The 111,135-nt window shown below is 60.8% G+C and carries 105 protein-coding genes, 2 tRNA genes and 2 pseudogenes (1 of these 109 cut by a window edge); 47 read left to right on the plus strand and 62 right to left on the minus strand.

From position 1 onward, the window contains the following. Positions 1-186 precede the first annotated feature (186 nt). From ggt to M1D99_RS05195, 3 genes are all read right to left on the minus strand, one after another. Positions 187-2,028 carry a gamma-glutamyltransferase gene (gene ggt / locus M1D99_RS05185; RefSeq protein WP_458131470.1) on the minus strand — a complete coding sequence of 614 codons (1,842 nt, stop codon included), beginning with the start codon at positions 2,026-2,028 and terminating at the stop codon, positions 187-189. A 191-nt stretch (positions 2,029-2,219) separates the two neighbouring features. Further along, a tRNA-Met gene (locus tag M1D99_RS05190) sits at positions 2,220-2,296 on the minus strand. 103 nt (positions 2,297-2,399) lie between these two features. Next, the gene (locus tag M1D99_RS05195) at positions 2,400-4,457 is read right to left on the minus strand and encodes a methyl-accepting chemotaxis protein (RefSeq protein ID WP_434574343.1); all 2,058 of its coding nucleotides are present in this window, start codon (positions 4,455-4,457) and stop codon (positions 2,400-2,402) included. 329 nt (positions 4,458-4,786) lie between these two features. On the opposite strand from M1D99_RS05195, the gene M1D99_RS05200 reads away from it, so the two are divergent. From M1D99_RS05200 to M1D99_RS05215, 4 genes are all read left to right on the plus strand, one after another. Continuing rightward, positions 4,787-6,004 carry an MFS transporter gene (locus M1D99_RS05200; protein WP_186704999.1) on the plus strand — a complete coding sequence of 406 codons (1,218 nt, stop codon included), beginning with the start codon at positions 4,787-4,789 and terminating at the stop codon, positions 6,002-6,004. Positions 6,005-6,268: 264 nt separating this feature from the next. Next, on the plus strand, positions 6,269-6,712 hold the full coding sequence (locus tag M1D99_RS05205; RefSeq protein WP_434574345.1) for a DUF3592 domain-containing protein: 444 nt from the start codon (positions 6,269-6,271) through the stop codon (positions 6,710-6,712). A 4-nt stretch (positions 6,713-6,716) separates the two neighbouring features. Beyond that, positions 6,717-7,304, plus strand: a complete 588-nt coding sequence (locus tag M1D99_RS05210) for a hypothetical protein (protein WP_434574346.1) — start codon at positions 6,717-6,719, stop codon at positions 7,302-7,304. 5 nt (positions 7,305-7,309) lie between these two features. Next, the gene (locus M1D99_RS05215; protein ID WP_434574347.1) at positions 7,310-7,681 is read left to right on the plus strand and encodes a c-type cytochrome; all 372 of its coding nucleotides are present in this window, start codon (positions 7,310-7,312) and stop codon (positions 7,679-7,681) included. Between the two features lie 569 nt (positions 7,682-8,250). Here the strand turns inward: M1D99_RS05215 and M1D99_RS05220 are convergent. Beyond that, the gene (locus M1D99_RS05220; protein ID WP_207966273.1) at positions 8,251-8,418 is read right to left on the minus strand and encodes a nucleoid-structuring protein H-NS; all 168 of its coding nucleotides are present in this window, start codon (positions 8,416-8,418) and stop codon (positions 8,251-8,253) included. Positions 8,419-8,714: 296 nt separating this feature from the next. Between M1D99_RS05220 and M1D99_RS05225 the strand changes: the two genes are divergently transcribed. Further along, positions 8,715-10,778: a calcium-binding protein gene (locus M1D99_RS05225; protein WP_434574348.1), complete on the plus strand. Its 2,064-nt coding sequence runs from the start codon at positions 8,715-8,717 to the stop codon at positions 10,776-10,778. 94 nt (positions 10,779-10,872) lie between these two features. On the opposite strand, the gene ychF is transcribed toward M1D99_RS05225, so the two are convergent. From ychF to M1D99_RS05265, 8 genes are all read right to left on the minus strand, one after another. Continuing rightward, positions 10,873-11,973 (minus strand): redox-regulated ATPase YchF, encoded by a 1,101-nt coding sequence (ychF, locus tag M1D99_RS05230; protein WP_060740647.1) that lies wholly within the window; start codon positions 11,971-11,973, stop codon positions 10,873-10,875. A gap of 22 nt (positions 11,974-11,995) precedes the next feature. Beyond that, entirely contained in the window at positions 11,996-12,580 is a 585-nt protein-coding gene (pth, locus tag M1D99_RS05235; RefSeq protein WP_003185374.1) for an aminoacyl-tRNA hydrolase, read from the minus strand. Between the two features lie 166 nt (positions 12,581-12,746). After that, the gene (locus M1D99_RS05240; protein ID WP_060740648.1) at positions 12,747-13,349 is read right to left on the minus strand and encodes a 50S ribosomal protein L25/general stress protein Ctc; all 603 of its coding nucleotides are present in this window, start codon (positions 13,347-13,349) and stop codon (positions 12,747-12,749) included. A 140-nt stretch (positions 13,350-13,489) separates the two neighbouring features. Continuing rightward, complete coding sequence (locus M1D99_RS05245) at positions 13,490-14,431, minus strand: ribose-phosphate pyrophosphokinase (RefSeq protein WP_003171603.1); 942 nt, start codon at positions 14,429-14,431, stop codon at positions 13,490-13,492. 47 nt (positions 14,432-14,478) lie between these two features. Next, a tRNA-Gln gene (locus M1D99_RS05250) sits at positions 14,479-14,553 on the minus strand. A gap of 37 nt (positions 14,554-14,590) precedes the next feature. Further along, positions 14,591-15,442 carry a 4-(cytidine 5'-diphospho)-2-C-methyl-D-erythritol kinase gene (gene ispE / locus M1D99_RS05255; RefSeq protein ID WP_434574349.1) on the minus strand — a complete coding sequence of 284 codons (852 nt, stop codon included), beginning with the start codon at positions 15,440-15,442 and terminating at the stop codon, positions 14,591-14,593. Between the two features lies 1 nt (position 15,443). Continuing rightward, positions 15,444-16,061, minus strand: a complete 618-nt coding sequence (lolB, locus tag M1D99_RS05260) for a lipoprotein insertase outer membrane protein LolB (RefSeq protein WP_186705004.1) — start codon at positions 16,059-16,061, stop codon at positions 15,444-15,446. A gap of 4 nt (positions 16,062-16,065) precedes the next feature. Then, positions 16,066-17,790 carry a tetratricopeptide repeat protein gene (locus M1D99_RS05265; RefSeq protein WP_434574350.1) on the minus strand — a complete coding sequence of 575 codons (1,725 nt, stop codon included), beginning with the start codon at positions 17,788-17,790 and terminating at the stop codon, positions 16,066-16,068. 172 nt (positions 17,791-17,962) lie between these two features. Here M1D99_RS05265 and hemA point away from each other — a divergent pair, with 172 nt between their 5' ends. From hemA to M1D99_RS05295, 6 genes are all read left to right on the plus strand, one after another. Further along, the gene (hemA, locus tag M1D99_RS05270) at positions 17,963-19,252 is read left to right on the plus strand and encodes a glutamyl-tRNA reductase (RefSeq protein ID WP_186705006.1); all 1,290 of its coding nucleotides are present in this window, start codon (positions 17,963-17,965) and stop codon (positions 19,250-19,252) included. Further along, a complete protein-coding gene (gene prfA / locus M1D99_RS05275) occupies positions 19,249-20,331 on the plus strand; it encodes a peptide chain release factor 1 (RefSeq protein ID WP_458131471.1) in 1,083 nt (360 codons plus the stop codon). Before hemA ends, prfA begins: the two co-directional genes overlap by 4 nt. A 14-nt stretch (positions 20,332-20,345) precedes the next feature. Then, on the plus strand, positions 20,346-21,176 hold the full coding sequence (gene prmC / locus M1D99_RS05280) for a peptide chain release factor N(5)-glutamine methyltransferase (protein ID WP_458131472.1): 831 nt from the start codon (positions 20,346-20,348) through the stop codon (positions 21,174-21,176). Further along, positions 21,170-21,925 carry a molybdopterin-synthase adenylyltransferase MoeB gene (locus tag M1D99_RS05285; protein WP_434574352.1) on the plus strand — a complete coding sequence of 252 codons (756 nt, stop codon included), beginning with the start codon at positions 21,170-21,172 and terminating at the stop codon, positions 21,923-21,925. The genes prmC and M1D99_RS05285 overlap by 7 nt, the downstream gene beginning before the upstream one ends. Further along, positions 21,918-22,709 (plus strand): glutamate racemase, encoded by a 792-nt coding sequence (murI, locus tag M1D99_RS05290; RefSeq protein WP_458131473.1) that lies wholly within the window; start codon positions 21,918-21,920, stop codon positions 22,707-22,709. The genes M1D99_RS05285 and murI overlap by 8 nt, the downstream gene beginning before the upstream one ends. A gap of 114 nt (positions 22,710-22,823) precedes the next feature. Further along, positions 22,824-23,342 carry an acyloxyacyl hydrolase gene (locus M1D99_RS05295; protein ID WP_186705011.1) on the plus strand — a complete coding sequence of 173 codons (519 nt, stop codon included), beginning with the start codon at positions 22,824-22,826 and terminating at the stop codon, positions 23,340-23,342. 117 nt (positions 23,343-23,459) lie between these two features. Here the strand turns inward: M1D99_RS05295 and M1D99_RS05300 are convergent, their stop codons facing one another. From M1D99_RS05300 to M1D99_RS05325, 6 genes are all read right to left on the minus strand, one after another. Then, a complete protein-coding gene (locus tag M1D99_RS05300) occupies positions 23,460-23,765 on the minus strand; it encodes a YkgJ family cysteine cluster protein (RefSeq protein ID WP_434574353.1) in 306 nt (101 codons plus the stop codon). A gap of 27 nt (positions 23,766-23,792) precedes the next feature. Further along, positions 23,793-24,566, minus strand: a complete 774-nt coding sequence (locus M1D99_RS05305) for an SDR family NAD(P)-dependent oxidoreductase (protein ID WP_458131474.1) — start codon at positions 24,564-24,566, stop codon at positions 23,793-23,795. Between the two features lie 122 nt (positions 24,567-24,688). Further along, entirely contained in the window at positions 24,689-26,140 is a 1,452-nt protein-coding gene (gene phrB, locus M1D99_RS05310; protein ID WP_458131475.1) for a deoxyribodipyrimidine photo-lyase, read from the minus strand. A 12-nt stretch (positions 26,141-26,152) separates the two neighbouring features. Then, positions 26,153-27,097 (minus strand): MerR family transcriptional regulator, encoded by a 945-nt coding sequence (locus M1D99_RS05315; RefSeq protein WP_458131476.1) that lies wholly within the window; start codon positions 27,095-27,097, stop codon positions 26,153-26,155. Next, positions 27,097-28,059: a YbgA family protein gene (locus tag M1D99_RS05320; protein WP_458131477.1), complete on the minus strand. Its 963-nt coding sequence runs from the start codon at positions 28,057-28,059 to the stop codon at positions 27,097-27,099. Before M1D99_RS05320 ends, M1D99_RS05315 begins: the two co-directional genes overlap by 1 nt. Before the next feature lie 176 nt (positions 28,060-28,235). Then, positions 28,236-29,222, minus strand: a complete 987-nt coding sequence (locus M1D99_RS05325) for an NAD(P)/FAD-dependent oxidoreductase (RefSeq protein WP_434574358.1) — start codon at positions 29,220-29,222, stop codon at positions 28,236-28,238. 196 nt (positions 29,223-29,418) lie between these two features. Here M1D99_RS05325 and M1D99_RS05330 point away from each other — a divergent pair, with 196 nt between their 5' ends. Continuing rightward, a complete protein-coding gene (locus tag M1D99_RS05330) occupies positions 29,419-30,318 on the plus strand; it encodes a TIGR01777 family oxidoreductase (protein ID WP_458131478.1) in 900 nt (299 codons plus the stop codon). A 13-nt stretch (positions 30,319-30,331) separates the two neighbouring features. Continuing rightward, a complete protein-coding gene (gene hemH / locus M1D99_RS05335) occupies positions 30,332-31,357 on the plus strand; it encodes a ferrochelatase (protein WP_434574359.1) in 1,026 nt (341 codons plus the stop codon). Positions 31,358-31,489: 132 nt separating this feature from the next. Here the strand turns inward: hemH and M1D99_RS05340 are convergent, their stop codons facing one another. After that, positions 31,490-32,764: a uracil-xanthine permease family protein gene (locus M1D99_RS05340; RefSeq protein WP_411385621.1), complete on the minus strand. Its 1,275-nt coding sequence runs from the start codon at positions 32,762-32,764 to the stop codon at positions 31,490-31,492. Between the two features lie 2 nt (positions 32,765-32,766). After that, positions 32,767-33,405: a uracil phosphoribosyltransferase gene (gene upp / locus M1D99_RS05345; protein WP_186705021.1), complete on the minus strand. Its 639-nt coding sequence runs from the start codon at positions 33,403-33,405 to the stop codon at positions 32,767-32,769. Between the two features lie 163 nt (positions 33,406-33,568). Here upp and M1D99_RS05350 point away from each other — a divergent pair, with 163 nt between their 5' ends. Both M1D99_RS05350 and M1D99_RS05355 read left to right on the plus strand, forming a co-directional pair. After that, positions 33,569-34,126, plus strand: a complete 558-nt coding sequence (locus M1D99_RS05350; protein WP_053125250.1) for a hypoxanthine-guanine phosphoribosyltransferase — start codon at positions 33,569-33,571, stop codon at positions 34,124-34,126. Between the two features lie 3 nt (positions 34,127-34,129). Then, complete coding sequence (locus M1D99_RS05355) at positions 34,130-34,603, plus strand: WbuC family cupin fold metalloprotein (protein WP_458131479.1); 474 nt, start codon at positions 34,130-34,132, stop codon at positions 34,601-34,603. A gap of 151 nt (positions 34,604-34,754) precedes the next feature. Here M1D99_RS05355 and dauA read toward each other — a convergent pair whose 3' ends face one another. After that, positions 34,755-36,494: a C4-dicarboxylic acid transporter DauA gene (gene dauA / locus M1D99_RS05360; protein WP_458131480.1), complete on the minus strand. Its 1,740-nt coding sequence runs from the start codon at positions 36,492-36,494 to the stop codon at positions 34,755-34,757. A gap of 331 nt (positions 36,495-36,825) precedes the next feature. Here dauA and M1D99_RS05365 point away from each other — a divergent pair, with 331 nt between their 5' ends. The 3 genes from M1D99_RS05365 (at position 36,826) to M1D99_RS05375 (ending at position 38,307) form a co-directional block, all read left to right on the plus strand. Beyond that, the gene (locus M1D99_RS05365; protein WP_186705024.1) at positions 36,826-37,311 is read left to right on the plus strand and encodes a hypothetical protein; all 486 of its coding nucleotides are present in this window, start codon (positions 36,826-36,828) and stop codon (positions 37,309-37,311) included. 61 nt (positions 37,312-37,372) lie between these two features. Then, positions 37,373-37,660 (plus strand): PA4642 family protein, encoded by a 288-nt coding sequence (locus M1D99_RS05370; RefSeq protein WP_186705025.1) that lies wholly within the window; start codon positions 37,373-37,375, stop codon positions 37,658-37,660. A gap of 188 nt (positions 37,661-37,848) precedes the next feature. Beyond that, a complete protein-coding gene (locus M1D99_RS05375) occupies positions 37,849-38,307 on the plus strand; it encodes a hypothetical protein (RefSeq protein WP_458131481.1) in 459 nt (152 codons plus the stop codon). A 63-nt stretch (positions 38,308-38,370) separates the two neighbouring features. Here the strand turns inward: M1D99_RS05375 and mqo are convergent, their stop codons facing one another. Both mqo and M1D99_RS05385 read right to left on the minus strand, forming a co-directional pair. After that, positions 38,371-39,876, minus strand: a complete 1,506-nt coding sequence (mqo, locus tag M1D99_RS05380; RefSeq protein WP_434574366.1) for a malate dehydrogenase (quinone) — start codon at positions 39,874-39,876, stop codon at positions 38,371-38,373. A gap of 738 nt (positions 39,877-40,614) precedes the next feature. Next, positions 40,615-40,848 (minus strand): hypothetical protein, encoded by a 234-nt coding sequence (locus M1D99_RS05385; protein WP_014340171.1) that lies wholly within the window; start codon positions 40,846-40,848, stop codon positions 40,615-40,617. A 205-nt stretch (positions 40,849-41,053) separates the two neighbouring features. Here M1D99_RS05385 and M1D99_RS05390 point away from each other — a divergent pair, with 205 nt between their 5' ends. Next, positions 41,054-41,638, plus strand: coding sequence for a YajG family lipoprotein (locus M1D99_RS05390; protein WP_003205489.1), 585 nt, complete (start codon positions 41,054-41,056; stop codon positions 41,636-41,638). Positions 41,639-41,799: 161 nt separating this feature from the next. On the opposite strand, the gene M1D99_RS05395 is transcribed toward M1D99_RS05390, so the two are convergent. Then, positions 41,800-42,006: a hypothetical protein gene (locus tag M1D99_RS05395; protein ID WP_058544127.1), complete on the minus strand. Its 207-nt coding sequence runs from the start codon at positions 42,004-42,006 to the stop codon at positions 41,800-41,802. A gap of 419 nt (positions 42,007-42,425) precedes the next feature. On the opposite strand from M1D99_RS05395, the gene M1D99_RS05400 reads away from it, so the two are divergent. Further along, positions 42,426-42,707, plus strand: a complete 282-nt coding sequence (locus M1D99_RS05400; protein WP_458131482.1) for a hypothetical protein — start codon at positions 42,426-42,428, stop codon at positions 42,705-42,707. A gap of 289 nt (positions 42,708-42,996) precedes the next feature. Here the strand turns inward: M1D99_RS05400 and M1D99_RS05405 are convergent, their stop codons facing one another. After that, positions 42,997-44,163, minus strand: coding sequence for a 1-acyl-sn-glycerol-3-phosphate acyltransferase (locus M1D99_RS05405; RefSeq protein ID WP_434574368.1), 1,167 nt, complete (start codon positions 44,161-44,163; stop codon positions 42,997-42,999). 139 nt (positions 44,164-44,302) lie between these two features. Between M1D99_RS05405 and M1D99_RS05410 the strand changes: the two genes are divergently transcribed. From M1D99_RS05410 to M1D99_RS05420, 3 genes are read left to right on the plus strand one after another with little or no spacing between them, the layout of a single operon-like run. Further along, on the plus strand, positions 44,303-44,485 hold the full coding sequence (locus M1D99_RS05410; RefSeq protein WP_186705030.1) for a CPXCG motif-containing cysteine-rich protein: 183 nt from the start codon (positions 44,303-44,305) through the stop codon (positions 44,483-44,485). An 11-nt stretch (positions 44,486-44,496) separates the two neighbouring features. Next, on the plus strand, positions 44,497-44,757 hold the full coding sequence (locus M1D99_RS05415) for a putative signal transducing protein (protein WP_186705031.1): 261 nt from the start codon (positions 44,497-44,499) through the stop codon (positions 44,755-44,757). A 39-nt stretch (positions 44,758-44,796) separates the two neighbouring features. After that, positions 44,797-45,420 carry an SOS response-associated peptidase gene (locus tag M1D99_RS05420; protein WP_186705032.1) on the plus strand — a complete coding sequence of 208 codons (624 nt, stop codon included), beginning with the start codon at positions 44,797-44,799 and terminating at the stop codon, positions 45,418-45,420. A gap of 343 nt (positions 45,421-45,763) precedes the next feature. Here the strand turns inward: M1D99_RS05420 and M1D99_RS05425 are convergent, their stop codons facing one another. From M1D99_RS05425 to algW, 3 genes are all read right to left on the minus strand, one after another. Continuing rightward, positions 45,764-46,483, minus strand: coding sequence for a DUF4198 domain-containing protein (locus M1D99_RS05425; RefSeq protein WP_458131483.1), 720 nt, complete (start codon positions 46,481-46,483; stop codon positions 45,764-45,766). Positions 46,484-46,493: 10 nt separating this feature from the next. Continuing rightward, a complete protein-coding gene (locus tag M1D99_RS05430; RefSeq protein WP_458131484.1) occupies positions 46,494-48,599 on the minus strand; it encodes a TonB-dependent siderophore receptor in 2,106 nt (701 codons plus the stop codon). 280 nt (positions 48,600-48,879) lie between these two features. After that, the gene (algW, locus tag M1D99_RS05435) at positions 48,880-50,040 is read right to left on the minus strand and encodes a Do family serine endopeptidase AlgW (RefSeq protein WP_186705035.1); all 1,161 of its coding nucleotides are present in this window, start codon (positions 50,038-50,040) and stop codon (positions 48,880-48,882) included. A 104-nt stretch (positions 50,041-50,144) separates the two neighbouring features. Here algW and M1D99_RS05440 point away from each other — a divergent pair, with 104 nt between their 5' ends. The 3 genes from M1D99_RS05440 (at position 50,145) to cysN (ending at position 53,999) form a co-directional block, all read left to right on the plus strand. Continuing rightward, positions 50,145-50,903 (plus strand): Nif3-like dinuclear metal center hexameric protein, encoded by a 759-nt coding sequence (locus tag M1D99_RS05440; protein ID WP_458131485.1) that lies wholly within the window; start codon positions 50,145-50,147, stop codon positions 50,901-50,903. A 270-nt stretch (positions 50,904-51,173) separates the two neighbouring features. Next, on the plus strand, positions 51,174-52,091 hold the full coding sequence (gene cysD, locus M1D99_RS05445) for a sulfate adenylyltransferase subunit CysD (RefSeq protein ID WP_003178041.1): 918 nt from the start codon (positions 51,174-51,176) through the stop codon (positions 52,089-52,091). A 9-nt stretch (positions 52,092-52,100) separates the two neighbouring features. Beyond that, entirely contained in the window at positions 52,101-53,999 is a 1,899-nt protein-coding gene (gene cysN, locus M1D99_RS05450; protein ID WP_186729784.1) for a sulfate adenylyltransferase subunit CysN, read from the plus strand. Positions 54,000-54,224: 225 nt separating this feature from the next. On the opposite strand, the gene M1D99_RS05455 is transcribed toward cysN, so the two are convergent. From M1D99_RS05455 to M1D99_RS05465, 3 genes are read right to left on the minus strand one after another with little or no spacing between them, the layout of a single operon-like run. Continuing rightward, positions 54,225-55,133, minus strand: coding sequence for an acyltransferase (locus tag M1D99_RS05455; RefSeq protein ID WP_434574371.1), 909 nt, complete (start codon positions 55,131-55,133; stop codon positions 54,225-54,227). After that, on the minus strand, positions 55,134-57,233 hold the full coding sequence (pta, locus tag M1D99_RS05460; protein ID WP_053125134.1) for a phosphate acetyltransferase: 2,100 nt from the start codon (positions 57,231-57,233) through the stop codon (positions 55,134-55,136). Between the two features lie 53 nt (positions 57,234-57,286). Continuing rightward, positions 57,287-57,625, minus strand: coding sequence for a DUF3565 domain-containing protein (locus M1D99_RS05465; protein ID WP_186705040.1), 339 nt, complete (start codon positions 57,623-57,625; stop codon positions 57,287-57,289). Here M1D99_RS05465 and M1D99_RS05470 point away from each other — a divergent pair. The 3 genes from M1D99_RS05470 (at position 57,594) to M1D99_RS05480 (ending at position 60,039) form a co-directional block, all read left to right on the plus strand. Next, entirely contained in the window at positions 57,594-58,079 is a 486-nt protein-coding gene (locus M1D99_RS05470) for an FKBP-type peptidyl-prolyl cis-trans isomerase (RefSeq protein WP_018612607.1), read from the plus strand. The genes M1D99_RS05465 and M1D99_RS05470 overlap by 32 nt on opposite strands. A 113-nt stretch (positions 58,080-58,192) precedes the next feature. Beyond that, positions 58,193-58,675 (plus strand): glutathione peroxidase, encoded by a 483-nt coding sequence (locus M1D99_RS05475; RefSeq protein WP_434574372.1) that lies wholly within the window; start codon positions 58,193-58,195, stop codon positions 58,673-58,675. A gap of 260 nt (positions 58,676-58,935) precedes the next feature. Then, the gene (locus M1D99_RS05480; protein ID WP_434574373.1) at positions 58,936-60,039 is read left to right on the plus strand and encodes an NADH:flavin oxidoreductase; all 1,104 of its coding nucleotides are present in this window, start codon (positions 58,936-58,938) and stop codon (positions 60,037-60,039) included. A gap of 118 nt (positions 60,040-60,157) precedes the next feature. Here the strand turns inward: M1D99_RS05480 and M1D99_RS05485 are convergent, their stop codons facing one another. Both M1D99_RS05485 and cysZ read right to left on the minus strand, forming a co-directional pair. Then, entirely contained in the window at positions 60,158-61,357 is a 1,200-nt protein-coding gene (locus M1D99_RS05485) for a glycosyltransferase family 4 protein (protein WP_434574374.1), read from the minus strand. Positions 61,358-61,397: 40 nt separating this feature from the next. Next, the gene (gene cysZ, locus M1D99_RS05490) at positions 61,398-62,153 is read right to left on the minus strand and encodes a sulfate transporter CysZ (protein ID WP_186729782.1); all 756 of its coding nucleotides are present in this window, start codon (positions 62,151-62,153) and stop codon (positions 61,398-61,400) included. Positions 62,154-62,464: 311 nt separating this feature from the next. On the opposite strand from cysZ, the gene trxB reads away from it, so the two are divergent. Beyond that, positions 62,465-63,427: a thioredoxin-disulfide reductase gene (gene trxB / locus M1D99_RS05495; protein ID WP_186705044.1), complete on the plus strand. Its 963-nt coding sequence runs from the start codon at positions 62,465-62,467 to the stop codon at positions 63,425-63,427. A 185-nt stretch (positions 63,428-63,612) separates the two neighbouring features. Here the strand turns inward: trxB and M1D99_RS05500 are convergent, their stop codons facing one another. The 7 genes from M1D99_RS05500 to M1D99_RS05530 form a co-directional block, all read right to left on the minus strand. Beyond that, positions 63,613-64,863 carry a 2-aminoadipate transaminase gene (locus M1D99_RS05500; protein WP_458131486.1) on the minus strand — a complete coding sequence of 417 codons (1,251 nt, stop codon included), beginning with the start codon at positions 64,861-64,863 and terminating at the stop codon, positions 63,613-63,615. 301 nt (positions 64,864-65,164) lie between these two features. Next, complete coding sequence (locus M1D99_RS05505; RefSeq protein ID WP_434574376.1) at positions 65,165-65,503, minus strand: HopJ type III effector protein; 339 nt, start codon at positions 65,501-65,503, stop codon at positions 65,165-65,167. Next, complete coding sequence (locus M1D99_RS05510; RefSeq protein WP_434574377.1) at positions 65,496-65,792, minus strand: DUF1244 domain-containing protein; 297 nt, start codon at positions 65,790-65,792, stop codon at positions 65,496-65,498. Before M1D99_RS05510 ends, M1D99_RS05505 begins: the two co-directional genes overlap by 8 nt. A gap of 94 nt (positions 65,793-65,886) precedes the next feature. After that, on the minus strand, positions 65,887-66,258 hold the full coding sequence (folX, locus tag M1D99_RS05515; RefSeq protein ID WP_003178065.1) for a dihydroneopterin triphosphate 2'-epimerase: 372 nt from the start codon (positions 66,256-66,258) through the stop codon (positions 65,887-65,889). Then, on the minus strand, positions 66,259-66,819 hold the full coding sequence (gene folE, locus M1D99_RS05520) for a GTP cyclohydrolase I FolE (protein ID WP_186705049.1): 561 nt from the start codon (positions 66,817-66,819) through the stop codon (positions 66,259-66,261). It lies immediately after the preceding gene. Between the two features lie 20 nt (positions 66,820-66,839). Then, a complete protein-coding gene (gene folM, locus M1D99_RS05525; protein WP_434574378.1) occupies positions 66,840-67,550 on the minus strand; it encodes a dihydromonapterin reductase in 711 nt (236 codons plus the stop codon). Positions 67,551-67,761: 211 nt separating this feature from the next. After that, entirely contained in the window at positions 67,762-68,331 is a 570-nt protein-coding gene (locus tag M1D99_RS05530; RefSeq protein WP_434574379.1) for an antibiotic biosynthesis monooxygenase, read from the minus strand. Positions 68,332-68,551: 220 nt separating this feature from the next. Between M1D99_RS05530 and M1D99_RS05535 the strand changes: the two genes are divergently transcribed. Next, a complete protein-coding gene (locus M1D99_RS05535) occupies positions 68,552-69,511 on the plus strand; it encodes a MerR family transcriptional regulator (RefSeq protein ID WP_458131487.1) in 960 nt (319 codons plus the stop codon). 4 nt (positions 69,512-69,515) lie between these two features. On the opposite strand, the gene M1D99_RS05540 is transcribed toward M1D99_RS05535, so the two are convergent. Next, positions 69,516-70,121: a hypothetical protein gene (locus M1D99_RS05540; RefSeq protein WP_458131488.1), complete on the minus strand. Its 606-nt coding sequence runs from the start codon at positions 70,119-70,121 to the stop codon at positions 69,516-69,518. Positions 70,122-70,175: 54 nt separating this feature from the next. Then, entirely contained in the window at positions 70,176-70,649 is a 474-nt protein-coding gene (locus M1D99_RS05545; protein ID WP_458132116.1) for a PAS domain-containing protein, read from the minus strand. A gap of 152 nt (positions 70,650-70,801) precedes the next feature. On the opposite strand from M1D99_RS05545, the gene M1D99_RS05550 reads away from it, so the two are divergent. The 4 genes from M1D99_RS05550 to M1D99_RS05565 all read left to right on the plus strand — a co-directional run bounded on the left by M1D99_RS05550 (position 70,802) and on the right by M1D99_RS05565 (position 74,508). After that, the gene (locus tag M1D99_RS05550) at positions 70,802-71,257 is read left to right on the plus strand and encodes a flavodoxin (RefSeq protein WP_186705054.1); all 456 of its coding nucleotides are present in this window, start codon (positions 70,802-70,804) and stop codon (positions 71,255-71,257) included. Positions 71,258-71,397: 140 nt separating this feature from the next. Continuing rightward, positions 71,398-72,180 carry a class II aldolase/adducin family protein gene (locus tag M1D99_RS05555; protein WP_434574381.1) on the plus strand — a complete coding sequence of 261 codons (783 nt, stop codon included), beginning with the start codon at positions 71,398-71,400 and terminating at the stop codon, positions 72,178-72,180. Continuing rightward, complete coding sequence (locus M1D99_RS05560) at positions 72,180-73,082, plus strand: alpha/beta fold hydrolase (RefSeq protein WP_186705056.1); 903 nt, start codon at positions 72,180-72,182, stop codon at positions 73,080-73,082. The genes M1D99_RS05555 and M1D99_RS05560 overlap by 1 nt, the downstream gene beginning before the upstream one ends. Before the next feature lie 514 nt (positions 73,083-73,596). Beyond that, positions 73,597-74,508, plus strand: a complete 912-nt coding sequence (locus M1D99_RS05565) for an SDR family oxidoreductase (protein ID WP_186705057.1) — start codon at positions 73,597-73,599, stop codon at positions 74,506-74,508. 42 nt (positions 74,509-74,550) lie between these two features. Here the strand turns inward: M1D99_RS05565 and M1D99_RS05570 are convergent, their stop codons facing one another. The 3 genes from M1D99_RS05570 to M1D99_RS05580 all read right to left on the minus strand — a co-directional run bounded on the left by M1D99_RS05570 (position 74,551) and on the right by M1D99_RS05580 (position 78,509). Then, the gene (locus tag M1D99_RS05570; protein WP_434574382.1) at positions 74,551-75,315 is read right to left on the minus strand and encodes an N-acetylmuramoyl-L-alanine amidase; all 765 of its coding nucleotides are present in this window, start codon (positions 75,313-75,315) and stop codon (positions 74,551-74,553) included. 201 nt (positions 75,316-75,516) lie between these two features. Next, on the minus strand, positions 75,517-75,768 hold the full coding sequence (locus M1D99_RS05575; RefSeq protein ID WP_434574383.1) for a bacteriocin immunity protein: 252 nt from the start codon (positions 75,766-75,768) through the stop codon (positions 75,517-75,519). Next, the gene (locus M1D99_RS05580; protein ID WP_458131489.1) at positions 75,765-78,509 is read right to left on the minus strand and encodes an S-type pyocin domain-containing protein; all 2,745 of its coding nucleotides are present in this window, start codon (positions 78,507-78,509) and stop codon (positions 75,765-75,767) included. The genes M1D99_RS05575 and M1D99_RS05580 overlap by 4 nt, the downstream gene beginning before the upstream one ends. 631 nt (positions 78,510-79,140) lie before the next feature. Between M1D99_RS05580 and M1D99_RS05585 the strand changes: the two genes are divergently transcribed. The 4 genes from M1D99_RS05585 to M1D99_RS05600 all read left to right on the plus strand — a co-directional run bounded on the left by M1D99_RS05585 (position 79,141) and on the right by M1D99_RS05600 (position 86,086). Then, positions 79,141-80,934: a DUF1302 domain-containing protein gene (locus M1D99_RS05585; protein ID WP_186729772.1), complete on the plus strand. Its 1,794-nt coding sequence runs from the start codon at positions 79,141-79,143 to the stop codon at positions 80,932-80,934. A gap of 22 nt (positions 80,935-80,956) precedes the next feature. Continuing rightward, positions 80,957-82,324, plus strand: coding sequence for a DUF1329 domain-containing protein (locus M1D99_RS05590; RefSeq protein WP_186705062.1), 1,368 nt, complete (start codon positions 80,957-80,959; stop codon positions 82,322-82,324). A gap of 306 nt (positions 82,325-82,630) precedes the next feature. After that, positions 82,631-85,180 (plus strand): helix-turn-helix transcriptional regulator, encoded by a 2,550-nt coding sequence (locus M1D99_RS05595; protein ID WP_434574385.1) that lies wholly within the window; start codon positions 82,631-82,633, stop codon positions 85,178-85,180. Positions 85,181-85,384: 204 nt separating this feature from the next. Next, positions 85,385-86,086, plus strand: coding sequence for a hypothetical protein (locus M1D99_RS05600; protein ID WP_458131490.1), 702 nt, complete (start codon positions 85,385-85,387; stop codon positions 86,084-86,086). Here M1D99_RS05600 and M1D99_RS05605 read toward each other — a convergent pair. Continuing rightward, positions 86,051-86,872, minus strand: a complete 822-nt coding sequence (locus tag M1D99_RS05605) for an IclR family transcriptional regulator (RefSeq protein ID WP_434574387.1) — start codon at positions 86,870-86,872, stop codon at positions 86,051-86,053. The genes M1D99_RS05600 and M1D99_RS05605 overlap by 36 nt on opposite strands. A gap of 357 nt (positions 86,873-87,229) precedes the next feature. On the opposite strand from M1D99_RS05605, the gene hmgA reads away from it, so the two are divergent. From hmgA to maiA, 3 genes are read left to right on the plus strand one after another with little or no spacing between them, the layout of a single operon-like run. Then, a complete protein-coding gene (gene hmgA, locus M1D99_RS05610; protein ID WP_458131491.1) occupies positions 87,230-88,534 on the plus strand; it encodes a homogentisate 1,2-dioxygenase in 1,305 nt (434 codons plus the stop codon). 2 nt (positions 88,535-88,536) lie between these two features. Beyond that, positions 88,537-89,835 carry a fumarylacetoacetase gene (fahA, locus tag M1D99_RS05615; protein WP_434574389.1) on the plus strand — a complete coding sequence of 433 codons (1,299 nt, stop codon included), beginning with the start codon at positions 88,537-88,539 and terminating at the stop codon, positions 89,833-89,835. Between the two features lie 8 nt (positions 89,836-89,843). Then, positions 89,844-90,482 (plus strand): maleylacetoacetate isomerase, encoded by a 639-nt coding sequence (gene maiA, locus M1D99_RS05620; protein ID WP_186705068.1) that lies wholly within the window; start codon positions 89,844-89,846, stop codon positions 90,480-90,482. Positions 90,483-90,616: 134 nt separating this feature from the next. On the opposite strand, the gene M1D99_RS05625 is transcribed toward maiA, so the two are convergent. Next, positions 90,617-91,420, minus strand: a complete 804-nt coding sequence (locus M1D99_RS05625; RefSeq protein ID WP_186705069.1) for a SirB1 family protein — start codon at positions 91,418-91,420, stop codon at positions 90,617-90,619. Between the two features lie 187 nt (positions 91,421-91,607). Here M1D99_RS05625 and M1D99_RS05630 point away from each other — a divergent pair, with 187 nt between their 5' ends. Next, positions 91,608-92,627 (plus strand): Glu/Leu/Phe/Val dehydrogenase family protein, encoded by a 1,020-nt coding sequence (locus tag M1D99_RS05630; protein ID WP_186705070.1) that lies wholly within the window; start codon positions 91,608-91,610, stop codon positions 92,625-92,627. A 306-nt stretch (positions 92,628-92,933) separates the two neighbouring features. Here M1D99_RS05630 and glyA read toward each other — a convergent pair whose 3' ends face one another. The 4 genes and pseudogenes from glyA to M1D99_RS05650 all read right to left on the minus strand — a co-directional run bounded on the left by glyA (position 92,934) and on the right by M1D99_RS05650 (position 96,970). Beyond that, the gene (gene glyA, locus M1D99_RS05635; RefSeq protein WP_458131492.1) at positions 92,934-94,172 is read right to left on the minus strand and encodes a serine hydroxymethyltransferase; all 1,239 of its coding nucleotides are present in this window, start codon (positions 94,170-94,172) and stop codon (positions 92,934-92,936) included. An 11-nt stretch (positions 94,173-94,183) separates the two neighbouring features. Continuing rightward, positions 94,184-94,633 (minus strand): annotated as a pseudogene (locus tag M1D99_RS05640) (threonine synthase); the annotation flags it as partial. Then, positions 94,629-95,768 (minus strand): annotated as a pseudogene (locus tag M1D99_RS05645) (NAD(P)/FAD-dependent oxidoreductase); the annotation flags it as partial. The pseudogenes M1D99_RS05645 and M1D99_RS05640, both read right to left, overlap by 5 nt. After that, the gene (locus M1D99_RS05650) at positions 95,765-96,970 is read right to left on the minus strand and encodes a benzoate/H(+) symporter BenE family transporter (protein WP_186729553.1); all 1,206 of its coding nucleotides are present in this window, start codon (positions 96,968-96,970) and stop codon (positions 95,765-95,767) included. The gene M1D99_RS05650 and the pseudogene M1D99_RS05645, both read right to left, overlap by 4 nt. Positions 96,971-97,311: 341 nt before the next feature. Here M1D99_RS05650 and M1D99_RS05655 point away from each other — a divergent pair, with 341 nt between their 5' ends. Further along, a complete protein-coding gene (locus M1D99_RS05655) occupies positions 97,312-98,703 on the plus strand; it encodes an aminotransferase-like domain-containing protein (RefSeq protein ID WP_434574391.1) in 1,392 nt (463 codons plus the stop codon). A 74-nt stretch (positions 98,704-98,777) separates the two neighbouring features. Here the strand turns inward: M1D99_RS05655 and M1D99_RS05660 are convergent, their stop codons facing one another. Further along, complete coding sequence (locus M1D99_RS05660; RefSeq protein WP_458131493.1) at positions 98,778-99,029, minus strand: YebG family protein; 252 nt, start codon at positions 99,027-99,029, stop codon at positions 98,778-98,780. Between the two features lie 336 nt (positions 99,030-99,365). Here M1D99_RS05660 and M1D99_RS05665 point away from each other — a divergent pair, with 336 nt between their 5' ends. After that, positions 99,366-99,866, plus strand: a complete 501-nt coding sequence (locus tag M1D99_RS05665) for a phosphate-starvation-inducible protein PsiE (protein ID WP_053125067.1) — start codon at positions 99,366-99,368, stop codon at positions 99,864-99,866. Here the strand turns inward: M1D99_RS05665 and M1D99_RS05670 are convergent. Then, the gene (locus M1D99_RS05670; RefSeq protein WP_186705076.1) at positions 99,863-100,180 is read right to left on the minus strand and encodes a DUF3509 domain-containing protein; all 318 of its coding nucleotides are present in this window, start codon (positions 100,178-100,180) and stop codon (positions 99,863-99,865) included. The two genes, M1D99_RS05665 and M1D99_RS05670, sit on opposite strands and share 4 nt — an antisense overlap. Before the next feature lie 496 nt (positions 100,181-100,676). Between M1D99_RS05670 and M1D99_RS05675 the strand changes: the two genes are divergently transcribed. Next, entirely contained in the window at positions 100,677-101,087 is a 411-nt protein-coding gene (locus tag M1D99_RS05675; protein WP_053125063.1) for an HPF/RaiA family ribosome-associated protein, read from the plus strand. An 85-nt stretch (positions 101,088-101,172) separates the two neighbouring features. On the opposite strand, the gene fecA is transcribed toward M1D99_RS05675, so the two are convergent. From fecA to M1D99_RS05695, 4 genes are all read right to left on the minus strand, one after another. Then, positions 101,173-103,512: a TonB-dependent Fe(3+) dicitrate receptor FecA gene (fecA, locus tag M1D99_RS05680; protein WP_434574392.1), complete on the minus strand. Its 2,340-nt coding sequence runs from the start codon at positions 103,510-103,512 to the stop codon at positions 101,173-101,175. A gap of 112 nt (positions 103,513-103,624) precedes the next feature. Further along, positions 103,625-104,584: a FecR domain-containing protein gene (locus M1D99_RS05685; protein ID WP_458131494.1), complete on the minus strand. Its 960-nt coding sequence runs from the start codon at positions 104,582-104,584 to the stop codon at positions 103,625-103,627. Continuing rightward, positions 104,581-105,069, minus strand: a complete 489-nt coding sequence (locus tag M1D99_RS05690; RefSeq protein WP_458131495.1) for a sigma-70 family RNA polymerase sigma factor — start codon at positions 105,067-105,069, stop codon at positions 104,581-104,583. Before M1D99_RS05690 ends, M1D99_RS05685 begins: the two co-directional genes overlap by 4 nt. A gap of 129 nt (positions 105,070-105,198) precedes the next feature. Further along, positions 105,199-106,074 (minus strand): helix-turn-helix domain-containing protein, encoded by an 876-nt coding sequence (locus tag M1D99_RS05695; RefSeq protein WP_458131496.1) that lies wholly within the window; start codon positions 106,072-106,074, stop codon positions 105,199-105,201. A 136-nt stretch (positions 106,075-106,210) separates the two neighbouring features. Between M1D99_RS05695 and M1D99_RS05700 the strand changes: the two genes are divergently transcribed. Next, complete coding sequence (locus tag M1D99_RS05700; protein WP_186705081.1) at positions 106,211-107,113, plus strand: DMT family transporter; 903 nt, start codon at positions 106,211-106,213, stop codon at positions 107,111-107,113. Positions 107,114-107,269: 156 nt separating this feature from the next. Here M1D99_RS05700 and M1D99_RS05705 read toward each other — a convergent pair whose 3' ends face one another. The 5 genes from M1D99_RS05705 to norR all read right to left on the minus strand — a co-directional run. Then, entirely contained in the window at positions 107,270-108,241 is a 972-nt protein-coding gene (locus M1D99_RS05705) for a 2-hydroxyacid dehydrogenase (protein WP_186705082.1), read from the minus strand. 229 nt (positions 108,242-108,470) lie between these two features. Further along, complete coding sequence (locus tag M1D99_RS05710; protein WP_186705083.1) at positions 108,471-109,220, minus strand: YkgJ family cysteine cluster protein; 750 nt, start codon at positions 109,218-109,220, stop codon at positions 108,471-108,473. 79 nt (positions 109,221-109,299) lie between these two features. Further along, entirely contained in the window at positions 109,300-109,629 is a 330-nt protein-coding gene (locus M1D99_RS05715) for a hypothetical protein (protein ID WP_186729559.1), read from the minus strand. Between the two features lie 116 nt (positions 109,630-109,745). Next, on the minus strand, positions 109,746-110,648 hold the full coding sequence (locus tag M1D99_RS05720; RefSeq protein WP_030139917.1) for a chemotaxis protein CheV: 903 nt from the start codon (positions 110,646-110,648) through the stop codon (positions 109,746-109,748). A gap of 281 nt (positions 110,649-110,929) precedes the next feature. Beyond that, a protein-coding gene (gene norR / locus M1D99_RS05725) for a nitric oxide reductase transcriptional regulator NorR (RefSeq protein WP_458131497.1) crosses the window boundary here: on the minus strand, positions 110,930-111,135 show its final stretch. The gene runs 1,351 nt beyond the window's last position; 206 of the gene's 1,557 nt are visible here — the last part of the coding sequence; the start codon falls outside the window, past its right edge — the gene reads right to left on this strand; the stop codon is at positions 110,930-110,932.

Below are 111,135 nucleotides of genomic sequence, written 5' to 3' on the forward strand. Positions count from 1 at the left end.
AAACACTCTCCCTGTGGCGAGGGAGCTTGCTCCCGCTCGGCGGCGCAGCCGTCGTAAAACGGCTGACGCGGTCTGCCTGAACGATCTTGGTGATCCAATGGGGGCCGCTTCGCAGCCCAGCGGGAGCAAGCTCCCTCGCCACAGTATGCAACTCCCTAAGGCTGCCTCAACTTGATCGACGAGTACTCAATCCCCCAGCGCTGCGCCTTCCCGTCGCGGGTCCGCACCGCCGGCCAGTGAGGTTTTCCCCTGAGAATCACGCACCCGGACAATAGCCTGGGTGCCGCTGTTCATGTCGATTTCGCTCACCGTGTGGCCCTTGTCTTTCAGCGCCTGGACCAGCGTCGGGCTGAACTGTCCTTTCTCCAGTTCGGTGGGGCCATTGCGGCTGCCGAAGTTGGGGAGGTTGATGGCGGTTTGCGGATCCAGGTTCCAATCCAGCAGGCCGATCACTGACTTGGCGACGTATTCGATGATCTGCGAGCCGCCGGGGGAGCCGACAGCGGCCAGCAGTCTACCCTGATGGTCGAAGATCAGTGTCGGCGCCATGGATGAGCGCGGGCGTTTGCCGGGCTCGACGCGGTTGGCGACTTTTTGCCCGTTTTCTTCAGGGATGAACGAGAAGTCAGTCATCTGGTTGTTGAGCATGAAACCCTGGACCATCAGGTGCGAGCCGAACGCCGATTCCACCGTCGTGGTCATGGACACCGCACCACCCTGGTCATCCACCGCCACCACTTGCGAGGTGGAAATACGCAGCGGTGAACGGTCCGGGGCGTAGGCTACCTGGATGCCCGGTGGTGTGCCGGGCTTGGCGACACCCATGCTACGAGGGCCGATCAGGCTGGCTCGGCTGGCCAGGTAACCTTGATTCACCAGTCCGTTGAGCGGCACGGCTACAAAATTCGGGTCGGCGATGTATTGGGCGCGGTCGGCGTAGGCCAGGCGCTCGGCTTCGGCGATCAGGTGCACCGCTTCGGGAGAGGGTTCAATGCCGGCGGGTTTATCGGTCTTGAGGGGTTTCAAGGGGGAGAGGGCCGCGTTGCTGTCGCGCTGTTCCAGGGCCTGCAACGTCCCGAGGATCTGTGCCACGGCAACCCCGCCTGAAGACGGTGGTGGCATGCCGCAGATTTGCCAGCGCTTGTAGTCGGTGCACAACGCGGGCCGCTCCCGTGCGGTGTAGCCCTGGAGGTCGTTCAGCGAAAGGCTGCCGGGGTTGGCGTGACCCTGCACCTTGGCGACGATCTCCTCGGCAACCGGCCCTTTGTACAACGCATCGGGACCTTCGTTGGCGATGCGCTTGAGCACCCCTGCCAAGGCCGGGTTTTTCAGGATGGTGCCAACTGCCTTCGGACTGCCATCGGCATTGAGAAAGTATGCCGCCATGTCCGGCGAGCCCGGCAAAGACGGGTCGGTCGCGATCAATGAATGCAGCCTGGGCGAAATCGCGAAGCCTTGTTCGGCCAACGCAATGGCCGGTTCGAACAACGTCGCCCATTGCAGGCGCCCGTGTTTACGGTGGGCCAGTTCCAGCCCACGCAACACCCCGGGAGTGCCAACGGAGCGGCCACCAATTTGGGCGGCGGTAAACGGCATGGGTTTGCCGTCGGCTTGCAGGAAAAGTCTTTCGGTGGCGCCGGCCGGTGCCGTTTCGCGACCGTCGTAGGTGCGCACAGCCTTGCCATCCCACAGAACGATGAACGCGCCGCCGCCAATGCCCGAGGATTGCGGCTCCACCAGGGTCAGCACCGCTTGCATCGCAATCGCCGCGTCGATGGCCGAGCCGCCGCGCCGCAACATCTCCCGCCCGGCTTCGGCCGCCAGCGGGTTGGCCGCGGCCGCCATGTGCTTGTCGGCGTAACGCGTCTGTACGTCGGTGCGGTAGCCGGACGTGATTTCCGGTGGGGCGGGCAATGCTGGTGTGGCGGTGGAGGAGGGCGGGGCCTTGCAGGCGCCAAGCGTTAACGCGACAGCCAGCAACGAAATGGCTGACAGGCGATGAAGGTTCGGTTTCAGATCTTTGAGCACGTGTCGCTCCATCCGTGGGCTTGGGATATAGGATCGACTGTAGCGATGCGAGGCGTGTGGCGCAAATCGACACGGGACTGAGCAAAGCCCAGTCTGTCCCTGATGGCAGGGGCATAAACAATTTCTGAGAGAGCGGGTTTTTTCAAGGCATAAAAAAACGGCTTATCTTTCGATAAGCCGTTTCTAGTACTTGGTGGCTACACAGGGACTTGAACCCCGGACCCCAGCATTATGAATGCTATGCTCTAACCAACTGAGCTATGTAGCCAAGTGGCGCGCATTATTCGCCGGTAACGAAGATGTGTCAAGCGTAAATCTGAAATATTTCTCTGCGCTTTCAACCGCTTAACAATCCTCGCTGCAAATCCCTGTCAGCCGAGCTGAAATCTCCCTGTGTTGGCACTCAAGGCCTGGCTTCCCTGGCTCAAGGTATCGGCCGCCACGTTCACGGCCCGTGCGCCTTCGAGCAAGCGCATGGCCGCCTGGTCGACCTGTTGGATATTGCCGCTGACTTCGTCGGCGGTGCTGGCTTGTTCATCCACGGCGGTGGCGATTTGCGCCAGGGTGTCGGTGACGCTTTGCACGGCGCTGGCAATTTCGCCCAGTCGCTCGCCGAGGCCAGTGACGGCTTGGGCGTCGGTCTGGGCTTGGCCGCAGGCGGCTTCCATCAGGCTGACGGCTTCGTTGACCGTGGCGCGCAGGCTGTCGACGGTGCCGGCAATTTGTTGCGTGGAGGACTGGGTGCGTTGCGACAGGCTGCGCACTTCATCGGCGACCACCGCGAAACCGCGGCCTTGTTCGCCGGCGCGAGCCGCTTCGATAGCGGCATTGAGGGCCAGGAGATTGGTCTGCTCGGCGACGCCACGAATGGTATCGACCACCAGTTGGATCTGTTGCCCCTGTTCGCTGACCCGCCCCAGTGCGGCGGCGGTTTCGTTGAGCCGTTGGTTGAGCTGCTGGATACTCGCCGTGGTGCGCTGGCTGTCGCGGCTGCTGTCGGCGGCGATGCGCCGGGTTTGCTGGGCGCTGTCGGAAGCTTGTTCACAGCTCTTTGCCACGCCTTGGGAGGTGGCGGCCAGTTGCGTCGCGGCGGCGGCGATCTGGCTGATCTGTATTTGCTGGGCCTCGACTTCTCCCAGGGCGCCGCTGGAGTGTGTATTGAGGGTGCGCACGGCGTTGCTCAACTGCAACGTCTCGTGATCCACCCCCAGCAGACTGTTGCGCAACTGCACCACGGCGACGTTGAGGGCGGTGCTGATGGCCGCCAGTTCATCGCGCCCTTGCACCGGTACTTGCAAGCTGAGATTGCCGTCGCGCAGGGCCTCGGCCAGTAAGGTGATACCGCTGGCGCTGCGCCGGATCGACGCTTGCAGGCAGACAAAAAGATACAGCGCGGCCAGCAGCAGGCAGCCGAGGACCGTCGCGACCAGGATGAACTGGCGAATCGCCGAGCCGTAGTAGTGGTCCAGTCGCGTATCCAGCGCCACCAGCGATTGTTGCCGCAGGGTCGCCAGGTCGGCGAGGAGGGCATCCATGTGTTTTTCGAAGTCTTCCGGCTTCAGATTGATGGCGCCGCCGAACACGCCGTCATCCAGGACTTTGAGGCCGGCGTCCAAGTGCTTGAGGCTGCCTTGGAATTGTCCAGCCCACGTCTGCAGGTCGCTGGGCAGGCGGGTTTCCAGCAATGTTCCGGTCTTGACCAGTTGATCCCGGGCGTCGCCGATACGGCTGCGCAGGTCCCGCAGTTGCAGGCGGCTCTGCAAGGTGAATTGGCCCGACACCACGGAGGCCTGGCCGACGCTGGCCAGACGGCCGACCCGTTCGATCAGGTCCGGCGTCTGCTGGGTGGAAATCTGGGTCAACAGATAAGTCTCCAGCCAGGAGGCGAGGGTCAGGCGGTTATCCATGACCATTTGTTCGCGCAACGCTTGCAGGGCGCTGAGCGCTGCGGTGAAGCGGTCATAGCCATCCGGCCACCAACCCACGCTGCCCAGGCTTTTCGAGTCCAGGCTGTTGAGGCTGGTTTGCAGGGTTTGATAACGGGCGAGGGTGTCGGCTTCGGCCCCTGCGGTTTGCAGGGTAGAGGCCAGGTCACTGGCGGCCTGGTTGAGGGCCGGTTGCACTGCATCGTACGCCGCCATGGCGGCCAGCGTCGCGGGTGTCGGCTGCCGATTGGTCTCGGTGGCACGCCAGCGGGCGGCGCGGTTGCGCTGGGCGGTGAGCAGGTTGTCGAGGTTATCCAGGGCCAGCAATTGGCGCACCCCGGCGCGTTCCCCGGAAATCAGGCTGAGTTTGTCGCGATAATCCTGGCCGATGAGCCACAGGCTGCCCATGAGCGGCAGGATAAATAGCAGGAACAGCAATTGGAATTTGCGGGCGAAGCCGAAACGCCCCAACAACCTGATTCCCGGTGATAGAAAAGCCTGCATGCCCATACTCCCCTGAACACCCCTGTACTGTTTTTGTGCGTTTTTACACAGTGCTAAAACGGGTGCCCTTTTAAAAGGCTTCGAAAGTTTGTCCAAATCGGCTCGGTAGGCCTGCTCTGTAGCGAAACTTCCCATTCTCGGTCCCCTTTGTAAGAAGCCGCGTTATAGCTCATTAACAAGGCAAGATTCAGACCATGGCGTTGGGCTATCACCTTGGAATTCGACAATTTTTCAAGGTCGATAGCAAGCTAAGGGGATAGCCTTGTCGCACCGAAAAATGGCACATTGACGCACCTGCCCGTGTGCACCCTCTGTCGTATGGAAACCCCATGGCTATCAGCAATACCCAAGCCGACACCTCGGCCGTTGCCGCCCCGGCGCAAAGCAGCCCATTGGTCATGCGCATCATCGGCGCCGTGGCGCTGGCGCACTTGATCAATGACTTGATCCAGGCGGTGCTGCCGTCGATCTATCCAATGCTCAAGGACAGCTATGGCCTGACCTTCACCCAAGTTGGCCTGATCACCCTGACGTTCCAATTGACCGCATCTTTGTTGCAGCCGTGGGTCGGCTATCACACCGACCGGCACCCCAAGCCGTGGCTGTTGCCGGCCGGGACGGTGTGCACGCTGATCGGCATTGTGATGATGTCCATGGTCGGCAGTTTTGCCTTGATCCTGTTGGCGGCTGCGTTGATCGGCATTGGTTCGTCGACCTTCCACCCGGAAGCGTCGCGGGTGGCGCGACTGGCCTCGGGTGGCCGCTACGGGCTGGCGCAATCGACGTTCCAGGTGGGCGGTAATGCCGGCTCCGCCTTCGGCCCGCTGCTGGCGGCGGCGATCATCATTCCCTACGGGCAGGGCAATGTGGCCTGGTTCGGGCTGTTCGCCCTGTTTGCGTTGTACGTGCTGTACCGCATCAGCCGCTGGTACGCCAACCACCTGAACCTGTTCAAGCTCAAGCAAGGCCAGGCGGCCACTCATGGGTTGTCCAAGGGCCGAGTCTTGAGTGCCCTGGTGGTGCTGGGGCTGCTGGTGTTTTCCAAGTACTTCTATATGGCCAGTTTTACCAGCTACTTCACGTTCTACCTGATCGAGAAGTTTGACCTGTCGGTGGCCTCTTCGCAGTTGCACCTGTTCCTGTTTCTCGGCGCGGTGGCGGCTGGGACCTTTTTTGGCGGGCCGATTGGCGACAGGATCGGGCGCAAGGCGGTGATCTGGTTCTCGATCCTCGGCGTGGCACCGTTCACGCTGATCCTGCCTCACGTAGACCTGCTGTGGACCAGCATTCTCAGCATGGTCATCGGTTTCGTCCTGGCCTCGGCGTTCTCGGCCATCGTCGTGTACGCCCAGGAACTGGTGCCGGGCAACGTCGGGATGATCGCCGGCGTGTTCTTCGGGCTGATGTTTGGTTTCGGTGGGATTGGCGCCGCGTTGCTGGGGCACCTGGCGGACATCCGTGGCATCGAGTATGTGTACTGGCTGTGCTCGTTCCTGCCGTTGCTCGGGGTGTTGGCGATTTTCTTGCCGAGGACCCGGAAGGCTTGAGAGGGACGAGAGGTTTGAACATCTATGTGAGCTGAGCCGCCGCTATCGCGAGCAAGCTCGCTCCCACAGGTTCAGTGGTGTTCAGGCGCTTGCGAACATCGAGAATCCATTTGTGGGAGCTTGCTCGCGAAGGCGTCGGTATCTCCAGCATCATTTCAAACTGACCCAACACCGTAGCCCTGCATTCAAATCCAGTGATACGCCATAGCCTGGCTTTTTGTTATTCTCGCCGCCTTCTTTCATGGACGAATACCGGGACAAGCCATGGCTAACGACACCCCGTCACGCATCGGGACCCTACTGCTGGGCCTGCTTTTTTCTCTGATTGGCGTTGGCTTGTTGGGCATTGCCGTCAACCTCACCCTTGATCGACGCGACTTTCTCGCCCAGGCACAGACCGCCGATGGCATCGTCAGCCATTTGAATGCTGGTGGTTCGCATCCTGAAATCGCCTTCACCACCGTCAGCGGCGAAAAAATATCCTATCCCCAGGGCGGTTTTATCTTCGGTTACCAGAAAGACCAACCGGTGCGCGTGCACTACTTGCCCGAGCAGCCGGCTGGCAGCGCCATCGTCGATGCCCCGTCAGCACTGTGGGGGACCTCCGGGGTGCTGGGGTTCATCGGTTTGGTGTTCACCCTTGTCGGCCTGCTAAAAGCTTTCCGTCAACGCGGCCGCGGTGCGGTTCATTCACATAAAGGACTTTGAACGTATGAGCTACAACATCCCTCTCCCGGTCAATGAAAGTCGCTGGCAGTACCAGACCGCCAGCGGTGGCGGTCTGACCGTGGTCATGGTGGCGGGCAGTGGCGGCTCGATTATCCTGCGTTCGCCCCAGGGCGAGGACGTCAGCTATCGCTATGGCGGTGTTGGCGTGGGTGTCGGGTTTGGCGCAAGGCTGCCACGCTTCGGCAAGATCAATATCCAGATCAAGGGCAAGGGTGTGGCTGCGGCCGGTGCGGCGGAGGCGTTTCCCAGCACCGGCAAGGTGTTTGTCAGCGACGCCTTGGTCAATCGCGACCTGACCAGCGACGACATCACGGGTCCTTGCATGTATACCGAGGTGGGCGTGGGCCTGGTGGTCGGCGGTTCGGCCACGGCCCTGCTGTTCGGGCTCGACCCCAAGTTGCTGGCGTTATCGGTGGCCTTGAGCGCCAACCCGGCGACTTCGCTCATTGCGTCGACCACGGTCAACCGGCAACTGGCGCGCTCGGCCAAGGGGGCGGTGGTCATGGCGGGTGTGAACGCTGGGTTGCAGGCCGGTGGTGGTGCGGCGATCTATATGGGTTACCTGTTCTAGTGAGAATGTCAGTCATTGCTTCGCTAGGGATTTTGTCGCTGATTCAAACATCGCTGTCCTTTGCGGATAATGCCAATGGGAAAAATATCTATTTGCAGCGATGTGTGATGTGCCATGGGGTGGACCTCAAGGGAACAGGGCCTTTGGCTCATAAGAGCAATCCTCCTACGCCTGATCTTACGACTGCGGCTTTCAAGGAGCGTCTGAGGGTTTATCCGGGGGTTATTGTGTCGTCGGTAATACTTCGTCCTAATGGAGACTTGATTCCCAGGACGTTGAAAGAGAATGGTGTGAAGTTAGTGCCGTTTGATTGGGGCGTTAAGGACTTTCGCGATTTGAATCAGTATATGAGTGGTGTGATTTTCAAAGGCCGGTGACTTTCGGGGCTTTTTTGCGTGTTGTTGATGATCTTGTGTGTATATCCGTTATCTAGGTAACGGCTACTTATGGTTCCGCTCTTACAGCGGGTCACTTTTGAGAAGCGCAAAAGTAACCAAAACGCTCTTGCCCCACCACTCGGCACCTCGCCTAGGCTCGGTGTGCCCTCACTCCGGCATTGCTCCGTGGGCCGCCGCGAAGGGCCATCCATGGCCCAGCGCGGCTACCTCGGCATCCATGCCGAGGTGCCCACTGCGCAATACCTGCGTTCGGCCAGCGTGGTTTAACGGGGCCTTCAGATCAAGATCAAGATCAGAAGCAAGAGCAAGAGCAAGAGCAAGAGATACATGCCAGCATCTATTTGTCTGAGCCTCCGCTATCGCGAGCAAGCTCGCTCCCACACATAATCTTCTGCAGACACAAAACTCATGTACACCACAAAACCTGTGGGAGCGAACTTGCTCGCGAAGAGGCCTGTACATTCAACAACTTCATTGGCTGTGATACCGCTTTCGCGAGCAAGCTCGCTCCCACAGGAGAAACGCGGTCCCATCCAGAGCCAGGTCGGCTATAAGGCCGCCTCGCGGTGGACGTTGATCTCGGGCGCCCCGTTAACCACGCTGGCCGAACGCAGGCGTTGTGGAGTGGGCATCCCGGCATGGATGCCGGGATAGCCGCGCTGGGCCATGGATGGCCCTTCGCGGCGGCCCACGGAGCAATGCCGGAGTGAGGGCATGCCGAGCCCTAGCGAGGCACCGAGTGGTGGGGCAGAAGCGCTTTGGTTACTTTCGCGCTTTTCGAAAGTGACCCGCTGTAAGAGCGGAACCATAAGTAGCCGTTACCTAAATAACGGATATACACCTCATCCCCCGCAACACCACGTGCAAGTTAGACGTTAAAGCGGAAGTGTCCCTTCTCGTCGGCTTCAACAAACCACTGGTCGAACTCCGCTCATGCCAACGCTGGGGCGGCGTGCAAATCTTTACTGCTCTACTAGAGTGACGAATCCAACACCCGTTAAAGGATTAACCCATGGCAACCAGCGATAGCACGATGGCAAATACCCATACCGTGATAACTGGCCCGGGCACTGTCCAGGTCGACCTCACCGGCCAGCTCGATAATAACCAGAGCATCATTATCCAACCGGACGGCAAGATATTGGTTGGAGGCTATACCGAGTACCTGGCATGGGGATACCCCGGAGCGCCAGGCGAAGAAAGCTACGGTTACGAACAGAAGCATTCCGTTGTCCGGCTAAACGCCGATGGTAGCCTGGACACCAGCTTCCATGAAGGTGGCATCGACATCGTACCTGCTGCGATAGCCCCGGCGTCGCGCTACGAGCTGACGGCGGTGCAGACCGATGGCAAGGTGCTTGTCGCCGTTGCGTTGGACACCGGCGTACAGGTGGAGCGCTTCAACAGCGACGGGACGCGCGATGCCAGCTTTGGCCAAAATGGCGCTATTACGGTCGACATCAGCCACGACTTCAAGGACATCGACCTGACGGCGAATACGGATGGCACATTCCAGGTCAGCGCCCGTGGATTTGATCAGGCCACAGTGACAAGGATCGGCAATGACGGCACTTTCGTCGATGGCTTTGGCGAAAATGGCGTGCTGACTGTCAAGATTCCCGAAGACGCTTACTACAACGGAGGGATATCTACTGCGGTGCAGGCAGATGGAAGTGTTGTGGTCGGGGCTGCATACAATGCCGCCGGCGTGGGCGATCCGACGTACACCCTACAGCGCTTCAACCCCGACGGTCAGCTGGATACCCGTTTCGGTGATGATGGTGTCCTCTCCTTGAACGCTGCCATGGGTTTTGGCGAAGACTCCGTGGTCACCGTACAGGCTGACGGCAAGATTATCGTGATGGGTCATGGCGAAGGCGATACTTTGGCTACTCTCGCGCGGCTTAACGCTGATGGCTCCTTCGATGCCAGCTTTGGCTCCAAGGGTAGGGTGACCTTCGAGGCCGACACGCCTGTGGCGTTGACAGTGCAAGAGGATGGCAAGATCCTCGCCGCTGGCACGAGCAACGGAGATTTCAGCGTCATCCGTTTGAACGCGGATGGCAGTGTGGATACCGGCTTCGGCAGCCAGGATGGCAAGCTCCATGTGGACGGATACGCCGGCGAAGAAATCCTGCAGGGGAGCGATACCGCTGAAATCATCCACGGCTTGGCGGGTGATGATGTGCTCCAAGGCAACGGCGGACGCGACGTTCTGCAGGGCGGCGCTGGCGCTGACATTTTCCGCTTCGCCGAACTGAGCGACAGTTTCCGCACGACCACGCAAAACAACAGCGACCGGGTCATGGACTTCGACGCCTCTCAGGACCGCATCGACCTGATTGGCCTGGGCTTCACCGGCATTGGCGACGGCCATGGCGGCACCTTGGCTGTCATGGCGAGCTCAGACGGCACTCGCACCTACCTCAAGAACTACGACGCTGATGCCTCTGGACAACGGTTTGAACTGATCTTGGATGGCAACCTGTCGGGGCAATTGGACAGCTCTAACGTGGTGTTCACCGCACCCACTGTCGAAGGGACGTCTGGTAAAGATACGATTACCGGTTCTGCCTTGTCGGAAATCATCTATGGCCTGGACGGCAATGACCGTATCAATGGCGGTGCTGGCGCTGATGTCATCATCGGTGACGCGGGTGCAGACCGTCTCAACGGCGGAGATAGAACCGACATTTCGTTGTGGACAGATAACCGTGAAAACGCCGACGTGTTCCGCTATCTCTCTACCGAGGACAGCTATCGTACGGACAGCCATAGCTTTGCCGATCTTATCGAAGGCTTTACCGTTGACGACAAGATCGATGTATCGGCCCTGGGCTATACCGGCTTCGGAGAGGGTACGGGCACTACGCTGGAGATGGTTTATAACAACGAACTGGACCGCACTTACCTGAGGGATGTGGAGGCGGATGCACAAGGCCACCGATTCCAGGTCGCGCTTGCTGGGGACTGGCGAGAAAGCCTTGATGAGGATGACATGATCTTTGCTCCCGACGCCGAGATAGGGCTGATCGGGGTAGCGCCCGAGGCCGATCCAGGGCATTTATTGACCTGACGTCGGCTCCAGACGGTCGCGTGGCAGCGAGTAGCTGCCACGCGATGGGGTCTGAGGACGTTGATCGCCCCCAATGACCTGATATGAAAAAGCGTCAGACGTTGAAGCGGAAATGCATAACGTCACCATCCTTGACGATGTATTCCTTGCCTTCCAAACGCCATTTACCCGCTTCCTTGGCGCCCGCTTCGCCCTTGTACTGGATGAAGTCCGAGTAGGCGATGACTTCGGCGCGAATGAAGCCTTTCTCGAAGTCGGTGTGGATCACACCAGCGGCTTGCGGTGCAGTGGCACCGACGCGCACAGTCCAGGCGCGGACTTCTTCGACACCGGCGGTGAAGTAGGTCTGCAGGTGGAGCATCTCGTAGCCCGCGCGGATCACGCGGTTCAGGCCGGGCTCTTCCAGGCCCAGGGCCTCGAGGAACATGTCCTTTTCTTCACCGTCGTCCAGCTCGGCGATTTCCGCTTCGATCTTGTTGCAGACCGGCACGACCATGGCGCCTTCTTCTTCGGCAATGGCCTTGACCACGTCCAGGTGCGGGTTGTTCTCGAAACCGTCTTCAGCGACGTTGGCGATGTACATGACCGGCTTGGTGGTCAGCAGGTGGAAGCCCTTGATCACCAGCTTCTCGTCAGTGCTCATGTTCTTCATCAGGCTACGCGCAGGCTTGCCTTCGGTGAAGTGGGCGATCAACTGTTCCAGCAGGCCTTTCTGGACAACCGCGTCCTTGTCGCCGCCCTTGGCGTTACGGGCGACTTTCTGCAGTTGTTTTTCACAGCTGTCGAGGTCGGCGAAAATCAGTTCCAGGTCGATGATTTCGATGTCGCGTTTCGGGTCGACGCTGTTGGAGACGTGAATCACGTTCTCGTCTTCGAAGCAGCGCACGACGTGGGCGATGGCATCGGTTTCACGGATGTTGGCCAAAAACTTGTTACCCAGGCCTTCACCTTTCGACGCACCGGCCACGAGGCCGGCGATGTCGACGAATTCCATGGTGGTCGGCAGTATGCGCTTGGGGTTGACGATCGCCGCCAAGGCTTCCAGGCGCGGATCGGGCATCGGTACGATGCCGCTGTTCGGCTCGATGGTGCAGAAGGGGAAGTTCTCGGCCGCAATACCGGATTTGGTCAGGGCGTTGAACAGGGTGGACTTGCCGACGTTAGGCAGGCCGACGATGCCGCAATTGAATCCCATGGTGTTTCCCCTCGGATAAGTGTCAGGCCTTCTGGCTGTGCAGGTTTTTCATCGCACGGTTCCATTCACCGGCGAGGATATCCGGCAGCACGCCGAGGGCAAAGTCGATGCTGGCATCGAGTTTTTCCTGTTCGGCGCGAGGCGCACGACCCAGGACAAAGTTTGAAACCATACTGGCAACGCCCGGGTGGCCGATGCCGAGCCGCAGGCGGTGAAAGGTATTCTGATTACCCAGTTGCGCGATGATGTCGCGCAAGCCGTTGTGACCGCCATGGCCGCCGCCTTGCTTGAGCTTGGCAACGCCCGGAGGCAGGTCGAGTTCGTCGTGGGCCACCAGGATTTCTTCAGGCTTGATGCGGAAGAAACCGGCCAATGCCGCCACGGCCTGGCCGCTGCGGTTCATATAGGTGGTGGGAATCAACAGGCGAACATCCTGACCCTGGTGCGAGAAGCGCCCGGTCAGGCCGAAATACTTGCGATCGGCAGCCAGGCTGACGCCTTGTGCGTGCGCGATGCGCTCAACAAAAAGGGCCCCTGCGTTATGCCGGGTCTGTTCGTATTCAGCGCCTGGATTTCCCAGGCCAACGATCAGTTTAATGGCAGTCACGATAGGGGCCCTTCCTGGAGTGTGGATAACAATGTCGCAATCAGGCGTTGTTGCGACAGTGGACGAAAATGGCGGATCTACCGTTAAGTAAACTTCGCGTTCTCGCCCGCTGTCTCGCTACGTTCCAGTCCGCGATGTTTCCGGTCACTCCGGCGACAGAGTGAAATTACTCTGCAGCGCCTTCTTCAGTGGCTTCTGGAGCAACACGTGGAGCGTGGACGTTGGCAACAGCCTTGTCATCGCCGTGTGCCAGAGCAACAAACTCAACGCCTTTAGGGGCCTTGAGGTCGGACAGGTGAATGATCGTGCCGACTTCGGCGTCAGCCAGGTCGACTTCGATGAATTCAGGCAGGTCTTTCGGCAGGCAGGACACTTCCAGCTCGGAAGTCACGTGCGAGATCTCGCCGCCTTTCTTGACCGGGGCAGCTTCGTTGATGAAGTGCACTGGAACAACAGCAGTCAGCTTCTGACCGGCAACAACGCGGACGAAGTCAGCGTGCATCACGTGGCCTTTGGCCGGGTGACGCTGCAGGGCTTTGATCACGACGTTTTGCTTGGTGCCGCCAACGTTCAGCTCGATGATGTGGCTGTAGGCCGCTTCGTTTTCGAGCAGCTTGGCAACTTCTTTGGCCAGCATGCTGATGGACTCAGGGGCTTTGTCGCCACCGTAGACTACAGCTGGAACCAGGCTTGCGAGACGACGCAGGCGGCGGCTCGCACCTTTCCCCAGGTCGGAACGCACTTCAGCATTCAGAGTAAAATCGTTCATGTTGTATCTCCAAAATAGCCATTTCCGAATGACGTCTGCGACCGACGCCAAAGCGGTATGGGCAAAAAAGCCCCGCCCCAACATGAGTGTTGGGGCGGGGCGCTTTTCGTCAACGAGATCTTCTGGAAAGGGCAGGGCCCTTAACGGAACATCGCACTGATCGATTCTTCATTGCTGATGCGGCGAACCGCTTCGGCAACTACCGGTGCGATATCCAGTTGGCGGATACGCGCACAGGCTTGTGCTGCAGCGGACAGCGGGATGGTGTTGGTCACCACCAGCTCGTCCAGCACGGAATTTTCAATGTTCTCGATCGCTCGACCCGACAGCACAGGGTGTGTGCAGTAGGCAAAGACCTTGGCAGCGCCATGCTCTTTCAGGGCCTTGGCCGCGTGGCACAGGGTGCCGGCGGTATCGACCATGTCATCGACCAGGATACAGGTGCGCCCTTCGACGTCGCCGATGATATGCATCACTTCGGAGTGATTGGCTTTCTCACGACGTTTGTCGATGATACCCAGATCCACTCCCAGGGATTTGGCAACAGCCCGTGCACGCACGACGCCACCAATGTCCGGGGACACGATCATCAGGTTTTCGAAGCGCTGATCTTCAATATCATCCACCAGGACCGGGGAGCCGTAGATGTTATCCACGGGGATATCGAAGAAACCCTGGATCTGGTCAGCATGCAAATCAACCGTGAGGACACGGTCGATGCCGACTACGGTCAGCATATCAGCCACGACTTTCGCGCTGATCGCCACACGTGCGGAACGCGGACGGCGATCCTGACGGGCATAACCAAAGTAAGGAATAACAGCAGTGATACGAGTAGCCGAGGAACGGCGGAAGGCATCAGCCATCACGACGAGTTCCATCAGGTTATCGTTGGTCGGAGCGCAAGTCGGCTGAATAATGAAGACGTCTTTACCGCGAACGTTCTCATTGATCTCGGCAGTGATTTCGCCGTCGGAGAACTTACCGACAGAAATGTCACCGAGAGGGATATGCAGCTGACGTACGACACGCCGAGCCAGATCGGGGTTAGCGTTCCCCGTAAAGACCATCATCTTGGACACGCGCAGTACCTGAAGGCTGAGGGTATACCTGGATGAGTATAGGAAAATGGCAGGGGCGGCTGGATTCGAACCAACGCATGGCAGGATCAAAACCTGCTGCCTTACCGCTTGGCGACGCCCCTGTATCTGTTGCTGCGAGTGCCCAGCACTCGATTCCTTTTAGAGCAGGTCTTGCAGCTTGCGATGCAACATCGAAACGTTGCTTCCTTTTGCTACAAACCCTGTAAGGGTCTCTGTCAGAAGGGCCGAGACTTTATCAGCTTCAGCTTTGCTTGGGAAGCCCCCAAACACACAACTTCCAGTTCCGGTGAGTTTTGCTTCGGTAAATTTACCTAACAAATTCAAAGCGTTACGAACATCTGGATAACGCCTTGCTACCACCGGTAAGCAGTCATTTCGACTGTTTCCCTTGGGAACGGGGCGCACTTTAATGGGAGGAGAGTTACGTGTCAACAGTGGATCTGAAAAAATTTCTGCTGTACTTACAGAGACTTGCGGCACCAGCACCACGTACCAGGGTTCTTCGGGTTCCACCGGGGTGAGTTTTTCCCCAACGCCTTCGGCAAAAGCGGCGTGGCCACGCACGAAAACCGGCACGTCGGCGCCCAGGGAAAGGCCCAGCGCCGCGAGGCGATCGATGTCCCAGTCCAACCGCCACAAGTGATTGAGGCCCAGCAAAGTCGTCGCCGCATTCGAGCTGCCGCCGCCAATGCCGCCGCCCATGGGCAGGATTTTTTCGATCCAGATATCGATGCCTAGCGCGCAACCGGATTGCGCCTGGAGTTTTTGCGCGGCCTTGACGATCAGGTTGCTGTCGTGGGGGACGCCTTCGAATTCGGTGTGCAGGCGAATCACGCCGTCGTCGCGCACGGCAAAGGTGATCTCGTCGCCGTAGTCCAGGAACTGAAAAATTGTCTGCAACTCGTGGTAGCCGTCCGGGCGGCGACCGAGGATGTGCAGCATCAGGTTGAGCTTGGCCGGAGAGGGCAGGGTCAGGCGTGCAGCGGTCATCTCATTGCCCCAGCTTGCGCGGCTGCCATTGCTTGATCACCAGTGTGACGTCGAGGTTGCTGCCGTGCAGCTTGATGCGTTCGGGCAGCCAGTAGCCGTTCTGCTGGGCATAACTGAGGTATTCGATCTGCCAGTCGTCCTGTTCCAGGTTGGACAGGCGGCTGTCGGCGTCGAGTGTCAGGCGACTTTTACTGTCCGGTGCCGGCAATCCACGAACCCACCAGGTCAGGTGGGAAACCGGCAGTTTCCAGCCCAGTTGTTCTTCCAGCAGCGCTTCGGGGCTGGGCGCCTCGTAGCGCCCCTGGTTGGCGACTTCCAGCGAAACCTGGCCCGGTCGGCCGGTCAGGCGGGCCGCACCACGACCCAGCGGGCCCGACAGGCGAATATCGTAGTAGTCCTGGCGTTGCAGCCAGAACAGCGTGCCACTGCCCGAGTCTTTCGGGGCGCGGATGCCGATCTTGCCGTCGATCTGCCAGCCGTCCAGGCCGCTCAGTTGCTGCTTGTGCTCGCGCCACTGGGCCTGGTTGCCCTGGCCTTGGACGGATTCACGGGCGCCGAAGCCCGCGCAACCGGCGAGCAGGGCAATGAAGCTGAACACGATGAGATGGCGCAAAAACATAATCTTAAAGAGTCTCGGATCCGGTCAGGCGTTTGATGGTGCTGCGCAAGATAGGGCTGTCGGGCTGATCCTTGAGGAATCGGCTCCAGATCTGCCGGGCTTCGCGTTGTTTGCCGTTGGCCCACAGGACCTCGCCCAGGTGCGCGGCGACTTCCTGGTCGGGAAAGCGCTCCAGGGCCTGGCGCAACAGGCGTTCGGCTTCGTCGAGATTGCCCAGGCGGTAATTCACCCAGCCAAGGCTGTCGAGTACCGCCGGGTCTTCCGGATTGATCTGGTGGGCCTGTTCGATCAGCAGCTTGGCCTCGTCGTAGCGGGTGGTGCGATCCGACAACGTATAGCCCAGGGCGTTAAGGGCCATGGCGTTGTCCGGATCGCGCTGGATGATCAGGCGCAGGTCTTTTTCCATCTGGGCCAGGTCATTGCGTTTTTCCGCCAGCATGGCGCGGGTATACAACAGGTTCAGATCGTCCGGGTATTGCTTCAAGGCTTGTTGCAGTACGTTCCAGGCCTTGTCGCCCTGGTTGTTGGCCGACAGGGTTTCGGCTTCGATCAGGTACAGCTGGATCCCGTAGTCGGGCTGGGAGTCACGTTGTACGGCGAGGCGACTCTGGGCATCGGCGGTCTTGCCATTGCTGATCAGGATATCGGCCTGGCGCAACTGTGCCGGCAGATAATCGTTGCCCGGGCCGACCTGGGCGTACTCGATCAGTGCGCTCTCGGGGTCATTGCGTTCCTCGGCGATGCGACCCAGGTTCAGGTGGGCCGAGTCGACATGGCTTTCCCGGGCGATCAGATCTTCCAGGTAACCCTTGGCCTCTTCCCAGGCCTTGGCTTCCAGGCAGACCAGCGCCAGGGAATAGCGCAACTCGTCGTCTTCCGGGTATTGCTGGACCAGGCTGGAGAACTCCACCTTGGCGTCGTCCATGCGGTTGTTTTCCACCAGCATGCGGGCGTAGGTGAGGCGCAGGCGCTTGTCGTCCGGATACTTCTTGATGCTTTTTTGCAGCAGCGGCAGCGCTTCGTCGCCACGGTTCAAGCCTTGCAGCAGGCGTGCCCGTAACAGGATCGGCGCCACTTCGCCGGCTTCCGGCGGGTTGTCTTCCAGCAGGGTGAGGGCGCCCTGGGCGTCACCGTCCTGTTGCAACAGCAGGGCCTTGCCGAAAATCAGCTGGCCGTTGTTCGGGTGGCGCTGCAACAGGCGATCGAAGCTTTTCATCAGGCCGTTGCGGGTTTCCTGGTCGGTGTCGGCGGCGGACAGCGCCAGGAAATCGAAATGAGTGTCGCCCTTGCCCAGCAGGACTTTCTCCATATACACCATGGAGTCGTCGTAGCGCCCGGCCCGGGCCAGTTGCACGGCGGCGGCGCGCTGCGCTTCGAGGTCGTCCGGGGCATTCCTGGCCCAGATCAGCGCCGTATCGAGCGCGGGTTGGTCGGCGCCCAGGTATTCGGCAATGCGAAATGCCCGCTCGGAGATGCCCGGGTCCTGGGTATTGATGGCCTGGGTCACGTAGTTGTCCAGCGCAATGTCGAAGCGATTGCGCTGGCCTGCCAGTTCGGCGCTCAACAGGCTGAAGATGGTTTCTTCGCTGAAGGAGCCGTAGACCTTGGGTTTTTCAGGGGCCTGCACACTGTCTTCGACTGGCGGCGTACCGTCCGTCGAAACGGGGGCCATGGACTGGCAGCCGCTGAGCAAGGCAAGGGCGAGGAGCAACGCGGAAGATCTATTCATATAGGAAGAGGACGACTAACCTGCGGTCGGATCATCATGACACAAGCCTTGGGGCAAACATAACCGCCCCGTCGATTTACCCTCCAGGGCCGGGCGATAGAGATGGAGTAGTTGTTCTGGATCTGACGAAGTAGGACAATTGCCGGCTTCACGTCACCATCAGCGACCTTGAATGGCCTTCCTTGCACTCGGTATCAACCACAAGACTGCTTCAGTAGACGTCCGCGAGCGCGTGGCCTTTACGCCTGAGCAGCTGGTCGAGGCCTTGCAGCAGCTCTGCCGACTCACCGACAGCCGCGAAGCTGCGATCCTCTCCACCTGCAATCGCAGCGAGCTCTATATAGAACAGGATCACGTTTCGTCCGATTCAGTGTTGCGCTGGTTGGCCGAATACCATGATTTGAGCCTTGAAGAGCTGCGCGCCAGTGCTTATGTGCACGAAGACGATGCGGCCGTTCGTCACATGATGCGCGTCGCCTCGGGGCTCGATTCGCTGGTGCTGGGCGAGCCACAGATTCTCGGCCAGATGAAGTCGGCGTACGCCGTGGCCCGCGAGGCCGGCACCGTCGGCCCGCTGCTGGGGCGCCTGTTCCAGGCGACGTTCAACGCCGCCAAACAGGTGCGCACCGACACCGCCATCGGCGAGAACCCGGTGTCCGTGGCGTTTGCCGCGGTCAGCCTGGCGAAACAGATTTTCAGTGATTTGCAACGCAGCCAGGCGCTGCTGATCGGCGCCGGCGAGACCATCACCCTGGTCGCCCGCCATCTCCATGACCTGGGTGTGAAACGTATCGTCGTTGCCAACCGCACCCTGGAACGGGCCAGTACCCTGGCCGAACAGTTCGGTGCCCATGCGGTGCTGCTGTCGGACATTCCCGCCGAGTTGGTGCACAGCGACATCGTCATCAGTTCCACCGCCAGCCAGTTGCCGATTCTTGGCAAGGGCGCCGTGGAAAGTGCCCTGAAGCTGCGCAAGCACAAGCCGATTTTCATGGTGGACATCGCCGTTCCCCGGGACATCGAGCCGGAAGTCGGCGAGTTGGACGACGTTTACCTCTACAGCGTCGACGACTTGCACGAGGTAGTTGCCGAAAACCTGAAGAGCCGGCAGGGCGCGGCCCAGGCGGCGGAGGAGATGATCAGTGTCGGCGCCGAGGACTTCATGGTGCGCCTGCGCGAGCTGGCTGCGGTGGATGTGCTCAAGGCGTATCGTCAACAGAGCGAGCGCCTGCGCGACGAGGAGCTGCAAAAGGCCCAGCGCCTGCTGGCCAACGGCGGCAGTGCCGAAGAGGTGCTGGTGCAACTGGCCCGCGGCCTGACCAACAAATTGCTCCATGCCCCCAGTGTCCAGCTCAAGAAACTGACCGCCGAGGGCCGCCTCGATGCGCTGGCCATGGCCCAGGAACTCTTTGCCCTCGGTGAGGGTTCACCGGATAGCTTTTCGGATAAAAAACCGCAATGAAAGCGTCACTGCTCAACAAACTGGACATCCTCCAGGACCGTTTCGAAGAACTGACCGCCTTGCTGGGCGATGGCGAAGTCATTTCCGACCAGAACAAATTCCGCACCTATTCCAAGGAATACGCGGAAGTCGAGCCGATTGTTACCAATTATAAACAGTTGCTTAAAGTGCAGGGCGATCTCGAAGGCGCCCAGGCGCTGCTCAAGGACAGCGACCCGGACATGCGTGAAATGGCCGTGGAGGAAGTCCGCGAAGCCAAGGAGCAATTGCTCGAACTGGAAAGCAGCCTGCAACGCATGCTGCTGCCCAAGGACCCGAATGACGGGCGCAACGTGTTCCTTGAGATCCGTGCCGGCACCGGCGGCGACGAGGCGGCGATTTTTTCTGGCGACCTGTTCCGCATGTATTCGCGTTATGCCGAGCGTCGCGGTTGGCGGGTGGAAATTCTCTCGGAGAACGAGGGCGAACACGGCGGCTATAAAGAAGTCATCGCCCGGGTCGAGGGCGACAATGTCTACGGCAAGCTGAAGTTCGAATCCGGCGCCCACCGTGTGCAACGCGTGCCGGCCACCGAATCCCAGGGACGCATCCACACCTCGGCCTGCACCGTTGCGGTATTGCCTGAGCCGGACGAACAGGAAGCCATCGAGATCAACCCGGCGGACCTGCGGGTCGACACGTACCGTTCCTCCGGCGCGGGCGGCCAGCATGTCAACAAGACCGACTCGGCGATCCGTATCACGCACTTGCCCTCGGGCATCGTGGTCGAGTGCCAGGAAGAACGTTCCCAGCACAAGAACCGTGCGCGGGCCATGGCCTGGTTGTCGGCCAAGCTCAACGACCAACAGACCAGTGCCGCCGCCAACGCCATCGCCAGCGAACGCAAGTTGCTGGTGGGCTCGGGCGATCGTTCCGAGCGGATCCGTACCTACAACTTCGCCCAGGGCCGAGTCACCGACCATCGCGTCAACCTGACCCTGTATTCCCTGGACGAGATCCTTGCCGGTGGTGTCGATGCGGTGATCGAGCCGTTGTTGGCCGAATACCAGGCCGACCAGTTGGCGGCGATTGGCGAGTGAGCACAGGTGAATAAATGACCATCATCGCCAGTCTGTTACGCGCCGCCGAACTGCCGGATTCACCCACGCCACGGCTGGACGCCGAGTTGTTGCTGGCCGCTGCCCTGGGCAAGTCCCGCAGCTTCCTGCACACCTGGCCGGAGCGGATCGTACCCAGCGAGGCGGCGTTGCTGTTCTCCGAATACCTGCGGCGGCGGCGTTCCGGCGAGCCGGTGGCCTACATTCTTGGGCAACAAGGCTTCTGGAAGCTCGACCTGGAAGTCGCGCCCCATACCCTGATCCCGCGTCCCGACACCGAGCTGCTGGTGGAAACCGCGCTGGCCTTGTTGCCGGCGACACCGGCCCGGGTCCTGGACCTGGGCACCGGCAGCGGCGCGATTGCCCTGGCCTTGGCCAGCGAGCGCCCGGCCTGGAAGGTCACGGCGGTCGACCGGGTGTTGGAAGCCGTAGCCTTGGCCGAACGCAATCGCCAGCGCCTGGACCTGCGCAACGTCACGGTGTCGAGCAGCCACTGGTTCAGCGCTTTGGAAGGCGAGCGTTTCCAGTTGATCATCAGCAACCCGCCGTACATTGCGGCCAGCGATCCGCACCTGGCCGAGGGCGACGTGCGTTTCGAGCCGGCCAGTGCCTTGGTGGCCGGGCCCGACGGGCTCGACGATCTGCGCCAGATCGTGGCCGAGGCCCCGGCTCACCTGGAACCGGGTGGCTGGCTGATGCTAGAGCACGGATACGATCAGGCCGAAGCGGTGCGCGATTTGCTGAGCGCCCAAGGTTTCACGCAAGTCCACAGCCGCAAGGACCTCGGCGCTCATGAACGCATCAGCCTGGGGTGCCTGCCGTGCTGAACGATCAGGAGCTGTTGCGCTACAGCCGGCAGATTCTGTTGCAGCACGTCGACATCGACGGCCAGTTGCGTCTCAAGCAAAGCCGGGTGTTGATCATCGGGCTCGGCGGGCTCGGCGCCCCGGTGGCGTTGTACCTGGCTGCCGCTGGCGTGGGCGAGATGCACCTGGCGGATTTCGACAGCGTCGACCTGACCAACCTGCAACGCCAGATCATCCACGACACCGACAGCGTCGGCCTGAGCAAGGTCGATTCGGCGATGCGGCGCCTGGGGGCGATCAACCCCGAGGTTCGGTTGGTGCCTCACCGAGCGGCCATGGACGAAGACAGCCTGGCCGCGGCGGTCGGGGCGGTGGATGTGGTGCTCGACTGCTCGGACAACTTCTCGACCCGCGAAGCGGTGAACGCGGCCTGTGTCGCGGCGGGCAAGCCGTTGGTCAGTGGCGCGGCGATTCGCCTGGAAGGGCAGTTGTCGGTCTTCGACCCGCGCCGCTCTGAAAGCCCTTGTTATCACTGCCTCTACGGCCACGGCAGCGAAGCCGAGCTGACCTGCAGCGAAGCCGGTGTGATCGGGCCGCTGGTGGGCTTGGTGGGCAGCTTGCAAGCCCTTGAAGCCTTGAAGTTGCTCGCCGGCTTCGGTGAGCCGCTGGTGGGGCGTCTGCTGTTGATCGATGCCTTGGGTACACGGTTCCGTGAGCTGCGGGTCAAGCGTGACCCAGGTTGCAGCGTCTGCGGTGATCCACATGAGTGAAGCGCCGGTCGGTGTGCTCGACTCGGGTGTCGGCGGGCTGTCGGTACTGGGGGAGATCCGTCGACTGCTGCCCAATGAGTCGCTGTTGTACGTGGCAGACTGTGGGCATATTCCCTACGGCGAAAAGACCCCGGAATACATCCGGCAACGCTGCGCGATCATTGCTGACTTTCTCCTGGGCCAGGGCGCCAAGGCGTTGGTCGTTGCCTGCAACACCGCAACGGTGGCTGCCGTTGCCGACCTGCGCCGTGATTTTCCCCAGTGGCCCATCGTTGGCATGGAGCCGGCGGTCAAGCCGGCGGCCGCCGCAACCCGCAGCGGTATCGTCGGCGTATTGGCCACCACCGGCACTTTGCAGAGCGCCAAGTTCGCCGCGCTGCTCGACCGATTCGCCAGCGATGTGCGGGTCATCACGCAGCCGTGTCCGGGTTTGGTGGAACTGATCGAAACGGGTGACCTGCAAAGCCCAGCCCTGTATCAACTGCTGCAACAGTACATCGAGCCGTTGCTGGCGGCCGGTTGCGATACGCTGATCCTGGGGTGCACGCACTATCCGTTCCTCAAGCCATTGCTCGAGAGGATGATTCCTGAACATATCAGCCTCATCGACACGGGGGCGGCGGTGGCCCGGCAACTTCAACGCCTGTTGATTGAGCGAGGGTTGTTGTCTGAAGGACCTGCCAGCGAAACGCACTTCTGGACGAGTGCCGATCCGATACATCTAAGAAAAATCCTACCAACGCTATGGCATTCGTCTGGCGTTGTGCGAAGCTTCGAGCTGTAAAAAAAACGTGAAAATTATGTAATTCCTGCTGAACTTCTGTTTTAGCGTGGATTTCTATAGCTTTGAGTGTTTGTAACAAAATCTACTAAGTCTGTTCGGAAAAGGATGTTTCTAATGAAGCGCTTATTCTGCTTTGCCGCGTTTGCGGCTGCGTTGTTGGGGCACACTTACACTGCGCAGGCAGCGGGTGTGGAGTTTGGGGTGGGCCAGACCAGCGACTCGACCATGACCTATCGCCTGGGCATGCAGTTCGACTGGGACAAGAGTTGGTTGCAGAGTGATGTCGGCCGCCTGACCGGCTACTGGAGCGGCGCCTATACCTATTGGGACGGGGACGAAGCATCCAGCAACCACAGCCTGTCGTTCTCGCCCGTGTTCGTGTACGAATTTTCCGGCCAGAACGTGAAGCCTTACATCGAGGCGGGTGTCGGTGTCGCGTTGTTCGCCAATACCCAAGTGGAAGACAACAAGCTCGGCACGGCCTTCCAGTTCGAAGATCGCATCGGGTTCGGCCTGCGCTTCAATGGTGGGCATGAAGTGGGCATTCGCGCCACTCACTACTCCAACGCGGGCATCAAGTCGACCAACGACGGTGTGGAAAGCTACGCGCTGCATTACACGATGCCGTTGTAACACTTTAATACTGTGGGAGCGGGCTTGCTCGCGAAAGCGTAGTGTCAGTCACTTCAGTGCTGGCTGGTCCGACGCTTTCGCGAGCAAGCCCGCTCCCACAAAAAACGGGTCTATTTCCTACCGATACGCCGTCGCAATGCCCTGGCGTTCCTCCAAGCATTCCGGTGCGCCCATCTCGAACTCGCGGCAGATCAGCGGGCGCCTTTCGTAGATGGTGCACATCATGCTGTCGCGATCCAGGGCAGCGCACCATCCGTCGTCAAGCCGCAGCATCACTTCCCCACCCCAGTCGTCCGTGTCGATAAAACGCTCCGGGACCCCGGTGTCGGTGATCAGCATCACTTCCAACTGGCAGCAGCACGCCGCGCACGTCGAGCACGTGACGGCCGGTGCGGGGATTTCATGGAGGGGGATGGTTTTCATGGCGCGCAGTGTAAGGCAATCGGCGGCTCAGGGGCGTCCCTTGATCGGATAGCTGTTTTTTGCCTGGCATGAGTCGATGTCGGCCGGCAGGGTTTCGGTGGATGAAGGCAAGGGCCAGAGCGTGGTCATGGCCGCGATGGGGAGGGCGACTTCCCGGGGGCGTTCGACCAAGTGATTGAGCACATGCCGCGCCGCTTCTTCTGGCGACCAGTGAGTCGGGGCTGGGAAACAATTGTCGGCCCCCAGCGATGGGCCATCGAAGCCAGGATGTACCAAGGTCACGTCGATGCCGGCGCCGGCCAGTTCTGTCCGAGCCGATTCCAACAGATGACGCATCCCGTTGCCCCCCGCTTCGATTTGTGAAGGCGGCAGGTAGGTCGCCGGGCTGGCAATACCCACCAGATGAGGCTCGATCCCGGCGCGCAACAAGGGCATCGCCACTTCGATGCAGAAACTGGCGGCCAGCAGGTTGCTGCGCACGATATGCTCGATCAATGTGTGATCGGCGGGCTGCCCGTCAACGTACTCAGCAGTGCCGGCATTGAGGATCACCTGATCCAGCGCGCCCCATTGTCGAGTGATGTGTTCGCCGATCTCGCGCACGGTCTGGCTGTCGGTCAAATTGCCGGGCGCTATCAGCACCTGTCCGGGATAACGTATCGAAAGGGTTTCGCAGGATCGGGCCGAGTTCGAACTGACGGCCAGGTAGGCACCCGTCTCGAGTATCGCTTCAGCCAACGAAACGCCGATTCCGTTGCCAGCTCCGGTAAGCCAATAGCGCCGTGGCGGTCGTAGACCCATTCCATACTCCTTTCGTTTGCGCAGGGCTCTGATACACCGCTTTCAGCAGAGTCCCTGCGGTTAGTACGAATATATGTCATCGGTTAAAAAATGCATCCCGGCGCTCGGCAATTTCATGTTCGCTAATCGCCCAGCCCCTCAAGGGTTGCATCCTGTCGCGTCGACAGGTTTCTGAACGCTGCCAACGCACGTGCCCGGGATTGGGCCAGATCAACAATCGGTGCCGGGTAGTTTGTATTGCCAAACAATTCGCCTTGCACATTAGGGCGGTGGACACTTCGTTTATCGAGATCGTTCAACTCAGGTAACCAATGTTTGATAAATAATCCTTCGCGATCGAATTTTTCCGACTGGCTCAACGGATTGAAGATGCGAAACCAGGGCGCCGAGTCGGTGCCAGTGGAGGCGCTCCATTGCCAGCCGCCATTGTTGGCGGCCAAGTCGCCGTCGATCAGGTGCTGCATGAAAAAACGCTCGCCTTCGCGCCAATCGATCAACAGGTTCTTGGTCAGGAACATGGCCACGACCATTCGTAAACGGTTGTGCATCCAGCCGGTCTCCATCAATTGGCGCATGGCCGCATCGATGATCGGCAAGCCGGTGCGTGCCTGTTTCCAGGCCTCCAGTTCCGCGGGGGCCTTGCGCCACGCCAGCGCCTCGGTTTCCAGACGGAACGCGCGATGACGCGACACGCGTGGATAGCCCACCAGAATATGTTTATAGAATTCGCGCCAGAGCAATTCATTGATCCAGGTCACAACTCCGGCATTTCCGCTTTCAAATTCTCCTTGGTTGGCTTGCAGCGCTGCATGCAGGCACTGACGCGGCGACACCACCCCAGCCACCAGGTACGCCGAGAGTTGGCTGGTGCCGGGCCGGGCCGGGAAGTCCCGTTCGTGCTGGTAATCGTCGAGGTGCTGGTCGACAAAACTGTTCAGGCGCCGCCGGGCTTCGGTTTCACCGGCGGGCCAGAGGGCACGCAATGCTTCACTGGGCGGGGCGAATCCATCGACTTGCGTCGGCACCGGGTCGCGGGCAATGCCGGTGGGCGCCTGCCGCGGCGGTGTGGCGACCAGGCTCGGCAATGAGTAATGAAGGCGGTTGTAGCAGACCTTGCGGAACTGACTGAACACCTGGAAATAATTACCGGTCTTGGTCAGCACGCTGCCGGGCTTGAACAGCAGTTGATCGAGGTGACTGTGAAACTCGATGCCCTGGTCATTCAAGGCATGGGCGACCTCGGCGTCGCGTCGTGTTTCATTCACGCCGTATTCTTCGTTGGCATGCACGGCGCCGATGTTCAGTTCGCGACATAGCGTGAGCAATACGTGTGGCGCCTGGTGCCAGTGCGCTGCCTCGCGAATCAAGAGCGGGATGTTCAATTCATCCAGGGCCGTGCTCAATGCGCCGAGGTTGCGCAGCCAGAAATCGATCTTGCACGGTGCGTCGTCATGGGCCCGCCATTGCTCGGGGCTGGTCAGGTACACCGCCACGCAGGGCCCTTGGGCTGCGGCGGCCGCCAGGGCGGTGTTGTCGCGCAAGCGCAAGTCGCTGCGCAGCCAGATCAATCGCATGCTGTTCTTCATCTAAAGGAGTTCTCGGCGACTCAGTTCGCGGTGAGCCGATAGCGGGTCTTCGGCCCAGGACACCTCGATCATCGAGACGCCTGTGGATAGCCGGGCGTGGTGGATCGACGCGGCTGGGCCGGCAATGATGATTGGGCAATCAATTGCGCCCAATAGCCTGGGCAGTTGGGACGGGTTGAGGGCGTGACTGGAATACAACAGGACGCCACGGGCCTTGAGACGTTCGACCGCCAGGGCCAGCTCGCCCGCCGGGAGCGGGCTGTCGAGCACTTCCACTGGGCAATCGGCGCTGCTGGCCAGCCAGGCGGTGAGCCACAGGTGCGGCTCCAGGGGCAGGTCCGAATGATTGACCAGCAACAGGGGCGCGCCGCGCAGCTGGCGGTTGTTGTGATAGATCCGGCTGCCGAACTTGCTGCGCAGCCACGAGTACAGGAAAACCCGTTCCAACTGCGCACCGAACTGACCTTGCCAGCGCAGGTGCAGGTCGGCCAGCAATGGCAGGAGCAATTGTTCGCACACGGTCCAGGGCGGATACAACGCCATCGCCTGGTTGACCAGGTCATCGACCTGGCGCTCGGCCAGTTGCGTCACCGCCAGCACCAGGGCGTGGCGCTGACGCTGCCAGTCGTTCTCCGCCGGCTGTGTGGTTTCGGTCGGCGCTGGTGTGTCCAGCAACGGCTTGATCTTGCTCACCGCAACGCCACGATCGATCCACGTGAGGATGTTCCGGATCCGTTGTACATGCTCGGCATTGAACAGTCGGTGACCCTTGGGTGTGCGGTGCGGCACGATCAGGCCGTACCGGCGCTCCCAGGCCCGTAGCGTGATGGCGTTGACCCCGGTCTGCCGGGCGACTTCGCGAATGGGCAGCCAGCCTTGGGCCAAGGCCTGGGCAAAATCGGCCCCCAAGTCTTCGCGGGCGCTGGCGTCGGGGTCGTTCTTCATTAGATAGCGTTTCGCAAGCTAAGGTTTTCCGGGTGCGGTTGCAGGTAGACCTGCTGCGCCAGGTAAGGATCGGGGTGCTGGCGCAGGTGATGCTTGAGCAATGTCAGCGGCACTACCAAGGGCACGATGCCGAGGCGATATTGCCCGATGAGGTGCTGCACCTCCTGTTTGTCCTCGGCGTCGATGTCGCGCTTGAGATACCCGCTCAGGTGTTGCAGCACGTTGGTGTGGGTGCGGCGGGTGGCGCATTTCTTCAGGGCGGCCATCAATGCGCTGAAATAGCGTGGGCCTAGCTCGTTGGCATCGGCCTTGCCCATGGTGCCCAGTAGTTTGCCCAGGGCCTTGTACTGCTCCGGGTTGTGGGCCATGAGCAGGTATTTGTAGCGCGAGTGAAATTCGATCAGGTCGCGACGGGTCAGGCCCTGGCGGCGCAGGGATTGCCAGGCGGCATAGGCAAACACCCGGGTCAGGAAGTTTTCCCGTAGCACCGGGTCGTTGAGGCGACCGTCTTCCTCCACCGGCAGGTCGGGATGGCGTTCGCAAAAGGCCTGGGCATAGATGCCGCGCCCGCCGCCGTCCTGGGTCACGCCGTTGTGGTCGTAGACCTTGACCCGCTCCAGTCCGCAGGAGGGCGATTTCTGCATGAAGATGTAGCCGCAGATGTCATCCAGTTCACCCGCCATTTGCCGCCCGTAGTCGGCCAGTGGCCGGGTCACGTCGAGGTCGCGATTCACCGTGCCTAGCGCCTCGGGGTGTTCGGGGTCGCCCACCAGGCGGATCGGCTGCCGGGGAATGCCCAGGCCGATGGCGACTTCAGGGCACACCGACACGAAATCGAAGTACTCGACGAGGGTGCGGCTGCACAATGGCGATTGCTTGTGCCCGCCATTGAAGCGAACTTCAGCCCCCATCAGGCAGGAGCTGATGGCGATTCTGGGTTTGGCGATGGCTGCTTTGGACATGGGCGACCTCTGATAGCTAAATCTTGTACAGATTTTTTGCTCTGTACAATATTTCCATCATAGGTCCGAATGTGTGCAAGTCAATTGGATTTATCGAAGGGACTGACGCAATGAGTGTCGCAGGCAGGCTGCTGTCTCGTTCGACAGCAGCGGATGACGAGCGCTAACGCGCGATGTTACTGCAGGCTGGCATGCAGGCGGCGTGCTGCCTCCTGGCCGCTGAGCCATGCGCCTTCGACCCGGCCGGACAGGCACCAGTCGCCGCATACATACAGGCCCAGGTCGGCATCGGCCAGGGCGCCCCATTCGTGGCTGCCGGCGGGGCGGGCGTAGAGCCAGCGATGGGCCACGCTGAAGCTCGGGGCGGGCATCGCACTGTGCAGCAGTTCAGCGAACGCGCCGTGCAGGTGTTCGATCACCGCTTCCTTGGACAGGTCGATGTGCTGCCGGCTCCAGTCGCTGGTGGCGTGCAGTACCCAAGTGTCGAGTTTGCTGTCGCGTCCCGGTTTGCTGCGGTTGCGTGCCAGCCAGTCCAGCGGGCTGTCCTGCACGAAGCAGCCTTCCATGGGCGTATCCAACGGTGTTTCGAAAGCCAGCGCCACGGCCCAGGTCGGGTCCATCTTCACGCCGGCGGCCACCGCAGCCAGTTTCGGTACGGCCGCCAGCAACGCGGTGGCCTGGGGCGCGGGTGTGGCAATCACCACTTGGCCAAAGGGGCCATGGGTGAAACCTTCCGCGTCCTGCAGATGCCAATGTTCCTGGCCGCGGTAGACCTCGGTGATCCGGCAGGAAAACTGCACTTGCAGCTTGTCGAGCAAGGCGCGGGTGATGGCGCTCATGCGCGGGGTGCCGACCCAGCGGGTCTGCTCGTCCGGCGATGGGCTCAATTGTCCATTCTGGAAGTTGTAGAGCTGCGGGTTCCATTCCGCGGCCCAGCCGTTGGCTTGCCAGCGCTGGACCTCCGTGACAAAGCGGCGGTCGCGAGCGGTGAAGTATTGCGCGCCCATGTCCAGCGCGCCGGCATCGCTGCGCTTGCTCGACATGCGTCCGCCACTGCCATGGCTTTTATCGAAGAGTTGAACGACATGCCCGGCCTCCGTCAGGGCCTGGGCGGCTGAAAGTCCGGCGATGCCGGTGCCGATGATTGCGATAGGTACAGTCATGAGGGCCTCGTTTACCTTTCTGTACAGACTACGCCGTCGATTAAACCTGTACAATTTTGGTTTTTGGTATAAGTTTTACCGTTCGCGTTTGGACAGGTTGTCCTATTGTTAAACACAGACCCTGTCCGATACGAAAAATCCCTACCTATAAAAATAGACTAATGGGCCGGGTAAAACGCGATGCGAGGAACATCTCATGCACATATTGCTGACCGGCGGTACTGGTTTGATCGGACGTCAGCTCTGCCGCCTCTGGTTGCAGCAGGGGCATCGCTTGACGGCATGGAGTCGTCGACCCGAAGAGGTGGCGAAAATCTGCGGGACATCGGTGCGGGGCGTCGCCAGGCTCGACGAAATTGACGAGCCGGTGGATGCGGTGGTCAACCTCGCAGGAGCACCGATTGCCGACCGTCCCTGGAGCCATAAACGCAAGATGCTGTTGTGGAGCAGTCGCATCACGTTGACCGAAGTTTTGCTGGCGTGGCTGGAGCGTTGCGAGCAGAAACCGCAGGTGTTGATTTCCGGTTCCGCGGTGGGTTGGTACGGCGATGGTGGCGAGCGTGAGTTGACCGAGGAGTCGGGGCCAGTGAGCGAAGATTTCGCCAGCCAGTTGTGCATCGCCTGGGAAGAAACCGCGCAGCGGGCCGAGGCCTTGGGCCTGCGCGTGGTGCTGGTGCGTACCGGCCTGGTCCTGTCTGCCGAGGGCGGCTTTTTGTCGCGGCTGCTGCTGCCGTTCAAACTGGCGCTGGGCGGGCGTATCGGCAATGGTCGGCAGTGGATGCCATGGGTTCACATTGACGATCAAATCGCCCTGATTGATTTTCTTCTGCACCGCACCGATGCCAGCGGTCCTTATAATGCGTGCGCGCCGAACCCGGTGCGCAACCGCGATTTTGCCAAGGCCCTGGGGCGCGTCTTGCATCGGCCGGCCGTGGTGCCGATGCCGGAGCTTGCGCTGAAGGTCACGCTGGGGGAATTGTCCTTGCTGTTGCTCGGCGGCCAGCGCGCCACGCCGGCCCGATTGCAGGCGGCGGGTTTCACATTCCGGTTCACTGATTTGCCCGCGGCCCTGGAAGACTTGTCCAGCCGCCTTTGAAATAGGACGTTGCATGACCGATCACGCGTTGCTTCTGGTGAATCTGGGTTCGCCTGCCTCCACCTCGGTGGCCGATGTGCGCCGCTACCTCAATCAATTCCTGATGGATCCGTATGTCATCGACCTGCCATGGCCGGTTCGGCGCTTGCTGGTATCGCTGATCCTGATCAAGCGTCCCGAGCAGTCGGCCCATGCCTACGCCTCGATCTGGTGGGAGGAGGGTTCGCCGCTGGTGGTGCTCAGTCGCCGGCTGCAACAGGCCATGACCGCGCAGTGGACCCAGGGCCCGGTGGAGCTGGCGATGCGTTATGGCGAGCCGTCCATTGAATCGGCGCTCGTGCGGCTGGCGAGCCAGGGACACAAGAAGATCACCTTGGCGCCGTTGTACCCGCAGTTCGCCGACAGCACCGTGACCACGGTGATCGAGGAGGCCAAGCGGGTCGTGCGGGAAAAGAAACTCGATGTGCAGTTTTCGATCCTCCAGCCGTTCTACGATCAGCCGGAATACCTCGACGCCCTGGTCACCAGCGCCAAGCCGTACCTGATGCAGGAACACGATCATCTGTTGTTGAGTTTTCACGGCCTGCCGGAACGGCACCTGACCAAGCTCGACCCAACGGGGTTCCATTGCTTCAAGGATGCCGACTGCTGCAAGAACGCGCCGCCGGAGGTCATGGCCACCTGTTACCGCGCGCAATGCATCCGTACGGCCGAACTGTTCGCCCAACGCATGGGACTGGCGGACGGCAAATGGTCGGTGTCGTTCCAGTCGCGCTTGGGACGGGCCAAGTGGATCGAACCCTACACCGAGGCGCGCCTCGATGAACTGGCTAAAAGCGGCGTGAAGAAGGTGTTGGTGATGTGCCCGGCGTTCGTCGCCGACTGCATTGAAACCCTGGAGGAAATCGGCGATCGCGGCCGCGAGCAGTTCCGCGAAGCGGGAGGGGATGAATTGGTGTTGGTGCCTTGCCTCAATGATGAGCCGCAGTGGGCGAAGGCGTTGAATACCCTTTGCGAACGGGCGCCCATCGCTCTATAGAATTCAAGGGCCCCATCGCGAGCAGGCTCGCTCCCACATTGGATCTTTGTCGTTCACAAAGTTTGTGTACGCTGAGGATCAAGTGTGGGAGCGGGCTTGCTCGCGAAGAGGGCCTGTCAGACAACAGAACTTTTAAATCAGCGGCTCATCCACCTTCTTCTGCTTCCAACCGTCATTACCCGGCAGCAGCAGGTTCAGCGCGATCGCCACCACCGCGCACAGCGCGATGCCTTTGAGGCCGAAGTCGTCCGGGCCGGTGCCGGTGCCCACCAGCACACCGCCGATGCCGAACACCAGCGTCACCGAAACGATCACCAGGTTGCGCGCCTCGCCCAGGTCGATCTTGTGGCGGATCAGCGTGTTCATGCCCACCGCCGCAATCGAACCGAACAACAGGCACAGTATCCCGCCCATCACCGGCACCGGGATGCTTTGCAGCAGCGCGCCGAACTTGCCGATGAACGCCAGGCTGATGGCAAAGATCGCCGCCCAGGTCATGATCTTCGGGTTGTAGTTCTTGGTCAGCATCACCGCGCCAGTGACTTCGGCGTAGGTAGTGTTGGGCGGTCCGCCGAACAGGCCGGCGGCAGTGGTGGCGATGCCGTCGCCGAGCAGCGTGCGGTGCAGGCCGGGTTTTTTCAGGTAGTCGCGACCGGTCACGCTACCCACGGCAATCACGCCGCCGATGTGCTCGATGGCCGGCGCCAGGGCGACCGGCACGATGAACAGGATCGCCTGCCAGTTGAACTCCGGTGCGGTGAAGGCCGGCAGGGCGAACCATGGCGCGGCGGCGATTTTCGCGGTGTCCACGACCCCGAAGAAAAACGCCATGGCGAAGCCCACCAGCACGCCGGAAATGATCGGCACCAGGCGGAAAATGCCTTTGCCAAACACCGCGACAATCAGGGTGGTGAGCAGGGCCGGCATCGAAATCATCATCGCGGTCTGATAATGAATCAGCTCGGTGCCGTCGCCGGCCTTGCCCATCGCCATGTTGGCGGCAATCGGCGCCATGGCCAGGCCGATGGAGATGATCACCGGGCCAATCACCACCGGCGGCAGCAGCCGATCGATGAACCCGGTGCCCTTGATCTTCACCGCCAGGCCCAGGAAGGTGTAGACGAAACCCGCCGCCATCACGCCGCCCATGGTCGCGGCCAGGCCGAACTGGCCCTTGGCGAGAATGATCGGGGTGATGAAGGCAAAGCTCGAGGCCAGGAACACCGGTACCTGGCGCCCAGTGACGACTTGGAACAGGATCGTTCCCAGGCCGGCGGTGAACAGCGCCACGTTAGGGTCCAGCCCGGTGATCAGCGGCATCAATACCAGCGCGCCGAAGGCGACGAACAGCATCTGGGCACCGGACAGGATCTGGCGCCAGAGCGGATCGTTGAACTCGTCTTGCATGCTCAAGCGTCCTTCTGCTTGGTGCCGAAGATCTTGTCGCCGGCATCGCCCAGGCCCGGGATGATGTAGCCATGTTCGTTGAGTTTCTGGTCGATGGACGCGGTGTAGATGGTCACATCCGGGTGGGCGTCCTGCACGGCCTTGATGCCTTCGGGGGCCGCGACCAGCACCATGGCGCGGATGTCCCGGCAACCGGCTTTTTTCAGCAGGTCGATGGTGGCGACCATGGAGCTGCCAGTGGCGAGCATCGGGTCGATGATCATCGCCAGGCGCTCGTCGATTTCCGGCACCAGTTTTTCCAGGTAGGTATGCGCTTGCAGGGTCTGCTCGTTGCGAGCCACGCCCACGGCGCTGACCTTGGCCCCGGGGATCAGGCTCAGGACGCCCTCGAGCATGCCGATGCCGGCGCGCAGGATCGGCACCACGGTGATTTTCTTGCCGGCGATTTTCTCGACCTGGACCGTACCGGCCCAGCCGTCGATGTCATAGGACTCCAGCGGCAGGTCCTTGGTGGCTTCGTAGGTGAGTAGGGCACCGACTTCCTGGGCCAGTTCACGGAAGTTCTTCGTGCTGATATCGGCACGGCGCATCAGGCCGAGTTTGTGTCTGATCAGCGGGTGGCGGATCTCGAGGATGGGCATGGGGAAGGCTCCGGCGGCGGGCAAAAAAAACCGGCCTAGATTAATCTATCCGAGGGTGTTGTCCTATAGACAATACAGAACGTTAGTCCACAAACGCTTGATCTGGCCGGGCGGGATGCGTACCTTTGCCGGCTTTTCCGAACCCTGCCCCTTGGAGAGCGCCATGTCCGCTGATCTCGAGCATATCCGTCAAATCATGCGAGAGGCTGACTGCCTGTACACCGAAGCCGAAGTCGAAGCGGCCATCGCCCGTGTCGGTGCGCAAATCAACGAGCAACTGGCCGATGCCAATCCGGTGGTGTTCTGCGTGATGAACGGCGGGCTGATTTTCTCCGGCAAGCTGTTGACCTACCTGAACTTCCCCCTGGAAGCGTCCTACCTGCACGCGACGCGTTATCGCAACGAAACCAGCGGCGGCGATCTGTTTTGGAAAGCCAAGCCGGAAGTCTCGTTCATCGACCGCGACGTGCTGATCATCGATGACATCCTCGACGAAGGTCACACCCTGGGCGCAATCATCGACTTCTGCAAACACGCCGGCGCCCGTGCCGTGCACACCGCCGTGCTGATCGACAAGGACCATGACCGCAAGGCGCGGCCGGACTTGAAAGCCGATTTCGTCGGCCTGCCATGCATCGACCGCTACATCTTCGGTTATGGCATGGACTACAAAGGTTACTGGCGCAACGCCAATGGCATCTTCGCCGTCAAGGGCATGTAATCGATGACTCGGCCAAGCTTTCTGGAACAAGCGCTGTTCGATGAGTTGGCCGAGAAAGCCGCGGCCAATCCTCGCGGGCGGCAGCACCATAATTTCCATGGGATGGATGAGCCGTGCCATCGCATGGCGGTGGGTTTGCAGCCTTCCACCTACATCCCGCCGCACCGTCACCTGAGTGCCGACAAGGCGGAAACCTTGCTGGTGCTCAAGGGCCGATTGGGGGTGTTGATTTTTGACGAGGCCGGTGCGGTGGTGGACAAGCGCATCCTGCAGGCCGGCGGCGATTGCCTCGGCGTCGACCTGCCGGCTGGCGTGTATCACGGCTTGGTGGTGCTGGAAGCCGACAGCCTGATGTTCGAATGCAAGGCCGGCCCTTACCGGCCCGTGGGCGAGGGCGAACTTGCTCACTGGGCGCCCCGCGAAGGCGAGCCTGGCGTAGCGCAATACCACGCCTGGATGGGCGCCCAATTCGCCTAGCACCTGTGGCCTGAGAGCTTTTGTGGCGAGGGAGCTTGCTCCCGCTTGGGTGCGGAGCACCCACCTGCAATTGCACAACTCCACCCCAAGGGGCTGCTACGCAGCCCAGCGGGAGCAAGCTCCCTCGCCACAAAGGCTCCCTTGCTACAGATCAGGCCAGCCTTGCTTGAGTCGCGCTACCGGCTAGCCATTTTTCGCTCTTGACCCGCGCCTGCTCCAAGGTCTGCACATACGCCAACTGACGTTGTTCGCGATGAATGCCAGCGCGGCGCAGTTTCAGGCGTACCCGGGGCGCGGTCGCGACCAGGATCAGGCCGATGCCGTGCTTGCGGTAATCCTTCAGGATATTTTCCAGCGCGGCCAGAGCGGTCATGTCCAGCATCGGCACGGCGCTCATATCCACGATCACCACCCGAACGCCCGGGTCGAACCGACGCAGCACATCCAGGGCCTTTTCCGCCGCGCCGAAGAACAGCGGCCCGCGAATCCCGTAGCAACGTACATGCTCGGGCATGTCCAGCAGGGCCTGGTGGAAGTGGCGCGGCAGCTCGGCGCTGTCGGTCAATTCGCTCATGCGCTTGATGAACAGCCCGGCGGCCAGCAGCAGGCCGACGGCGACGGCCAGGACCATGTCGAACAGCACCGTCAGGCCCAGGCAGGTCAGCAGCACCAGCACGTCGCTGCGCGGGGCGATGCGCAGGGTGTGCAGCACATGCCCGGCTTCGCTCATGTTCCAGGCGACCATCACCAGCAGCGCGGCCAATGCGGCCATGGGCAAATAACTGAACAGCGGCGCCAGCAGCACAATCGCCACCAGCACCACGAGGCTGTGGATGATCGCGGCCAGCGGTGAAGAGGCGCCGCTGCGCACATTGGTGGCGCTGCGGGCAATCGCGGCGGTGGCGGTGATGCCACCGAACAGCGGCGCCACCAGATTGCCCAGGCCCTGGCCCATCAACTCGGCGTTGGGGTCGTGCTTGCTGCCGGTCATGCCATCCGCCACCACCGCGCACAACAAGGATTCGATGGCGCCGAGCATGGCGATGGCAAAGGCGGGCGCCAGCAGTTGGCGGATCAGGTCATAGGAGAGGATCAACCGATGCCCCTGGCCGTCCGGCAGGTTCCAGGGCCAGTCGAAGCTCGGTAAGAAAGGTGGGATGCCTGGGTGAACGATGCCATCGACAACGTAGCTGAACCGTTCGCCCAGCGTCGCGATCGGCCATCCGCCGCTTTCCATCGCCAGCCCAAGCAGCGTACCCACCAGCAGGGCCACCAGATGCCCGGGCACCCGGGGCACCCAGCGCGGCCAGGCAATCAGCACCGCCAGGCACGCGGCGCCGATGACTCCATCGCCGAGACGGGCACCGGGCAGCGCCACGAGCAATTCCCCCAATTGTTCGATGTAGTGTTTGGCTTGGCCTGCGGTGGTCAGCCCCAGCAGGTCCTTCAGTTGCAAGGTGGCAATGACCACGCCAATACCTGCGGTGAAACCGAGGATGACCGGGTAGGGAATGTACTGGATCAAACGGCCGGCGCGCATCAGGCCCAGGGCGATCAGGATCAGGCCGGCAAGCATGGTGCACAACAAGAGGCCGCCGAGGCCGTATTGCTGGGTGATGGGCAGCAGGATGACCACGAACGCCGCTGTCGGCCCGCTCACGTTGAAGCGTGAGCCGCCAGTGAGGGCGATCAGCGGCGCTGCCACCAACACCGTGTACAGGCCGTGCTGCGGCGGCACGCCGACGGCAATCGCCAGGGCCATGGCCAGGGGGATGGCGATAATGCCGACGGTCAGCCCGGCCACCAGATCGCCGCGCAGGCGTTCGAGGGTGTAACCGGCCCGCCAGGTTTGGCGCCAGGCGGCGAACAGCGGTGGGGCGGAAAAAGACATGGGCACTCCACACAAAATGAACGGGCGTTACATCTGGATCTGCCGAACAACGATCCCTGTGGCGAGGGAGCTTGCTCCCGCTCGGCGGCGCAGCCGTCGTAAAACGGGTCGACGCGGTTTGCCAGGGGAATCGCAGTCGCCTGTTGTTTGGGGCGGCTGCGCCACCCAGCGGGAGCAAGCTCCCTCGCCACACGGGCATGCGCCAGTGAGATCGAAGCGGATGCCCACTTTGAGTATGCCGCGCCCGCTGCCCGGATGTATTGATCCGGATCGCTTATTTTTACCGCCGGTGCTCATGCTAGAGTGCCCGGCCAAGACCCAGGAGCTTGCCATGCGTGTATCGATCCGCCGTTGCGCCATTTTGTTGTTGATCGCCTGTCTGCCTTTGACGGCCGTGGCCGCGCCGATGCACAGCCAGTTCCTGCCACCGGATGACCTGGTGGTGCGCCAGGAACAACCTGAACAGCAGCAGTTGCTGCAAGTGACCGAATATTCGGTGGTGCTGGGTAACCAGCGCCAGTCTAACCAGCAACCGATCCCGGTCACTTCGCCCCTGCTGGTCCGTCTCAAGGGCAAGCCCTTGAACAAAGGAGCGACCGTCAGCCAGGTGATCCTCAACTTCGACGGCGAAAGCAAAAGCCTGAAGAAGCCAGTCTTCGATGAGGCGAGCAAGACACTGACGCTGTCTTATCCACAGGCCCAGTACCGGGTGGTCATCGATCTGCTGCGCAACAACACGGTTTATGTGCAGTTCCTCACTTACGCCAACGGCCATATCTGGGCCGACCTGCACACCGGCGCCGAACGCCCGCGTTGAGCCCCGGGGCCTGCCGGGGGTAAACTGCCCGCCCCGTGAATTGTGCGAGTTGGAGCCGGCAATGCGTAAAGACAAGAAACAAGTGATTGGCGACGAAATTGGCGATGAGCAGATCAAGCTGTTCCTCAATTTCGAACCGGTCGATGCCACTTCGCCGTCGTTGCACAAACTGATCAAGGCCTACCGTGGCCTGCGGGTCGACGATTTCGAGCGCTTCCTGACGTTCTTCGTCGAGGCCGGCCATGACCTCGATGGCAAGGATGAGCACGGCAACGATTTCGTTGCGCTGATCAAGGACCAGCGTAATGCCGAGGAATACATCGAGTTGATCAACAAGGCGCGCGGCTGAATCAACGCCTATCAACGCTCTTCGGAGCGTTGAATATTCCGGTTGAACGCAACTAGCTTCTTTTTTTTACATCGCACTGAAAGGTTATGTCACCATTCGGGCTGTTCTGTTTTACTTGAAATTCCATTACTTTTGCACTCGAAGCCAAGTGGCTTTTACGTCATTGTCTTAATGGAGTTGTATGTATCATGGAAGATCAAAAAAAGTATATCGCCAGCGTGCTATTGTCCTTGGCGGCGTGTCTGGCAAGTTTCGCGGCCTGTGCGCGGGATGAAGTTGTCAATGTCGAGATTCACAATGCCACGGCAGACGATATTGTTCCTGGGAGCGGCTTTAGTTGGACTAATTATTGGGCCGGTTCGGGCCACAATTTTTGGATAGTCCCGGGTGAGAGCCAGGAGCTGACGTACTATCTGCCCCAATCGCGCGCCGAGCGAGAGGCCCTCAGCTACACGCAAGACAGTCGCATCTGCCATTTCAGCTTTGGGCATGTCGCACGAACACCGGTCAGTGAAGGGGCAATGCCTTATCGTCGTTGGGTCAATGCGGAGCCGACGGATTATTGTGTCGCTCAATTGATTGATGTAGAAGATGATGACGACTATGTTCGCAACGGTGGAACACGCATCAAATTCACCATGAAATAACACCGCGGAAAATAAAAAGCCTCCCGTTTTGCACGGGAGGCTTTTTACATTAACGGCAAGGTATCAGGCGTAACTGTGCGCCTTGCTGTCTTCGACCAACTCCAACGCAATGTTGTTCTGCACATTGATCTTGCGATACAGCGCCGCGTCGGTTTCCAGCACTTTTTCCCGTGCCGGAAAGATCTCCGCGAGCTTGGTAGCCCACTCGCCCTTGGCCTTGTCCGGGAAGCAGCGCTCGATCAGTTCCAGCATGATCGACACGGTCACCGATGCACCCGGCGATGCGCCGAGCAGGGCGGCGAGGGTGCCGTCCTTGGCTGCCACCAGTTCGGTGCCGAATTGCAGGACGCCACCTTTCTTCGGGTCTTTCTTGATGATCTGTACCCGTTGGCCGGCCACTTCCAGGCGCCAGTCTTCGGCTTTCGCCTCGGGATAGAAGCGACGCAGGGATTCCAGGCGCTGTTCCATGGACTGCATCACTTCGCTGATCAGGTACTTGGTCAGGTCCATGTTGTCCCGGGCCACGGCCAGCATCGGGCCGATGTTGCCGGCACGTACCGACAGCGGCAGGTCCATGATCGAGCCGTGCTTGAGGAACTTGGTGGTGAAACCGGCGTAGGGTCCGAACAGCAGGGATTTCTTGCCATCGACCACGCGGGTGTCCAGGTGCGGCACCGACATGGGCGGCGAACCCACGGCGGCCTGGCTGTAGACCTTGGCCTGGTGGTGCTTGACCACTTCCGGGTTGTCGCAACGCAGCCACTGGCCGCTGACCGGGAAGCCGCCGAAGCCCTTGCTTTCCTCTATGCCCGAGGCTTGCAGCAGCGGCAGCGCCGCGCCGCCGGCGCCGAGGAATACAAACTTGGCGTCGACTTCGCGGGTGCTGCCGGAATTGACGTCCTTGATGCTCACGGTCCAGCCGCTGCCGTTGCGCTTGAGCCCGGTAACGCGCTTGCAGTATTTGACTTGGGTGTCCGGGGCGCTGGTCAGGTGCTTGAGCAACTGGTTGGTCAATGCGCCGAAATTGACGTCGGTACCGTTCATGACGCGGGTGGCGGCGATGACTTCATCGTCTGGCCGGCCAGGCATCATCAACGGCATCCACTCGGCCATCTTGGCCTTGTCTTCGGTGTATTCCATGTCGGCGAAAGCGTGATGCTGGTGCATCAACTCGAAACGCTTCTTCAGGAACGCCACGCCTTTCTCGCCTTGCACGAAGCTCAGGTGTGGCACCGGGGCGATGAAAGACTTGGAGGAGCCGAACGTGCCTTTTTTGGTCAGGTACGTCCAGAACTGTTTCGACACCTCGAACTGGGTGTTGATGTGCACGGCCTTCTTGATGTCGACAGTGCCGTCGGCCGCCTGGGGCGTGTAGTTGAGCTCACACAGCCCGGCATGGCCGGTACCGGCGTTGTTCCACGGGTTGGAACTCTCCGCGGCACCGGAATCCATCAGCTCGACGACTTCCAGCGAGATCGCGGGGTCGAGCTCCTTGAGCAGCACGGCCAGGGTGGCACTCATGATGCCGGCCCCTACCAGAACTACATCGACTGCTTCGTTATGCGCCATTTAACGCGTCTCCAAAATCTGCAGCACCAAATTGTCGGCATAGCGGCCAGGAGTGGCGGGGCAGGTCAGTTGCGCCCCAGTGATCCATGGCCAGGATCGCCATGTCCGAATCTTCGCAATTTTTCGCACCTACTGCGGATGCATGCAGCCTGGCCTCAAGAGTCACATGAACTCATTTAAGCGCCGGGCAGGCAATTCGACTTATGGCCGAGACATCCGTTCGTGCAACCAAATCCGTAGCGGACAGGCTTCAGGCGCCGGTTCTTGAGCGATATCCGGTCCTGTGTCGTTGGGCTGTTTCAGACGCCAATGGTGCTTGTTCAGACGCAAAACTCTTCATTTGCTCGCCACACTCTCGTGAAGTTGTGAAAACCCGTTTTTTCACGCTCTTTTGAAGACGTGAACCTCAAAAAAGGGCTGTCCCAGCCTGGCACTGCGCCCGGTTTGGTTGCCCCCATGGAATACATGACAGGCAAAACGGGCAGACAGCTCAGTGACCGAGCGTAATGACAGCTCTGCAGATTCGCGAAAAGTGGTGATTTGCCTGGAGGAACAGCAAGCGCGCCAGCTTCACTCGATCTGTGTGGGCGGCTCTCTGTGGGCGGTGCGGGGTGCCAATACCAGCGCATCAGCGGTGTTGCGCGGCCCGATCAGGAGACGTCCTTATAATCGGGGGGAGATTGTATCGAAGAAACGCAGGGAAATGGTCGTGTTTAATGACTTTTATTAGCCGTCCGGTCAGATGGTCAACAGTTGCCGGTTGCGTGCGCGGGCACGAAGCGGTTGCACGCGGGCGCTGGCGGGCAATGGCTGGTGCAACCAGTTGAGACGGATCTCATCGATTTCCACCCAGCCTTCGCCCATGGGTTGCAGGCTGCACTGCTTGAACGCCTGGCAACGGCCGTTGCGATCGAGCAGGGCGAAGCTGCGGTGATGAGGGCGCGGGGTGAACAGCGAAATGAGGAAGCGCATGAGCGGATACCGGGTCAGGAAGCTTGAAGCAAGCCTGACAGCGGGCCATGACATACCGGTGTAAGGATCGTGACAATGGGGTGACAGGAACCGGCAATCACGGCCCGTGTCAGACATTTCAGTATTCATCGTATGACGCTAGTTCACGGCGATGGCGCACCGCTATACTGCCGGCCTGTTTGTGCCCGATTCTGGAGAGAAGAGCATGTTGCAACGCCTGTTGTTCGGTTTGATCGCTGTGACCAGTCTGACCCTCGTCGGCTGCGCCCACAGCCCGCAACAACTTAACCCGGAGCCCAAGCTCAATGCCCAACTGGCGCCAGTGGGGCGTGGCCAGCCGGTGGTGGTGCGGGTCGTGGACGGTCGTCCGTCGCCGACGCTCGGCACCCGCGGCGGGTTGTACCCGGAGACCAGCGTGATCACGGTGCAGGGCGCGCAGATCCTGCCCAAGCTGCAGGCCCAGGCTGAAGCGGCGGTGCGTTTGCTGGGCTTCACGCCGACGGCCAACGCCTTGAATGCACCGCAACTGACCGTGACCCTGGCCGAGCTCAAGTACCAGTCGCCCAAGGAAGGCATGTACGTGACCGAAGCCACCATCGGCGCGACCTTCCGCTCCGACGTGCAGAACGCCAACCGCCGCTACAGCGGTCGCTACGGTGCGTCCCTGGACCAGCGCTTCGGCATGGCGCCTAACCAGGACACCAACACCAAGCTGGTCAGCGACGTCTTGAGCGATGCCCTGACCCGGCTGTTCAAGGACCCGACCATTGGCCAGGTGCTGGCTGAGTAAGTAACAACCCCCTATCCCCTGTGGGAGCGAGCTTGTGTGGGAGCGGGCTTGCTCGCGAAGGCGGTGGGCCAGATGCATAAATGTTGACTGGCACAACGCTTTCGCGAGCAAGCCCGCTCCCACACCGACTCGCTCCCACAGGGTTTTTTATGGCGAAATTCTCAGGCTGCCTGGGAATAGAACTCCAGCACGCTGATCCCGGTCAGCAGGTCTGTCTCCGGCAGGTCGGCATGTGGATGGCCGCCGAGGGCGCAATACACCAGCCAATGGCGGTCCTGCACATTGAAGGACAAGCTGTCGACGAGGTTCTGTTGTTCGTCGCTCGGGCTGATGAGATAGAGACGATCCTGGTTTTCGGCGTGCAGCATGACGGGTTCCGTGCAGGTTTGAAGGGCGACAGAGTGGCCTAATCAGATGACGAAACCGTGACTGGGAAAATTAATCCAAGGCCTGATCGCCGAGCCTGTAATGACCAGGCCAGCCCAACAAACACACACACACACACGGCCCGAACGCCTGGCGACATTCCTGTGGCGAGGGAGCTTGCTCCCGCTGGGTTGCGCAGCAGCCCCAAACTGACGCTGCGGCGTCTCGGTTGATTGATTACGCTCATGGGGGCGCTTCGCACCCCAGCGGGAGCAAGCTCCCTCGCCACAAAAGCATCCAATCCCGTAGGGGATCGTTACTGGTCGGAAAAAACGGCGCAGGGCGGCAGGCTTTCGGTAGAATCCGCGCCCTGTTCGTAGGCCACGGACGTGTCCTGTCCGTTTTTCCCTTGAGGTTCGTGATGTCGTCGCATCTGCTTTCGTTGTTCGCTGCCCACCCCGCCAAACTGATCAACTTGCTCGCGTTGCTGTTTGCCTGCCCGGGCGGCTGGGTGCTGCATGCGACGCGTCGCCGTGAACAACGGGCGCGGGCCTGCCTGCAAGCACGCAGTGGCAATGGCGAGGAACGCTTCGAAGCATTGCTGGACCTGGCTACCCAGCGCATGAACCGGTTTTTCTACCGGTTTGGCTTCGGCTGCCTGGCGCTGGCGTTGCTGGTGTCGTGGATCAGTACGCAGTTCTGAAGCAGTAGCCTTGCAAGGCAATCGAGGATCGCTTTGTAAGAGTGTTTGCAGGGCAAATGAGGATTGCCTGGCAAAAGTGCTTTTGTGGCGAGGGAGCTTGCTCCCGCTGGGCTGCAAAGCCGCCCCTCTCGAACGCTCAACCCTAGCTCCAAGCCTGTGTTGCGATTGCTGCGCAATCGAGCGGGAGCAAGCTCCCTCGCCACAGAGGCCACAGAGGCCACAGAGGCCACAGAGGCCACAGAGGCCACAGAGGCCACAGAGGCCAAACCAGGCCCTCGCAAGCCCGGCTTTAAAGCGCCAACCCCGCCTTGACCCGATATTGGTTACGCACCGGCGTCGCATATTGCAGCACCAGGAATGGCCGGTGTTCCGGCGGGCATGCGTCCAGTCGGCGCTGCCATTCCTCCTGGGCCTTGGCCAACTCATCAGCACCAAACACCTCGGCCGCCGTCGGCACCTGTAACTGCGGGTCGGCGTCGGCCCATTGGGCGTAGGCCAGGTAATGCACCGGGAACAGCCGGTAGCCGCCGAGAATCTGCCGGTCCATTTCCAGGGCCAATTGCTTGGTGTCCTCGAACAGCTCGGTGATGGGCGCGGCGAAGTTCACATGCACCCGGCCCTTGTAGCCGGTGATGCCCTTGGCAATGCTCACGTCGTCCTCGCCCGGGGCCTTGGTGTAGGTGCCGGTGGTGGCGCGGATGTACAACTCACGGGCCTTGGCCTGGTCGCACGGGTCGTATTCGTAGCTGATCGACACCGGCGTGAGGTTCAGTGACTGGATCACCTCACCGAACGGCTCGTCCTTGCGGCTCATGTGGAACATCTTGAGGATCGCCGATTCGGTCCGATCGTCACCGTCCTTGGCCCGCCCTTCGGCCTGGGCGATCCAGATCGAGGCGCAGTCGTTGCAGATCGAATGGTTGATGTACGCCGACAGCAACTGGTACGCCGCCATTTTTTCCCGTCGCCCGGTGATGGAACGGTGCACGATAAAGCTCTTGTTCAGGCGCATCAGGTCGCTGACAAAGGGCTTTTGCAGCAGGTTGTCGCCAATGGCGATGCGCGGCGTCGGCAGGCCGGCGTGGTACACGGCGTAATTGACGAAGGCCGGGTCCATCACGATATCGCGGTGGTTGGCGATGAACAGATAGGCACTGCCGGACTTGAATTGCTCCACCCCGGTGTAGGTCACGCCATCGGTGGCGCGCTCAATGGTGTGGTCGACGTAGAACTCCACCTTGTCCTGCAACGTAGCGACCGACGTCACACCGGCGAACTCACGGCGCAATCTTTGCGCTATAAGAGGTTTGAGCATCCAGCCGAAGGCGCCGGCCAGGCGTGGGAAGCGGAAGTGGGTGAGGATATCTAGAAACGCCTTGTCGCCGAGCAGCCGTGCCAGCACCGCTGGGACTTCGCTGTCGTCGTAAGGTCGGATGGCATCGAATTCGCCCATCATGCTCTCTTGTTGGAAACGGCTAGGGTAAGTAAAGGTTCGATCGAAAAAACGACGGGGCACGGCCTGGAAGATAAGCCAGACGAAAATAGCCCTGCAAATAGACCGGCGATTATACGCACAAGTCACTTGGGAGACCGCGATGCTGGAACAGGCTAGTTATGATTGTCCCTATTGTGGGGAGGAAGTAGAGACAACCGTGGACTTGTCCGGCGGTGATCAGACCTACATCGAGGACTGTCAGGTGTGCTGTCGGCCGGTCACCTTTGTACTGCAGGTCCATGAAGAAGAGTGGCATCTCGAAGTCTTCAGCGAAAACGAGTGAAGGGGGCGCCCATGCAGCGAATCTACGAGCTGGACAACTTGATGGAAGGCGAGTTGCTGCAAGGCATGCTCGCCAGTGAGGGTGTCACGGCGCATCTGGTGGGGCGCGACCTGGTCGGCGGTGTGGGGGAGTTGCCGATGCATGGATTGCTCGGGCTGGCGGTGGAAGACGACCAGGCGCAATACGCCCGGGAGTTGATCGCCGCGTACAATGCGGCGCTGCCGCTGCCCGGCGATGAACCGGACAGCTACCCCGGCACGCTGGTCTGTTAGGCTGGCGGTCGTTCGTTCGATCAAGAGTCGTGTTGCCCCATGTGTGGACGTTATGCCCTGTTTCGCTGGAACCCCACCTTCGCGGCCCTGCCCGGTTTTCCCGCCGATCAGAAGGCCCAATGGAATATTTCGCCCAACGATTCGGTGCTGATACTGCGGGCCGGCGCCGAGGGGCAGCGCGAGCTGGCCCGGGCTCGCTGGGGCCTGACGCCGCCGTGGCTGACCGACCTGTCCCGCACCCCGGCCCATGCCCGGGCCGAAACCGTGGCCGAGCAACCGATGTTCCGCGAGGCCTTGCGCCTGCGCCGCTGCCTGCTGCCGGCCAACGGCTTCTACGAGTGGCGCGGCGGCACGCGCAAGCGTCCGTACTGGCTGACGCCGGGGGAGGGCTCGTCGTTGTTTTTTGCCGCGATCTGGGAAGCGTATCCGGTGCAGGAACAGGTGTGGTTGAGCACGGCGGTGATCACCCAACCGGCGGCGGGTCAACGCCGGCCGTTGATCCTGGACGAAGCAGGCCAGCGCCTGTGGCTCGACCCCGAGACCCCGCTGCATGCCTTGCAAGGGCTGTTGGCCAGCGAGCCGGCGCCACTGCGCGAGCGGGTGTTGGCCAACATGGTCAATGATCCGAAGCTCAATGGGCCGGAGTGCTTGACGCCGGCTTGAGTTTTGCGGCGCTTGTATTGGCCCCATCGTCGGATCGCCGCCCGGAGCAGGCTCGCTCCCACAGTGGATTACAGGTGTATTCAAATTTCCCGTACACCGACCATCCCCTAATGTGGGAGCGGGCTTGCTCGCGAAAGGGGCATGACATCCAACATTCATGCAAGCTGACCCACCGCTTTCGCGAGCAAGCCCACAATAGCTTGTGGGTGTTCACAAAAAATGTGTGCACCGCCTGTCCCCTGTGGGAGCGAGCCTGCTCGCGATAGCGGCGGATCAGTCGACATTAATGTGGCTGACATACTGTCATCGCGAGCAGGCTCGCTCCCACAATAAGATTTGTGGGTTACTCGTGATGCGGCTCACCCAGGAACGTCAGCGAAGTGAACACGCCACGGGTGTCCACGTCCTTGTTGTCCTTGAGCTTGATTTCCATGTGCGCCGCGATCACATTCAGGCCTTCGTTGCGCACCAGTACCTGGGCCCGGCCCTCTGCGTCGGTTTCCGTCGAGACGGTGTTTGGCGCGCTGCGGTAGTCGCCCACCAGTTTCACCCCGGCCGCCGGTTTGCCGTCCAGCAGCACCCGGACCGGTAATGACTGGCCCGGGCCTACGGTCAGCGGGTCGACTTCCGGCAGGATCACGAACTTGATCGGTGCAAGCGTCGGCAGTTTCGCCCCAGGCTCATAAATCGCCAGGCTGTATTTGAACGTCTGGGTCGCTTCGACCGCCCCGGGCACTTTGCTACGGCCTTCGTTGATCCACTTCTTGTCCGCCGTCTGGGACCACATGCCGTTGTCCAGCGCCACCGCCAGTACGGCTGGCGGCTTGAGCGGTTGCAGGCGGGCGTGGTCCGGCAGGCGTTCTACGGTGACCGGAATCATCTTGCCGCCCAGGTCATAGGCCCAGGCACCGCTGATTTTCTGCGCCTTGAAGGCATTGTCTTCGGCACCGTGGCCGTAGATCACTTCGATGTTGCCGCGACGCTGTTCGGTCCACAGGCCATGGGCCGAGGCCTGCGCGGCCAGGAGCAGGCCAAGCAGGGCGAAGGTCTTGGGGTATTTCATGCTGACTTCCTTATAGATCGAGGGTGAGGCTGACAGTGAAGTTGCGCGGATCGCCGGGAGTGACCCAGTAATTGCTGTAGGAGCGTTCGTAGTATTTTTCGTCGAAGACGTTATTCAGGTTCAGGCCCACGGTGACGTCATCGCTGGCCTTGTAATGGGCCAGCAGGTCCACGGTGTGGTAGGCCGGCAGTTCGAAATCCTTGCCGGCTTCGCCCGAGCGATCACCGACGTACGTAAACGCCGCGCCAACATCCGAGCCGCGCAGGTGCCCATCCTGGAATTCGTAGACCCCCAGTAGGCTGCCGCTGTGTTTGGCGACGCCGAGGATCCGGCTGCCGGTGGGATTTCCCGGGTCACCCTTGGTCACTTCGGCGTCGATGTAGGCATAGGCGCCGATCACCCGCACGGCGTCGGTCACCTGCCCGGTCAGTTGCAAGTCGATACCCTGGCTGCGGGCCTTGCCAATGGCACTGTAAAAATCAGTCCCTGCGGTCTGAGCCAGAACGTTTTCCTTTTCTATACGGAACGCCGCCAGGGTGGTGCTCAGGCGATCGTCGAACAACTCGCTCTTGATCCCCACTTCATAGCCGACCCCCTCCTCGGGATCGAAAGTCTTGCCGCCGGCATCCAGGCCGTTGTTGGGTTTGAACGAGGTGGAGGCGTTGGCGAACAGGCCGACCTCGGGCGTCAATTGATACAGCAGGCCGGCCCGCTGGGTCAGGGCGTCGTGGCGTTGGCGGTTGGTGAGATTGGTGTTGTGGTCTTCGATGCTCTGCTCGAAATGCTCGTAGCGCACGCCAAGCATGCCCCGCAGCTTGTCGGTGAAGACGATCTGGTCCTGCAGGTTCAGCGCGCGGCTTTGCACTCGCTCGAAGAAATCCGTGTCGGTCCGAACACCATTGGGTTTCGGCTGGCCGTAGACCGGCTGATAGATGTCGATGGGGTAGCTGCCACCGAAGATCCTGGTCACGCGCTCGTTCTTGCGATAGTCCTCGTATTCGCTGCCGATCAGCAGTTCATGCTGCCAGGGTCCGAGGTCGAACAGGCCACGCAATTCAAACTGAGTGATGCTGTCGTGCCAGTTGTTGTCGCGTTCGCGGTAGCGGCGGTTCACCGTGCGGCCATCGGCGTTCAACGGCTGCGCTTCGGAAGCGAAACCCCAGAGCTCACCCTGCTTGTAGTGGCTGGCCAGGCGCAGTTGCCAGGCGTCGTTGAGCTGATGCTCGAGGGCGGCCTGGAGCATGTTGTTGTGATTGTCGATGTCGCCGTCGTTGGGCTCGCCCAGGAAAGTCGAGCGGGAAACGCCGCTCCAGCGATTGTTCGGAGCGACGATGCCGCGGTCGAACGTCGAGCTGTGGCGCACGATTTCGCTTTCCACCAGCAACCGCGTATCGGGGCTCAGTTGCCAACTGATGGAAGGCGCAACGAAAACACGTTTGCTGCCGACATGGTCGCGAAAGCTATTGTTGTCCTCGACCGCCAGATTGACCCGTGACAGCACGTTGCCTTCGGCGTCCAGTGGCGTGTTGACGTCCAGCGCGGTTCGGTAGCGATCCCAGCTTCCGGCGCTGGTTTGCAGCGTGGTGAAGGCTTCCGGTTGCGGTTTCTTGGTGACGATGTTCACCGTGCCGCCAGGGTCGCCTCGGCCATACAGGCTGGCCGCCGGGCCCTTGAGCACTTCGATGCGTTCGATGTTCGCGGCGTCCGGGGTGCTCGGATAGCCGCGGCTGGCGCTGAAACCGTCCTTGTAGAACTCCGAGGTGGTGAAACCGCGCACGCTGTATTCGTAAAGCGTCAGGCCACCGAAGTTGTTCTGCTTCGACACGCCGCCGGCATACTCTAATGCCCGTTCAACACTGGTGCTGCCCAGGTCCTTGAGCACGCTGGCGGGAATCACGCTGATCGATTGCGGGATGTCACGCAGGGCCGTGTCGGTCTTGGTTGCACTGGCGGAGCGGGTGGCGCGATAGCCCGTGACAGGCCCGGTGGCGGATTCGTAGTCGGACGTTACGGTGATGGCGTCCAGCTCCAGCGGCTGGATTTCTTCGGCGTAGGCCGGATCGCCGAGCAGGCCCAGGGTGAGGCTGGCGATGGAAATCCGTTTCAGGGATGACATGTTATGTTGTTCCAAACCTTGAGATTGAAACAATATAACACTACTAATGAGAATTTATGCTATTCCTGATTTGCCAATCGAGCGTCGCTTTCTTGTGGCGAGGGAGCTTGCTCCCGCTGGGCTGCGCAGCAGCCCTAAACCTGCCACCTCAAAACACCAGACCGATTGCATTCAATCCTGTTGGGTCTGCTTCGCAGCCCAGCGGGAGCAAGCTCCCTCGCCACAGGGATTTGAGGAGGGCTTGCTCGGTTGCAAGGCCCTTTTATGGTTATGGTGCGGCTTACTGTTCTTCTTTAGGCACCACCGGCGCCGGCGGTGGGCGCAGGCCGATTTCGGCGCTGAGCTTGAGCTCCTTGCCGTTGCGCATGACCTGGATCGTCACCTTGTCGGTGGGCTTGATCCGCGCGACTTGGTTCATCGAGCGGCGGCCATCGCCGGCCGGTTCGCCATCGATGCTCAGGATCACATCGCCCAGTTGCAGGCCGGCCTTCTGCGCCGGACCGTCGCGGAAGATCCCCGCCACCACGATGCCGGGCCGCCCGGACAAGCCGAAGGATTCCGCCAGTTCCTGGGTCAGCGGCTGGACTTCAATCCCCAGCCAACCGCGGATTACCTGGCCGTGTTCGATGATGGATTTCATCACCTCCATCGCCAGTTTCACCGGAATGGCGAAACCGATGCCCTGGCTGCCGCCGGACTTGGAGAAGATCGCCGTGTTGATCCCGGTGAGGTTGCCGTTGGCATCCACCAGCGCGCCACCGGAATTGCCGGGATTGATCGCGGCGTCGGTCTGGATGAAGTCCTCGTAGTTGTTCAGGCCCAACTGATTGCGCCCGGTGGCGCTGATGATGCCCATGGTCACGGTCTGGCCAACGCCGAACGGGTTGCCGATGGCCAGGGTCACGTCGCCGATGCGGATGCTGTCGGAGCGGCCGATGGTGATGGCTGGCAGGTTCTTGAGATCGATCTTCAGTACCGCCAGGTCGGTTTCCGGGTCGCTGCCGATCACCCGGGCCAGGGTTTCACGGCCGTCCTTGAGGGCCACCACGATCTGGTCGGCACCGCTGGTGACGTGGTTGTTGGTCAGGATGTAGCCTTCCGGGCTCATGATCACGCCCGACCCCAGGCTCGACTCCATGCGCTTCTGCTTGGGCGAGTTGTCGCCGAAAAAGCGCCGGAATTGCGGGTCTTCGAACAGCGGATGGCTGGGTTTGTTGATGACCTTGGTGGTGTACAGGTTCACCACGGCCGGCGCGGCGGTGGTCACGGCGTCGGCATAGGACACCGGCCCCTGCAGCACCGCCTTGGTTTGCGGCGCCTGCTGCAGGTTGACGTCGAGGCTCGGCAGGCCAACCCACTCCGGGTAGCGCTGGATAATCAGTAGAGCGACAAGCACACCGGCCAATAGCGGCCAGCCGGAAAAACGCAGCGCCTTGAGCATTAAGCACGTCCTACAAAGGTTGCAGGCGGTATGAGACCGCCCATAATGTCGCGCATTATACGAGGCCGCGCGCGCCTCTGAACGGGATATTTAGGAGTCTTTTCATGGCCGTCGCCCTGAACACCCTGGTAGAAGAAGCGGACCGTTACCTGGCCAGCAGCCGGATTGCCGATTATTGCCCCAACGGCCTGCAGGTCGAAGGCGCGCCCCAGGTGAGGCGCATCGTCAGCGGCGTCACCGCCAGCCAGGCCTTGCTCGATGCGGCTGTCGAGGCGGGGGCCGACCTGGTGCTGGTGCATCACGGTTATTTCTGGAAGGGCGAGAACCCTTGTATCACCGGCATGAAACAGCGTCGTCTCAAGACGTTGCTCAAGCATGACATCAGCCTGCTGGCTTACCACTTGCCCCTGGACCTGCACCCCGAAGTGGGCAATAACGTGCAACTGGCCCGCCAGTTGGACATCACCGTCGAGGGACCGCTGGACCCGGATAATCCCAAGATTGTCGGCCTGGTCGGCTCTCTGTCCGAACCGATGACGGCGCGGGATTTCGCGCGCAAGGTCCAGGAAGCCTTGGGCCGCGAGCCCTTGCTGATCGAAGGCGAGCAGATGATCCGTCGGGTCGGCTGGTGCACCGGTGGCGGCCAGGGGTATATCGATCAGGCGGTGCTGGCAGGTGTCGACCTTTACCTCAGCGGCGAGGCCTCGGAGCAGACGTTCCACAGCGCCCGGGAGAACGGCATCAGCTTCATTGCCGCCGGGCATCATGCCACTGAGCGATACGGCGTCCAGGCGCTGGGTGACTACCTGGCGCGACGCTTTGCCCTGGAACACATCTTCATCGACTGCCCGAATCCGATCTGACTAACGCTGAACCAACATGTGGAGTGGGCCTGTGGGAGCAAAGCTTGCTCGCGATGGCGTCGGCACATGCAACGCCGTTATCGCGAGCAAGCTTTGCTCCCACAGAGTTCACTGGCTCACACAGAATCCGTCACAAAGCCCGAACCGGCAGGCATATCCATATGCTGTTTCGATCTAGTTGGCGCCCTGATTAGAAGAGGTCGCTGTGCTAGGATTCCCCGCTCGAACACGGCCCGCTGGCCGTTCATAAGAAAGTTTTCGTGAGTAGCCATGGTCGACAAACTGACGCATCTGAAACAGCTGGAGGCGGAAAGCATCCACATCATCCGCGAGGTGGCCGCCGAGTTCGATAACCCGGTGATGCTGTACTCCATCGGTAAAGACTCCGCCGTGATGCTGCACCTGGCACGCAAGGCGTTCTTCCCCGGCAAGCTGCCCTTTCCGGTGATGCACGTCGACACCCGCTGGAAATTCCAGGAGATGTACAAGTTCCGCGACCGCATGGTCGAGGAGCTGGGCCTGGACCTGATCACTCATGTGAACCCGGACGGCGTGGCGCAGGGCATCAACCCGTTCACCCACGGCAGTGCCAAGCACACCGACATCATGAAGACCGAAGGCCTCAAGCAGGCCTTGGACAAGTATGGTTTCGATGCTGCGTTCGGCGGTGCCCGTCGCGATGAAGAGAAATCCCGCGCCAAGGAGCGCGTGTACTCGTTCCGTGACAGCAAGCACCGCTGGGACCCGAAGAACCAGCGCCCGGAGCTGTGGAACGTCTACAACGGCAAGGTCAACAAGGGCGAGTCGATCCGCGTCTTCCCGCTGTCGAACTGGACCGAACTGGACATCTGGCAGTACATCTACCTCGAAGGCATCCCGATCGTGCCGCTGTACTTCGCCGCCGAGCGTGAAGTGATCGAGAAGAACGGCACGCTGATCATGATCGACGACGAGCGCATCCTCGAGCACCTGTCCGACGAAGACAAGGCCCGTATCGTCAAGAAGAAAGTGCGTTTCCGTACCCTTGGCTGCTACCCGTTGACGGGCGCGGTGGAGTCCGAGGCCGAGAGCCTGACGGACATCATCCAGGAAATGCTCCTGACGCGAACTTCCGAGCGCCAGGGCCGGGTCATCGATCACGATGGCGCAGGCTCGATGGAAGATAAAAAACGTCAAGGTTATTTCTAAGGGGCTGTCATGTCGCATCAATCTGATTTGATCAGCGAGGACATCCTCGCCTACCTGGGCCAGCACGAGCGTAAAGAGCTGCTGCGCTTCTTGACCTGCGGTAACGTCGACGACGGCAAGAGCACCCTGATCGGGCGCCTGCTGCACGACTCCAAGATGATCTACGAAGATCACCTGGAAGCCATCACCCGCGATTCGAAGAAAGTCGGCACCACCGGTGACGACATCGACCTGGCGTTGCTGGTCGATGGCCTGCAGGCCGAGCGCGAACAAGGCATCACCATCGATGTCGCGTACCGCTATTTCTCCACCGCCAAGCGCAAATTCATCATCGCCGATACCCCCGGCCATGAGCAGTACACCCGCAACATGGCCACCGGTGCTTCCACCTGTGACCTGGCGATCATCCTGGTCGACGCCCGCTACGGCGTGCAGACCCAGACCCGTCGCCACAGCTTCATCGCCTCGTTGCTGGGCATCAAGCACATCGTCGTAGCCATCAACAAGATGGACCTCAAGGACTTCGACCAGGGCGTGTTCGAGTCGATCAAGGCCGACTACCTGAAGTTCGCCGAAGGCTTGAAGATGAAGCCCACCAGCATGCACTTCGTGCCGATGTCCGCCCTCAAGGGCGACAACGTGGTGAACAAGTCCGAGCGTTCGCCGTGGTACACCGGCCAATCGCTGATGGAAATCCTCGAGACCGTGGAAGTGGCGGGCGACCGCAACTTCACCGACTTGCGTTTCCCGGTGCAGTACGTCAACCGTCCGAACCTCAACTTCCGCGGTTTCGCCGGCACCCTCGCCAGCGGCATCGTGCACAAGGGCGACGAAGTGGTGGTGCTGCCGTCGGGCAAGAGCAGCCGCGTGAAATCCATCGTCACCTTCGAAGGCGAGCTGGAACACGCCGGTCCAGGCCAGGCGGTGACGCTGACCATGGAAGACGAGATCGACATCTCCCGTGGCGACCTGCTGGTGCATGCCGACAACGTGCCGCCGGTCACCGACAGCTTCGAAGCGATGCTGGTGTGGATGGCCGAAGAGCCGATGCTGCCGGGCAAGAAATATGACATCAAGCGTGCCACCAGCTACGTGCCGGGCTCGATAGCCAGCATCGTCAACAAGGTCGATGTGAACACCTTGGAAGAAGGTCCGGCCAGCGCGTTGCAGCTCAACGAAATCGGCAAGGTGAGGATCGCCCTGGATGCGCCGATCGCCCTGGACGGTTACGAGAGCAACCGCACCACTGGCGCGTTCATCGTCATCGATCGCCTGACCAACGGCACGGTCGGCGCCGGCATGATCGTCGCCCAGCCGCTGACCCATGGCAGCAGCACGCACCATGGCAAACTGGCCCATGTGTCGGTGGAAGAACGCACCCAGCGCTTCGGCCAGCAGCCGGCGACGGTCTTGTTCAGTGGCCTGTCGGGCGCTGGCAAGAGCACGCTGGCCTATGCGGTCGAGCGCAAGTTGTTCGACTCGGGCCGTGCGGTCTTTGTCCTCGATGGCCAGAACCTGCGTCATGACCTGAACAAGGGCTTGCCGCAGGATCGTGCCGGGCGGACCGAGAACTGGCGCCGTGCGGCGCATGTCGCTCGTCAGTTCAACGAAGCGGGCCTGCTGACCCTGGCCGCGTTCGTTGCGCCGAGTGCCGAAGGGCGCGAGCAGGCCAAGGACCTGATCGGCCGTGAGCGTCTGCTGACCGTCTACGTCCAGGCCTCGCCAGCGGTGTGTGCCCAGCGTGATCCGCAAGGGCTCTATGCCGCGGCCGGCGACAACATCCCGGGCGAGTCCTTCCCGTATGACGTGCCGCTGGATGCCGACCTGGTGATCGACACCCAGGCGCTGACCCTGGAAGAAAGCGTCAAGCAGGTGCTGGATCTGCTGCGCAAGCGTGGGGCGATCTAAGGGAAACAGCTACAAGCCTCTAGATTCAAGCGGCAAGTACAAGCCCGCCGATGAGTGATCATCGGCGGGCTTTTTCATTCCTCTATGGAACAACTCAACCAACTGTGGGAGCAACTGTGTGGGAGCAAGGCTTGCCCGCGATGAAAACGCCGCGGTCTCTTGAGGACCGCAGCGCCTGGATCGCGAGCAAGCTTTGCTCCCACAAAGCCGGCTCCCACAAGGGGATCAGTGCTGGCTGGGATACTCCCGATGCATCTGCGCAAGCAACGCATCCTTGTCCTGCCACAACTGGTTGATCCAGCCCTGGAACTCCAGGCGATAGGCACCGTCCTGGTCGTAGCTTTTACCAATGAACTGCGGCGGGATCGTCAGCTCCTGGCAATGCACCACGACCTCGCCAACGTTGCCGCAGAGCAAATCCCAATACCCAGGACGTCCGCCCGGGTAATGGATGGTCACGTTAATGATCGACTCCAATTGTTCGCCCATGGCATCGAGCACAAACGCGATGCCACCGGCCTTGGGCTTGAGCAGGTAGCGAAACGGTGACTGCTGCTGGGCGTGCTTGCCTTCGGTAAAGCGCGTGCCTTCGACGAAGTTGAAGATGCCCACGGGGTTGTCGCGAAACTTCGCGCAGGTCTTGCGGGTGGTTTCCAGGTCCTTGCCTTTCTTTTCCGGATGCTTTTCCAGGTAAGCCTTGGAGTAGCGCTTCATGAAGGGGAAACCCAGGGCCCACCAGGCCAGGCCGATCACCGGCACCCAGATCAGCTCTTGCTTGAGGAAAAACTTCAACGGCCGGATGCGCCGGTTCAGCACGTACTGCAACACCATGATGTCGACCCAGCTCTGGTGGTTGCTGGTGATCAGGTACGAGTGCTGGTAATCCAGGCCCTCCAAGCCGCTGAAGTGCCAGCGGGTTTGCCGCACCAGGTTCATCCAGGCCTTGTTGTTGCTGATCCAGGCTTCATGGATGTGGCTCATCAGCCAGTCGGTGAAGCGCTGGGCGGCGGGGAAGGGCAGCAACAGCTTGAAGATCGCCACGATGAACAGCGGTGTGCAGCAGGCGATGGTGTTCAGGGCCAACAGCAGCGAAGCAATGACGCCGCGTAAGGGAGCAGGCAGGAAGTCCAGCATTTAAATATCCAAAGGTCGGTTGGCGGCTTGGATCGCAGTCAGGGCGATGGTGTACACGATGTCGTCGACCTGGGCGCCACGGGGCAAGTCATTCACCGGTTTGCGCAAGCCTTGCAGCATCGGCCCGAGGCTGACGCAATCGGCGCTGCGCTGCACGGCCTTGTGGGTGGTGTTGCCGGTGTTGAGGTCCGGGAAGATGAACACCGTCGCCCGGCCGGCCACTTGGCTGTTGGGCGCCAGTTGCCGGGCCACGGTTTCGTTGGCGGCGGCGTCGTATTGCAGCGGGCCGTCGATCAGCAAGCCGTGCTGGGCTTCGTGGGCCAGCAGGGTGGCTTCGCGGACTTTTTCCACTTCTTCGCCACTGGCCGACTCGCCGCTGGAATAGCTGAGCATCGCCACCCGTGGGGTGATGCCGAACGCGGCGGCCGAGTCGGCGCTTTGCAGGGCGATTTCCGCCAGCTCCGCAGCGCTGGGGTGCGGGTTCATCACGCAGTCGCCGTAGACCAGCACTTCTTCGGGAAACAGCATGAAAAACACTGAGGACACCAGCGAGCAGCCTGGCGCGGTCTTGATCAGTTGCAAGGCTGGGCGGATGGTGTTGGCGGTGGAGTGGATGACCCCGGAGACCAGTCCGTCCACTTCATCCAGGGCCAGCATCATGGTGCCGATGACCACGGTGTCTTCCAGTTGCTGCTCGGCCATCGGCGCGTTCAGGCTCTTGCTCTTGCGCAACCGCACCATCGGCTCCACGTAGCGCTCGCGGATCGAGTCCGGATCGAGAATCTCCAGCCCTGGCGGCAGTTCGATGCCTTGGGCGCGGGCCACCGCCTCGACGTCGGCCGGCTTGGCCAGCAACACGCAACGGGCAATGCCCCGGGCCTGGCAAATGGCGGCGGCCTGGACGGTCAGCGGTTCGCTGCCTTCGGGCAGGACGATGCGTTTGTTGGCGGCCTGGGCGCGCTGGATCAACTGATAGCGGAACACCGCCGGCGACAGGCGCATTTCCCGCGGCGTGCCGCAGCGCTGGTGCAACCATTTGGCGTCCAGGTGGCTGGCGACAAAATCGGTGATGATCTCCGCACGTTCGCGGTCATCGATGGGAATTTCCTTGTTCAGGCCGTTGAGCAGGTTGGCGGTGTCGTAGGAGCCGGTGCTCACCGACAACACCGGCAACCCTGCCTGCAAGGCGCCGCGGCACAGGTCCATGATGCGTGGGTCGGGCAGTGTGTCGCTGGTCAGCAACAGGCCGGCCAGTGGCACGCCGTTGATCGCCGCCAGGCTCACGGCAAGGATGATGTCGTCGCGATCGCCAGGCGTCACCACCAGCACGCCGGGCTTGAGCAGTTCCACGGTGTTGCGCATGGTGCGGGCGCAAATGATGATGTTGCTCATGCGCCGGGTTTCGTAGTCGCCGGCATTGAGCACCTGCGCGCCCATCAGGTCGGCCACGTCGCGGGTGCGCGGGGCATTGAGTTCGGGGCGAAACGGCAGGCACCCGAGCAGGCGGAAATCGCCGCTGCGCAACAGGGGCGAGTGCTCCTTGAGCCGTGCGGAAAACGCTTCCATGCTTTCGTCGGTGCGGACCTTGTTCAGGATCACCCCGAGGACTTTCGGGTCCTTCGGCCCGCCGAACAACTGCGCTTGCAACTCCACCCGCCCGGAAAGCTCGGTCAGCACTTCGTTTTCCGGTGCCGACACCAGGATGACCTCGGCGTCGAGGCTCTTGGCCAGGTGCAGGTTGACCCGGGCGGCATAGCTGGCGTTGCGGGTCGGGACCATGCCCTCGACGACCAGCACGTCCTTGCCAATGGCTGCTTGCTGGTAAAGGGTGATGATTTCTTCCAGCAGCTCATCGAGCTGGCCATCGCCGAGCATGCGCTCCACATGAGCCAGGCCCAGGGGTTGCGGAGGCTTGAGACCATGGGTGCGGGCCACCAGCTCGGTGGAGCGCTCCGGCCCGGTGTCGCCGGGATGCGGCTGGGCAATGGGTTTGAAAAAGCCGACTTTCAGCCCGGCCCGTTCAAGGGTACGCACCAGCCCGAGGCTGATGGAGGTCAGACCCACCCCAAAATCGGTGGGCGCGATAAAAAAAGTTTGCATGCGAATTCTCTAAGGGGAATGGCGCGACCTATGACTGGTCGTCTACCCACGATTCAGTCGCCAAGGTTATCGCTAACCGGGCCTTGAGCGCACCAGCCGCAATCAAAGGGCTGGCCTATTTTTCCAATACGTTGCGCAGGGTCCAGCACCCAGGCCCGAGACTGCCACGGCGGTTGGTGACGCAGATGCTGGGTGTGGCCACAGGACAGCTCGGCCACCCAGTGTCCGTCATCGTCCTGATGGAAACCGGTGACCGTCGGTCTGTTCGAGCTAGCCCGTTTGTCCGGGTTCCGTTCGCTTTCGGGCAAATCCTTGTTTAGACTTGTCCGTTCTTCATTCTTATGCAAAAGGTCTCGCCCCATGCTGATCGCCGCCAATAAGGCTGTCTCCATCGACTATACCCTGACCAACGACGCTGGTGAGGTCATCGACAGCTCTGCCGGCGGCGCTCCGCTGGTCTACCTGCAAGGCGCGGGTAATATCATTCCAGGCCTGGAGAAGGCCCTGGAAGGCAAAGCCGTCGGTGACGAACTGAAAGTGGCCGTTGAGCCGGAAGACGCCTATGGCGAATATTCCGCTGAACTGGTCAGCACCTTGAGCCGTAGCATGTTCGAAGGCGTGGATGAACTGGAAGTGGGCATGCAGTTCCATGCTTCGGCGCCCGATGGCCAGATGCAGATCGTCACCATCCGCGATCTGGAAGGCGACGACGTCACCGTTGACGGCAACCACCCGTTGGCCGGTCAGCGCTTGAACTTCCAAGTCAAGATCGTTGACATCCGTGACGCCAGCCAGGAAGAAATCGCCCATGGTCACGTCCATGGTGAAGGCGGCCATCACCATTGATTTCTGCGCTACGCTCAAGTTGACTGGAGAGGCGCCCTATGGCGCCTTTTTAGTCGCTGCTGTTAGCATCACCCATGGCTGTTTCGCAAAGATCCGCAAACCTGGAGTTCGTCATGAGTGCTTTCCACGACCTTAAATTGAAAGCCCTGGATGGTCAGGAGTTTCCTCTGGCGCCTTTCAAGGGGCAAGTCGTGCTGGTGGTCAACGTCGCCTCCAAATGTGGCCTTACGCCTCAGTACGCGGCGCTGGAAAATCTCTATCAGCAATACAAGGACAAGGGCTTCAGCGTGCTGGGCCTGCCCTGCAATCAGTTCGCCGGGCAAGAGCCGGGGACCGAGCAGGAAATCCAGGAGTTCTGCAGCCTCAACTATGGCGTGACGTTCCCGCTGTCCAGCAAGCTGGACGTGAATGGTCATGATCGTCATCAGTTGTACCGCCTGCTGGCGGGCGAGGGGGCCGAGTTTCCCGGGGACATCACCTGGAACTTCGAAAAATTCCTGTTGGGCAAGGACGGCCGGGTGCTGGCGCGTTTCTCACCGCGCACGGAGCCGGATGATCCTGCTGTGATCAAGGCGATCGAAAAAGCGCTGGCTTGATCCCAAAAATGTATGGCGGTCCCTTTGTGGCGAGGGAGCTTGCTCCCGCTGGGCTGCGAAGCGGCCCTGGCTTTTTTGCGGTCGCTGCGCAACCGAGCGGGAGCAAGCTCCCTCGCCACAGGGGATGTGCTTGAGGCTGTGATACTCAGCGCTCCCTTTTGAACCTTGATCATTCAAATCAATAGTGCTACCCAGCACTTCTCATGCTCCATATTATCGTCGTCATATCCGACCTGTGACTTCGTCCCGTGGAGTGCCCCATGCCTGTAAAAGCCCTGTTCAAACCCTTCCACCTCGGCGCGTTTGAGTTGCCGACCCGGGTGGTGATGGCGCCGATGACCCGTTCCTTTTCGCCGGGCGGCGTACCAAACACCAAGGTGATCGAGTACTACCGTCGTCGCGCGGCGGCCGGGGTCGGCCTGATCATCACCGAGGGCACGACGGTCGGGCACAAGGCCTCCAACGGCTACCCGAACGTGCCGCATTTCTACGGCGATGCAGCGTTGGCCGGCTGGAAACAGGTGGTCGATGCGGTGCATGCCGAAGGCGGCAAGATCGTTCCACAGTTGTGGCACGTGGGCAGTGTGCGCCGCATCGGCACCGAGCCGGACGCCAGCGTGCCGGGTTACGGTCCGACCGAAAAGCTCAAGGATGGCCAGGTGGTGGTCCACGGCATGACCCAGGCGGACATCGACGATGTCATCGTGGCCTTCGCCCAAGCGGCAAAGGACGCCCAGGGCATCGGCATGGACGGGGTGGAAATCCACGGTGCCCACGGCTACCTGGTGGACCAGTTCTTCTGGGAAGGCAGCAACCAGCGCACCGACGGCTACGGCGGCAGCCTGGCCAACCGCTCGCGCTTTGCGATCGAATTGATCCGTGCCGTGCGCGCGGCGGTGGGAGAGGGCTTCCCGATCATTTTCCGCTTCTCCCAATGGAAACAGCAGGATTACACCGCGCGCCTGGTGCAGACACCTGAAGCCTTGGGCGAATTCCTCAAGCCCTTGTCCGAAGCGGGCGTGGATATTTTCCACTGTTCGACGCGACGTTTCTGGGAGCCGGAATTCGAAGGCTCCGAGCTGAACCTGGCCGGCTGGACCCGCAAGCTCACCGGCAAGCCCACCATCACCGTCGGCAGCGTCGGCCTGGATGGCGAGTTCCTGCAGTTCATGGTCAATACCGACAAAGTCGCGCAACCGGCCAGCCTGGAAAAGCTGCTGGAGCGCTTGAACAACGATGAGTTCGACCTGGTGGCGGTGGGACGTGCGCTGCTGGTGGATCCGGACTGGGCGCAAAAAGTCCGTGAAGGGCGGGAGCAGGAGATCTTGCCGTTCAGTCGCGAGGCGTTGATGACCTTGGTTTAAGCGGCCCCTTGCAGGGCCTCATCGCGGGCAAGCCTTGCTCCCACAGAGTTGTCAGTCGTTCACGCATGATGTGTTCACGGGAAACTAATGTGGGAGCAAGGCTTGCCCGCGATGCTTTTCAGCGCTGCGACACGGCCTGGGGCAGCGACGATTCAACCTGACAAACCCCTCGCAACTGCGCTTCAAATTGCTCGATCACCGACGCCCATCCCTGGCGACTGGCATGCTGGCGCGCATTGAGTCGCACGCAACGCAAGGTCTCGCGCTCTTCCAGCAGCCAACGGGCGGCATCGCAGAACGCCTCTTCATCCCCCGGCATCGCCAGCACGCCGTTGTAGCCGTGGCGAATATGTTGCGCCGCGGCGGCCTGGTCGTAGGCCACCACCCCCAGCCCGGACGCCAGCGCCTCCAGCACCACATTGCCGAAGGTTTCGGTCAGGCTCGGAAAGACAAACACATCCCCGGACGCATAGTGGCTGGCCAGCGCCTCGCCGCGTTGCGAGCCGCAAAAGATCGCCTCGGGCAATGCCTGCTCCAACGCGGACCGCTGCGGGCCGTCGCCGACCACCACCAGTTTCATCCGGCGCCCCGGGAAAGCGCTGCACAGCGTGTCGAAACTGCGCTTGAGCAGCCCGAGGTTCTTCTCCGGTGCCAAGCGTCCGACATGGATCACGGCGATGTCGTCATCGCCCAGGCCCCACGCTTCGCGCAGGCTCGCCGAGCGCTTGATTGGATGGAACAGTTGGCTGTCGACGCCGCGGGACAACAACGCCACCCGCTCGAAATGGCGTCGCTCCAATTCCAGGCGTTGGCTGAGACTGGGCACCAGGGTCAGGCTGGAGCGGTTGTGAAACCAGCGCAGGTAATGGGTGAGCCCGCGACTCAACAGCCCGAGGCCGTACTGTTGGGTGTATTGCTGGAAATTGGTGTGGAAACCACTGACCACCGAGATGCCCAGGCGACGCGCCGCCCGCAGCGCCGACAAACCCAGCGGCCCTTCCGTGGCGATGTACAGCACGTCCGGACGATGGCGTTTCCAGCGCCGGAGCAGTTTGTGCATCGACGCCTGGCCCCATTGCAAGCCCGGATAACCCGGCAGCGGCCAGCCCCGGCACAGCAGCAGTTGGTCGTCACTGGCCTGGCGCGGGTCGTCGGCCTGGCGAGGTCGTATCAGCTCGACCTGATGCCCGCGGGCGCGCAAGCCGTCGTACAGGCGGCCCAAGGTATTGGCCACGCCGTTGATTTCCGGCGGGAAGGTTTCGGTGATCAGGGTAATGTGCAGGGGTGTGGTCATGACCCCAGTGTCGACCGGAGCCATTTCGCCATTGTGACGCCTGGATGATGGATTTGTGACCGGCTCAGCCTTGCCGGGCCAACGCGGTCTCGGCGCCTTGCTCGCGCACCCAGAACAACGTCGCCCCGGCCACCGCCGCCGGCATCATCAGGATGTTCACCACCGGGATCAGTAGCACCAGGTAGACGCTGCCGCCAAAGCCCAGGCTCTGCCAGCGTTTTTCCCGCAGCCAGGCGAGCATTTCGTTCCAGCCCAACTTATGGTTGTCTGCCGGGTAGTCGATGTACTGGATCGCCATCATCCACACGCCGAACAGCAGCCACAGTGGCGCCGCCACCAGATTGACCACGGGGATGAACGACAGCACGAACAGCCCCAGGGCGCGGGGCAGGAAATAACCCAGCTTGCGGGCTTCCCGGCTGAGGGTCCGGGGGATCATGGCGATCAACTCGGCCCAGCTGAAGGCCGGGAAATCGTCGGTGCCACGGATGACCACCTCGACCTTTTCCGCGAGAAAACCGTTGAACGGCGCCGCGATGATGTTGGCGAGCATGGTGAAGGTGAAGAACACCATCAGCACGACGAGCACCACGAACAATGGCCAGAGAACATAGCTGAGGAAACTCAACCATTCCGGCAGCGACGGCATCAGCGTATCGACCCACAGGCTGAACTGATGGCCGGCCAGGTAGATCAATCCGACGAACAGCACCAGGTTGATCGCCAGGGGCAAGAGGACGAACAGGCGCAGGCCCGGGCTCAAGACCAGCTTGAGGCCTTCTCGCAGATATTGCGGGCCGGACAGGACGGGGGCGGGCATAGGTGGCTCCGAGCGAAGATGAACGCGCCGACCTTACCGGCTTTGCCCCGCCCGGGAAAGCGGCGACATGGCGTGTAACAACGTTTCTTGAGGCGAAGGCGCCTATTAAAAGGACCGCCGGGGATAGAGCTCACCTATGAGCTGGATTGTTAAACCGTATTTCCTTAATCTTCGCTCCCTCGATACGCTGCACCCATTCTTTTCCAGGACTGTCGAACCCAAGCCTTCCCCAAGTGCATCAACGGTCCTTTTTTATTCGCGCCGCTCACCCGGCGTTCCGGCCCGCAAGGTCCGGTCAACAGGAGCAGGTCATGTCTGAAGTGCGTCATTCGCGAGTGATTATCCTTGGTTCCGGCCCTGCCGGTTACAGCGCTGCGGTCTATGCCGCCCGTGCCAACCTCAAGCCGCTGCTGATCACCGGCATGCAGGCTGGCGGTCAATTGACCACCACCACCGAAGTCGACAACTGGCCGGGCGACGTCCACGGCCTGACCGGCCCGGCCCTGATGGAGCGCATGAAGGAACACGCCGAGCGCTTCGAGACCGAGATCGTCTTCGATCACATCAATGCCGTGGATTTCGCCGCCAAGCCGTACACCTTGACCGGCGACAGCGCGACCTACACATGTGATGCCCTGATCATCGCCACCGGCGCCAGCGCTCGTTACCTGGGCCTGCCGTCGGAAGAAACGTTCATGGGCAAAGGTGTTTCGGCCTGCGCCACCTGCGACGGCTTCTTCTACCGCAACAAGCCAGTGGCTGTGGTCGGTGGCGGCAATACCGCCGTCGAGGAAGCCCTGTACCTGGCCAACATCGCCAGCACGGTCACCTTGATCCACCGTCGCGAAACCTTCCGCGCCGAGAAGATCCTGATCGACAAGCTCAACGCCCGCGTTGCCGAAGGCAAGATCATCCTCAAGCTCAACGCGACCCTGGACGAAGTGCTGGGCGACAACATGGGCGTGACCGGTGCCCGCCTGAAGAATAATGACGGCAGCTTTGACGAGATCACAGTGGACGGCGTCTTCATCGCCATCGGCCACACCCCGAACACCTCGTTGTTCGAAGGTCAGCTGGAACTCAAGGACGGCTACCTGGTAGTCAAGGGCGGCCGCGATGGCAACGCCACCGCCACCAGCGTCGAAGGTATCTTCGCGGCCGGCGACGTGGCCGACCACGTCTACCGCCAGGCGATCACCTCGGCCGGTGCCGGTTGCATGGCAGCCCTGGACACCGAGCGTTACCTGGATGGCCTGCAGAACGCTTCGTTCTGATTCATCGGGTACAAAAAAACCGGCTTCGGCCGGTTTTTTTGTGCCTGGATATCTGCCGGTGGACCCTGTGGGAGCGGGCTTGCTCGCGAAGGCGGTGTTCCAGTCGACATCGATGCTAACTGACACACCGCCTTCGCGAGCAAGCCCGCTCCCACAAGTCCTCTGTTTGGTCAGAAGATCGATTGTCAGGCCAGCTTCGCCAGGCACGCCTCCAAAATATCCAAACCCTCTTCCAGCACCGCCGGTTCGGTCGTCAACGGCGCCAGCAGCCGGATGATGTGCCGTGATTTGCCGCTGGGCATCAGCAGCAGGCCCGCTTCCCGTGCCAAGGCCAGCAGTTGCGTCAGTTGTGCCGAGGCCGGAGTGCCATCGGCGTGGCTCAGTTCGATGCCGCGCATCGCGCCGACACCGGTCAGGCGGCCCAGGTAAGGGCTCAGCCCGCGACGGCGCCAGGATTCGTAGCGGCTGACGATCGCCTCTTCCTGTTGTGCACCCCAGGCGTTCAGGTTGGCGTCGGTCATTTCGTCCAGGGTCGCCAGTGCGGCGGCGCAGGCAATGGGGTTGCCCGAGTAGGTGCCGCCCAAGCCGCCCTTGGGCAGGTTGTCCAGCAGCGCCTTGCGTCCCACCACTGCTCCCAGGGGCACGCCACCGGCAATGCTTTTGCCCAGCAGCACCAGGTCTGGCTCGATGCCCAACCGGGGGAAGGCAAAGCGCTGGCCGGTGCGGCCGAAGCCGGACTGGATTTCATCGACGATCAGCACAATGCCCTTGTCGTCGCAGAACTGCCGCAGGGCCTGGGCGAAAGGCACATCCATCGCCAGGAAACCGGCTTCGCCCTGCACCGGCTCGACAATGAAGCAGGCCACGTCATTCACGTCGATCTCGACGCTGAACAGCCGCTCCATGGCCTTCAAAGCCTCATCGCAGGTAATGCCGTTGTCCTGGCTGGGGTACGGCAGGTGATACACCGGCCCGGGCAGTACGCCAACTTTCTGTTTGTAGGGCGCGACCTTGCCGTTGAGGTTGAGGGTCGCCAGGGTGCGGCCGTGAAAGGCGCCGTCAAACGCGATCACGGCGGTGCGGCCCGTGGCGCCGCGCACGATCTTCAAGGCATTCTCCGCCGCTTCGGCGCCGCTGTTGGTGAGCATGCCGCTGACGGGGTAGCCCAGCGGGATGAACGCCGCCAGGCGTTCCATCAACTCAATGTAGGGCGCGTGAGGCGCGGCGTTGAAGGCGTAGTGAGTCAGCCGGGTGGCCTGTTCGCGGATCGCCTCGACGATGCGCGGATGGCAATGGCCCAGGTTCAATACACCGATGCCGCCGACGAAATCGATGTAGCGTCTGCCGTCGGTGTCCCAGACCTCGGCATTCTTGCCGTGGCTGAGGCTGACGGGATGCACGATAGAGATCGATTGGCTGATGGTTTCGCTGCTCATGGAGGACGGCCCGGACGAAGGAGAAATTTCCGTTATCTAAGCCGCGAGCAGAGGGGCCCGGCAAACGAAATAAAGTTGCCGGGTCAATCTTAAAAGTCGGGATGTGGTGAGGCGCCGCTTACTTGAGATGTGCAGCCCGTGGCGAGGGAGCTTGCTCCCGCTGGGGCGCGAAGCGGCCCCGAAACCTGGCAACTCGGAGTGTCAGGCAAATTGAGTTTGATTGTTTGGGGCTGCTGCGCAGCCCAGCGGGAGCAAGCTCCCTCGCCACAAAAGCGGACCTGGCTACAGAGCGGGGCTCGGATCAACGCCGCTGCAGCGGCTGCGCCTCAAACGTCACGCCCGCCAGGCCATGGGCCATCAACGCGCGGATATTACCGTGATCGCTGCCTTCGGGCGTGGACAGCACCGAGCGGTAATGTTCGCCAAACGCCAGCAGCGCTTCTTCATCGCTCAAGCCTTCGAGCAGCGCCAGGCCCAGGGTCTTGCACGAACCTTCGTTCTGCCCGGCGGCGTTTTGCACGCCGCCGTTGTTGAAAGCCTGGGGCTGGTAGTCGTAACCGGCGGCGATGAAGGCCAGGGTGTCGGCGAAGGCATGTTCGCCACTCTTGAGGTGGGCACGCAGGGTCGCAAGATCAAGCATCGGGTTTTCCTTTGGCGAACGCCGCCTGTTGTTCGGCGCTGGCTTCTTTCTGGTAGAGAGCTTTCCACTCGGCGTACGGCATGCCGTAGACCGCTTCGCGGGCGTCGTCGAGGCTGACCTCGACCTGGCGCTCATCGGCGGCGGCCTTGTACCACTTGGACAGGCAGTTGCGGCAGAAGCCGGCGAGGTTCATCAGGTCGATGTTCTGCACATCCTTGCGGCTGTCCAGGTGGGCAACCAGCCGACGGAAAGCGGCGGCTTCGAGTTCGAGGCGTTGTTGAGGGGACATAGGATTCACTGCGAATGGAGGAAAAGGACAGCTTCAAGCTTCAAGCTTCAAGCTGCAAGTCAAAAGCCGGATCGCCTTTACTTGCGGCTTGTGGCTAACGGCTTGCAGCTAACGTGATCGATACGGACTCGGCGAAGCGCAAGGCGTGCGGCTTGTCCACTTCGACTTCGGCGTACAGCACCGACTCATTGGCCATGACCAGGTCGAGCAGTTCCTGGGTCAGGCGTTCGAGCAGGGCGAAGCGGTTGCCTTCCACGTGGGCAATGATCGCCTTGGTGATGGTGCGGTAGTTCAGCGCGTGGTCGATGTCGTTGTCGCGCACCGCTTCTTGGGCAGCGTAGAGGATGGTCAGGTTGATCAACACATCCTGCTTGTTGAGGATTTCATCCTCGTTGATGCCGATGAAGGTGCGCAGGCGCAGGTCCTTGACCTTGATACGTGCCATGGCTGGCTGAAGTTGTGGCATTTACTTGCTCCGTCGAATCAATTGCAGGAACTCCTGGCGCGTGGTGCTGGAATCGCGAAAGGCGCCGAGCATCACCGAGGTGTTCATGGTCGAGTTCTGTTTTTCGACACCGCGCATCATCATGCACATGTGCTGGGCCTCGATCACCACCGCCACGCCGGCGGCCTGGGTGACCTGCTGCACCGCGTCGGCGATTTGCCGGGTCAGGTTCTCCTGGATTTGCAGGCGGCGGGCGAACATGTCCACCAACCGGGCGATCTTTGACAGCCCCAAGACCTTGCCGGTAGGAATATAAGCCACATGGGCCTTGCCGATGAAGGGCAACAGGTGATGTTCGCAGAGTGAATAGAGTTCGATGTCGGCGACGATCACCATTTCATCGCTGTCAGAGGCGAACAGCGCGCCGTTGACGATTTGCTCGACGCTTTGTTCATAGCCATGGCAAAGGTACTGCATGGCCTTGGCGGCACGCACCGGGGTATCGAGCAAACCCTCGCGCTCGGGGTTCTCCCCCAGGCCGATGAGGATCTCGCGGTAGTGCTGGGGCAGGGATAGCGTCATGGTGCATCCTCGAAACAAGGCTATTTGACGTGCCGCCCGCCGTTGACGGTCAGGGTCGTGCCGGTGACATAGGGGTTGTCCAGCAGATAACGCAGGCTCTGGTAGATCACTTCGCTGCCAGGTTCGATACCCAGCGCGGACTTGGCCAGGGCCTTGGCGCGGTAAGCCGCGTCGTCTTCGGGGTTGAACAGTAGCAGGGCCGGGGCGATGCCGTTGACCTTGATCGCGGGGGCGAACTTCGCCGCGAACGACAGGGTCAGGCTTTCCAGGCCGGCCTTGGTGGCGCAATAGGCGATATGCCGGGCGCTGCCCTTGCGGGTCACATCATCGCTGATGTGCACGATATCCGCGGGCGTTGAACGCAGCAGCAGTTCGGCGCCATGCAGGTTGATCAGGTAAGGCGCGAGCATGTGCACGCCGAACATGGCGCTGAAGGCCGTCGCTTCGTTGCCAGGCGCCTCGGTCATCCAGGCCGAGGCGTTGTGCACGATGGCCCGCAGTTGGTCGGTGTGCTGCTTGAGTTGTTCGATAAAGGCAAGAATCCCCGTTTCGCTGGCGAAGTCGGCGAACAGCACGATCGCACCCAAGTCCCGCAACGTCTGCACGCCCGGGCGCTCGGTGCGATAGGTCGCGATCACCGGGTGCCCGTCCTCCAGCAAGCGTCGGGCGCAGTGCAGGCCGACGCGCTGGGCTGCACCAGTGATCAGGATAGGAGCGGTGGCGCTGGACATGGGACGGCTCGGTTCACGGCAAGAGCAAAACTATAACAGCGACGGGCAGTGTGTACCTATTGATGGCTAATCCCGCGGATACATCGCCGTATTCCGCTGTGGGAGCGAGCCTGCTCGCGATGTGCTGGGTCAGCCAACACAAATATCGCCTGACACACCGCTATCGCGAGCAGGCTCGCTCCCACAGAGACCGCTGCCAAGGCTGGCAGCATCATCGATTCTGTGTGAAAGGCTTGGTCGGCAATGCCCGCTGCGGCGCGCCGTTGAGCCAGTTCGCCAGCAAATGGGTCGACATCGGAATAAACAGGTAAACCATCAGCGGTGTCAGGATGAGTGTGCTGATCAGCACGCGGTTCAGCAGTCCCAGTTCGCCCAGCAGCGGCCCCAACAGGAAGTTGAACAACAGCGATACGGGAAAGAACGCGAGCCAGATGGCCACGGCCTGTTTCCAGCGAGGCGGACGCTGGCCGACCGCGCCGAACCAGCCATCGATGCCACGCACACGGTGTTCGGATGGATGGGCGAACAGATCACTGCCCCGTCCCAGCCAGGCCGTGCGTGAGGCGGAGTGTTCCCAGGCATGCAGGGTCTGTTCGTCTGCAAACCGAAAGATGATCTGGAATTCATCGTCCTGGGGCGGTGGCGCGAGCACGCCGGAACCCAGGTAGCCGGGAAAGTCGGTGGCCAGTTGTTCGCCTTCGCGCAACCAGGCAATCAGATCTTCATAGCGCCCGTTGGCGACGCGGCGGGCCACCATCAGGGTGACGGGTGAGGTAGACATTATGTATCTCCGTAAGACAGGCGCAGTACTCCGGGTAGGAGATTCGCGGGAGACGCCCCGGGATGGTGGGTAGCGTCTGGTCGCCATAAAACACGCAAGGATTATTCCAAATTGCGCACAAAACAACAAAATCGCACATAAAATGCGTTTTGTTCTTGTCATCGACCGTCTCGGGAGGAGTAGACTGGGATCCAAATTGCCAGTCGGATTGCCTGCCAACATGAGCGTGATCACCGAAGATAGCTTTGTCTTCCAGGCATCAGGTGCCTTGAGGCGGGAAGAGCTTTTTCCCATTCGCGAAGTTGCGCGTATGACCGGCGTGAATCCCGTTACCCTGCGCGCATGGGAGCGGCGCTACGGTTTAATCCAACCCACTCGCACCGAAAGTGGGCATCGCCTGTACTCTTTGAGTGATATCGAAAAAGTGCGCGGCATCCTGGCGTGGATAGACCGCGGGGTAGCCGTAAGCAAAGTGGGAAAGATTCTGGCGAAGACCGAGTCGGTGCAACCGGTCTCCACGCTTATTTCATCGGATCTGGTCAAGGCCGATTACGCCCAGTGGCAGCAACAGGTGGTGGCCGCGGTCGCCAACTTTGACGATGTGGAACTCGACCACGTTTATGGGCAAATTTTTTCCACCTACAGCGTGCCGGTCATCTTCCAGGACATCCTGATGCCGCTTTGGCGACAAATGCTGTGTCGCCAGCCGGAGTTCGGGCAAATCAGTGAGTGGGTGTTTTTCGATGGTTTCCTGCGTTCGCGCATCGTCCAGCGGCTTTTGCTCAAGCGCGAAAGTGGAGTGCCACGTGTCTTGGTCTGTGCCATCGCTGGCCAATGCCGTGAGCTGGAGTTGCTGGTCACGGCGCTGTTCCTGTCCAAGGCGGATGTGGGCGTCAGGGCGCTGTCGATCGGCCTGCCATTCAACGAGCTGACCTTGGTGTGCCAGAAGATCAAGCCGCTGGCATTGGTGCTGGTTTCCAATCATGCGCCGGTCCCGGAATTGCCCAAGCGCCTGGAAAAATTGGCGATGAGCCTGGATTGTCCGTTGATGTTGGCCGGTGATGCATCCGACCTGGCGCAGGAAAGCCTGGCGGGCTCGTCAGTCGCTTGCCTGGGTAACGAAGGAACGGTGATGCGCCAGCGCCTGCGTCAATTTCTGGCAGGCAACCTCGACACCTGAGTGACTAGAGATGCATGGTGGGATGGGTGAGGCGATGTTGCTGCAGGATGTACTGGCGCAGGCGTTCGGTCTCGTCCTGGTCGTTCTGGTTCAGGTGATAGGCCAACAAACCTCTATCGGTTCCCCGTTCGAAGGAACCTCGTAATGAAATCCTCTCGTAGCCTGACGGGCTGAACCACAAGGCAAATTGCTTGGGTGGCTTGGTGCGGCTGCGGTTTTCCAGCAATACACCCTTGCAGGACACTTCATGGACCCAGAGCGGTCCCGGCTGGCCCTTGATATTCTCCAGCGCCACCGGCTCGTCTAGCACCAGGCGCCACGGGCGAATCTTCGGTCCGTCCTCGTAGATGCTTGGCACACCCAGGCGCAGGTGCATCGCATGGAATTCGTCTTCCACCAGATGCAGCGGAAAGGTCATTTGCTGGTTTTCGAAATTGGCTTGCAGCGTCACCTGCTCATTCGCTGCCAGGCGCGTCAGCAAGTCACGGATCTGCGACCCGCCGTTGACCAGCAAGCTCGACGTGACATCCCGCTCATTCAACTGCGGGTTGTGTTGCATGGTCCGGATGAAATCCAGTTCATCCTGCGTCAGAAGGGCATCGCGCTGCATGGTCGGCTCGAAATGATAATTTACATATTCACTGGTGATTGTAGTGACTGACCATTAATTCGTGGTTTTGTTTGCACCGTTCGTCGCTTCTAGCCGTGCAATCGTTTCCCGGGCTTCGGCCAGCTCCTTTTCCAGCTGGATGACGCGTTGTTGAGCCTTGACTTGAGTCGTGACGTTTTTTTGCACACCGATGAAATAGGTGTGCCCGTCAGCCGAGTTTTTCACCGTGGACAGTGACAATTCATTCCAGAACGGCGTGCCGTCCTTGCGGTAGTTGCGCAACACCTCGCGACAGGTACCTCCCTCTCTCAAGGCCTTGCGAATGGGCTCCAGGGAAGGTTGGTCCCGATCACCCGATTGCAGGAAGCGGCAATCCTGATAGAGGATTTCGTCGCGGTGATAGCCGGTCAATCGTTCGAAGGCTGGGTTCACGTAGATCAGGATGTTGTCTTCGCCTTCTTTTTCAGCGATGACAATCCCGTCGTTCGAAGCATCGATGACCAGTTGCATCAGTTGAGCGTTGATCATTGGAAAGCGCCCTTTGAACATTCCTTGATGCAACATCTTAAAAGAAATCGACAGGCTGTCCACTGGCCATCACTGCCGTTGAGAGCCATTCGCAGCCCGGCAGGTGCAGCTGTTACTATCCCGGCTCTTTTTTCAGGTTCAGGATCAGATCGATGAAAGTCGCCATTCTTTCCGGCTCAGTGTATGGCACCGCCGAAGAAGTCGCCCGGCACGCCGCCAAACTGCTTCGCGACGCGGGCTTCGACGCCTGGCACGACCCTCGCGCGACGTTGACGGATGTGCAGGCGTTCGCGCCAGAGGCCTTGCTGGCGGTGACGTCCACGACCGGCATGGGTGAGTTGCCAGACAGTTTGATGCCGTTGTATTCGATCATCCGCGACCAATTGCCAGGGTCCTTTCGCGGCTTGCCTGGCGCGGTGATCGGCCTGGGTGACGCCAGCTATGGGGACACCTTCTGCGCCGGCGGCGAGCAGATGGGCGAGTTGTTCGCCGAACTGGGCGTGCGCGAGGTGTTGCCGATGCTGCGCCTGGATGCCAGCGAAAGCGTCACCCCGGAAACCGATGCCGAGCCGTGGCTTGCCGAATTGATCGAAAAGTTGCGCCCCTGAAGCGAATCCGGTGACTCGTTTGGCCAGTAAGCTGGCTGCCAATGCAACTACCGCCTCTGAAAGACCTGACTAGACTGATTTTCTTGCGTAAGACGTTTTGATGACGAGACTCCTATAACTAGAAACCAGAGGTCAGAGCCGTGAGCGTAGCGCCCGTCCAAACGACACTCAGTATCAAGGAACAGGTCAGTGCCGCCGAATGGCAAACCCGGGTGGACCTGGCCGCCTGTTATCGGCTTGTCGCGCTGCATGGCTGGGATGACCTGATCTTCACCCATATCTCCGCGAAGGTCCCCGGCACCGAGGATTTCCTGATCAACCCCTTCGGGTTGATGTTCCATGAAGTCACCGCTTCGAGCCTGGTCAAGGTCGATCAGGCTGGCAACAAGTTGATGGACAGCCCCTACGACATCAACCCGGCCGGCTACACCATCCACAGCGCGGTGCATGAGGTGCGCCATGATGTCGCCTGTGTGTTGCACACCCACACCGCCGCCGGCGTTGCGGTATCGGCCCAGAAGCAAGGAGTGTTGCCGATCAGCCAACAAGCGCTGTTCGTGCTGTCGAGCCTGGCCTATCACGCCTACGAAGGGGTGGCCTTGAATCACGAAGAAAAGGCGCGCCTGCAGGCCGACCTGGGCGAATGCAATTTCCTGATGCTGCACAACCATGGCTTGCTGACATGCGGCGGCACCATCGCCGATACCTTCCTGATGATGTTTACCTTTCAACGGGCCTGTGACATCCAGGTCCTGGCCCAGAACGGCGGGGCCGAATTGATCGCCATCGAGCCGCAGATTCTGGCCGGCGCCCGAGCGATGATCGCCGGCGTGACCAAAAGCGCCCAGGGCATGGGCGGTGCGTTGGCCTGGCCGGCATTGCTGCGCAAGCTCGATCAACGCGATACCGGGTATAGCAGCTGATGCCCCTGGCCCAGATCCCCCTGCGTATCTGGCGCCAGCGCAGCCAGATCTTCCTGTTCCGTGGCCATGCCATCCGTTATTGGGTGGCGGGGCAGGGCGAGCCGCTGCTGTTGATCCACGGTTTCCCCACCGCCAGTTGGGATTGGCATTACCTGTGGCAACCCTTGGCGCAACGCTACCGGGTGATCGCATGTGACATGCTCGGTTTCGGCGACTCGGCCAAGCCGACGGATCACGTCTATAGCCTGCTGGAGCAGGCCGATCTGCAACAGGCCTTGCTGGCGCACCTGAGTGTGAAGGGCGCGGTGCATCTGCTGGCCCACGATTACGGCGACAGCGTGGCCCAGGAGCTGCTCGCGCGGCACTACGACGCGCGCATCCACCTCGCCAGTTGTGTCTTTCTCAATGGCGGTCTGTTCCCTGAAACCCACCGTCCGGTATGGGCCCAGAAAGTTCTGCTAAGTCCCCTGGGCTGGCTCTTGGGGCGAATGTTCTGCCGGGAAAGCCTGGCCAGCAGCTTTCGGCAGATTTTCGGGCCCTCGACCGGCCCTACCGAAAGCGAACTGGATGACTTCTGGAGCCTGGTGGAGGCCCATCGCGGTCCGCGGATCATGCACAAACTCATCGCCTATATTCCCGAGCGCCGTGTGCAGCGTGATCGCTGGGTGCAGGCGATGCAACGCGGCGAAGTGCCGTTGCGGGTGATCGATGGCGCGGTTGATCCGATTTCCGGTGAGCACATGGTGGCGCGCTACGAGGCCCTGATCCCCAACCCGGACACGGTGTTGCTGCCCGACATCGGCCACTATCCGCACACCGAGGCCCCGGTGCAGGTGCTCAAGCATTACCTGGCGTTTCGCGAAGCCATCGCCGTGCCGCACAGGCAAATGGCCTGTTCCTGACGACTTGGCATTTGTAGGAGCGAACCTGTGTGGGAGCGGGCTTGCTCGCGAAGGCGTCAGCACATTCAACATCCATTCTGACTGGAAAACCGCTTTCGCGAGCAAGCCCGCTCCCACAGTAGATCGAGGTTGAATACAGAATTTGTGGGCGACAAAAGTCCCGTGTGGGAGCGAGCCTGCTCGCGAAGGCGTCAGCACATTCAACATCCATTCTGACTGGAAAACCGCTTTCGCGAGCAAGCCCGCTCCCACAGTAGATCGAGGTTGAATACAGAATTTGTGAGCACCAAAATCCCCTGTGGGAGCGAGCCTGCTCGCGATGGCGTCAGCACATCCAACATCTGTCCTGACTGAAACACCGCTTTCGCGAGCAGGCTCGCTCCCACAGGGCTTGGGCCCGCATCATCCCCCCGCCTTATCGGCCACCATTCACTGGCAACCGTGTTGATTGTGACCGGTCGACAGGTGCCCGACACTCGTGCCCATTGTCCTATTCGCCTGCTGGAGTTCTGCCATGAGTGAGTCTGTGCGCTTCGAAGATAAAGTCGTGATCGTCACGGGAGCCGGCGGTGGCCTGGGACGCGCCCACGCGCTGCTATTCGCCAGACAAGGCGCGAAAGTGCTGGTCAACGACCTGGGCGGCTCGGCTCAAGGGGAAGGGGCCAATGCCTCGGCAGCGGACCGGGTGGTTGCCGAAATCCGTGACGCGGGCGGCATCGCCGAGGCCAACCATGACTCGGTAACCGACGGCGACAAGCTGGTCCAAAATGCGCTCGACGCGTTCGGTCGTGTCGATGTAGTGGTCAACAATGCCGGGATCCTGCGGGACAAGACGTTTCACAAAATGGACGACGCCGACTGGGACCTGGTCTACCGCGTCCACGTCGAGGGCGCCTACAAGGTGACCCGGGCCGCTTGGCCGCACCTGCGTGAGCAAAATTACGGGCGGGTGATCTTCACCGCATCCACCTCCGGCATCTACGGCAACTTCGGCCAATCCAACTACGGCATGGCCAAGCTTGGCCTCTATGGCTTGACCCGAACCCTGGCCATCGAAGGCCGCAAGAACAACATCCTGGTCAATGCCATCGCCCCCACCGGCGGCACCCGCATGACCGAAGGCCTGATCCCGCCGCAGGTGTTCGAGCAACTCAAGCCTGAACTCGTCAGCCCACTGGTGGTTTACCTGGCCAGCGAGACTTGCCAGGAAACCTCCGGCCTGTTCGAAGTGGGCGGCGGCTGGATGGGCAAGGTGCGCTGGGAACGCAGCCTGGGCGCTGGCTTCGATCCACGCAAAGGCTTTTCCCCTGAAGACGTCGCCGCCCATTGGCAGCAGATCTGCGATTTCCAGGATGCGGTACACCCGAATGACAACCTGGAAGCCTTGAAGGAAATGATGGCGAATCTGCAACGGCACGCCATTTAACAGTTATAGCCCGCGCCGGTTGCTGTCAGCACAGTAACCGGTTCAGGGAAAATACTTCTTCACCAGGGCCGCCAGGTTCGCGGCGGTCTCGACGTCCATCACACCGTCATACTTGGCCGGGCGAAAGTGCAACTGAAATGCTCTTACCAGGCGCTGGAAACCTGCACCGGTCGTGGCCGCCGAAGTGTCATAGCCGTATCGTTTGAATAGCCCGACCAATTGTTCGCGAAGAGGAATTCCATTGGCTCGATACGCCTGCATGAATTCTTCTTGAGTGGCGTCATCGAACCATGCACCCATGCCCTTGAGATACAACGCGTGCCAGGGGAACATCGGACCCGGATCGCTCTTGCGCCCGGCGGCGATATCCGAATGCGCTACCACATTGACCGGGCTGATGTCCTGGTAGCGCTTGAGAATGTCCAGTGCCAGGTATTCGATGGCCTCGATCTGCTGGGCCTTGTAGGGCGGAAAAGTTAATTGGCCTTGGTTATCGGTGGCCAGGTTGACAATTTCCACGCCGATCGAGCTGTCGTTCAGGTTGCTGCGATTTCCCCAACTGCTCACACCTGCATGCCAGGCCCGCTGGTTCTCGTCCACCAGGTTGAAAATCTGCGGTTCCTTGAAACCCTCTTTCAAATAGGTGGGGTCGGTGAAGTCGGGAATCAGGTAATGGGCGCTGACGGAAGGGCCGGTCAATGCATTGACGGACGATGCGAAGTTGCCGGCGGTGTAATGGAAAACCAAAAAACGAACGCGGCTGTTAAAACCTTTTTTTGAACGATAGCTTGTATTGTTTATTTGCATTCTCTGTACTCGCTGGTCAATAAATCGAAGCGATATGCTGCGATTGCTTTCAGCGTAACAGTGGTTTTTTTATGTGCGCGTAGTTGGATTCTGGCTTTGTTGTAGGAACGGGCGCTTAGAGGCTAAGGATTTTTTAATGGCGACAAAAAAGCCCTTTTGCTACGGGCTAGCGGCAGCGAAAGGGCACCGATTTAAACAGAATCAGGATTGCTTGAATCCAGGTTTTCCATTGGAGGAACGCCAGGTTTTCACTTTGTGGACTATTTGTTCAGGAGTGTTATGGCCGTCTTCCGGATAATAGATTAGGTCTGAGCCGGAAGGGTGCTCTGAAATTCTTTCAAATTCTAGAACGGCTGCTGTGTGAGCTTTTTCCGAAGGATAATCCACGTAACAGATCTTTATCACGAATGCCAGGAATTCTGACTCAGTCATTTCCACTATCGCTTTGCTCATTGTTTGTGCTCTCGGTGGGTTTCAATGTGCCGTTTAGGTGTCATTACGTTAATGTTGTCAATGTTGTAAACCTCACCGCCTAGGTGAATGTATTTTTTGTGGTGCAGCTCATATTTGTTACGGCTGCCAGCGCGTTCAGCCTTGTTGACAATGGCTGACATCCCTTTCTTCATCAGCTCCAGGTTGTACTGATCAAATTGTTGGGAAAGTACCGGATCATTAGCAACCTCCCTCCAAAAAGCCTCCCGAAACGCCTTGAAGTTCCTAAATTCCTTCCCCCTCAACTGATCCGCAATCTGCGACGGAATGGCTGCCCCTTCACCTTTCGATGCTGCGTCCATCCACCCACCTGAAACCGGAGCTCCCATCCCCAGCGCAACCCCAGGGTCCTCCCGTCGATCCCTGAACATGACGTACAGAGGCGGCAGGCCTGAGTCGATTGGGAAAACGAAAACATAATCATCGAAGCTGTCTGCGGTTATTTCGGGGAATGGATCGATCCTTCCCTCTATGGGCGTTACCGATGCGCCTGTATAAACAGGCGGGGCGGGCGGCTCGGCGGGAAGGGTCGTGGAACTGTTTCCGGGTTGAACGACCGGCGTCCACATCAAGGTTCTGGGTGGGGTTTCTTCAGTTGTAGCGGTGTAGAGATTTTGTTGAGCGCTATAGGTAACCGGAACCACTTTGACTTTCGACGGATGGGTTATGCCGTCAGTGTTGATCACGAGGATTTCGGATTGACCATCCACGGTCGCTTGAGAAGTGAGGCGTACCGGCAAGTCGACGAATCTGTCGGTCGCCGCGATTGCATGCAAATCGTGGTGATGTGTCGGTGCGAGTTCCGAGAGTGGCGTGCTGAACGCATATCGCTCGGGCAATTCACCGTTCGCCAGCTTGGGCGAATAGAGCAGCGCCGCAAAACCCGCCAAGGTCGGCGCAGCCACTGCGGTGAGCGACTCGATAGCCATGGCGACTGCGGCTCGTAGCGCGGCCTGGATTGCCAAGGTCGCTTCCGAACTTATGGCCAGGCTACTGCCGACAAGCGTGAACACCGGACCGGCTGCGGCTGCCGCGCCAGGTATCGGATAGGCGCGCCCCGCCAGGACTTGTTCCAGTGCTTGTGCCTGGGCTACGCGTAGGATCTCGGCTTCGGCTGCCTTGCGTGCCTCTTCCGCGGAAGCCCATTCAGAAGAATTGTTAAAGACGGTATAGATGGGCGGAATACCCGACTCAACCGGGAACACCGTGACGAATCCACTACCAAAATCGTAATCCTCCAGATCCGGATTCTTCTCGACCCCTCCGGTTATGGCCCAGGGGGTCCCGCCCTCATAGAGGTCGATCTTCGGCACGATCGATGGCAGTGTCGTGGATGCTTCCGTTTCTTTTACGATAGGCGTCCAGGTCATCAAGGTGGATGAGCCATCTGGGCTGTAGGATTTGTAGACGTTGCTGTGAGGGTCGAGTGTTGCAAGCCTGACCGGCACGCTGGAGGGCACCGATGTTCCGTCGGCACTCGCGACGACGAACATCATTTCGTCGTCGGCGGTCATGGAACCCAGCACCACCGGGAGATTGGCCTCTCCTTTCGATGTTGCGATTGCCAGCAAATCATCGGTGTTGGCTGGAGCTAGTTCTGACAGCGGAACACTCAGGGCGTAGCGTTCTTCGTTGCCCAGCTCCGACGGGTCAATCAGTGACGCGAACCATGCAACAGTGGGTGATGCCATTGCGGTAACTGTTTTTAGGGTCGCCGAAACCGCGGTGCGCAACTCATCCGTGATGCCCGAGGCGGTCACCCGGTTGGGAGCGAAGGTCCCGCCTGCGATTGTAAATACTGGGCCGGCGGCTGCCGCGGCGCCCGATACAGGAAATGTACGGGTAGCCCGGGCTGGTTGACGTGCCTTTTGAACTTCTGCCTGACGCCTCGCTTCCTCCGCCTCAAGTTCTTCAGCAGCGGCCCACCTTTTGGCCTCCCATAAGGCCATGGCGGCATCGTGGGCTTGTTTAGCTGCTACTGTTGCGGCAATCCGCGTAATCCGTGCTCGTTCTTCAGCAGCGCGTTTAGCCTCGGCTTCGGCGGCCTTGCGCGCCTGTTCCTGAGCCACGCGTTTGGCTTCAACTTGAGCCTTTGCCCGAGCCTCAGCGGCTTTTTTTGCGTTTGCCTGGGCAATGGCTTTGTTGTGTGCGGTTAAGCGAGCATCCAATAGCTTGATCTGCTCAGCCAGGAATTTTGCCTCGTACGCCGCAGCATAAGAGACATTCCACTTGGAAATTGCTTTGTAGTAAGCCCTTTGTCCTCCGCGACGGCCAACGAGCTCGAACCCCTTACGACGAGCGTCTTGAAACTTGTGAGTCAGTGGATCATGACCATAATAAAGATTGGCTATCGCTATATGTTCTTGATGATCTTTTCTCGCTTTGAACAGTTGTAGCTTGAGTGTTCGTAATTCAATTTCGGCCGCATCGGTTCCACGCGGGACCACCGCAGCAACGGCTGCTCTTGTTTTTGCGAGTTCGGCGTTGGTTATATGGGTAATATTTTTGATATTTTCTTTGAAGAGCTCTTCGGTGGATGTGTTACTTTCATCCAGCCAATCAATGGCATAATCAACGGCATCGTATGCACGATCGGAGTGGTCTGGGCCTGATACGCCTCTTGCGCTAAATCCATAACCATTAGATGACGAAGGCGTGCGGGGTATGCCTCTATTCACAAGGATATTTTTTTCTTGCTGCATATCGAGTTCCTTTCGAATCGAATCTGAATAGCCATGCCGTGACTCAATACGTGCAGTCGTTCATGGCTATTTCCTTGGTCGCCCATCCTGCGCGACCAAGGAAACTATAAGTTCGAACTCCACATGCAGGCAGGTGAGCCTTTCCGACAACACTGTAGGAAACAAGAAGTTTTAACTCGGAAACAGTCGCACATAAAAAAGGCCGCTGTAAAAACAGCGGCCTAAGCGTGACGTTGCAAAGGAGCTACAAACCAACGTCGATAAGCACGGGATGATGGACCGATGCGCCAATCCATCCGAATGACGGTGCGCCAGGCGTGAGGGGTGCCGTGGCGACTTGCGTTTGCAGGCCCGTTGCCCTGCAAGCCCGGCCAGCATAGGGATCGAGCCCGGTGGGAAACAGCCCGGATCCGGACATGCACCGTTGCAGGGCGCGTAACAGTCGTCGGCGAGGCAGGGGTATGCGCGGCGCTGATAACCCATCATCCAATCCATCCATGCACGCCTCAAAGGCCCGATGTGCAAGGGCTGTCATCCTTTGGAGGTACAGCGTGAATACCTCCTTGGTGCGCTTATCGCCCATAGCATCCGGCAGTAGGGTGAAGGCTCTGTCACTCATCGGGGAAGACGCATGACAACAATAACAATGCGCGCCATCTTCAAGCCGCAGGCGCTGGCCGTCGCGGTGGCCTTGGGTTGCTGTGCCCAGGCGCAGGCCGTTTCATTCAACATTGGCGAGATCGAGGGTCAGTTCGATTCGTCGCTGTCCGTGGGCGCGAGCTGGGGCATGCGCGATGCCGACAAGGACCTGGTCGGTACGGTCAATGGTGGTACGGGCCAATCCTCCACCGGTGATGATGGACGGCTGAATTTCAAGAAAGGCGAGACCTTTTCAAAAATCTTCAAGGGCCTGCACGACCTCGAGCTCAAGTACGGCGATACCGGTGTGTTCGTGCGCGGCAAGTACTGGTACGACTTCGAGCTCAAGGATGAAGGCCGCGAGTTCAAGGACATCAGCGACAGCAATCGCAAGGAGGGCGCCAAGTCCTCGGGGGCGCAGATTCTTGATGCCTTCGTCTACCACAACTATTCCATCGCCGATTTGCCAGGCACTGTTCGCGCCGGCAAGCAGGTGGTCAGTTGGGGGGAAAGTACTTTCATCGGCAACTCCATCAACAGCATCAACCCGGTGGACGTGTCCGCGTTCCGTCGCCCCGGTGCGGAGATCAAGGAAGGCCTGATTCCGGTGAACATGCTGTTCGCCTCCCAGGGGCTGACCGACAAACTCACCATCGAAGGGTTCTACCAGTTGGAGTGGGACCAGACCGTGGTGGATAACTGCGGTACGTTCTTCGGCAACGACGTGGTGGCTGACGGTTGCACCAGTGGCTACACCGTAGGCAGCCCGGCGATTGCGCCGTTCGTGCCCTTGACCCAGGCATTCGGCGAGGAGATCCAGGTGTCCAGCGAAGGGGTGATCATTCCCCGTGGCGGCGATCGTGACGCCCGGGACTCCGGCCAGTGGGGCACGGCGTTGCGCTGGCTTGGCGATGACACCGAGTACGGCCTGTACTTCATGAATTACCACAGCCGTACGCCTACTGTCGGAACCACCACGGCGGGGCTCTCGACGCTGGCGGCGTTGCCGGGCATGGTCGCGATTGCCAACGGGCTGGCCCCCGGCAGCGGCGCGGGCCTGGCGCAAAGCGTGATGTTGGGTCGCGGTGGGTATTACCTTGAATACCCAGAAGACATCCGCCTGTACGGCGCCAGTTTCTCCACGACGCTGCCCACCGGCACCGCCTGGACTGGGGAAGTCAGCTACCGTCCCAACGCGCCGGTGCAGGTCAATACCAACGACCTGACCCTGGCCCTGGTCAACCCGATTGCCGGTGGCGCCGCATCGCCCATCGCCACCTCGCCTGGCGCCGACAACACCGGTTACCGCCGCAAGGAAATCACCCAGGTCCAGAGCACCCTGACGCATTTCTTCGACCAGGTATTGGGCGCTGATCGCCTGACCTTGGTCGGCGAAGCGGCGGTGGTGCATGTCGGTGGCCTGGAGTCCAAGGACACGCTGCGTTATGGCCGGGATTCGGTCTATGGCCAATACGGCTTCCAGGGCGACACCGACGGTTTCGTCACTTCGACGTCCTGGGGTTATCGCGCCCGGGCGATTCTCGATTACTCCAACGTGATCGGCGGGGTGAACTTCAAGCCCAACCTGTCCTGGTCCCACGACGTGGCGGGCTATGGCCCCAATGGTTTGTTCAACGAAGGCGCCAAGGCCGTCAGTGTTGGTGTCGATGCCGATTACCGCAACACCTACACCGCCAGCTTGAGCTACACCGACTTTTTTGGCGGCGATTACAACGTTCTCGAAGACCGCGATTTCCTCGCGCTGAGCTTCGGCGTGAACTTCTGATCTGGCTGACAAGGAAAACCCAATGCGCAAGATGATCCTGCAATGCGGTGCCCTGGCCTTGAGCCTGCTGGCCGTGAACGTGATGGCGGCGGTGTCGCCGGAGGAAGCGAACAAACTGGGCACCAGCCTTACGCCGTTGGGCGCGGAAAAAGCCGGCAATGCCGATGGCTCGATTCCGGCCTGGACTGGCGGCATCCCGAAAAACGCCGGGGCGGTGGACAGCAAGGGCTTTCTGGCCGACCCGTTCGCCAATGAAAAACCACTGTTCACCATCACCGCCGCGACTGTGGACAAGTACAAGGACAAACTCTCCGAAGGGCAGGTCGCGATGTTCAAGCGCTACCCGGAGACTTACAAGATCCCGGTCTACCCGACCCATCGCAGTGTCGGCCTGCCGCCGGAAATCTACGAGTCGGCCAAGCGCAGCGCCCTCAATGTAACGTCCATCAACGACGGTAACGGCTTGTCGAATTTTACCGGCAACCGCTACTACGCCTTCCCGATTCCCAAGAACGGCGTGGAAGTGCTGTGGAACCACGTTACCCGTTATCACGGTGGCAACCTGCGCCGGGTCATCACCCAGGTCACGCCGCAGACCAATGGCAGCTTCACGCCGATCCGCTTCGAAGAAGAAATCGCCGTGCCGTTCCTGATCAAGGACGCCGACCCGGAAAAGGCCAGCAACGTGCTGACCTATTTCAAGCAATCGGTCACCGCTCCGGCGCGCCTGGCCGGTAACGTGTTGCTGGTGCATGAGACCCTCGACCAAGTGAAGGAGCCGCGCCTGGCATGGATCTACAACGCCGGCCAGCGCCGTGTGCGTCGCGCCCCGCAAGTGGCCTACGACGGCCCGGGTACCGCCGCCGACGGGTTGCGTACCTCCGACAACTTCGACCTGTTTTCCGGGGCGCCGGACCGCTACGACTGGAAGCTGATCGGCAAGAAGGAAATGTACATTCCATACAACAGCTACAAACTCGATTCGCCGAGCCTCAAGTACGACGATGTGGTCAAGGCCGGTCACATCAACCAAGACCTGACCCGCTACGAGCTGCACCGGGTCTGGGAAGTGGTGGGGACGGTCAAGCCCAGCGAGCGGCACATTTATGCCAAGCGCCACATGTACATCGACGAGGACAGCTGGCAGGCGGCGCTGGTGGATCACTATGACGGTCGCGGCCAACTGTGGCGGGTGGCCGAAGGTCATGCCCAGTTCTATTACGACCATCAGAACCCGGGCTACACCCTTGAAGCGCTCTACGACATCATCGCCGGCCGCTACATCGCGCTGGGGATGAAGAACGAAGAGAAGCACAGTTACGAGTACGGCTTCGAGGCCAGGGCGGCCGACTACACGCCGGCGGCGTTGCGTTCGACCGGGGTTCGGTAAGTCCTTTCCTGAGTGATGAGGGCTCGTGGCGAGGGAGCTTGCTCCCGCTGGGGCGCGCAGCGGCCCTGAAACCAGGCAGCTCGATGTATCAGGTGCATCGAGTGGTCCTTTTTGAGGCTGCTGCGCAGCCTAGCGGGAGCAAGCTCCCTCGCCACGGGACCGAGTCTGATTTGAACCAGACATGACGACCGGCAGCGCCCCTGCCGGTCGTTTTTTTATGGGCGCCAATCAGCGCGCTGAATACTTCTCCAAAGGTCGGCGACACAGGTCTAGGGTGGTGAGATAACAATAAACAGGATCGCCCACATGACCGCCATGACCCCGTGTCCGGACCGTCCAGGATTGCTGCCTCGCCTGTCCTCGACGCATGTGCCGCGGCGGTCCCTGAGCGAGCCGTTGCTGATTTCCGAAGCGCGGGTAAAGCTGCTCTGCGCGCCGGCGGGCAGTGGCAAGAGTGCGTTGTTTGCCGAGTGTTTTTTGCAGGCTCCCAGTGACTGCCGGCTGCATTGGTTGCCCCTGGGGGGCGCGGCGTTGAGCACGGTGCAAATGTGCGAGTGCCTGGCACAGACCCTCGGGTTGCCGATGCTGGACGAAGCGGGGCTGTTGGCTCATCTGGCCCGTTTGCAAACGCCCACCTGGTTGTTCCTGGACGACTATTGCCGGGTACCGAATCCCGAACTGGACCAGTTGCTCGATCGTCTGTTGAATACCAGCAGTCCGGCGTTGCACCTTTGGCTCAACGGTCGCCGTCGTCCCCATTGCAACTGGCCGCGGCTGCTGCTCGACGACGAGCTGCATGAGCTTGACCCGCAGGCGCTGTTTTTCACCCCTGACGATGTCGAGCCCCTGCTTCGTCATCTGCCCGGTCCCCAGGCTGCCCGCACGGCCCGCGAGGTGATCCAGCGCAGTGGCGGCTGGTGTGCCGGGGTGCGCATCAGCTTGCTTGAGCGCTGCGAATGGGCACGCAGTCATGTGGCGCCGGGACGGCCACGAACCTTGGTCGACTACTTGGAGTACGAGCTGTTCAGCACGCTGACCCCGGAACTGGCAGAGGCCTGGCGGGTGCTGGCGCATCTGCCGCGCTTCAATGCACGGCTGTGCGAGCACCTGTTCGGCGACACGGTGGGCGCGCAATGCCTGCCGTTGTTGCTGGAGCTGGGTTGTTTCATCGAACCGTGGGAGCAGACCTCGGATTGGTTGCAGATTTTCCCGGCCCTGGCCCGGTTGGTGCGTGAAGAGCCCTGGTCCCAGGGCCGCTCCTGGCATCGACGGGCCTGCCAATGGTTTGCGGCCGAGCAGGACTGGCAAATGGCATTCGAGCAAGCGATGTTGGCCGAGGAGTTCGAGACCGCCGTCAGTTTCTTGCAGCATTTGAGCTTCGAGCACGTCTTGCAGCGCCGCAACGTGGTGCTGTTGCTGAGCTTGCACGATCAACAAGGCGACGCGCTGACCCTCGGTACGCCGCAATCGGTGGGGCTGGTCACCGCTGCGCTGTTGTTCGCCGGGCGCTTCGACCAGGCGTCAATGTGCATCGAACAACTGGCCAGATTTATGCCGCAGCCTTCGGCCTGTCGGCAGCGACAGGTGCTGGCCAGGTGGCAGGTCTTGCAGGGCTGGTTGTTGCATCTCTCGGGCGATGGCGAACCGGCGCGCGAGCATTTTCTCCAGGCCCAGGCCAGCCTGGACACGGAGGCCTGGTCCCAACGGGTGCTGTGCCTGGGTGGGCTGACGCAGCAGGCGCTGCTGGCTGGCGATCTGGCCTCGGCGCAATGGATCAACCGCCAGGCGTTGTGCCTGGCGCGTGCACAGGGTTCGCTGGTCTTCGAGGGCTTGCTGGAGCTGGATCACGCCCAGGTTCTGGAGCAACGCGGCGCACCGCATCGGGCCGATCATTTACTGGCCGCCGTCCAGGCGCTGCTGGATAAACCGGGCCAGGATTTTTCTCCGTTGTTGGGGCGTATTGCCTTGCGGCGCGGGCGCCTGGCGCTGCGCATGGGCTTTGAGGAACTGGCCGCCGAGCACTTTCAAACCGGCCTGGAAACGGGCCTGCTCAGCCAGGACAAACAGGTGCTCTATGGCTTTCTCGGCAAGGCCTGCCTGGCGGCCAACCAAGGCGACTATGGCGAGGCCTTCATGCATTTGCGTGATGCCGAGCGGACCATGCAGCAGCGGCACATCCCCGACACCGTTTACCGCGGCGTGTTGCTGCAAACCAGCTGCCAGTTCTGGTTGCAGCAGGGACGGGCGGAACTGGCCTATGAAGCCTTGACCCGAGTCTTGCGGCACTTTCGCGGACCCCAGGCCAAGCACGCGCCTCCCGCGACCCTGGAGTTGATCGCGCGACTTGAATACCTGCTGGTGCTCGCCGAGGTCTACTTGCAACGGGCGCAGGAACCACAGGTGCGCCTGCAGGCCATGATCGCCCAGGCACAGCACGGTGAAATGCACAGCCTGGAAACCGAACTGCACCTGGTGCTGACAGAGGTCGTCTGGTTGTCCGGCGATCGTGCCCAGGCCCGTTCACTTTTGCAGGAAGGTCTCAAGCGAGTTACTTGCTGGCGGGCCCAGCAAGCCTTATGCGAGCTGCGCTTGCGCCAGCCCGAGCTGTTGCGCTGGGGCCAATCGGCAGAACAGGTCGAGTCGCCTGCCACCGTCGAGGACACCTTGCTCAGTCATCGCGAACTGGAGGTCCTGGAGCTGATTGCCCAAGGTCATTCAAACCAACAGATAGCCGAACAGTTGTTCATATCACTGCATACGGTGAAAACCCATGCGCGACGAATCCACAGCAAGTTGGGCGTACAACGGCGTACGCAAGCGGTGGCGAAAGCCAAGGTCATGGGGGTGATGGGTTAGGGCGATGAATGCTTGAAACTTCACGCACGCTTACACTTACTTTTTTACAGTCGGCTATTAGCCTGTGTATAACGGCGTGACTGAAGTTCAGCGATAAGTTGCGACTTCAGTTGAACCGAGATGCCGTGCTGTTGCATTCAACCGCACCATCAATAACGGCTCGAACAGGAAGTTCGAGGCCATGAAATGACAAGGACGTCTAATATGAATACCCCGTTGTTCTCTTCCCACTCCGAAAGACTGATCGCCCTGAAGAACACCCGCGTGGATTTTGCCGTGCAGGTGCTGTTGGGTCATTACCTGGAGCCACTGGGCATCAACCCATTCACTGCCTACGTGAATACATTGAAGAACTTCCCAAGTCCTGAATTGGGAAGCTCCCGAACATTGTTCGACGAAACCCTGGCCTGCGTTGAAAAGCAACACCTGCCCACTTATACGCAAGGCATCAGCAATCTATTCAGCAAACGTTATTCCTTTGCCGCTGAAGACCAGCTCAAGACATTGGACTTGATAGCATTTGAAAAAATCGTCATAGACATTGTTGCAAGTTTGACTCAACAGCCGGCAATCGAGCTGTCCCTGCGTCCCCTCAGGCCCTTGATCGCCGAGGACGTGCATGGCGCATTGAAAGTCCACGCGCCTAATATCAACCCCGGCGGCGTATATGTGACCAGCTTCATTGAGGATGACACCGGCCAGCGCCTGGTGTCGTCTTCCGAGGGGTTGGTCGAGTACCTGCTGGGCCATTTCCAGAATGATGTGATTCCTTATCACTCGGAGGGCAACCACCAGGGTATCTATACCGTTCGCTTCAGCGGGGAAGACAGCCATGTCCATCCGCAATTGATCACTACGCACCTCAATGATCTAGTGATCAGGATTGTCCCGGATTTCCTCGACTGATCCTGGCGCCGCCTCATACCCCATCCGCCAACTCACGGCCCGAGTCGCCGCCAACAATCGTTGCGCCGCCGGGCCGTTTTCGTCGGCGTGGAACAACGAGGTCGGGCCAACGATGGTCATCACCGCCTTCACCTCGCCGACGGCATTGAAGACCGGGGCGGACAAGGCGTCCACGCCCGGCATCAGCAAGCCATGCACATGGTGCAGGCCGCGGCTGCGGATCTGCTCGCAGAGGGTGGCATAGACGCGGTCGTCGGCCAGGGCGTGGTGCTCGGTGCCTTGCACTTCCTGCTCGCGCAGGCCGATGGTCTCGCGCGCCGGCAAATAAGCACTGAACACCAGCCCGGTGGACGAACTGAGCAACGGCAAGACCGAGCCCAGTTGCGTCACCACGGTCACGGCTCGCACGGCGGGTTCGATGCGAACCACGGTCGCGCCATGGTTGCCCCACACGGCGAGGAAGCAGGTTTCGTTCAAGTCGTCGCGCAACTCGGCCAGGGGCAGGGCGGCCACTTGCAGCACGTCCATGCCATTCAGCGCTGCCAGGCCCACACGCAGGGCTTCACGGCCCAGGCCGTAGTGGTTGGTGGCGGCGTTCTGCTCGGCAAACCCGCTGGCGATTAACGCCTGCAAGTAGCGATGGACCTTGCTCGCCGGCATTTGCACATGTTCGGCCAGGCGCGACAGCGACGTGGAGGGGGAGAGTTCGGCCAGGGCCTTGAGAATGTCGGTGCCGACTTCGGCCGAGCGAACTTTCTGTTTACCGTTGCTGAGCGGGATTTCCATGGAGGCGCAGGGTCCAGAGGCGAATGGGCTAATGCCTGTCAGTTAAGTGGATAGCACGGGCAAACACATAAACCGTGGCGAGGGAGCTTGCTCCCGCTGGGCCGGTCCGACGCCTCGGGCGTAGCAGCCCCAAAAACAGGGCCGCTTCGCGACCCAGCGGGAGCAAGCTCCCTCGCCACAGGGTTACTGTCGGGTTTTATTTCGCTTAACTGATCGGCATTGGGGCGAATGGGCGTCTTTATAGCTTGACGGTGGTTACTGAGCAAATTACGTTATGCGTAATTGAATTACGATAAAAATAACCCGGTGCGCCTCAACCCCTCCGTTGAGTGACGGGCCGCATCCCCAGGAGGCTCCATGAACCTCGATTCCACCGCGTCGGACCTGGTTTATCAATCAGGCTTGGGCAACGAATTTGCCAGCGAAGCCTTGCCCGGCGCCTTGCCCGTCGGCCAGAACTCCCCGCAGAAAGCCCCGTACGGTCTCTATGCCGAGTTGTTTTCTGGCACGGCGTTCACCATGGCCCGCAGCGAAGCGCGGCGCACCTGGATGTATCGCATCCGACCGTCGGCCAACCACCCGGCCTTCACCAAGCTCGAACGGCAAGTGGCGGGAGGCCCATTGGGCGACGTCACCCCCAATCGCCTGCGCTGGAACCCGCTGGATATTCCCGCTGAGCCCACCGACTTCATCGACGGGCTGGTGCGCATGGCGGCCAATGCCGGCGCGGATAAACCGGCGGGCGTCAGCCTTTATCACTACCGGGCCAACCGCTCCATGGAGCGGGTGTTTTTCAATGCCGACGGTGAGTGGTTGATCGTGCCGCAACTGGGGCGGCTGCGGATCGCTACGGAGCTGGGCGTGCTGGAACTGGCACCGCTGGAAATCGCCGTGCTGCCCCGGGGCCTGAAGTTTCGCGTTGAACTGCTCGACCCCCAGGCCCGTGGCTACCTCGCCGAAAATCATGGTGCGCCGTTGCGTCTGCCGGACCTCGGGCCCATCGGCAGCAATGGCCTGGCGAACCCGCGGGACTTCCTGACGCCGGTCGCCCATTACGAGAACCTCGCGCAACCGACAACCTTGGTGCAGAAATTCCTCGGTGAGTTGTGGGTGTGCGAGCTGGATCACTCGCCCCTCGATGTGGTGGCCTGGCACGGCAACAACGTGCCGTACAAATATGACCTGCGCCGATTCAACACCATTGGCACGGTCAGTTTCGATCACCCTGACCCGTCGATTTTCACCGTGCTGACCTCGCCCACGAGTGTCCACGGCCTGGCCAACCTCGATTTCGTGATCTTCCCGCCACGCTGGATGGTGGCGGAAAACACCTTCCGTCCACCGTGGTTCCACCGCAACCTGATGAACGAATTCATGGGCCTGATCCAGGGCGCCTACGACGCCAAGGCCGAAGGTTTCCTGCCGGGCGGTGCGTCCCTGCACAGTTGCATGAGCGCCCATGGCCCGGACGGCGAAACCTGTACCAAGGCGATCAACGCTGATCTTCGGCCAGCGAAAATCGACAACACCATGGCGTTCATGTTCGAGACCAGCCAAGTGCTGCGCCCAAGTCGTTTCGCCCTGGACTGCCCGCAACTGCAAACCGACTACGATCTTTGTTGGGCCTCGCTGCCTGTCACGTTCGACCCGACCCGGAGATAACCATGACTCAACTTTCCCCTGCCCGTAGCTGGGTCGCCAGCGCCAACGGCCACGCCGATTTCCCGTTGCAGAACCTGCCATTGGGTATTTTCAGCGTCGATGGCGGTGCCTTGCGCAGCGGCGTGGCGATTGGCGAGCGGATTTTCGATCTGCAGGCGGCGCTGCACGCGGGCCTGTTTGACGGCGCGGCGCGGCAAGCCGTCGAAGCCATGGCCGACGGCCAATTGAATGAATTTTTCGACCTGGGCCGCAGCGCCCGGGTGGCCCTGCGTGAACGACTGCTGGAACTGTTGCGCGAAGACAGTCCGTTGCGTGGCAAAGTTGAAACGGCGAAGCTGCTGCTCGTCGCCGCCGACTGCCAGATGCACCTGCCCGCCAGGATCAACGACTACACCGACTTCTACGTCGGTATCGAACACGCCCAGAATGTCGGCAAACTGTTCCGCCCCGATAACCCGCTATTGCCCAACTACAAATACGTGCCTATCGGCTACCACGGTCGTGCCTCGACCATTCGCCCGTCCGGCACCGACGTGCGTCGCCCCAAGGGCCAGACCTTGCCGGCCGGCCAGGCCGAACCGACCTTCGGCCCGTGCGCGCGCTTGGACTATGAGCTGGAGCTGGGCATCTGGATCGGCAAGGGCAATGCCCTGGGCGAACCGATCCCCATTGGCGATGCCGCCGAGCACATTGGCGGGTTCTGCCTGCTCAACGACTGGTCGGCCCGGGACATCCAGGCGTGGGAATACCAGCCCCTGGGGCCGTTCCTGTCGAAGAGTTTCCTGACCAGCATTTCGCCGTGGGTGGTGACGGCTGAAGCCTTGGAGCCGTTCCGCCGCCCACAGCCGGCGCGCCCGGAAGGCGATCCGCAACCGCTGCCTTATCTGCTGGACACCCGTGACCAGGCCGGCGGCGCCCTCGACATCGAATTGGAAGTTCTGTTGCTGACCGAGGCTATGGTCGAGCAGAACCTGCCGGCTCAGCGCCTGACGTTGAGCAACACCCGATACATGTACTGGACCGTGGCGCAGATGATCGCGCATCACAGCGTCAACGGCTGCCAGTTGCAGGCCGGCGACCTGTTTGGCTCGGGCACCTTGTCTGGGCCTGAAAACCATCAATTCGGCAGCCTGCTGGAAATCACCGAAGGCGGGAAAAAACCAATCGAACTGGCGTCTGGCGAAGTGCGCCGATTCCTCGAGGACGGTGACGAAATCATCTTGCGCGCCCGTTGCCGCCGCGAAAATTTCGCCTCCATCGGCTTCGGCGAATGCCGGGGCAAGATCCTGCCGGCGCGTTGAGGGTAGCCATGGAACTCTATACCTACTACCGCTCCACCTCGTCCTACAGGGTGCGCATTGCGTTGGCCCTCAAAGGCCTGGATTACCAGGCCTTGCCCGTCAACCTGATCGCTGCGCCGGGGGGCGAGCATCGCCAGCCGGCTTATCTGGCGATCAACCCCCAGGGGCGGGTGCCGACGCTGCGTACCGATGAGGGCGCGTTGCTGGTGCAATCACCCGCCATCATCGAATACCTGGAGGAGCGTTATCCCCAGGTGCCGCTGCTCAGCGCCGACCTGATTGTGCGTGCCCACGAGCGTGGCGTCGCCGCGCTGATCGGTTGCGACATTCATCCCTTGCACAACGTCAGCGTGCTCAACCAGCTGCGGCAGCGGGGCCACGATGAAACGCAGGTGACGGAGTGGATCGGGCATTGGATCAGCCGGGGATTGGCGGCGGTGGAGCAGTTGATTGGCGACGACGGCTATTGCTTCGGCGCGCTGCCGGGGTTGGCGGATGTGTTCCTGATCCCGCAGCTGTACGCCGCCGAGCGGTTCAATGTTTCCTTGCAAGGGTATCCGCGGATCCGGCGCGTGGCGGCGTTGGCGGCTGGGCATCCGGCGTTCCAGCAGGCGCACCCGGCGAATCAGCCGGATACACCTACTTGATGTTGGCTGGTCTGCCGTCTTCGCGAGCAAGCCCGCTCCCACATTGATCCGGGTGTACGCCGATCAAATGTGGGAGCGGGCTTGCTCGCGAAGGCGATTCAACGGTCGACAAAGAGGTGCAGTCTCACGACAACTCAATGCACCACCGAATTCGGCGGCAGATGCCCCAGCCGCTCCGTCAGCCGGATTCGCTGGATCGGATCGTCACTGAGCATCAGCGCATGCTCCAGGTCGAAGCGTTCGGCGTTGGGGCAATCGAGCCGCTGGTACAGGCTGGCGCGGGCCAGGTAGTCGGCGGCGCTGGCGTTGCCCAGTTCCAGCACCCGTTCGGCGTCGATCAGGGCCGCGATGTAGTCGTCGTTCGCCAGATGCAGTTGGCGCAGGTTGCGCGACAGGCGCTGCAGCATCTGCATCGGCTCGGCGTTGACCAAGTGCTCGGCCTTGAGCGACATATTCGCGCCGTATTGGCGTTGCAACAGTTCCCGGCAGTCGTTGGGGTACAACCGGCGGCCACCGCATGGGTCGAGCAGGTGGTCGGCCCCAGGTACCTTCAACAGGAAATGCCCGGGGAAATTGACACCGACCATCGGAATTTCCAGGCCGCGGGCCAACTCCAGGGCAATCAGCCCGAGGGCCAGGGGCTGCCCGCGTTTGCGCGCCAGGACTTTATCCAACAGCGCCGCTCGCGGCCGCAGCGGTGTGAAGTCGTCCTGGGCGAAACCCAGGTCGTTGAGCCGTCGTAGCAGAGGCTGGCCCAGCTCGCTGACAGGCAGCATCGGCAGGTCATGGCTGACCCGCTGTTGCAGTTCCTTGAATTCCTTCAGCAAGACCGGAACGTTGACGTCGCGATCATGTTCGGCAGCGATCCACAACGCTGCTTCGAACAACGCCGGCGGCGAGCGGTGCAGGCAATCAAAAAAGGCTTGGCGCGGTTTCATCGAACTCTCCGGGCTATGCTCCCGTTTTAGCCCTGCCATGGATTTTCGTCCAGTCTCCAAAAGATGCTGTGACAGGTTATGCCGAAAAAGACTGACCACCCAGGCGACTTATTCCGGCGTGCTCCAGCAATTTTCGACTGCACGCCTATACTGGCGAAACAAACAAAAGTGATTCGGGAGCCTTACGATGTTTGCTCTCATGCAAAGCTCCCGCCTTGAATCGCTGCACCTGAGCGTAGACCCGACGACCGGGTTGAAGGCGGTGATTGCCATTCATTGCAGCCGCCCCGGGCCTGCCCTGGGAGGCTGTCGTTATCTTGCCTACCCCGACGACGAAAGTGCCGTGGCAGACGCCGTGCGCCTGGCCCAAGGCATGAGCTACAAGGCGGCTCTGGCTGGTTTGCCCGTGGGCGGCGGGGTGGCGGTGATCATGCGTCCGGCCCATGTGGAGAGTCGGGCGGCGCTGTTCGAAGCCTTTGGTCGTTGCATCGAGCAATTGGACGGGCGCTATATCACCGCCATCGACAGCGGCACGTCGGTGGCCGACATGGATTGCATCGCCCAGCAGACCCGCCATGTCACCAGTACCACCGCCGCGGGAGACCCTGCGCCCCACGCGGCGATGGGTGTCTTTGCCGGCATCCGTGCCACCGCCATGGCTCGCCTGGGCAGCGATAACCTCGAAAGCCTGCGGGTGGCGATCCAGGGCCTGGGCAATGTCGGTTATGCCCTGGCCGAACAGCTGCATGCGGCGGGGGCCGAATTGCTGGTCAGCGACATCGACCCTGGCAAGGTGCAACTGGCCATGGAGCAACTGGGCGCCCATCCGATCGCCAACGACGCGCTGCTCAGCACACCCTGCGACATCCTCGCCCCTTGCGGCCTGGGCGGGGTCCTCAACAGCCAAAGCGTGGCGCAACTGCGCTGCTCGGCCGTTGCCGGCTCAGCCCACAATCAGTTGAGCAACCTGCAGGTGGCCGATCAGTTGGAAAGACGCGGGATTCTCTATGCGCCGGACTATGTGATCAACTCCGGCGGGCTGATCTACGTCGCCCTCAAGCATCGTGGTGAAGAGCTGCCGACGATCACCGCGCACCTGTCGAAAATCGGTGCAAGGCTTACGGAAGTCTTTGCGCATGCCCAGGCGGAAAAGCGCTCACCGGCCCGGGTGGCCGATGAACTGGCGGAGCGCCTGTTGTACCGCTGAAAATCAAAAAGGAAATCATTGGTAGCAGTGAAGCAGTGAAGCAGTGAAGCAGTGAAGCAGTGAAGCAGTGAAGCAGTGAAGCAGTGAAGCAGTGAAGCAGTGAAGCAGTGAAGCAGTGAAGCAGTGAAGCAGTGAAGCAGTGAAGCAGTGAAGCAGTGAAGCAGTGAAGCAGTGAAGCAACCTATCTGTGGGAGCAAAGCTTGCTCGCGATGCAGGCGCCGCGACTGTTCAGGCTAACCGAGTCATCTTCATCGCGAGCAAGCTTTGCTCCCACAGATAAATTTCCTTGCCACAGTTTTTCCGCAATTACCTCAACAGGTAAACCGGAAAGCATTCACACAAATGCATCACTCGGCGCCGGGTGTTATCCAGGCGTGCGGCGTTGTTCGGCTGTTCCAGCAGGTCGGCTATCAGGTTCGCCACTTCGGCACATTCCGCTTCACCAAAACCGCGTGTGGTCAAGGCAGGGGTGCCGATGCGAATGCCACTGGTGATCGCCGGTTTCTGCGGGTCATTGGGGATCGCGTTTTTGTTCAGGGTGATATGGGCGCTTTCCAGCAGCGCCTCGGCGTCTTTGCCGGTGATGTTCATCGAGCGCAGGTCGAGCAGGAACATGTGGCAGTCGGTACCGCCGGACACCACCCGCAAGCCACGCCGGGTCAGGACGTCGGCCATGACCCGGGCGTTGTCGACCACCCGCTGCTGGTAATGCTTGAACCCGTCGCCCAAGGCTTCGTTGAAAGCCACGGCCTTGGCGGCGATGACGTGCATCAGCGGGCCGCCCTGGTACACCGGGAAAATCGTCTTGTCGAGCAGGGCGGCGTATTGCGCCTTGGCCAGGATCAGGCCGCCGCGGGGGCCGCGCAACGTCTTGTGGGTAGTGGAAGTGATGAAGTCGGCGATGCCCACTGGCGAGGGGTACACGCCGGCGGCGATCAACCCGGCGTAGTGCGCCATGTCCACCATCAGGTAGGCGCCGATTTCATCGCAGACCTTGCGAAAGCGCTGGAAATCAATGGTCCGCGAATAGGCCGAGGCTCCGGCAATGATCATCTTCGGCCGGTGCTCCCGGGCCAGGGCTTCCATTTCTTCGTAGTCGAGGGTTTCGGTTTCCGTGTCCAGGCCATAGGAAAAGGCCCGGTAGATTTTGCCGGAAAAATTCACCGAGGCGCCGTGGGTCAGGTGGCCGCCGTGGGCCAGCGACATGCCCAGGATCGTGTCGCCGGGTTCCAGCACCGCCAGGAAAACCGCTTGGTTGGCCTGGGAGCCGGAATGCGGCTGCACGTTGACGTATTCGCAGTTGAACAATTTGCGCGCACGCTCGATGGCCAGGTTCTCGATTTCATCGACGACCTTGCAGCCGCCGTAGTAACGCTTGCCCGGATAGCCTTCGGCGTACTTGTTGGTGAGCACGGAACCCTGGGCCTGGAGCACTTCTTCGCTGACGTAGTTTTCCGAAGCGATCAGTTCCAGGTGGGTTTCCTGGCGGTTGCGCTCGCGGTCGATCAGGCGGGCAATGGCGGGATCGAAATTTTGCAGACTCATGGTGTGATTCCTTAGCTAAACGCTTCGGCCAGCGGCGCAGTCATGGGGTGCGGCAACACCCGCGGCTGGCTTTTGGACGAATCGGACAGAAAAATGGAGGTGTCTTTCAAACCGCTGCCTGTGATCAGGATCACGGCGGTTTGCGGGGTGTCGGGGTGTGTTTCTGCGTACTTGAGCAGACCGGCGAAGGCACTGGCGGCGCCGGCTTCCGGAAACACGCCGGTGCTGGCGGCCAATCGAGAGGCGGCGGCGACAATGCTTGGGTCGCTGACGCAGATGAACTCGCCGCCACTGGCCGTTACCGCGCGCATGGCCTTGAGGCGATCACGCGGCAGCGCCACGTTGATGCTGCTGGCCAGGCTGGTGGGCGGCAGGCGTTCGGTTTGTCGCATCGAGCGGTCGTAGCGCCAGGCGCGATACATGAAGTTGCTGTGCTCGGCCTGAACGCCGATCAGGCGCGGAAAATTCCTCGTCGCGACAACGGGCCGGGGAAAAGTGCTGGTAGTTGAGTTGCAGCGCCGCCAGATCGGTCAGCAGGGCGATGCCCAGCGCCGCATGGCTGCATAGGCGGGCAATGGCGGGCGCGGCCTGGATGCCGTAGCCACCGAGGGCGGCGAGCCAGATAAAACTTTCTTGCCGTGGGTCTTGGCCGAGCACCGGCGAGCGGTCGGCGACGAAGGTGCGCAGGCCCACCCATTTGTTGATGATCGAGCGGGGGCGCAGGCGCGTGGTGTTTTGCAGGCGATCCATGGTGATGGCCAGGTCGAGCTCTTCCGGCAGCGCGTCGCAGGGCAACGATGGGCTTTCATCGCAGGGCGAGACGATCAGTCGCCCGGCTTCAGGCTTGATGAAAATGTCCTCGTCCACCGTGCCCAGGTACGGCGTGTGGTGCACGTCGCACTGTGGATCGACCGCTAGCACGGTGCGCCGCAATGGTCGGACACCGACCTTGGGCACGCCGCAGCGCTCGGCGAACTCATCGGCCCAGGCACCGGCGGCGTTGACCACGATGGCGCTTTGCAGCTGCTGGCCGTCCCGGATGTGCAAGCGCCAATGCCCGTCGCGATATTCGCCACGCAGCACTTCGGTCTCGCGCTTGACCACGCCACCGCGGGCACGCAATCCACTGAGGTAGGCACCGTGAATGCCGTGCACATCCAGGTCGAAGGCGCTGGGCTCGTAGATCCCGGCACTCCAGGTGCCTTCGGCGAGGTAGGGGACCAGTTCCTGTACTTGCTTGTCGTCGAGCAACTCGGCCGTAGGCACTTGGCCCGATACGGCGCTGAAACGCGCTTTGAGTTTTTCCACCCGCGCCGCCTGGGCCACGATCAACGCGCCCCGTGGCGCCCAGAGTGGATGCTCGGCCAGCCCCTCGGGCGGGTTCTCGAAAAAGCGCCGGGACGCGCAGGTCAGCGAACGGATCTGCTGGTTGCCGTAGCTTTCCATCGAGATCGCGGCCGAACGCCCCGTGGTGTGGTAGGCCAGTTGTTGTTCCTGTTCGAGCAGGCAGACGCTGCCATGGGCCGCCAGTTCATAAGCGACTGAGACGCCGGCGATGCCGCCACCGACCACGATGAAGTCGTAACGAGCAGTCATGGTCGGCTGCCCTCGGCGATAACGGCGGCTTTGCTTTCCCGGGTGTAGGTCAGCACGAAATGCGCCACGAGACCAAAGATCAGCCCCCAGAACGCGGCGGCCAAGCCGAGGAAACTCATGCCCGAAGCGGTGACCAGAAAGGTGATCAGCGCGGCTTCCCGTTGCTTCTCATCCGCCATGGCGCCGGTCAGCCCGGCACTGATCGCGCCAAACAGGGCGAGGCCGGCGAGGGAGGCGATCAATTCTTTCGGCAGGGCGGAAAACACCGAGGCCAGGGTCGCGCCGAAAGTGCCCATCAGGATGTAGAACACCCCGCAGGCAATCCCGGCGATGTAGCGTTTGTCGCGGTCCTCGTGGGCTTCGCGGCCGGTGCAGATCGCGGCGGTAATGGCCGCCAGGTTAAGACCGTGGGACCCGAACGGGGCCATCAGGGCCGAGCCAATCGCGGTGACCGAAATGATCGAGCGCGCCGGCGTGTTGTAGCCCGAGGTGCGCAATACGGCCATGCCGGGTACGTACTGGCCGGTCAAGGTCACCAGCGCCAATGGCAGGCCGATGTTGATGATTGCGTGCCAGCTCCATTCCGGTGCGATGAAGACCGGATGAGCCACGGCGATGGTGATCGAGGTGCTGTTGAGTTCACCGAACGAGGCGGCCACCGCGCAGCCGATGATCAGCACCGACAGGATGGCGTAGCGTGGCGAGAATCGCTTGAAGACCAGGTACGCCGCGATCATTGCCAGCACCATCGCCGGCTGCAGCTTGATCGACGTGAACAACTCGGCGCCGAAGCGGAACAGAATGCCGGCGAGCATGGCGGCGGCAATGGCCTTGGGCAGGCGACTCATCAACTTGTCGAACGCCCCGGACAAACCGACCACGGCGATGATCACCGACGCCACCACATAGGCACCGATGGCCTGGGGCAGGGTCACGGTGGGCAGCATTGACACCAGCAGCGCCGCCCCCGGTGTGGACCATGCGGTGATGACCGGGACACGCAGGCGCCAGCTCAAGAGGAGGCCGGTAATCCCGCTGCCGATGGAAATGGCCCAGATCCACGAAGACACCACGTCGTTGGGCAGGTGCGCTTCCTTGGCTGCCTGGAACACGATGATGAGCGGGCCGGCGTAGGAAATGATCACGGCGATGAAGCCCGCGATGACCGCTGACAGGGATAGATCCTTTCTGAATGTGTCCATGATGTCTCGACTTGGCGCGGCAGGAGCGCGCAGTGGGGGATTGAGTCTATTGCTTCGATTCGCAATCAGTGTATTTGAATGGATTGAGTTGATTCAATAGGGGGCGTGATTGTTACGAGATATTTTTCTGATATCACGGCGCTATTTTGCAATTTATTGCAGATAATCTATTGATTCATATGGATATTATTTGTCGTAAAATTTCTTTAATCCACGCTGATAAACAATTCAATAATCGCATCAATCGACTCAATGGATCGAATGCGTCGAATTATTAGTTGCCTAACCTCCATGTGATATGCTCGGATATTCATCATTTCTACGATGGGCAGTGAGCATTCATGTGGGTTCCCCAGCTAAGCGAGTTCAGCCAGCCGATGTATCTGTCGATTGCCGATGCGTTGGCGCGCGATATCAACAACGGCGTACTGAACGAGGGTGATCGCCTGCCGACGTTGCGGGAGCTGGCCACCACCTTGAATGTCACGCCAGGTACCATCAGCCGGGCGTACAGCGAAGCCCATCGGCGTCGGCTGGTGCAAGGGGAAGTGGGACGTGGCACTTATGTGCTGAATCAGAAGCAGCTGGAGCTGCCGGCCAGTAACAGCGCGTCCGCGCCGCTGAACCTGGGGCAGTCCGAACTGCTCGACCTTTCGATCATCAAGCCCTATAGCGAGACGCTGGAGTACTGGTTGCGCGGCGCGCTGGTGGGCATGGCCAAAAGCACCGATTTCGCCCGCGCGCTCGATTACGCGCCGGACGGCGGCCACCCGGCCCATCGCGAGGCGGGGGCGCAATGGTTGCGTCATTCATTGCCCGACGCGCAATGGCAGCAAGTGGTGATTACCGCCGGGGCCCAGCATGGCTTGATGGTCGCGATGAGCGCCCTGACCAACGCTGGCGACCTGGTGCTCTGCGAGACGCTGTGCTACCCGGGCATCATTTCCCTGGCCCACGGTCTTGAGCGTCGCCTGCGTGGCGTGCCGATGGATGACGAAGGCATCATTCCCGAAGCCTTGCGCGAGCTGTGCCTGCGGGAGAAGCCGGCGATGCTGGTCTGCGTGGCGACCTGCCAGAACCCGACGGCGGCGATCATGTCGCAGAAACGTCGGGCCCAGATTGCCGCGCTGGCCGAGGAATTCGACTTCATCATCCTGGACGATGACATCTACGGCTTCCTGGCCACCGATCCGTCGATCAAACCCTTGTCGGCCTTTGCGCCGGATCGCTCGGTTTACCTGACCAGCCTGTCGAAATCGGTCATGCCGGCGCTGCGCATTGGTTACATCTACAGCCCGCCGAAATTGCTCTCGCGCCTGACGTCGATGGTGCGCAGCAGTGTGTGGATGCCATCGCCGTTGACTGCGCAACTGGCCAGCAATGTGATTACCGAAGGCCTGGACAAGAAATTGATCCGCATCCAGCGCAACGAGGCGGCGGGGCGACAAGCGATCGCTCGGGAAATCTTCGCCAATTTCGAGCTCAAGACCCAGCCGTATTCCTATCACGTCTGGTTGACGCTGCCCGAGCCGTGGATGAGCGACGAGTTCACCATGCTCGCCCGGGCCAACGGCGTATTGGTGCTCAGTGGCACCCAGTTCCAGGCTGAGCGTTCAGGCACCACCCGGTGCGTGCGGCTGGTGCTGATGTCGCCCACCAGCCAGGACGAACTGCGCTTCGCCCTGACCAAGTTGGCCAGCCTGATCGATTCGGATCCGCGTCGTTATTATTAAAAAAGATCGCAGCCTTCGGCAGCGCCTACGCGGTGTAGGCGCAGCCGAGGGCTGCGATCTTTTGGTTATTCTTCCTACGGGTTGAGCAGTTCGGACAAGGCGTCCGGCTGGCTCTTGAATGCCTTGGCGAACACATCGCGATTTTTCGCCATGTAGATCCCGGCTTCCTCGACCTGCTGCTCGCTTAGCGATGGAACGGCTTTTTGCAACACTTCGGCCAGCAATTCGGCGAGTTCCAGCATTTTGTCATGACGGTCAGCTTCGGCTTTATCCATGAACAAGCGCTCCAGATCTCGGCTGCTGCGGTATACCACTTCGACGGCCATTCACCACCTCACATGCCTTCACATTGGTTTGTCTTTGCGACTACTGTATTTATATACAGGCAAAAGAATAAGCGAATCCTCTTGCTTTGGATAGTGGCTTTTTAATGTAGACCGATTTCAGCATGTGAGCGCCAAGATGATGTGGACAAAGCTTGGGTAGGAGCAAGCCTTGTGGGAGCAAAGCTTGCTCGCGATCAGGCCGCATGAAGCTTGCAAAGTGCCGCATACCAGCCTGTCGCCATCTCACCCTCACTCGCTGGCCTTTTTTCTGCATGCAGAACAACCGTCACGTCCAACCCGCATCATCCGGTCGAACCGACCTAAGGAAACTACATCGTGAAAATCAACTGGGCCGAGAACCTGCGCCAGAACGTCCATCAGCTGGCCGAGTCCCTGGGAAACCTCTTCGTCGAGACCTTCCACTACCTGGCGCTGTTCGCCATCGGTGCGGTGACCGCGTGGGCGGCGGTGATGGAGTTCTTGCAGATGCTCGAGGCGGGGCACATCAAGATCGATGACATCCTGCTGCTGTTCATCTACCTGGAATTGGGGGCGATGGTCGGGATCTACTTCAAGACCAACCACATGCCGGTGCGATTCCTGATCTACGTGGCGATTACCGCGCTGACGCGGCTGCTGATTTCCAACGTTTCCCACCACAGCCCGCCCGACCTGGGGATCATCTACTTGTGCGGTGGTATCTTGCTGCTGGCGTTTTCGATCCTGGTGGTGCGCTACGCTTCGTCGCAGTTCCCCTCGGTGAAGATCGAGCACCCGCACCGCAAGGTTGGCGCGGGTTCCAGCGAGCATGCCGAAGTGGAGAAAGGCGAAATCTAGATCCCGGCGGCCGAGGGCGCCGGCCCCTGTGCATGCGGCGGTGGCAGCTTGATGTTGTCACCGCCGGTCATGGCTTCGAGGATGGCCACGGCGCTGTGGCCCTGCTCGATGGCGATGCCGAACTGAATGCTTTGCACCAGGCGTTTGAGCCGCTCCGGGTCGTTGCGCTGCTGGGCGCTGATCATGCGTTTGGCGACGATGCGCCCGCTCTTGGACAGGGTCAGCATGATGCTGCCATCCAGTCCCTGGATACTCAGGTTGATTTGATAATGCGGCGCAAAAGCGTCGGTAATGAGCTGAAAAGGGTTGTCCATGATGCGTCACCGCCTGATTGAACGTGCAGTTGTTGACCGGCCGTGATCGGGATTAGTTCGCAATACCGGACCATCGGCCATTCCATGATCGTGTTCATCTGAAGGTTCCTGGGCCAGGCAGGCTTCAAAATCAAAGATCGCAGCCTGCGGCAGCTCCTACGGGGAGTTAGCAAGGGGCATGCCGGAAAAAACGTCGGACAATGATCCCGGTGCCCAAGCGCCAAACGCTCTGGAATGCGGCTGCCCGTTTCGGGGCAATAACGTGCGGATGTTCGTTGACGGTGCAGGCGCGGAGGTGATTTGCAGCGGGTAGGCAGGGCGGGGCAACTCCCGACATTAACAGCGCTTTTGCCCGTTGTCCGGCTTTATTTGCATATGAATATTTATCTTTTTTTAGGGCTTGAATTGTTCTTCCGCCAGCCCGACTCTGTATTCAAGGGGCCGCTGCGCTAACGTCGACGGCCCCCGGCGAGCTAGCTGAAATAAGGGATGAACTATGCAAATCCAAGTCAACAGCGATAACCATATTCAAAGCAGCATCCGACTGGAGGAGTGGGTACGTACTACCATCGAAAGCACGCTCGAACGTTACGAAGAAGATCTGACACGGGTCGAGGTTCATTTGCGCGATGAGAACGGCGACAAGCCCGGCCCTCATGACCTGCGTTGCCAGCTTGAAGCACGGCCAAAGGGCCATCAGCCGATTTCCGTGACCCACAAGGCCGATTCGCTGGAACTGGCGATCGAAGGTGCAGCCACCAAACTTGAAAGTGCACTGGAGCATTTGTTCGGCAAACTGCGCGGCAAGCGCGCCGCCACCAAAGGCCCGACCGACTCGATTGCCCTGGCTGATGCCATGCTGGAAGAAGAATTCCTGGAGAACGAGCGGGCCGCACTCAACGGCTAAGCACGATCACTTAAAAATACTCACCGAACAAAAGGGCCTGCAATCGCAGGCCCGTTTCGCTTCAGCTATCCACCGCGACCCCGAGTCAGAACGCCACGGACGTCTGCACATACAGCGTGCGCGGCTCTCCCACGTACTTGCCCCGGTTGTTGTCATCGAACGAACGGGTGAAGTACTGGGTATTGAAGATGTTCTTCACGCCTACCGCCACGTTCAGGTCCGACAGTTGCGGGCCGAAATCATAGGCGGCGCGGCTGCTGAACAGCATGTAGCCGGGGATATTGCCGGTACTGCCGTCGGCGCTTTCATTACGGGTATTGGCGTTATCGGCAAACTGCGCGCTCTGGTAGGTGCTGTCCAGGTTCAACTTCCAAGGCCCGTCCGTATAACCCACGCCTAGCGTACCTTTGTGCTTCGAAGAGAAGGGCACGCGGTTGCCTTTGTTTGGTCCGTCCTCACGAATGGTGGCATCGACAAAGGCATACGTGGCATATACATCAAAACCGGCCAGCGCCGGGCTCAGGTCGTCGAGGGCGTAGTTGATGCTGGTTTCGATGCCCTGGTGGCGGGTCTCGCCTCGGGCGATCACCGAGTCGTTGGTCTGGTTGCTTTCATACTGGTTGTCGAAGTTGATCAGGAACGCGCCGATCTCTGCCCGCAGGTTGCCATTGTCATAGCGGGTGCCCAGTTCCCAGGTGCGGGCTTTTTCCGGTTTTACTTCGCCGCTGCTGACACGGTTGGGCATCTGGCTGTACTGCACGCTGCCGAACGAACCTTCGGTATTGGCATACAGATTCCACTCATCGGTCAGATGATAGAGCACGTTCAGTGCCGGCAAGGCCGTGTTGTAGTCACCCTTGTATTTCACATTCGTCAGGTTGTTGGTCTGCTGAGATTCGATCATTTCGTAGCGAACGCCAGGCGTGATGGTCCATTTGCCGATGTCGATCCGGTCATCGATGAAAAACGCGTTGGCCTCGGTGCCGCCACGCGTATCCCGGTCGTTGCGGCTGGCGGTGGTTGGCAATTCGTTGCTGGCGATGGGCGTGCGATAACGCAGTTCATGGCCGGCCTCGTTGATGTAGCGGTAGCCGACGCCGACCTCATGGCTGGTCGGGCCGAGGTCGAAACCTTGGGCGAAACGGGTTTCCAGGCCGCGCACCCAATATTCGCGAGGCGACAGGGACAGGAAGCTGCCCTGGTCCAGGTAGCCGCTGCGCAAGGTCTTGGTGAAGAACGTGCTGGCGGTGAATTCCCGGCGGTCCTGTTGGTAGCGGTAGCCGACGTTGACCAGGGTGCGACGACCCCAGAAACGGTCGTTCGGCCGGGTGGACTGGTACGGGTCGGCGTCGTAGTCGGCCACATTCAGGCCGCCGGGCATGTCGGCTTCGCCTTCGTAATACTGGGCCATGGCATTGAAGCTGTTGGCGTCGTCCAGCTGGTAGTTGCCCTTGAGGATCAGATCGTCGATTTGTGTGTCGCTGTGCTCGCGCCAGTCGCCGCCACGGGTGCCGGAATACAGCAGGGCGCCGCCCAGGCCGTTGTCGGCGGTGCCGCCAGCCAGCAGATTGGAGGAGGTCTTGAAGCCGTCGTGACTGGAGGACGGGCTCGTCTCGGTCTGGAAGCCGCCCTTCACCGTGGGGGCATCGGGAATCGCTCGCGTCACGAAGTTGACCACGCCGCCGACGTTCTGCGGGCCGTAGCGCACTGCGCCGCCGCCACGCACGACGTCCACCGCGTCCATGTTGCCCATGCTGACCGGCGCGAACGAGAGCTGCGGTTGGCCGTAAGGTGCGAACGGCACCGGGATACCGTCCATCAACACCGTAGAACGTGAGGCCAGGCGCGGATTGAGCCCGCGAATACCAAAGTTCAGCGCCATGTCATGGCTGCCGGTGCCGTTGTTTTCCGGTGCGTTGACGCCGGGGATGCGATTGAGGACGTCCCTGGCCTGGGTCGCGCCCTGGCGTTCGAATTCCTCACGACGGATGACATCCCGGGCACCAGGGTGTTCGAAAACGTTGGCTTGCGCGGCATCGCCGAGCCAGTCACCGACCACGGTGGTGGTGCCGATGTCCAGCGCAGTGCTGGTGGCCGGTTGCAGGCTGAAGGCGTTGTTTCCCTCGGGCCGGGCTTGCAGGCCGGTGCCTTCGAGCAGCGCGTTCAGCCCTTGTTCCGGGCTGTAGCTGCCTTCCAGGCCACGACTCTGCAGGCCTGCGGTTGTCTGCGAGCCAAAGGAAATCAACACCCCGGCCTCGCGCCCGAACTGATTGAGGGCATTTTCCAATGATGACGGCGCGATGTGATAGGCCTTGGCCTCGGCAGCCTGCACGCAAGGCAGAGTAACGAAACTCAAGCTGGCCCCCAGGAGCAGGTGGCGCAGGGTGCGGGCGAGCGGGGTGAGGCGGGTGGGTTGCTGCGGCATGGATGAGGATCCCGAGAAGGTTGTATCGAAGTGCTTTCCTTCTCTGTCACCCGAGACGGGAAAAACGGCTCACTGGTGCACCACTTTTTTTTCAGGGAGGGCGGCCATTGGTTCACGCGCGAGCCTCGACCGTGACCCAATAGCGGGTGAAACGACGCACTTTTACCGGCAGGCTGACCTCCAGCAGGTCGAGGATTCGTTCGCTGTTGTCCAGCGGATAGGTTCCGGAGATCAGAAGGTTGGCGACTGCCTCGTCGCAGTGCAGTTGGCCGCGTCGGTAACGGCCGAGTTCGTCGAGGAAGTCCACGAGGCGCATATGCGCGGCTATCAGCATGCCTTCCGTCCAAGCGCCGCTGTTGGCGTCCAGCGCCGTGGAGGGCCCGGCACCGTTGACGCCAAGGCTCAGTTGTCGTGCTGTCGCCAGTGACAAGGCCGGACCGTGTCGGCTATGAATGTCCACCTGGCCTTCAAACGCCGTCACCTGGGTGTGTTCCGTATATTCGCGGACGTTGAACCGGGCGTCGCGGCTTTCCAGCAGGCCGTAGGCCGTCACGACTTGCAGGGGCCTCGGGTCCCGGGCGACGGTCAGCAACAGTTCCCCTTCCAGCAGGCGGATCAAGCGGCGTTGAGCGTCGAAGCGAACGTCTACCGCGCTGCCAGTGTTGAGCTGCAACTGACTGCCGTCATCCAGCGTCAGGCGTCGCCGCTCGCCCACCGGGCTGCGAAAATCGGCCATCAATGGCGGCAGCAGTTGGCGCTCACGCAGGCCCCAGGTCAACGCCGAGCCGGCGCCAAGCACCAGCAACATCTTCAGAGCTCGACGCCGCGCCGCGGACTTCGGTGCATTGAGGGCCGCATGGGCCAGCGGAGGCGACACGCTGCGCAGCCGTTGATTGACCCGCTGGATATGCTCCCAGGCACGGCGATGTTCGCCGTGGGCATCGAGCCAGTGTTCCCAGGCTTGCTGCTGGCGGGTATCGAGTGGGCCTTGCTGCATTTCCAGCAGCCAGTGCACGGCCTGCTCGGCGACTTGCGCGCTGACGCCCGGTGCGCCGTTGATCGGTGGGGTCATAAGGCAAAGTAGCAGCGCATCGCTGCCTTGTTCAGGTGACGCTTGACCGTCGCCAGGGAAATCCCCAATTCACGGGCGATTTCGTTGTAGGTCAGGCCATCGACCTGGGCCAGCAGAAACGCCTGCTTGATCGCGCGCGGCAACCCATCGAGCAGTTGGTCCAGTTCCATCAGGGTTTGCAGGATGATTGCCCGGTCTTCCTCCGATGGCGTCACGAGCTCCGGCAATTGGGCGAGGGCATCGAGGTAGGCGCGCTCCAGGTCTTGACGGCGGTAATGGTTGAACAAGACGCGCTTGGCAATGGTGGTGAGAAACGCACGGGGTTCCAGGACCGGCTGCGGATCGCGCGCAGTCAGGACGCGCATGAACGTGTCCTGGGCCAGGTCGGCGGCACTGTCGGGGCAGCCGAGTTTTCTTCGCAACCAGCCGTTGAGCCAACGGTGATGGGCGTTGTAGAGCACTTCGACGGTGTGTGCAGGCGGCAACGAGGAACATCCCGACAGCGCTTAGCTGTGCTAGAGAACAAGAATTGTTCGCATTGTAGGGGCGCAATGGTGGCTACGGCAATCGGGACGAGTGCCTGGTTGTTTCATTTGGCCGGGGCACGCGGGTGCTTAGCGCAAGAATGCCTGTCGATACTCTCCGGGGCTTGCGCCCAAGGCCTGGCGAAAACGGTGGGTGAAATGACTGGCGCTGGCAAACCCGCAGGCCAGCGCCACGTCGCCCAACGGCTGGGACGTGCTGCGCAACAATTGCCGCGCGCGGGCCAGCCGCCGGGCCAGTACATATTGATGGGGTGGCAGCCCGAAACTTTCGCGGAACATCCGCGCAAAGTGATATTCGGACAACGCACACAGCGCCGCCAATTGCCCGAGGCTGATGGCCTCGGCCAGATGGCTGTTGACGTAATCCACCAGCAACCGTCGCTGGTGAGCCGCCAGGCCGCCCTTGAGGCGAAGCCCCTGGCGCTGGCCGACCTGGCTGAGCAGCAAGTGGTTGAGCAGGTCATGGGCCAGGCTGGTGGTCAGCAAGCGTTCGCCGGGTTCGTCCCAGTTCAGTGCGATCAACTGGCGAAAGCGCTGGGCCTGTTGCGGGTCGTCGAGGAACGTTTCCTCGTGCAGTTGCACTTGCCGGGGTTCGCGGTCCAGCAGGGTGATGCAGCCAAGGGCGAATTGCTCCGCGCTGAAATATAGGTGGGCGAGGCGGATGTCGCCATTGATGACCCAGGCGGACTCATGCCCGGCCGGCAAGATGCAAAGTTTGTCCGGTGCGCCCGTGGTATCGGGCCGTTCACGACGAAACGTGCCGGTGCCCCCCGCGATGTAGCACGACAGCGTATGGTGCGTCGGCGCCTCGTAGTCCCGGGCGTCGTGGTGATTGGTCCACAAAGCGGCCGCCATGCCGTCTCCGAGCTCGGCACTGTGCTCCAGGCGAGCGTTGGGCGAGCTGTTGAGGGCTTGGAAGACTTGTAGGGTTTGCAGTGTGGACATGATCGGTTCTCCAACGTTTGCATCCTACTCCGTAGACCGTTCCCTGCCAGCCCATCGCTCATAAAAACCGCAAGTTTACGCAAGCGACGGCCAAGCATCGGCGTGACACTGGGGGCCATTGCCAGGAGTCACCGTCATGAACCTCTCGTTGTACCTGCTCACCGTGCTCATCTGGGGCACCACCTGGATCGCCCTGAAACTGCAGTTGGGTGTCGTCGCCATCCCGGTGTCGATCGTTTATCGCTTTGGCCTCGCGGCATTGATCCTGTTTGCCATGCTCTTGCTCAGCCGGCGCTTGCAGGTGATGAACCGGCGCGGCCACTTGATTTGCGTTGCCCAGGGCCTGTGCCTGTTCTGCATCAATTTCATGTGCTTCCTGACCGCCAGCCAGTGGATCCCCAGTGGTTTGGTCGCCGTGGTGTTTTCCACCGCCACGCTCTGGAACGCCCTCAATGCCCGGGTTTTCTTCGGTCAACGGATTGCCCGTAACGTATTGCTGGGCGGCGCCTTGGGGCTGTTCGGGCTGGCGTTGTTGTTCTGGCCGGAGCTGGCCGGTCACAGCGCGAGCCCGCAAACGGTGCTCGGCTTGGCGCTGGCGCTGCTGGGGACGTTGTGTTTCTCAGCGGGCAACATGCTTTCGAGCCTGCAACAGAAGGCCGGCCTCAAGCCGTTGACGACCAACGCCTGGGGCATGGCTTACGGGGCGGCGATGTTGTCGGTGTGGTGTCTGTTCCAAGGCATTCCGTTCGATATGGAATGGAATGCACGTTACGTCGGCTCGCTGCTGTATCTGGTGATCCCGGGTTCGGTCATCGGCTTTACCGCCTACTTGACGCTAGTGGGGCGCATGGGGCCGGAGCGGGCGGCGTATTGCACCGTGCTGTTCCCGGTGGTGGCGTTGAACGTCTCGGCGTTTGTCGAGGGCTACCAGTGGACGGCGCCGGCATTGGTGGGGTTGGTGCTGGTGATGCTGGGGAACGTGCTGGTGTTTCGCAAGCCCCGGCCAGTAGCCGTGAAAGTCGCGCTGGGTGCCCGCTGAGCGATTGCGTCTGGCGATAGATCTGTGGCGAGGGAGCTTGCTCCCGCTGGGTTGCGAAGCGACCCCAAGGTGTATCTGCCGCCACGGTGCATCAGATAAACCGCAAGGGGCTGCTGCGCAGCCCAGCGGGAGCAAGCTCCCTCGCCACAGTGTGTTTTATTTCCAGACTTGTGGGTTGACCAGGTTCTTCGGTCGCTCGCCCAGCAAGGCACTGCGCAAGTTATCCACAGCAAGGTTGGCCATGGCCTCACGGGTCTCGTGGGTGGCGGAGCCGATATGGGGCAGGGTCACGGCGTTCTTCAGCTGGAACAGCGGCGATTCAGCCAGCGGTTCTTTCTCGTAGACATCCAGCCCGGCACCGCGGATGCGACCGTTCTGCAAGGCTTCGATCAGCGCTGGCTCATCCACCACCGGGCCACGGGAAATGTTGACCAGGATGGCGCTTGGCTTCATCAGCCCCAGTTCACGCTGGCCGATCAAATGGCGGGTCTTCTCGCTCAATGGCACCACGAGGCAGACGAAATCGGCTTCGGCCAGCAACTGGTCCAGTTCGCGAAATTGTGCGCCCAATTGGTTTTCCAGCTCGGTCTTGCGGCTGTTGCCGCTGTACAGGATCGGCATGTTGAACCCCAACCGGCCACGCCGGGCAATGGCTGCGCCGATGTTGCCCATGCCGACGATGCCCAAGGTCTTGCCATGCACGTCGCTGCCGAACAGTTGCGGACCGACGGTCGCTTGCCATTGCCCGGCCTTGGTCCAGGCGTCCAGCTCGGCCACGCGCCGGGCGCTGCTCATCAGCAGGGCGAAGGCCAGGTCGGCGGTGCTTTCGGTGAGCACGTCGGGGGTGTTGGTGAGCATGATCCCGCGCTCATTGAAGTAGGCCAGGTCGTAGTTGTCGTAGCCCACCGACACGCTGGAGACCACTTGCAGGTTCGTGGCGTTCTGCAATTGCTCGCGGCCGAGCTTGCGACCGACACCAATCAGCCCATGGACGTGGGGCAAGGCGTCGTTGAACTGCGCGTTGATGTCGCCGTTCGACGGATTGGGGACGATCACCTCGAAGTCCTGGCGCAGGCGCTCGATCATGGGAGGTGTGATACGGCTGAAGGCAAGTACGGTTTTTTTCATCGTGCAAGGCTCATCTGCAGGGAATACCAAGCACGCTAACATTCCTGGCGCGGGTTAGGCGAGAGGGGAGTTTGATTGGGATATCGCAAACTCCACCTGTGGGAGCGGGCTTGCTCGCGAAGGCGTCGGGTCAGTTTGCATTGATGTTGAATGCCAGACCGCTTTCGCGAGCAAGCCCGCTCCCACATTTGATCTGTGGTGGGCTGTGATTTTGTAACTTCTGATAATCCTAGGCAGCCCGCAGGGAAATGAAGGCGTAGTTGACCGGTGCCTCGGTGACCACGCTTGCGCCACTGGCCGTCACTTGGCTGGCAACGTCCTCGCCGGACAGGTGGAACTGCCATTCACCCGCTTCGGGGTCCAACGGCTGCGAGCGGGCCTGATCAATCGCGATGGCGAACGCGGCCATGTTCGGCAGGTAGGCCGTGAATCCGTCGCCCTTCAACGCCGTTGTGTGGATGCCCAGGGACACGCAGATGCGCGCCTTGATCGCGATCTCTTCACGATCGGCCTGGCGTGAACGTTCGATCAACCGAGCCAGCTCTTGGTCCACCAACTCACCGCCGATGATCAACTGCGGCCCCGTTTCCCACGATTCTGGCGGGCAGTCCTTGGCGGCGGTATTGAGCGGGATGTGCGGGTTGATTTCCATGGGGTAGATGCGGCAAACCAAAGGCCTGCGCTCATAGATGCGGCACAGGTTGTCGGCGTCCAGATTATGGCAAGGGCCTGGGTTATAAGCGGCGAAGGTAATTGCCACGAGCACCTCGCTCGTGCCGCTGCGGACCACTGCCGAACGGCGTTCGGCATGTTCGCGCTGCGCCACCGGAAGGCCGAGGCCATTGGGCAGGAAGGCCTCGACCAGGACAATCACCTGGCCGCCGTCATTCGCCCACATCCTGGCTTCGTCGAGCGTCAGGGGAACGTGATGACCGGTGCAGCATTTACCGCACCCTACGCAGGAAAACGTTGTGTTCATTGATCGACCGAAGGCAATAGGCTGAAAGCGGCGACAGAAAAACGCCGCGATAAGCCGTGCGAAGCAAGTTATGCGCCATTCATTGAGGGGCTTCGGCCGGGCGGATCGAGTCCCACTCGGTGACGAAAGCGGTCTTGGTTTTTTTGCGATAAAGGCACAGCTCGGTGCCCGTCGCGCCGTTCATGTGCTTCTGTGGGTATTGGCCTTGCAGTAACAGCGCCGTATAGCCTACCCGGTCATCAAATTGCGCGGCGGTACCGACAGGTTCGGGATCTTTCAGACCGCTGGCCTTGAGGCAACTGGCGAGCACTTTTTTGTCGTAGGCGGCCCACGCGTCGGGGCTGGAAGCCTGAGCCTGAAAGGCGATGGCGGCAGTGAGGCCGAGGAGCATCAGTGCAGGGGTTTTCATCGACAATGTCCTTGTTCGGGGGAACGAGGACAGGAGTATGCATGAGGTCGGGGCAGGGGTCAGAGGCCGCGACGATCGCAGCCTCCTTGAACTTGGCCCGCATCGACGCGGGGGGCTCAGCGACCTTGTTCGGCGACGGCCTTGGCCGCGGTGATCAGGCACTTGGTCAATTCGGGCGACGAAAATTTGGTAAGCACCCCGTTTGCGCCGGCCAATCGCGCTTTCTCACTGTTCATGGCGCTGTCCAGCGAGGTGTGCAGCAACACGTAGAGGTGGGCGAAATCCGGCGTCTCGCGCAGGGTCCGGGTGAGGGCGTAGCCGTCCATTTCCGACATTTCAATATCGGAGACGATCAGGTTGATCTCCTGCGCCGTGCCCTGCAGCTCCAGCAGGCAGTCGATGGCTTCCTTGGCGCTGCGTGCGGTATGGCATTGCAGGCCCAGGTTGCGCAGGGTGTGCACCGATTGCTGCAAGGCGACTTGACTGTCATCGACCACCAGGATCCGGGCGTTGCCCAGGACTTCGGCGTCTTCCATGCTCAATTCGGTCGGCGCGGTTTCGATCTGCGCCGGCGCGATGCCGTGGATGACCTTTTCGATATCCAATACTTGCACCAGCGTGCCGTCCACCGAGGTCACGCCAGTGATGAATGCGCGCACGCCGCCGGAGCCGTAGGGCGGCGGTTTGATGTCGGTGGTCAGGCAATGCACGATCTTGCTGACCGCCTGCACATGCAGGCCCTGCTTGGAACGGCTGACGTCGGTGACGATCAGGCAGCCGCCGTCCGGGTCTTCCAGCGGCCGCTCGCCAATGGCGCGGCTCAGGTCGATCACCGACAACGATGTCCCGCGCAGGGTGGCGATGCCTTTGACGTGGGGATGGGACTCCGGCAGCTTGGTCAACGGTGGGCAGGGAATGATTTCACTGACCTTGAGTAGGTTGATCGCCATCAGCTTGCCGCTGCGCAAGGTAAACAGCAGAAGCGAAAGTGAATCTGCGCGGGCTTTGTTGGAAGACATAAAAACCTTCTGTGGAAAAAGGTGGGGCGAGCATGAAGGTCGCCAGAACAGCTTGTGATATTGGGTTATCGACTTGTCGGGGGCAGGCTTTAGGGTGAAAGCCTGTCGATCACATGGATCGTTGTAACAAGATCCTTGTGCGGGATAGCTTTTGTGGCGAGGGAGCTTGCTCCCGCTCGGCCGCGCAGCGGTCGTAAGATTCGAAACCGCGCTGCGGTTGATGGGCCTGCTTCGCAGCCCAGCGGGAGCAAGCTCCCTCGCCACAAAAGCACCTCCAACCACTATTTCAGGCCAAGCCGTTTGGCCATCCGCCCCAGGTTCGCTCGGTCCAGCCCCAGCTCCCGGGCGGCGCTGGCCCAGTTGTGCTGGTGACGCTCCAGGCAGGCGGCGATCAAATTGCGTTGAAACGCGTCCACCGCTTCGCGCAAATCCCCCGTCACGCCTGGTACGACCGGTGCCGGGTTGAGGGATGACGGTTCGGCGTTAT

The organism is Pseudomonas sp. R3-41, from assembly GCF_054161485.1.

What these genes read in the sequence shown, in the direction of transcription:
- M1D99_RS05195 (WP_434574343.1), bottom strand. Translation starts at nt 4,457, where the DNA reads ATGCAGGCTTTTCTATCACCGGGAATCAGGTTGTTGGGGCGTTTCGGC.
- M1D99_RS05200 (WP_186704999.1), top strand. Translation starts at nt 4,787, where the DNA reads ATGGCTATCAGCAATACCCAAGCCGACACCTCGGCCGTTGCCGCCCCG.
- M1D99_RS05205 (WP_434574345.1), top strand. Translation starts at nt 6,269, where the DNA reads ATGGCTAACGACACCCCGTCACGCATCGGGACCCTACTGCTGGGCCTG.
- M1D99_RS05210 (WP_434574346.1), top strand. Translation starts at nt 6,717, where the DNA reads ATGAGCTACAACATCCCTCTCCCGGTCAATGAAAGTCGCTGGCAGTAC.
- M1D99_RS05215 (WP_434574347.1), top strand. Translation starts at nt 7,310, where the DNA reads ATGTCAGTCATTGCTTCGCTAGGGATTTTGTCGCTGATTCAAACATCG.
- M1D99_RS05220 (WP_207966273.1), bottom strand. Translation starts at nt 8,418, where the DNA reads ATGCCCTCACTCCGGCATTGCTCCGTGGGCCGCCGCGAAGGGCCATCC.
- M1D99_RS05225 (WP_434574348.1), top strand. Translation starts at nt 8,715, where the DNA reads ATGGCAACCAGCGATAGCACGATGGCAAATACCCATACCGTGATAACT.
- ychF (WP_060740647.1), bottom strand. Translation starts at nt 11,973, where the DNA reads ATGGGATTCAATTGCGGCATCGTCGGCCTGCCTAACGTCGGCAAGTCC.
- M1D99_RS05240 (WP_060740648.1), bottom strand. Translation starts at nt 13,349, where the DNA reads ATGAACGATTTTACTCTGAATGCTGAAGTGCGTTCCGACCTGGGGAAA.
- ispE (WP_434574349.1), bottom strand. Translation starts at nt 15,442, where the DNA reads ATGACCGCTGCACGCCTGACCCTGCCCTCTCCGGCCAAGCTCAACCTG.
- lolB (WP_186705004.1), bottom strand. Translation starts at nt 16,061, where the DNA reads ATGTTTTTGCGCCATCTCATCGTGTTCAGCTTCATTGCCCTGCTCGCC.
- M1D99_RS05265 (WP_434574350.1), bottom strand. Translation starts at nt 17,790, where the DNA reads ATGAATAGATCTTCCGCGTTGCTCCTCGCCCTTGCCTTGCTCAGCGGC.
- hemA (WP_186705006.1), top strand. Translation starts at nt 17,963, where the DNA reads ATGGCCTTCCTTGCACTCGGTATCAACCACAAGACTGCTTCAGTAGAC.
- prfA (WP_458131471.1), top strand. Translation starts at nt 19,249, where the DNA reads ATGAAAGCGTCACTGCTCAACAAACTGGACATCCTCCAGGACCGTTTC.
- prmC (WP_458131472.1), top strand. Translation starts at nt 20,346, where the DNA reads ATGACCATCATCGCCAGTCTGTTACGCGCCGCCGAACTGCCGGATTCA.
- murI (WP_458131473.1), top strand. Translation starts at nt 21,918, where the DNA reads ATGAGTGAAGCGCCGGTCGGTGTGCTCGACTCGGGTGTCGGCGGGCTG.
- M1D99_RS05295 (WP_186705011.1), top strand. Translation starts at nt 22,824, where the DNA reads ATGAAGCGCTTATTCTGCTTTGCCGCGTTTGCGGCTGCGTTGTTGGGG.
- M1D99_RS05300 (WP_434574353.1), bottom strand. Translation starts at nt 23,765, where the DNA reads ATGAAAACCATCCCCCTCCATGAAATCCCCGCACCGGCCGTCACGTGC.
- M1D99_RS05305 (WP_458131474.1), bottom strand. Translation starts at nt 24,566, where the DNA reads ATGGGTCTACGACCGCCACGGCGCTATTGGCTTACCGGAGCTGGCAAC.
- phrB (WP_458131475.1), bottom strand. Translation starts at nt 26,140, where the DNA reads ATGCGATTGATCTGGCTGCGCAGCGACTTGCGCTTGCGCGACAACACC.
- M1D99_RS05315 (WP_458131476.1), bottom strand. Translation starts at nt 27,097, where the DNA reads ATGAAGAACGACCCCGACGCCAGCGCCCGCGAAGACTTGGGGGCCGAT.
- M1D99_RS05320 (WP_458131477.1), bottom strand. Translation starts at nt 28,059, where the DNA reads ATGTCCAAAGCAGCCATCGCCAAACCCAGAATCGCCATCAGCTCCTGC.
- M1D99_RS05325 (WP_434574358.1), bottom strand. Translation starts at nt 29,222, where the DNA reads ATGACTGTACCTATCGCAATCATCGGCACCGGCATCGCCGGACTTTCA.
- M1D99_RS05330 (WP_458131478.1), top strand. Translation starts at nt 29,419, where the DNA reads ATGCACATATTGCTGACCGGCGGTACTGGTTTGATCGGACGTCAGCTC.
- hemH (WP_434574359.1), top strand. Translation starts at nt 30,332, where the DNA reads ATGACCGATCACGCGTTGCTTCTGGTGAATCTGGGTTCGCCTGCCTCC.
- M1D99_RS05340 (WP_411385621.1), bottom strand. Translation starts at nt 32,764, where the DNA reads ATGCAAGACGAGTTCAACGATCCGCTCTGGCGCCAGATCCTGTCCGGT.
- upp (WP_186705021.1), bottom strand. Translation starts at nt 33,405, where the DNA reads ATGCCCATCCTCGAGATCCGCCACCCGCTGATCAGACACAAACTCGGC.
- M1D99_RS05350 (WP_053125250.1), top strand. Translation starts at nt 33,569, where the DNA reads ATGTCCGCTGATCTCGAGCATATCCGTCAAATCATGCGAGAGGCTGAC.
- M1D99_RS05355 (WP_458131479.1), top strand. Translation starts at nt 34,130, where the DNA reads ATGACTCGGCCAAGCTTTCTGGAACAAGCGCTGTTCGATGAGTTGGCC.
- dauA (WP_458131480.1), bottom strand. Translation starts at nt 36,494, where the DNA reads ATGTCTTTTTCCGCCCCACCGCTGTTCGCCGCCTGGCGCCAAACCTGG.
- M1D99_RS05365 (WP_186705024.1), top strand. Translation starts at nt 36,826, where the DNA reads ATGCGTGTATCGATCCGCCGTTGCGCCATTTTGTTGTTGATCGCCTGT.
- M1D99_RS05370 (WP_186705025.1), top strand. Translation starts at nt 37,373, where the DNA reads ATGCGTAAAGACAAGAAACAAGTGATTGGCGACGAAATTGGCGATGAG.
- M1D99_RS05375 (WP_458131481.1), top strand. Translation starts at nt 37,849, where the DNA reads ATGGAAGATCAAAAAAAGTATATCGCCAGCGTGCTATTGTCCTTGGCG.
- mqo (WP_434574366.1), bottom strand. Translation starts at nt 39,876, where the DNA reads ATGGCGCATAACGAAGCAGTCGATGTAGTTCTGGTAGGGGCCGGCATC.
- M1D99_RS05385 (WP_014340171.1), bottom strand. Translation starts at nt 40,848, where the DNA reads ATGCGCTTCCTCATTTCGCTGTTCACCCCGCGCCCTCATCACCGCAGC.
- M1D99_RS05390 (WP_003205489.1), top strand. Translation starts at nt 41,054, where the DNA reads ATGTTGCAACGCCTGTTGTTCGGTTTGATCGCTGTGACCAGTCTGACC.
- M1D99_RS05395 (WP_058544127.1), bottom strand. Translation starts at nt 42,006, where the DNA reads ATGCTGCACGCCGAAAACCAGGATCGTCTCTATCTCATCAGCCCGAGC.
- M1D99_RS05400 (WP_458131482.1), top strand. Translation starts at nt 42,426, where the DNA reads ATGTCGTCGCATCTGCTTTCGTTGTTCGCTGCCCACCCCGCCAAACTG.
- M1D99_RS05405 (WP_434574368.1), bottom strand. Translation starts at nt 44,163, where the DNA reads ATGATGGGCGAATTCGATGCCATCCGACCTTACGACGACAGCGAAGTC.
- M1D99_RS05410 (WP_186705030.1), top strand. Translation starts at nt 44,303, where the DNA reads ATGCTGGAACAGGCTAGTTATGATTGTCCCTATTGTGGGGAGGAAGTA.
- M1D99_RS05415 (WP_186705031.1), top strand. Translation starts at nt 44,497, where the DNA reads ATGCAGCGAATCTACGAGCTGGACAACTTGATGGAAGGCGAGTTGCTG.
- M1D99_RS05420 (WP_186705032.1), top strand. Translation starts at nt 44,797, where the DNA reads ATGTGTGGACGTTATGCCCTGTTTCGCTGGAACCCCACCTTCGCGGCC.
- M1D99_RS05425 (WP_458131483.1), bottom strand. Translation starts at nt 46,483, where the DNA reads ATGAAATACCCCAAGACCTTCGCCCTGCTTGGCCTGCTCCTGGCCGCG.
- M1D99_RS05430 (WP_458131484.1), bottom strand. Translation starts at nt 48,599, where the DNA reads ATGTCATCCCTGAAACGGATTTCCATCGCCAGCCTCACCCTGGGCCTG.
- algW (WP_186705035.1), bottom strand. Translation starts at nt 50,040, where the DNA reads ATGCTCAAGGCGCTGCGTTTTTCCGGCTGGCCGCTATTGGCCGGTGTG.
- M1D99_RS05440 (WP_458131485.1), top strand. Translation starts at nt 50,145, where the DNA reads ATGGCCGTCGCCCTGAACACCCTGGTAGAAGAAGCGGACCGTTACCTG.
- cysD (WP_003178041.1), top strand. Translation starts at nt 51,174, where the DNA reads ATGGTCGACAAACTGACGCATCTGAAACAGCTGGAGGCGGAAAGCATC.
- cysN (WP_186729784.1), top strand. Translation starts at nt 52,101, where the DNA reads ATGTCGCATCAATCTGATTTGATCAGCGAGGACATCCTCGCCTACCTG.
- M1D99_RS05455 (WP_434574371.1), bottom strand. Translation starts at nt 55,133, where the DNA reads ATGCTGGACTTCCTGCCTGCTCCCTTACGCGGCGTCATTGCTTCGCTG.
- pta (WP_053125134.1), bottom strand. Translation starts at nt 57,233, where the DNA reads ATGCAAACTTTTTTTATCGCGCCCACCGATTTTGGGGTGGGTCTGACC.
- M1D99_RS05470 (WP_018612607.1), top strand. Translation starts at nt 57,594, where the DNA reads ATGCTGATCGCCGCCAATAAGGCTGTCTCCATCGACTATACCCTGACC.
- M1D99_RS05465 (WP_186705040.1), bottom strand. Translation starts at nt 57,625, where the DNA reads ATGGAGACAGCCTTATTGGCGGCGATCAGCATGGGGCGAGACCTTTTG.
- M1D99_RS05475 (WP_434574372.1), top strand. Translation starts at nt 58,193, where the DNA reads ATGAGTGCTTTCCACGACCTTAAATTGAAAGCCCTGGATGGTCAGGAG.
- M1D99_RS05480 (WP_434574373.1), top strand. Translation starts at nt 58,936, where the DNA reads ATGCCTGTAAAAGCCCTGTTCAAACCCTTCCACCTCGGCGCGTTTGAG.
- M1D99_RS05485 (WP_434574374.1), bottom strand. Translation starts at nt 61,357, where the DNA reads ATGGCTCCGGTCGACACTGGGGTCATGACCACACCCCTGCACATTACC.
- cysZ (WP_186729782.1), bottom strand. Translation starts at nt 62,153, where the DNA reads ATGCCCGCCCCCGTCCTGTCCGGCCCGCAATATCTGCGAGAAGGCCTC.
- trxB (WP_186705044.1), top strand. Translation starts at nt 62,465, where the DNA reads ATGTCTGAAGTGCGTCATTCGCGAGTGATTATCCTTGGTTCCGGCCCT.
- M1D99_RS05500 (WP_458131486.1), bottom strand. Translation starts at nt 64,863, where the DNA reads ATGAGCAGCGAAACCATCAGCCAATCGATCTCTATCGTGCATCCCGTC.
- M1D99_RS05505 (WP_434574376.1), bottom strand. Translation starts at nt 65,503, where the DNA reads ATGCTTGATCTTGCGACCCTGCGTGCCCACCTCAAGAGTGGCGAACAT.
- M1D99_RS05510 (WP_434574377.1), bottom strand. Translation starts at nt 65,792, where the DNA reads ATGTCCCCTCAACAACGCCTCGAACTCGAAGCCGCCGCTTTCCGTCGG.
- folX (WP_003178065.1), bottom strand. Translation starts at nt 66,258, where the DNA reads ATGCCACAACTTCAGCCAGCCATGGCACGTATCAAGGTCAAGGACCTG.
- folE (WP_186705049.1), bottom strand. Translation starts at nt 66,819, where the DNA reads ATGACGCTATCCCTGCCCCAGCACTACCGCGAGATCCTCATCGGCCTG.
- folM (WP_434574378.1), bottom strand. Translation starts at nt 67,550, where the DNA reads ATGTCCAGCGCCACCGCTCCTATCCTGATCACTGGTGCAGCCCAGCGC.
- M1D99_RS05530 (WP_434574379.1), bottom strand. Translation starts at nt 68,331, where the DNA reads ATGTCTACCTCACCCGTCACCCTGATGGTGGCCCGCCGCGTCGCCAAC.
- M1D99_RS05535 (WP_458131487.1), top strand. Translation starts at nt 68,552, where the DNA reads ATGAGCGTGATCACCGAAGATAGCTTTGTCTTCCAGGCATCAGGTGCC.
- M1D99_RS05540 (WP_458131488.1), bottom strand. Translation starts at nt 70,121, where the DNA reads ATGCAGCGCGATGCCCTTCTGACGCAGGATGAACTGGATTTCATCCGG.
- M1D99_RS05545 (WP_458132116.1), bottom strand. Translation starts at nt 70,649, where the DNA reads ATGATCAACGCTCAACTGATGCAACTGGTCATCGATGCTTCGAACGAC.
- M1D99_RS05550 (WP_186705054.1), top strand. Translation starts at nt 70,802, where the DNA reads ATGAAAGTCGCCATTCTTTCCGGCTCAGTGTATGGCACCGCCGAAGAA.
- M1D99_RS05560 (WP_186705056.1), top strand. Translation starts at nt 72,180, where the DNA reads ATGCCCCTGGCCCAGATCCCCCTGCGTATCTGGCGCCAGCGCAGCCAG.
- M1D99_RS05565 (WP_186705057.1), top strand. Translation starts at nt 73,597, where the DNA reads ATGAGTGAGTCTGTGCGCTTCGAAGATAAAGTCGTGATCGTCACGGGA.
- M1D99_RS05570 (WP_434574382.1), bottom strand. Translation starts at nt 75,315, where the DNA reads ATGCAAATAAACAATACAAGCTATCGTTCAAAAAAAGGTTTTAACAGC.
- M1D99_RS05575 (WP_434574383.1), bottom strand. Translation starts at nt 75,768, where the DNA reads ATGAGCAAAGCGATAGTGGAAATGACTGAGTCAGAATTCCTGGCATTC.
- M1D99_RS05580 (WP_458131489.1), bottom strand. Translation starts at nt 78,509, where the DNA reads ATGCAGCAAGAAAAAAATATCCTTGTGAATAGAGGCATACCCCGCACG.
- M1D99_RS05585 (WP_186729772.1), top strand. Translation starts at nt 79,141, where the DNA reads ATGACAACAATAACAATGCGCGCCATCTTCAAGCCGCAGGCGCTGGCC.
- M1D99_RS05590 (WP_186705062.1), top strand. Translation starts at nt 80,957, where the DNA reads ATGCGCAAGATGATCCTGCAATGCGGTGCCCTGGCCTTGAGCCTGCTG.
- M1D99_RS05595 (WP_434574385.1), top strand. Translation starts at nt 82,631, where the DNA reads ATGACCGCCATGACCCCGTGTCCGGACCGTCCAGGATTGCTGCCTCGC.
- M1D99_RS05600 (WP_458131490.1), top strand. Translation starts at nt 85,385, where the DNA reads ATGAATACCCCGTTGTTCTCTTCCCACTCCGAAAGACTGATCGCCCTG.
- M1D99_RS05605 (WP_434574387.1), bottom strand. Translation starts at nt 86,872, where the DNA reads ATGGAAATCCCGCTCAGCAACGGTAAACAGAAAGTTCGCTCGGCCGAA.
- hmgA (WP_458131491.1), top strand. Translation starts at nt 87,230, where the DNA reads ATGAACCTCGATTCCACCGCGTCGGACCTGGTTTATCAATCAGGCTTG.
- fahA (WP_434574389.1), top strand. Translation starts at nt 88,537, where the DNA reads ATGACTCAACTTTCCCCTGCCCGTAGCTGGGTCGCCAGCGCCAACGGC.
- maiA (WP_186705068.1), top strand. Translation starts at nt 89,844, where the DNA reads ATGGAACTCTATACCTACTACCGCTCCACCTCGTCCTACAGGGTGCGC.
- M1D99_RS05625 (WP_186705069.1), bottom strand. Translation starts at nt 91,420, where the DNA reads ATGAAACCGCGCCAAGCCTTTTTTGATTGCCTGCACCGCTCGCCGCCG.
- M1D99_RS05630 (WP_186705070.1), top strand. Translation starts at nt 91,608, where the DNA reads ATGTTTGCTCTCATGCAAAGCTCCCGCCTTGAATCGCTGCACCTGAGC.
- glyA (WP_458131492.1), bottom strand. Translation starts at nt 94,172, where the DNA reads ATGAGTCTGCAAAATTTCGATCCCGCCATTGCCCGCCTGATCGACCGC.
- M1D99_RS05650 (WP_186729553.1), bottom strand. Translation starts at nt 96,970, where the DNA reads ATGGACACATTCAGAAAGGATCTATCCCTGTCAGCGGTCATCGCGGGC.
- M1D99_RS05655 (WP_434574391.1), top strand. Translation starts at nt 97,312, where the DNA reads ATGTGGGTTCCCCAGCTAAGCGAGTTCAGCCAGCCGATGTATCTGTCG.
- M1D99_RS05660 (WP_458131493.1), bottom strand. Translation starts at nt 99,029, where the DNA reads ATGGCCGTCGAAGTGGTATACCGCAGCAGCCGAGATCTGGAGCGCTTG.
- M1D99_RS05670 (WP_186705076.1), bottom strand. Translation starts at nt 100,180, where the DNA reads ATGGACAACCCTTTTCAGCTCATTACCGACGCTTTTGCGCCGCATTAT.
- M1D99_RS05675 (WP_053125063.1), top strand. Translation starts at nt 100,677, where the DNA reads ATGCAAATCCAAGTCAACAGCGATAACCATATTCAAAGCAGCATCCGA.
- fecA (WP_434574392.1), bottom strand. Translation starts at nt 103,512, where the DNA reads ATGCCGCAGCAACCCACCCGCCTCACCCCGCTCGCCCGCACCCTGCGC.
- M1D99_RS05685 (WP_458131494.1), bottom strand. Translation starts at nt 104,584, where the DNA reads ATGACCCCACCGATCAACGGCGCACCGGGCGTCAGCGCGCAAGTCGCC.
- M1D99_RS05695 (WP_458131496.1), bottom strand. Translation starts at nt 106,074, where the DNA reads ATGTCCACACTGCAAACCCTACAAGTCTTCCAAGCCCTCAACAGCTCG.
- M1D99_RS05700 (WP_186705081.1), top strand. Translation starts at nt 106,211, where the DNA reads ATGAACCTCTCGTTGTACCTGCTCACCGTGCTCATCTGGGGCACCACC.
- M1D99_RS05705 (WP_186705082.1), bottom strand. Translation starts at nt 108,241, where the DNA reads ATGAAAAAAACCGTACTTGCCTTCAGCCGTATCACACCTCCCATGATC.
- M1D99_RS05710 (WP_186705083.1), bottom strand. Translation starts at nt 109,220, where the DNA reads ATGAACACAACGTTTTCCTGCGTAGGGTGCGGTAAATGCTGCACCGGT.
- M1D99_RS05715 (WP_186729559.1), bottom strand. Translation starts at nt 109,629, where the DNA reads ATGAAAACCCCTGCACTGATGCTCCTCGGCCTCACTGCCGCCATCGCC.
- M1D99_RS05720 (WP_030139917.1), bottom strand. Translation starts at nt 110,648, where the DNA reads ATGTCTTCCAACAAAGCCCGCGCAGATTCACTTTCGCTTCTGCTGTTT.